108 protein-coding genes (1 of these 108 running past the window's edge) are annotated in these 114,542 nt (G+C 70.1%); 31 read left to right on the forward strand and 77 right to left on the reverse strand.

Features of this window, described 5'->3' with window-relative positions; genetic code table 11:
• Positions 1 to 407: 407 nt before the first annotated feature.
• The 10 genes from AB0M56_RS05605 to AB0M56_RS05650 are packed head-to-tail and all read left to right on the forward strand — an operon-like array spanning position 408 to position 10,747.
• A complete protein-coding gene (locus AB0M56_RS05605; RefSeq protein WP_364171400.1) occupies positions 408 to 1,643 on the forward strand; it encodes a class I SAM-dependent methyltransferase in 1,236 nt (411 codons plus the stop codon).
• Positions 1,640 to 2,428, forward strand: coding sequence for a glucose-1-phosphate cytidylyltransferase (locus AB0M56_RS05610; RefSeq protein ID WP_364171402.1), 789 nt, complete (start codon positions 1,640 to 1,642; stop codon positions 2,426 to 2,428). Before AB0M56_RS05605 ends, AB0M56_RS05610 begins: the two co-directional genes overlap by 4 nt.
• Entirely contained in the window at positions 2,425 to 3,072 is a 648-nt protein-coding gene (locus tag AB0M56_RS05615) for a PIG-L family deacetylase (protein WP_364171404.1), read from the forward strand. The genes AB0M56_RS05610 and AB0M56_RS05615 overlap by 4 nt, the downstream gene beginning before the upstream one ends.
• Before the next feature lie 5 nt (positions 3,073 to 3,077).
• A complete protein-coding gene (locus AB0M56_RS05620; RefSeq protein ID WP_364171406.1) occupies positions 3,078 to 4,100 on the forward strand; it encodes an NAD(P)-dependent oxidoreductase in 1,023 nt (340 codons plus the stop codon).
• Entirely contained in the window at positions 4,100 to 5,365 is a 1,266-nt protein-coding gene (locus AB0M56_RS05625; RefSeq protein WP_364171407.1) for a DUF4910 domain-containing protein, read from the forward strand. Before AB0M56_RS05620 ends, AB0M56_RS05625 begins: the two co-directional genes overlap by 1 nt.
• 42 nt (positions 5,366 to 5,407) lie before the next feature.
• A complete protein-coding gene (locus AB0M56_RS05630; RefSeq protein ID WP_364171991.1) occupies positions 5,408 to 6,754 on the forward strand; it encodes a hypothetical protein in 1,347 nt (448 codons plus the stop codon).
• Positions 6,751 to 7,704, forward strand: a complete 954-nt coding sequence (locus tag AB0M56_RS05635; RefSeq protein WP_364171409.1) for a glycosyltransferase family A protein — start codon at positions 6,751 to 6,753, stop codon at positions 7,702 to 7,704. The genes AB0M56_RS05630 and AB0M56_RS05635 overlap by 4 nt, the downstream gene beginning before the upstream one ends.
• Positions 7,701 to 8,885 carry a polysaccharide pyruvyl transferase family protein gene (locus tag AB0M56_RS05640; RefSeq protein ID WP_364171411.1) on the forward strand — a complete coding sequence of 395 codons (1,185 nt, stop codon included), beginning with the start codon at positions 7,701 to 7,703 and terminating at the stop codon, positions 8,883 to 8,885. The genes AB0M56_RS05635 and AB0M56_RS05640 overlap by 4 nt, the downstream gene beginning before the upstream one ends.
• The gene (rfbC, locus tag AB0M56_RS05645; protein ID WP_364171413.1) at positions 8,882 to 9,424 is read left to right on the forward strand and encodes a dTDP-4-dehydrorhamnose 3,5-epimerase; all 543 of its coding nucleotides are present in this window, start codon (positions 8,882 to 8,884) and stop codon (positions 9,422 to 9,424) included. Before AB0M56_RS05640 ends, rfbC begins: the two co-directional genes overlap by 4 nt.
• 12 nt (positions 9,425 to 9,436) lie before the next feature.
• Positions 9,437 to 10,747, forward strand: a complete 1,311-nt coding sequence (locus AB0M56_RS05650; protein WP_364171415.1) for a glutamate-1-semialdehyde 2,1-aminomutase — start codon at positions 9,437 to 9,439, stop codon at positions 10,745 to 10,747.
• Position 10,748: 1 nt separating this feature from the next.
• Here the strand turns inward: AB0M56_RS05650 and AB0M56_RS05655 are convergent, their stop codons facing one another.
• Positions 10,749 to 11,450 (reverse strand): class I SAM-dependent methyltransferase, encoded by a 702-nt coding sequence (locus AB0M56_RS05655; protein ID WP_364171417.1) that lies wholly within the window; start codon positions 11,448 to 11,450, stop codon positions 10,749 to 10,751.
• 107 nt (positions 11,451 to 11,557) lie between these two features.
• Here AB0M56_RS05655 and AB0M56_RS05660 point away from each other — a divergent pair, with 107 nt between their 5' ends.
• Together AB0M56_RS05660 and AB0M56_RS05665 are read left to right on the forward strand one after the other, a co-directional pair.
• Positions 11,558 to 11,692 (forward strand): hypothetical protein, encoded by a 135-nt coding sequence (locus AB0M56_RS05660; RefSeq protein WP_364171419.1) that lies wholly within the window; start codon positions 11,558 to 11,560, stop codon positions 11,690 to 11,692.
• 141 nt (positions 11,693 to 11,833) lie between these two features.
• Complete coding sequence (locus tag AB0M56_RS05665) at positions 11,834 to 13,279, forward strand: right-handed parallel beta-helix repeat-containing protein (RefSeq protein ID WP_364171421.1); 1,446 nt, start codon at positions 11,834 to 11,836, stop codon at positions 13,277 to 13,279.
• 329 nt (positions 13,280 to 13,608) lie between these two features.
• Here AB0M56_RS05665 and AB0M56_RS05670 read toward each other — a convergent pair whose 3' ends face one another.
• From AB0M56_RS05670 to ddaH, 14 genes are all read right to left on the reverse strand, one after another.
• Complete coding sequence (locus AB0M56_RS05670; RefSeq protein WP_364171422.1) at positions 13,609 to 14,250, reverse strand: phosphatase PAP2 family protein; 642 nt, start codon at positions 14,248 to 14,250, stop codon at positions 13,609 to 13,611.
• 143 nt (positions 14,251 to 14,393) lie between these two features.
• The gene (locus tag AB0M56_RS05675; protein WP_364171424.1) at positions 14,394 to 15,587 is read right to left on the reverse strand and encodes a glycosyltransferase family 4 protein; all 1,194 of its coding nucleotides are present in this window, start codon (positions 15,585 to 15,587) and stop codon (positions 14,394 to 14,396) included.
• Entirely contained in the window at positions 15,584 to 16,828 is a 1,245-nt protein-coding gene (locus AB0M56_RS05680) for an O-antigen ligase family protein (RefSeq protein ID WP_364171426.1), read from the reverse strand. The genes AB0M56_RS05675 and AB0M56_RS05680 overlap by 4 nt, the downstream gene beginning before the upstream one ends.
• A gap of 2 nt (positions 16,829 to 16,830) precedes the next feature.
• Positions 16,831 to 18,354 (reverse strand): right-handed parallel beta-helix repeat-containing protein, encoded by a 1,524-nt coding sequence (locus tag AB0M56_RS05685; protein WP_364171428.1) that lies wholly within the window; start codon positions 18,352 to 18,354, stop codon positions 16,831 to 16,833.
• A gap of 18 nt (positions 18,355 to 18,372) precedes the next feature.
• On the reverse strand, positions 18,373 to 20,286 hold the full coding sequence (locus AB0M56_RS05690) for an alginate lyase family protein (RefSeq protein ID WP_364171430.1): 1,914 nt from the start codon (positions 20,284 to 20,286) through the stop codon (positions 18,373 to 18,375).
• On the reverse strand, positions 20,286 to 22,466 hold the full coding sequence (locus AB0M56_RS05695) for a bi-domain-containing oxidoreductase (RefSeq protein WP_364171432.1): 2,181 nt from the start codon (positions 22,464 to 22,466) through the stop codon (positions 20,286 to 20,288). Before AB0M56_RS05695 ends, AB0M56_RS05690 begins: the two co-directional genes overlap by 1 nt.
• A 7-nt stretch (positions 22,467 to 22,473) precedes the next feature.
• Positions 22,474 to 24,399, reverse strand: coding sequence for an asparagine synthase (glutamine-hydrolyzing) (gene asnB, locus AB0M56_RS05700; RefSeq protein WP_364171434.1), 1,926 nt, complete (start codon positions 24,397 to 24,399; stop codon positions 22,474 to 22,476).
• A gap of 14 nt (positions 24,400 to 24,413) precedes the next feature.
• Complete coding sequence (locus AB0M56_RS05705) at positions 24,414 to 26,150, reverse strand: Wzz/FepE/Etk N-terminal domain-containing protein (protein WP_364171436.1); 1,737 nt, start codon at positions 26,148 to 26,150, stop codon at positions 24,414 to 24,416.
• Positions 26,147 to 27,496: an exopolysaccharide biosynthesis protein gene (locus tag AB0M56_RS05710; RefSeq protein ID WP_364171438.1), complete on the reverse strand. Its 1,350-nt coding sequence runs from the start codon at positions 27,494 to 27,496 to the stop codon at positions 26,147 to 26,149. Before AB0M56_RS05710 ends, AB0M56_RS05705 begins: the two co-directional genes overlap by 4 nt.
• Before the next feature lie 143 nt (positions 27,497 to 27,639).
• Entirely contained in the window at positions 27,640 to 28,827 is a 1,188-nt protein-coding gene (locus AB0M56_RS05715) for a glycosyltransferase family 4 protein (protein ID WP_364171440.1), read from the reverse strand.
• Positions 28,817 to 30,148, reverse strand: coding sequence for a nucleotide sugar dehydrogenase (locus AB0M56_RS05720; RefSeq protein ID WP_364171442.1), 1,332 nt, complete (start codon positions 30,146 to 30,148; stop codon positions 28,817 to 28,819). The genes AB0M56_RS05715 and AB0M56_RS05720 overlap by 11 nt, the downstream gene beginning before the upstream one ends.
• Positions 30,149 to 30,382: 234 nt before the next feature.
• Positions 30,383 to 31,093: a glycoside hydrolase family 75 protein gene (locus AB0M56_RS05725; protein ID WP_364171444.1), complete on the reverse strand. Its 711-nt coding sequence runs from the start codon at positions 31,091 to 31,093 to the stop codon at positions 30,383 to 30,385.
• A 307-nt stretch (positions 31,094 to 31,400) separates the two neighbouring features.
• Entirely contained in the window at positions 31,401 to 32,051 is a 651-nt protein-coding gene (locus tag AB0M56_RS05730) for a polysaccharide deacetylase family protein (protein ID WP_364171446.1), read from the reverse strand.
• Positions 32,052 to 32,139: 88 nt separating this feature from the next.
• Complete coding sequence (ddaH, locus tag AB0M56_RS05735; RefSeq protein ID WP_364171448.1) at positions 32,140 to 32,991, reverse strand: dimethylargininase; 852 nt, start codon at positions 32,989 to 32,991, stop codon at positions 32,140 to 32,142.
• Between the two features lie 74 nt (positions 32,992 to 33,065).
• Here ddaH and AB0M56_RS05740 point away from each other — a divergent pair, with 74 nt between their 5' ends.
• From AB0M56_RS05740 to AB0M56_RS05750, 3 genes are all read left to right on the forward strand, one after another.
• Entirely contained in the window at positions 33,066 to 33,512 is a 447-nt protein-coding gene (locus tag AB0M56_RS05740) for an Lrp/AsnC family transcriptional regulator (protein ID WP_220245995.1), read from the forward strand.
• A gap of 392 nt (positions 33,513 to 33,904) precedes the next feature.
• Positions 33,905 to 35,848 (forward strand): 2-oxoacid:acceptor oxidoreductase subunit alpha, encoded by a 1,944-nt coding sequence (locus AB0M56_RS05745; RefSeq protein WP_364171450.1) that lies wholly within the window; start codon positions 33,905 to 33,907, stop codon positions 35,846 to 35,848.
• Positions 35,845 to 36,909, forward strand: coding sequence for a 2-oxoacid:ferredoxin oxidoreductase subunit beta (locus AB0M56_RS05750; RefSeq protein WP_364171452.1), 1,065 nt, complete (start codon positions 35,845 to 35,847; stop codon positions 36,907 to 36,909). Before AB0M56_RS05745 ends, AB0M56_RS05750 begins: the two co-directional genes overlap by 4 nt.
• Positions 36,910 to 37,130: 221 nt before the next feature.
• Here the strand turns inward: AB0M56_RS05750 and AB0M56_RS05755 are convergent, their stop codons facing one another.
• Both AB0M56_RS05755 and AB0M56_RS05760 read right to left on the reverse strand, forming a co-directional pair.
• Entirely contained in the window at positions 37,131 to 38,423 is a 1,293-nt protein-coding gene (locus AB0M56_RS05755; RefSeq protein WP_364171454.1) for a hypothetical protein, read from the reverse strand.
• A 14-nt stretch (positions 38,424 to 38,437) separates the two neighbouring features.
• Positions 38,438 to 39,487 carry a polyprenyl synthetase family protein gene (locus AB0M56_RS05760; RefSeq protein ID WP_364171993.1) on the reverse strand — a complete coding sequence of 350 codons (1,050 nt, stop codon included), beginning with the start codon at positions 39,485 to 39,487 and terminating at the stop codon, positions 38,438 to 38,440.
• A gap of 290 nt (positions 39,488 to 39,777) precedes the next feature.
• On the opposite strand from AB0M56_RS05760, the gene AB0M56_RS05765 reads away from it, so the two are divergent.
• Positions 39,778 to 40,428 (forward strand): hypothetical protein, encoded by a 651-nt coding sequence (locus AB0M56_RS05765; protein ID WP_364171456.1) that lies wholly within the window; start codon positions 39,778 to 39,780, stop codon positions 40,426 to 40,428.
• Positions 40,429 to 40,484: 56 nt separating this feature from the next.
• On the opposite strand, the gene AB0M56_RS05770 is transcribed toward AB0M56_RS05765, so the two are convergent.
• From AB0M56_RS05770 to AB0M56_RS05865, 20 genes are all read right to left on the reverse strand, one after another.
• Entirely contained in the window at positions 40,485 to 41,195 is a 711-nt protein-coding gene (locus AB0M56_RS05770) for an HNH endonuclease (RefSeq protein ID WP_364171460.1), read from the reverse strand.
• Complete coding sequence (locus AB0M56_RS05775) at positions 41,192 to 42,271, reverse strand: AAA family ATPase (RefSeq protein WP_364171462.1); 1,080 nt, start codon at positions 42,269 to 42,271, stop codon at positions 41,192 to 41,194. The genes AB0M56_RS05770 and AB0M56_RS05775 overlap by 4 nt, the downstream gene beginning before the upstream one ends.
• A 178-nt stretch (positions 42,272 to 42,449) precedes the next feature.
• Entirely contained in the window at positions 42,450 to 44,027 is a 1,578-nt protein-coding gene (nuoN, locus tag AB0M56_RS05780) for an NADH-quinone oxidoreductase subunit NuoN (RefSeq protein ID WP_364171995.1), read from the reverse strand.
• 18 nt (positions 44,028 to 44,045) lie between these two features.
• Positions 44,046 to 45,596 (reverse strand): NADH-quinone oxidoreductase subunit M, encoded by a 1,551-nt coding sequence (locus AB0M56_RS05785; RefSeq protein ID WP_364171464.1) that lies wholly within the window; start codon positions 45,594 to 45,596, stop codon positions 44,046 to 44,048.
• Position 45,597: 1 nt separating this feature from the next.
• On the reverse strand, positions 45,598 to 47,505 hold the full coding sequence (gene nuoL / locus AB0M56_RS05790) for an NADH-quinone oxidoreductase subunit L (RefSeq protein ID WP_364171466.1): 1,908 nt from the start codon (positions 47,503 to 47,505) through the stop codon (positions 45,598 to 45,600).
• A gap of 10 nt (positions 47,506 to 47,515) precedes the next feature.
• Entirely contained in the window at positions 47,516 to 47,815 is a 300-nt protein-coding gene (nuoK, locus tag AB0M56_RS05795; RefSeq protein ID WP_326567987.1) for an NADH-quinone oxidoreductase subunit NuoK, read from the reverse strand.
• Complete coding sequence (locus tag AB0M56_RS05800) at positions 47,812 to 48,687, reverse strand: NADH-quinone oxidoreductase subunit J (protein ID WP_364171468.1); 876 nt, start codon at positions 48,685 to 48,687, stop codon at positions 47,812 to 47,814. The genes nuoK and AB0M56_RS05800 overlap by 4 nt, the downstream gene beginning before the upstream one ends.
• Positions 48,684 to 49,226, reverse strand: coding sequence for an NADH-quinone oxidoreductase subunit NuoI (gene nuoI / locus AB0M56_RS05805; RefSeq protein WP_364171470.1), 543 nt, complete (start codon positions 49,224 to 49,226; stop codon positions 48,684 to 48,686). Before nuoI ends, AB0M56_RS05800 begins: the two co-directional genes overlap by 4 nt.
• Positions 49,213 to 50,541, reverse strand: a complete 1,329-nt coding sequence (gene nuoH / locus AB0M56_RS05810; protein WP_364171997.1) for an NADH-quinone oxidoreductase subunit NuoH — start codon at positions 50,539 to 50,541, stop codon at positions 49,213 to 49,215. Before nuoH ends, nuoI begins: the two co-directional genes overlap by 14 nt.
• Positions 50,542 to 50,552: 11 nt before the next feature.
• Entirely contained in the window at positions 50,553 to 53,018 is a 2,466-nt protein-coding gene (locus AB0M56_RS05815) for an NADH-quinone oxidoreductase subunit G (RefSeq protein WP_364171472.1), read from the reverse strand.
• Positions 53,015 to 54,304, reverse strand: a complete 1,290-nt coding sequence (nuoF, locus tag AB0M56_RS05820) for an NADH-quinone oxidoreductase subunit NuoF (RefSeq protein WP_220245981.1) — start codon at positions 54,302 to 54,304, stop codon at positions 53,015 to 53,017. The genes AB0M56_RS05815 and nuoF overlap by 4 nt, the downstream gene beginning before the upstream one ends.
• The gene (gene nuoE / locus AB0M56_RS05825) at positions 54,304 to 55,167 is read right to left on the reverse strand and encodes an NADH-quinone oxidoreductase subunit NuoE (protein ID WP_364171474.1); all 864 of its coding nucleotides are present in this window, start codon (positions 55,165 to 55,167) and stop codon (positions 54,304 to 54,306) included. Before nuoE ends, nuoF begins: the two co-directional genes overlap by 1 nt.
• Positions 55,164 to 56,537, reverse strand: coding sequence for an NADH-quinone oxidoreductase subunit D (locus tag AB0M56_RS05830; protein WP_364171476.1), 1,374 nt, complete (start codon positions 56,535 to 56,537; stop codon positions 55,164 to 55,166). Before AB0M56_RS05830 ends, nuoE begins: the two co-directional genes overlap by 4 nt.
• The gene (locus AB0M56_RS05835) at positions 56,534 to 57,310 is read right to left on the reverse strand and encodes an NADH-quinone oxidoreductase subunit C (protein WP_364171478.1); all 777 of its coding nucleotides are present in this window, start codon (positions 57,308 to 57,310) and stop codon (positions 56,534 to 56,536) included. Before AB0M56_RS05835 ends, AB0M56_RS05830 begins: the two co-directional genes overlap by 4 nt.
• Positions 57,311 to 57,315: 5 nt before the next feature.
• Positions 57,316 to 57,864: an NADH-quinone oxidoreductase subunit B gene (locus AB0M56_RS05840; RefSeq protein WP_220245978.1), complete on the reverse strand. Its 549-nt coding sequence runs from the start codon at positions 57,862 to 57,864 to the stop codon at positions 57,316 to 57,318.
• A 4-nt stretch (positions 57,865 to 57,868) separates the two neighbouring features.
• Positions 57,869 to 58,285: an NADH-quinone oxidoreductase subunit A gene (locus AB0M56_RS05845; RefSeq protein WP_354884578.1), complete on the reverse strand. Its 417-nt coding sequence runs from the start codon at positions 58,283 to 58,285 to the stop codon at positions 57,869 to 57,871.
• Between the two features lie 504 nt (positions 58,286 to 58,789).
• A complete protein-coding gene (locus AB0M56_RS05850; protein ID WP_364171480.1) occupies positions 58,790 to 60,082 on the reverse strand; it encodes a geranylgeranyl reductase family protein in 1,293 nt (430 codons plus the stop codon).
• 2 nt (positions 60,083 to 60,084) lie between these two features.
• On the reverse strand, positions 60,085 to 60,783 hold the full coding sequence (locus tag AB0M56_RS05855; RefSeq protein ID WP_364171482.1) for a demethylmenaquinone methyltransferase: 699 nt from the start codon (positions 60,781 to 60,783) through the stop codon (positions 60,085 to 60,087).
• 775 nt (positions 60,784 to 61,558) lie between these two features.
• Positions 61,559 to 62,662, reverse strand: a complete 1,104-nt coding sequence (locus AB0M56_RS05860; RefSeq protein ID WP_364171483.1) for a glycosyltransferase — start codon at positions 62,660 to 62,662, stop codon at positions 61,559 to 61,561.
• 3 nt (positions 62,663 to 62,665) lie between these two features.
• A complete protein-coding gene (locus AB0M56_RS05865) occupies positions 62,666 to 63,736 on the reverse strand; it encodes a glycosyltransferase family 1 protein (RefSeq protein WP_364171485.1) in 1,071 nt (356 codons plus the stop codon).
• 224 nt (positions 63,737 to 63,960) lie between these two features.
• Between AB0M56_RS05865 and AB0M56_RS05870 the strand changes: the two genes are divergently transcribed.
• The gene (locus AB0M56_RS05870; RefSeq protein ID WP_220245973.1) at positions 63,961 to 64,803 is read left to right on the forward strand and encodes an inositol monophosphatase; all 843 of its coding nucleotides are present in this window, start codon (positions 63,961 to 63,963) and stop codon (positions 64,801 to 64,803) included.
• A 200-nt stretch (positions 64,804 to 65,003) separates the two neighbouring features.
• On the opposite strand, the gene AB0M56_RS05875 is transcribed toward AB0M56_RS05870, so the two are convergent.
• Both AB0M56_RS05875 and AB0M56_RS05880 read right to left on the reverse strand, forming a co-directional pair.
• A complete protein-coding gene (locus tag AB0M56_RS05875) occupies positions 65,004 to 65,477 on the reverse strand; it encodes a DUF3592 domain-containing protein (RefSeq protein ID WP_364171487.1) in 474 nt (157 codons plus the stop codon).
• Positions 65,478 to 65,596: 119 nt separating this feature from the next.
• Positions 65,597 to 67,114, reverse strand: coding sequence for a M1 family metallopeptidase (locus tag AB0M56_RS05880; protein WP_364171489.1), 1,518 nt, complete (start codon positions 67,112 to 67,114; stop codon positions 65,597 to 65,599).
• 139 nt (positions 67,115 to 67,253) lie between these two features.
• Between AB0M56_RS05880 and AB0M56_RS05885 the strand changes: the two genes are divergently transcribed.
• Entirely contained in the window at positions 67,254 to 67,979 is a 726-nt protein-coding gene (locus AB0M56_RS05885; RefSeq protein WP_364171491.1) for a phosphotransferase, read from the forward strand.
• Between the two features lie 3 nt (positions 67,980 to 67,982).
• On the opposite strand, the gene menD is transcribed toward AB0M56_RS05885, so the two are convergent.
• Positions 67,983 to 69,668: a 2-succinyl-5-enolpyruvyl-6-hydroxy-3-cyclohexene-1-carboxylic-acid synthase gene (gene menD, locus AB0M56_RS05890; protein ID WP_364171493.1), complete on the reverse strand. Its 1,686-nt coding sequence runs from the start codon at positions 69,666 to 69,668 to the stop codon at positions 67,983 to 67,985.
• A gap of 96 nt (positions 69,669 to 69,764) precedes the next feature.
• On the opposite strand from menD, the gene AB0M56_RS05895 reads away from it, so the two are divergent.
• The 4 genes from AB0M56_RS05895 to AB0M56_RS05910 are packed head-to-tail and all read left to right on the forward strand — an operon-like array spanning position 69,765 to position 72,943.
• Positions 69,765 to 70,688: a 1,4-dihydroxy-2-naphthoyl-CoA synthase gene (locus AB0M56_RS05895; RefSeq protein WP_364171495.1), complete on the forward strand. Its 924-nt coding sequence runs from the start codon at positions 69,765 to 69,767 to the stop codon at positions 70,686 to 70,688.
• Between the two features lie 16 nt (positions 70,689 to 70,704).
• Positions 70,705 to 71,856, forward strand: coding sequence for an o-succinylbenzoate--CoA ligase (gene menE / locus AB0M56_RS05900; RefSeq protein WP_364171496.1), 1,152 nt, complete (start codon positions 70,705 to 70,707; stop codon positions 71,854 to 71,856).
• A gap of 51 nt (positions 71,857 to 71,907) precedes the next feature.
• Positions 71,908 to 72,039: a hypothetical protein gene (locus AB0M56_RS05905; RefSeq protein ID WP_285970766.1), complete on the forward strand. Its 132-nt coding sequence runs from the start codon at positions 71,908 to 71,910 to the stop codon at positions 72,037 to 72,039.
• A 34-nt stretch (positions 72,040 to 72,073) separates the two neighbouring features.
• Entirely contained in the window at positions 72,074 to 72,943 is an 870-nt protein-coding gene (locus AB0M56_RS05910) for a 1,4-dihydroxy-2-naphthoate polyprenyltransferase (RefSeq protein ID WP_364171499.1), read from the forward strand.
• 172 nt (positions 72,944 to 73,115) lie between these two features.
• On the opposite strand, the gene AB0M56_RS05915 is transcribed toward AB0M56_RS05910, so the two are convergent.
• Genes AB0M56_RS05915 through AB0M56_RS05925 form a run of 3 tightly spaced genes read right to left on the reverse strand, consistent with a single transcriptional unit; the run spans position 73,116 to position 74,985 of the window.
• Positions 73,116 to 74,192: a PLP-dependent cysteine synthase family protein gene (locus AB0M56_RS05915; protein ID WP_364171501.1), complete on the reverse strand. Its 1,077-nt coding sequence runs from the start codon at positions 74,190 to 74,192 to the stop codon at positions 73,116 to 73,118.
• On the reverse strand, positions 74,189 to 74,500 hold the full coding sequence (locus AB0M56_RS05920; protein WP_364171503.1) for a DUF4229 domain-containing protein: 312 nt from the start codon (positions 74,498 to 74,500) through the stop codon (positions 74,189 to 74,191). The genes AB0M56_RS05915 and AB0M56_RS05920 overlap by 4 nt, the downstream gene beginning before the upstream one ends.
• 11 nt (positions 74,501 to 74,511) lie before the next feature.
• The gene (locus AB0M56_RS05925) at positions 74,512 to 74,985 is read right to left on the reverse strand and encodes an Lrp/AsnC family transcriptional regulator (protein ID WP_220245963.1); all 474 of its coding nucleotides are present in this window, start codon (positions 74,983 to 74,985) and stop codon (positions 74,512 to 74,514) included.
• A 376-nt stretch (positions 74,986 to 75,361) separates the two neighbouring features.
• Here AB0M56_RS05925 and AB0M56_RS05930 point away from each other — a divergent pair, with 376 nt between their 5' ends.
• Both AB0M56_RS05930 and AB0M56_RS05935 read left to right on the forward strand, forming a co-directional pair.
• On the forward strand, positions 75,362 to 75,574 hold the full coding sequence (locus AB0M56_RS05930; RefSeq protein ID WP_072474890.1) for a BldC family transcriptional regulator: 213 nt from the start codon (positions 75,362 to 75,364) through the stop codon (positions 75,572 to 75,574).
• 287 nt (positions 75,575 to 75,861) lie between these two features.
• Complete coding sequence (locus AB0M56_RS05935; protein WP_220245962.1) at positions 75,862 to 76,047, forward strand: hypothetical protein; 186 nt, start codon at positions 75,862 to 75,864, stop codon at positions 76,045 to 76,047.
• Between the two features lie 64 nt (positions 76,048 to 76,111).
• Here AB0M56_RS05935 and AB0M56_RS05940 read toward each other — a convergent pair whose 3' ends face one another.
• The 7 genes from AB0M56_RS05940 to hemL form a co-directional block, all read right to left on the reverse strand.
• Positions 76,112 to 77,464 (reverse strand): AAA family ATPase, encoded by a 1,353-nt coding sequence (locus tag AB0M56_RS05940; protein ID WP_364171506.1) that lies wholly within the window; start codon positions 77,462 to 77,464, stop codon positions 76,112 to 76,114.
• A gap of 90 nt (positions 77,465 to 77,554) precedes the next feature.
• On the reverse strand, positions 77,555 to 78,532 hold the full coding sequence (gene ccsB, locus AB0M56_RS05945) for a c-type cytochrome biogenesis protein CcsB (RefSeq protein ID WP_364171508.1): 978 nt from the start codon (positions 78,530 to 78,532) through the stop codon (positions 77,555 to 77,557).
• Positions 78,533 to 78,535: 3 nt separating this feature from the next.
• The gene (locus AB0M56_RS05950) at positions 78,536 to 80,140 is read right to left on the reverse strand and encodes a cytochrome c biogenesis protein ResB (protein WP_364171510.1); all 1,605 of its coding nucleotides are present in this window, start codon (positions 80,138 to 80,140) and stop codon (positions 78,536 to 78,538) included.
• A complete protein-coding gene (locus AB0M56_RS05955) occupies positions 80,137 to 80,910 on the reverse strand; it encodes a cytochrome c biogenesis CcdA family protein (RefSeq protein ID WP_364171512.1) in 774 nt (257 codons plus the stop codon). Before AB0M56_RS05955 ends, AB0M56_RS05950 begins: the two co-directional genes overlap by 4 nt.
• Before the next feature lie 115 nt (positions 80,911 to 81,025).
• Positions 81,026 to 81,604: a TlpA disulfide reductase family protein gene (locus tag AB0M56_RS05960; protein WP_364171514.1), complete on the reverse strand. Its 579-nt coding sequence runs from the start codon at positions 81,602 to 81,604 to the stop codon at positions 81,026 to 81,028.
• Entirely contained in the window at positions 81,601 to 82,227 is a 627-nt protein-coding gene (locus AB0M56_RS05965; RefSeq protein ID WP_220245956.1) for a histidine phosphatase family protein, read from the reverse strand. Before AB0M56_RS05965 ends, AB0M56_RS05960 begins: the two co-directional genes overlap by 4 nt.
• Positions 82,224 to 83,528 carry a glutamate-1-semialdehyde 2,1-aminomutase gene (gene hemL, locus AB0M56_RS05970; protein WP_364171516.1) on the reverse strand — a complete coding sequence of 435 codons (1,305 nt, stop codon included), beginning with the start codon at positions 83,526 to 83,528 and terminating at the stop codon, positions 82,224 to 82,226. The genes AB0M56_RS05965 and hemL overlap by 4 nt, the downstream gene beginning before the upstream one ends.
• Before the next feature lie 229 nt (positions 83,529 to 83,757).
• Here hemL and AB0M56_RS05975 point away from each other — a divergent pair, with 229 nt between their 5' ends.
• The gene (locus AB0M56_RS05975) at positions 83,758 to 84,246 is read left to right on the forward strand and encodes a TspO/MBR family protein (protein ID WP_364171518.1); all 489 of its coding nucleotides are present in this window, start codon (positions 83,758 to 83,760) and stop codon (positions 84,244 to 84,246) included.
• A 133-nt stretch (positions 84,247 to 84,379) separates the two neighbouring features.
• Here the strand turns inward: AB0M56_RS05975 and AB0M56_RS05980 are convergent, their stop codons facing one another.
• A complete protein-coding gene (locus AB0M56_RS05980; RefSeq protein WP_364171520.1) occupies positions 84,380 to 85,408 on the reverse strand; it encodes a hypothetical protein in 1,029 nt (342 codons plus the stop codon).
• Positions 85,409 to 85,482: 74 nt separating this feature from the next.
• On the opposite strand from AB0M56_RS05980, the gene AB0M56_RS05985 reads away from it, so the two are divergent.
• Positions 85,483 to 86,097, forward strand: coding sequence for a TetR/AcrR family transcriptional regulator (locus AB0M56_RS05985; RefSeq protein ID WP_364171522.1), 615 nt, complete (start codon positions 85,483 to 85,485; stop codon positions 86,095 to 86,097).
• On the opposite strand, the gene AB0M56_RS05990 is transcribed toward AB0M56_RS05985, so the two are convergent.
• From AB0M56_RS05990 to AB0M56_RS06060, 15 genes are all read right to left on the reverse strand, one after another.
• Entirely contained in the window at positions 86,064 to 86,294 is a 231-nt protein-coding gene (locus AB0M56_RS05990; protein ID WP_364171524.1) for an acyl-CoA dehydrogenase family protein, read from the reverse strand. The genes AB0M56_RS05985 and AB0M56_RS05990 overlap by 34 nt on opposite strands.
• A gap of 171 nt (positions 86,295 to 86,465) precedes the next feature.
• On the reverse strand, positions 86,466 to 87,137 hold the full coding sequence (locus AB0M56_RS05995) for a DUF5666 domain-containing protein (RefSeq protein WP_364171526.1): 672 nt from the start codon (positions 87,135 to 87,137) through the stop codon (positions 86,466 to 86,468).
• A gap of 12 nt (positions 87,138 to 87,149) precedes the next feature.
• Positions 87,150 to 88,352, reverse strand: coding sequence for an ABC transporter permease (locus tag AB0M56_RS06000; RefSeq protein WP_364171528.1), 1,203 nt, complete (start codon positions 88,350 to 88,352; stop codon positions 87,150 to 87,152).
• Positions 88,349 to 89,053, reverse strand: a complete 705-nt coding sequence (locus AB0M56_RS06005; protein ID WP_364171530.1) for an ABC transporter ATP-binding protein — start codon at positions 89,051 to 89,053, stop codon at positions 88,349 to 88,351. Before AB0M56_RS06005 ends, AB0M56_RS06000 begins: the two co-directional genes overlap by 4 nt.
• A complete protein-coding gene (locus AB0M56_RS06010) occupies positions 89,050 to 90,339 on the reverse strand; it encodes an HlyD family efflux transporter periplasmic adaptor subunit (RefSeq protein ID WP_364171532.1) in 1,290 nt (429 codons plus the stop codon). Before AB0M56_RS06010 ends, AB0M56_RS06005 begins: the two co-directional genes overlap by 4 nt.
• A gap of 85 nt (positions 90,340 to 90,424) precedes the next feature.
• Complete coding sequence (locus AB0M56_RS06015) at positions 90,425 to 90,760, reverse strand: hypothetical protein (protein ID WP_220245946.1); 336 nt, start codon at positions 90,758 to 90,760, stop codon at positions 90,425 to 90,427.
• Between the two features lie 32 nt (positions 90,761 to 90,792).
• Positions 90,793 to 91,245, reverse strand: coding sequence for a hypothetical protein (locus AB0M56_RS06020; RefSeq protein WP_364171534.1), 453 nt, complete (start codon positions 91,243 to 91,245; stop codon positions 90,793 to 90,795).
• Positions 91,245 to 91,916 carry a hypothetical protein gene (locus AB0M56_RS06025; protein ID WP_364171536.1) on the reverse strand — a complete coding sequence of 224 codons (672 nt, stop codon included), beginning with the start codon at positions 91,914 to 91,916 and terminating at the stop codon, positions 91,245 to 91,247. The genes AB0M56_RS06020 and AB0M56_RS06025 overlap by 1 nt, the downstream gene beginning before the upstream one ends.
• 25 nt (positions 91,917 to 91,941) lie before the next feature.
• Positions 91,942 to 92,913 carry a porphobilinogen synthase gene (gene hemB, locus AB0M56_RS06030; RefSeq protein ID WP_364171538.1) on the reverse strand — a complete coding sequence of 324 codons (972 nt, stop codon included), beginning with the start codon at positions 92,911 to 92,913 and terminating at the stop codon, positions 91,942 to 91,944.
• 122 nt (positions 92,914 to 93,035) lie between these two features.
• Positions 93,036 to 93,437, reverse strand: a complete 402-nt coding sequence (locus tag AB0M56_RS06035; protein ID WP_364171540.1) for a type II toxin-antitoxin system VapC family toxin — start codon at positions 93,435 to 93,437, stop codon at positions 93,036 to 93,038.
• Complete coding sequence (locus AB0M56_RS06040) at positions 93,430 to 93,660, reverse strand: type II toxin-antitoxin system CcdA family antitoxin (RefSeq protein WP_364171542.1); 231 nt, start codon at positions 93,658 to 93,660, stop codon at positions 93,430 to 93,432. Before AB0M56_RS06040 ends, AB0M56_RS06035 begins: the two co-directional genes overlap by 8 nt.
• 67 nt (positions 93,661 to 93,727) lie before the next feature.
• The gene (locus AB0M56_RS06045) at positions 93,728 to 95,260 is read right to left on the reverse strand and encodes a bifunctional uroporphyrinogen-III C-methyltransferase/uroporphyrinogen-III synthase (RefSeq protein WP_220245942.1); all 1,533 of its coding nucleotides are present in this window, start codon (positions 95,258 to 95,260) and stop codon (positions 93,728 to 93,730) included.
• A 101-nt stretch (positions 95,261 to 95,361) separates the two neighbouring features.
• Positions 95,362 to 96,312: a hydroxymethylbilane synthase gene (hemC, locus tag AB0M56_RS06050; RefSeq protein WP_364171544.1), complete on the reverse strand. Its 951-nt coding sequence runs from the start codon at positions 96,310 to 96,312 to the stop codon at positions 95,362 to 95,364.
• A 3-nt stretch (positions 96,313 to 96,315) separates the two neighbouring features.
• Complete coding sequence (locus AB0M56_RS06055) at positions 96,316 to 97,632, reverse strand: glutamyl-tRNA reductase (protein ID WP_364171546.1); 1,317 nt, start codon at positions 97,630 to 97,632, stop codon at positions 96,316 to 96,318.
• Complete coding sequence (locus tag AB0M56_RS06060) at positions 97,629 to 98,534, reverse strand: redox-sensing transcriptional repressor Rex (RefSeq protein ID WP_364171548.1); 906 nt, start codon at positions 98,532 to 98,534, stop codon at positions 97,629 to 97,631. The genes AB0M56_RS06055 and AB0M56_RS06060 overlap by 4 nt, the downstream gene beginning before the upstream one ends.
• Positions 98,535 to 98,787: 253 nt before the next feature.
• Between AB0M56_RS06060 and AB0M56_RS06065 the strand changes: the two genes are divergently transcribed.
• Positions 98,788 to 99,414, forward strand: coding sequence for a hypothetical protein (locus tag AB0M56_RS06065; RefSeq protein ID WP_364171550.1), 627 nt, complete (start codon positions 98,788 to 98,790; stop codon positions 99,412 to 99,414).
• A gap of 298 nt (positions 99,415 to 99,712) precedes the next feature.
• Positions 99,713 to 100,135, forward strand: coding sequence for a hypothetical protein (locus tag AB0M56_RS06070; protein WP_364171552.1), 423 nt, complete (start codon positions 99,713 to 99,715; stop codon positions 100,133 to 100,135).
• Positions 100,136 to 100,142: 7 nt separating this feature from the next.
• Here the strand turns inward: AB0M56_RS06070 and AB0M56_RS06075 are convergent, their stop codons facing one another.
• From AB0M56_RS06075 to AB0M56_RS06085, 3 genes are all read right to left on the reverse strand, one after another.
• Positions 100,143 to 101,708 (reverse strand): molybdopterin-dependent oxidoreductase, encoded by a 1,566-nt coding sequence (locus AB0M56_RS06075; RefSeq protein WP_364171554.1) that lies wholly within the window; start codon positions 101,706 to 101,708, stop codon positions 100,143 to 100,145.
• 82 nt (positions 101,709 to 101,790) lie between these two features.
• Positions 101,791 to 102,030, reverse strand: a complete 240-nt coding sequence (locus AB0M56_RS06080) for a glutaredoxin family protein (protein ID WP_364171556.1) — start codon at positions 102,028 to 102,030, stop codon at positions 101,791 to 101,793.
• A gap of 27 nt (positions 102,031 to 102,057) precedes the next feature.
• Positions 102,058 to 103,548 carry an AMP-binding protein gene (locus tag AB0M56_RS06085; protein ID WP_364171558.1) on the reverse strand — a complete coding sequence of 497 codons (1,491 nt, stop codon included), beginning with the start codon at positions 103,546 to 103,548 and terminating at the stop codon, positions 102,058 to 102,060.
• A gap of 319 nt (positions 103,549 to 103,867) precedes the next feature.
• Here AB0M56_RS06085 and AB0M56_RS06090 point away from each other — a divergent pair, with 319 nt between their 5' ends.
• The 3 genes from AB0M56_RS06090 (at position 103,868) to AB0M56_RS06100 (ending at position 106,809) form a co-directional block, all read left to right on the forward strand.
• Positions 103,868 to 104,572 carry a sigma-70 family RNA polymerase sigma factor gene (locus AB0M56_RS06090; protein ID WP_364171560.1) on the forward strand — a complete coding sequence of 235 codons (705 nt, stop codon included), beginning with the start codon at positions 103,868 to 103,870 and terminating at the stop codon, positions 104,570 to 104,572.
• A gap of 123 nt (positions 104,573 to 104,695) precedes the next feature.
• A complete protein-coding gene (locus AB0M56_RS06095; protein WP_364171562.1) occupies positions 104,696 to 105,778 on the forward strand; it encodes a DUF5667 domain-containing protein in 1,083 nt (360 codons plus the stop codon).
• A 122-nt stretch (positions 105,779 to 105,900) separates the two neighbouring features.
• Positions 105,901 to 106,809: an HAD-IB family hydrolase gene (locus tag AB0M56_RS06100; RefSeq protein WP_364171999.1), complete on the forward strand. Its 909-nt coding sequence runs from the start codon at positions 105,901 to 105,903 to the stop codon at positions 106,807 to 106,809.
• Positions 106,810 to 107,220: 411 nt separating this feature from the next.
• Here the strand turns inward: AB0M56_RS06100 and AB0M56_RS06105 are convergent, their stop codons facing one another.
• The 8 genes from AB0M56_RS06105 to AB0M56_RS06140 form a co-directional block, all read right to left on the reverse strand.
• A complete protein-coding gene (locus AB0M56_RS06105; RefSeq protein ID WP_364171564.1) occupies positions 107,221 to 108,240 on the reverse strand; it encodes a lysophospholipid acyltransferase family protein in 1,020 nt (339 codons plus the stop codon).
• Positions 108,237 to 109,283 carry an NAD-dependent epimerase/dehydratase family protein gene (locus AB0M56_RS06110; protein WP_364171566.1) on the reverse strand — a complete coding sequence of 349 codons (1,047 nt, stop codon included), beginning with the start codon at positions 109,281 to 109,283 and terminating at the stop codon, positions 108,237 to 108,239. Before AB0M56_RS06110 ends, AB0M56_RS06105 begins: the two co-directional genes overlap by 4 nt.
• Positions 109,284 to 109,556: 273 nt before the next feature.
• Positions 109,557 to 109,658, reverse strand: a complete 102-nt coding sequence (locus tag AB0M56_RS06115) for an AURKAIP1/COX24 domain-containing protein (RefSeq protein WP_007030867.1) — start codon at positions 109,656 to 109,658, stop codon at positions 109,557 to 109,559.
• 197 nt (positions 109,659 to 109,855) lie between these two features.
• On the reverse strand, positions 109,856 to 110,071 hold the full coding sequence (locus AB0M56_RS06120; RefSeq protein WP_101436173.1) for a helix-turn-helix domain-containing protein: 216 nt from the start codon (positions 110,069 to 110,071) through the stop codon (positions 109,856 to 109,858).
• 185 nt (positions 110,072 to 110,256) lie between these two features.
• Entirely contained in the window at positions 110,257 to 111,069 is an 813-nt protein-coding gene (gene proC / locus AB0M56_RS06125) for a pyrroline-5-carboxylate reductase (RefSeq protein ID WP_364171568.1), read from the reverse strand.
• Between the two features lie 24 nt (positions 111,070 to 111,093).
• Entirely contained in the window at positions 111,094 to 111,948 is an 855-nt protein-coding gene (locus AB0M56_RS06130) for a thioesterase family protein (protein WP_364171570.1), read from the reverse strand.
• Positions 111,949 to 112,069: 121 nt separating this feature from the next.
• Positions 112,070 to 112,843 (reverse strand): sugar phosphate isomerase/epimerase family protein, encoded by a 774-nt coding sequence (locus AB0M56_RS06135; protein ID WP_364172001.1) that lies wholly within the window; start codon positions 112,841 to 112,843, stop codon positions 112,070 to 112,072.
• Positions 112,844 to 113,346: 503 nt separating this feature from the next.
• A protein-coding gene (locus AB0M56_RS06140; protein WP_364171572.1) for a hypothetical protein crosses the window boundary here: on the reverse strand, positions 113,347 to 114,542 show its 3' portion. 619 nt of this gene lie beyond the right edge of the window; 1,196 of the gene's 1,815 nt are visible here — the last part of the coding sequence; its start codon lies beyond the right edge, outside the window; its stop codon occupies positions 113,347 to 113,349.

Consider the following 114,542-nt stretch of genomic DNA (forward strand, 5'->3'; position numbering starts at 1 on the left):
CCCGCGGCCCTCCCCCTCCGGCCCCACCCTCCCCGCGCCGGTCCGGCGCCCCCCCCCCCCCCCCACAAACCGCTCAGTCCAGAAGTCGGCGCGATCTCGCGTGGTGGTTCAGAAGTGCTGGTGACCTAGACCACCCGTGCGACACAGCAACAGCCCCGCGCCGGGGTGCGGGAAAAACCCACGCACCCCGGCGCGGTGTTTACTCTCCGCACACGCCGCCGGGCAAGGTAAAGACCACGCCAATCCCCCGCTCCCACCAGGAGAACAAGCCGGGAAAAGCGCTGCGAAGCGCGCCGAGCACATCTCATTCGGAAAACGGTGGTCCGCCCCTCACACGCTCGCTGTAACGACCCCCCGCTGGTCATCGACGTGTCTAGCACGCAAGCCGCGAGCCGAGGAGCCCGTTGATGACCACATGCCGACTCTGCGGTTCGACAGCTCTGGTGAGTGTCGTCGATCTCGGAGCGACCCCGCCGTGTGAGCGGTTCCTGACCGCGGAACAGCTGGTCGAGCCCGAGAACACGTACCCGCTGCACTTGCAGGTCTGCACGGAGTGCTGGCTGGCGCAGATCCCCCCGCTGATCACTCCCGAGGACACGTTCACCGACTACGCGTACTTCTCGTCGTACTCGACCTCGTGGGTCGAGCACGCGAAAACCTACGTCACCGAATCGGCCGAACGGCTCGGGCTGGGGCCTGGCTCGTTCGTGGTCGAGGTGGCGAGCAACGACGGTTACCTGCTGCAGCACGTCGTCGAGCGGGGCATCCGGTGCCTGGGCATCGAGCCGTCGGTGAACGTCGGGCAGGCGGCGCGCGACAAGGGCGTGCCGACGAAGACGGCGTTCCTCAGTCCCGAGACGGGGCGCGACGTGCGTGAGGAACACGGGCCGGCGGACCTCGTCGCGGCGAACAACGTGTACGCGCACATCCCCGACATCATCGGCTTCACCCACGGCCTGCGCGCCCTGGTGGCCGACGACGGCTGGGTCAGCATCGAGGTGCAGCACCTGCTCACGCTGATCAGCGAGAACCAGTACGACACGATCTACCACGAGCACTTCCAGTACTACACCGTGGAATCCGCGCGCCGGGCGCTCGCGGTCGGCGGACTGTCCGTTGTGGACGTCGAGCTGCTGCCGACGCACGGTGGCTCGATCCGCCTGTGGGCGCGGCCCCTGGAAGTCGCCGGCGAGCCGAGCGCGCGGATGGTCGACGTGCTGGAGCGCGAGAAGGCCGCGGGCCTGCACGAGCTGTCGGGCTACACCGAGTTCGCCGAGCGCGTCACGCGCGTGCGCCTCGACCTGCTGGAATTCCTGGTCAAGGCGGCCAAGGAGGGCAAGACCGTGGTGGGCTACGGCGCACCCGGCAAGGGCAACACGCTGCTGAACCACTGCGGCATCCGACCTGACGTGCTCGCCTACACCGTCGACCGCAACCCGTACAAGCACGGCCGGTACACCCCGGGCACGCGCGTGCCGATCCTCGAACCCGAGCGGATCGCGGCCGACAAGCCCGACTACGTCCTCGTCCTTCCCTGGAACCTCAGGAAGGAACTCACCGAACAACTGTCCTATGTAGACGACTGGGGCGGGCGGCTCGTGTTCCCGATCCCCCGTCTCGAGATCGTCGAGGTGAAGCAGTGAAGGTAGTCCTGTTCTGCGGTGGCTACGGCATGCGGATGCGCAACGGAGACGCCTCCGACGTGCCCAAGCCGATGGCCATGGTCGGCCCGAGACCGCTGATCTGGCACGTGATGCGCTACTACGCGCACTTCGGTCACACCGAGTTCGTGCTGTGCCTGGGCTACGGCGCCCACCACATCAAGGAGTTCTTCCTCAACTACAAGGAGACGACGTCCAACGACTTCGTGCTCCGCGACGGCAAGCCGGAACTCCTGAGCACTGATATCTCCGACTGGACCATCTCCTTCGTGCAGACCGGCATCGAGTCGCCGATCGGCGAACGCCTGCGCCGCGTGCGCGAGTACCTCGACGGCGACGAGATGTTCCTCGCCAACTACGCCGACGTACTCACCGACGCGCCGCTGGACAAGATGGTCGAGCGCTTCGAGCAGACCGACGCCGGCGCGTCGATGATGGTCGTGCCGCCGCAGTCGTCGTTCCACTGCGTGGAGATGGACGAGGGCGGGCTCATCGGCGCGATCACGCCGGTCAGCGACATGCCGCTGTGGGAGAACGGCGGGTACTTCGTGCTGCGCCAGGAGATCTTCGACCACATCCCGGAAAACGGCGACCTCGTCGCCGACGGCTGCGGCGAGCTCGCCAAGCGCGGCCGGCTGCTGGCCTACCCGTACCGCGGGTTCTGGAAGCCGACCGACACCGTGAAGGAACGCTTCGCGCTCGACGAGGGCTACACCCGCGGCGACCGGCCGTGGGCGCTGTGGGAACGGGACCGGGTGCACGCGTGATCAAGCTCGGCGCGGAAAAGCTCGACAGTGTCGTGGTGCTGGGTGCGCACTGCGACGACATCGCCATCGGCGCCGGCGGGACGCTGCTCACGATCTGCGAGCAGCGGCCCGGCATCCGCGTCGACGCGCTGGTGCTGTCGGGCGGCGGCACCGAACGCGAGGCCGAGGAACGGGCCGCGCTCGCCGCGTTCTGCCCGGGTGCGGACCTCGACGTCACGGTGCTGAAGCTCCCCGACGGCCGCCTCCCGGCACACTGGGACGAGGCCAAGAACGCGCTGGAAGAGCTCAAGCAGCGCACCGACCCGGACGTGGTCTTCGCACCGCGCATCCTCGACGCGCACCAGGACCACCGCGGCCTCGCGCAGCTGGTGCCCACGGTCTACCGCGGATACCTGGCGCTGGGCTACGAGATCGTGAAGTGGGACGGCGACCTCGGCCGGCTGGCGGCCTACGTCCCGCTCGCGGACGAGCTGGCCGAGCAGAAGGTGCGGCTGCTGCAGGAGCACTACGCCTCCCAGCGGCACCGCCCCTGGTACGACCGCGAGGCCTTCCTGGGCCTCGCCCGCATCCGCGGCATCGAGTGCCAGCAGCGGTACGCGGAAGCGTTCGAAGTGAACAAATTCGTTCTCGATCTGAGGGGCTGACTGACATGCGGGTGTTGCTGACCGGGCACACGGGATACCTCGGCACGGTGATGGCGCCGGTGCTCACCGAAGCCGGGCACGACGTCGTCGGCCTCGACTCGGGGCTCTTCGCGAGCTGCCTGCTGGGCCCGGCGCCGAAGGACCTGCCGACGATCAACGTGGACCTGCGTGACGTGCGGCCCGAACACCTCGAGGGCTTCGACGCGGTGATCCACCTGGCCGCACTGTCGAACGACCCGCTGGGCTCGCTCGCGCCGGAGCTCACCTACGACATCAACCACCACGCGTCGGTCCGGCTCGCCCAGCTGGCCAAGGACGCCGGCGTCGGCCGGTACCTCTACGCGTCCACCTGCTCGGTCTACGGCGCCTCGGGCGGCGGCGGCCTGGTCGACGAGGACGCGCCGCTGCGGCCGGTCACGCCGTACGCGGAGTCGAAGGTGCGCGTGGAGGACGAGGTTTCGAAGCTCGCGGACGTCGACTTCACTCCGGTGTACATGCGCAACGCGACTGCGTTCGGCTTCTCGCCGCGGCTGCGCGCCGACATCGTGCTCAACAACCTCGTCGGCCACGCCTACCTCTCGGGCGAGGTGCTCGTGCTGTCCGACGGCACGCCGTGGCGGCCGCTGGTCCACGCGCGTGACATCGCCCGCGCCTTCACCGCCGCGCTCGACGCGCCGCGCGAGGCCGTGCACAACAAGGCGTTCAACATCGGCACCGAGCGCAACAACGTGACGGTGGCGGAGATCGCGCAGGAGGTCGTGGAGGCCGTGCCGGGCTCCAAGCTGCGGATCACCGGCGAGGCCGGCGCCGACCCGCGCTCGTACCGCGTGGACTTCTCGCGCTTCCGCGAGGCGATCCCGGGCTTCGAGTGCGAGTGGGGTGTGAAGGACGGCGCGCTGCAGCTGATCGACGCCTACCGGGCCTACGAGCTCACCAAGCAGCAGTTCGAGCGTCGCTTCACGCGGCTCAACTGGCTGTCCGACCGCCAGGCCGAGGGGGCCGTCGACGACACGCTGCGGCAGCGCTGATGCTCACGGGGGGCGAGATGCACGCGCTGGTGGAGCGGCTGTACCCGCTCTGCCGCAGCATCACGGGGGACGGCGTCCGGCAGACGCTGGCGATCGTCGGTGAGCACCTGGACCTGCGGGTGCACGAGGTGCCCACCGGCACGCAGGTGCTGGACTGGACCGTGCCGCAGGAGTGGAACATCCGCGACGCGTACGTCGCGGATGCCTCCGGCCGGCGCGTGATCGACTTCCGCGAGTCGAACCTGCACGTGGTCGGTTACAGCGTGCCGGTGGACGAGACGATGAGCCTCGCCGAGCTGCGCGGGCGCCTGCACACGCTGCCCGAAAGCCCCTCCTGGGTCCCCTACCGCACCAGCTACTACTCGCCCACCTGGGGTTTCTGCGTCGCGCAGGACGTGCTCGACGCGTTGCCCGAGGGCGATTACCAGGTGAAGATCGACTCGACGCTGGCCGACGGCTCGCTCACCTACGGCGAGCACGTCGTGCCCGGCGAGGTGAGTGACGAGGTGATCGTGTCGTGCCACGTCTGCCACCCGTCGCTGGCCAACGACAACCTCGCGGGCATCGCGGTGGCCGTGTCGCTGGCGCAGGAGCTCGCCGTCGAGAAGCCGCACTTCACGTACCGCTTCCTGTTCATGCCGGGCACGATCGGCGCGATCACGTGGCTCGCGCGAAACACCGAGCACGTCGACCGCGTGAAGCACGGCGTGGTGCTCGCCTGCGCCGGCGACCGCGGCTCGCTCACGTACAAGCGCAGCCGCCGCGGTGACGCGGACATCGACCGCGTGATGGCGCACGTGCTCAAGGACAAGCCGCACGAGATCCGCGAGTTCTCGCCCTACGGCTACGACGAGCGGCAGTTCTGTTCCCCCGGCTTCAACCTCGGCGTCGGATCCCTGACGCGCACGCCGTACGCGGGCTACCCGGAGTACCACACGTCGGCCGACAACCCGGCCTTCGTTTCGCCGGAGGCCATGGAGGACACGCTCGACACGCTGCAGACGGCGTTCTCCGTGCTGGAGCGCAACCGCCGTTACGTGAACCTCAGCCCGTACGGCGAACCGCAGCTCGGCAAGCGCGGGCTGTACGACTCGCTCGGCGGCCGCAGCGACGCCAAGGAAGCGCAGCTGGCGATGCTCTGGGTGCTGTCCTACTCCGACGGCGAGCACAGCCTCCTCGACATCGCCGAACGCGCGGGCCTGCCGTTCGGCGCCGTGGCCACCGCGGCCCAGGCCTTGCAGGTCGCCGGCCTGCTCAAGGAGTGAGGCCGAGTGCCTCCGATCCTGCGTTCGCGGGCCGTCCGCGCCATGGCGGGGCGGCTGAGCTGGGGCCTGGGCGACCAGGCCGTGTCGAGCCTGACCAACTTCGTGGTGGGCCTCTACGTCGCGCGGTCTCTGGGCGCGGCGGCGTTCGGCCTGTTCAGCATCGCGTGGGTCACCTACGGCGTGATCCTCAACGTCTCACGCGGCCTGGCCACCGACCCGCTGATGGTGCGGTTCTCCGGTGTCGCCAGGTCGCGCTGGCGCGAGGCGCTCGGCCAGGCCGTGGGCACGGCGCTGCTCGTGGGTGTCGCGAGCGGGATCGTGAGTGTCCTTTTCGGACTTCTCGTGGGCGGTTCGCTCGGCGGCGCCTTCGTGGCGCTCGGTGTGGTGCTGCCGTTCCTGCTGGTGCAGGACTCGTGGCGGTTCGGGTTCTTCGCCGCGGGCACCGGGCAGAAGGCGTTCGTGAACGACGGGATCCAGGCCGTGGCGCTGTTCCCGGCGCTGGTGATCGGTGCGCGGTACGGCACCGTGGTCGCGTTCCTGCTGGCCTGGGGCTGTTCGGCCGGCGTCGCGGCGGCGTTCGGGTGGGTGCAGACGAGCGTGCTGCCGCGGCTGGGCGGGGTGCGCTCGTGGCTGCGCGACCACCGCGAGCTGGGCGTGCGCTACCTGCTGGAAAACGTGAGCAACAGCGGATCTTCGCAGCTGCGTGCCTATGGGCTGGGCGCGGTCGCCGGCCTCGCCGCGGTCGGCACGGTGCGCGGCGCGGAGCAGCTGCTCGGGCCGTTCCTCGCGTTGCTGATGGGGCTTTCGCTGGTCACTGTGGCGGAGGGCGCGCGCGTACTGCAGCGCTCGCCGCACCGGCTGTGGCACTTCTGCGTGGTCCTCGGCGGGGTACAGGCCGCGGCCGCGCTGGCGTGGGGCCTCGGGTTGCTGCTGCTCATCCCGGCCGAGGCCGGCCGGTTCGTGCTCGGTTCACTGTGGGACACCTCGTCGCTGCTGATCCTGCCGGTCACGTTCGCCGTGGTCGGCGCGAGCTTCACGACGGGCGCGACGGCGGGTCTGCGGGCGCTGGGCACGGCGAAGCGCAGCCTCCGTTCGCAGCTGATCGCTTCGGTGTTCTACGTCGTGTTCGGCCTGATCGGCGCCGCTCTGGGCGGTGCGGCCGGGTCGGAGTGGGGCGTCGCGATCGCGACGATCACCGGTTCGGCCGTGTGGTGGTGGCAGCTGCGGATCGCGCTGCGCGACCACTTCGCCATCACTGAGAACGTGCCCACCACGCCGGCGCCGCGCACCGGCGAGCATTCCCTCGAGTTCCACCCGGTGTCGGGTTCGTTCAGCCATGAAGAGCTTCATTCGGCGTCAGACGGAATGACAGAAATGAGAACGGGATGAGCACGGTTCCCCGGCTGACCATCGGTCTGCCCGTGTACAACGGCGAGGAGTTCCTGGGCGAGGCGCTCGACGCGTTGCTCGGTCAGACGTACGAGGACTTCGAACTGGTCATCTCCGACAACGCGTCGGCCGACGGCACCGAGGAGATCTGCCGCCAGTACGCGCAGAAGGACTCACGCATCCGCTACGTGCGCCAGGCCCGCAACATCGGCGCGACGCCGAACCACAACGTGCTGCTCGACATGGCGCGCGGCGAGCTGTTCAAGTGGGCCTCGCACGACGACCTCTACGGGCGCGAACTGCTGGCCAAGTGCATCGCGGTGCTCGACGAGCGGCCCGAGGTCATCGTGGCCCACTCGCACCAGGCGATCATCGACGAGAACGGCGCGGTGACCGTGCCGCTCGACTACGTGCACAAGACCGACGCGCCCCGGCCGTCGACGCGGTTCAAGAGCCTGCTGTTCGAACCCGGCGGCGACGACTTCTACGGCGTGATGCGCACCGACGTGCTGCGCCGCGTCACGCCGATGGACAGCTACCACCACGCCGACCGCACCTACGTGGCCGAGCTGGCGCTGCACGGGCCGTTCCACCAGGTGCCGGAGCTGCTGTACTTCCGCCGCGACCACCCGGACCGCGCCGAACGCGCCAACCCGAGCAAGCGCTCGCGGTGCGCGAACCTCGATCCCAAGCGCGGGAATCCGGTCACGAACCCGACGGCGCGGCTGCTGGCCGAGTACGTGTGGGGTTACGTGCACGGCATCCGCACGGCGCCGCTGTCTTCGCGCGAACGCCGCGCGTGCTACCTCGCGCTGGCCGAGTGGTTCACGAGCCGGGCGCGCCCGGGCGGCGGCGGGGAGCGAGTCGAGGACCGCGCACCGGTGGCGGCCGACGAGCTGTCGATGACCGTCGACCTCGTGGTGGCCGGGCGCGAACGGCGGGTTTCGTGACCACACGCGTCGGTGTGTTCGGGCTCCTGGGCTCGGGCAACCTCGGCAACGACGGATCGCTGGAAGCCGTGCTCGGTTTCTTGCGCGTGGAACACCCGGACGCCGCGGTGACGGCGTTCTGCGGCGGGCCGGACATCGTGCAGACTCGTTACGGCGTGCCCGCGGTTCGGCTGAACTGGTACTCCGACGAGTACCGCACGGCGGCCGGCGTGCGCGCGATCGCCACGAAGGCGCTGGGCAAGCTCGTCGACGTGGTGCGCACGGCGCTCTGGGTGCGCCGCCAGAACGTGGTGATCGTGCCGGGCATGGGTGTGCTGGAGGCGACGCTCCCGTTGCGGCCGTGGGGTTTCCCCTACGCGTTGTTCCTGCTTTCGCTGCTAGGGCGGCTGTTCGGCACGAAGGTGGCGCTGGTCAGCGTGGGCGCGGACCGGATCACCATGCCGGCCACGCGGTTCCTGGTGCGGCAGGCGGCGCAGCTCGCCGCGTACCGGTCCTACCGCGACGAGCTGTCGCGTTCGGCCATGGCGGGCATGGGCGTGCGGACCGCGGGTGACGGCGTGTACCCGGACCTGGCGTTCGCGTTGCCGACGCCGGTCGCGGACGAAGATCCCCGGGCCGTGGGGGTCGGGGTGATGGCCTACTACGGCGGCAACGAGGACCGGGCGCGGGGCGAGGAGATCTACCGGTCCTATGTGGACTCCCTGACGGAGTTCGTGCGGTACCTCGTGGCCGACCGGCGGCCGGTGCGGCTGTTCATCGGCGACCGGGCCGACCTCGCGGTGGTGAACGAGATCGTGGCCGCGCTGGACTCGCCGCTGGTCACGGCCGAGCCGCCGGGGTCGCTGGGTGAGCTGATGACCGCGATGGCCGGCGTGGGCACGGTCGTGGCCACGCGGTACCACAACGTGTTGTGTGCGCTGAAGGCCGGGAAACCGACCGTCGCGATCGGCTACGCGAAGAAGAACGACGTGCTGATGGCGGAAATGGGCCTCGGCGAGTTCTGCCAGGAAGCGCGGTCGGTGGACGTGCCGCGGCTGATCGCGCAGTTCGAGGAGCTGGAAAGCCGTGCCTCGGAACTGAAAGCGACGCTGAACGAGCGCAACGAGGACAACAAGCAACGTCTGAAATCCCAGTTCGCCGTGTTGTCGTCCACGCTGTTCCCCGTTTCGGAGGCCCGATGAAAGCCATTCCCGTGCCGGCGATCTCCGGCCTGATCCTGTTCCAGCCGACGCCGCACCGCGACGAGCGCGGGTTCTTCTCGCGCACGTTCGACGCGGACGTCGCGCGGTCCGTCGGCATCGATCCGGACGCGTTCGTGCAGGACAGCGTGTCGCGGTCCGTTCGCGGCGTGGTGCGGGCGATGCACCTGCGCTCGGGCGACGGCGAGGCGAAGCTGGTGCGGTGCTCGTTCGGCGAGGTGTTCGACGTGGTCGTGGACCTGCGACCGGAGTCGCCGACTTTCCGGGCGATGGAAACATTTCGGCTTTCCGGGGACACCCAGGTGAGCATTTACATCCCGGCCGGGTGCGCGCACGGGTTTCAAGCACTTTCCGATATCGCTGATGTCTCGTATCGCATCGATCGCGTGCACAATCCGGACGAAGACGTCAGTATCGCCTATAACGACCCCGAACTCGCCATCCCGTGGCCGCTGCCGCCCACGCTGATGTCCGAACGCGACAAGACCGCGCCCTCGCTGGCTGAGGCGCTGCAGACCTAGAAGGTGACCACAATGGACCTGCCCCGCTCCCGTGCCGCGAACGAGCGGCTGCACCGGGTGATCCCCGGCGGCGCGCACACCTACGCCAAGGGTGAGGACCAGTACCCCGAGCACCTCGCGCCCGTGATCTCCCACGGCCGCGGCGCGCACGTGTGGGACGTCGACGGCAACGAGTACGTGGAGTACGGCTCGGGCCTGCGATCGGTGAGCCTCGGGCACGCCCATCCGCGCGTGACCGAGGCCGTGCGCCGCGAGATCGAGCGGGGCAGCAACTTCGCGCGTCCGTCCATTGTGGAAGCCGAGGCCGCGGAGCGGTTCCTCGAGAACGTGCCGACCGCGGACATGGTCAAGTTCACCAAGAACGGCTCCGACGCGACGACGGCCGCCTTGCGGCTCGCGCGCGCCGTGACAGGCCGGCCGCTGGTCGCGTTGTGCGCCGACCACGCGTTCTTCTCCACCGACGACTGGTTCATCGGCACCACGGCCATGGCCGCGGGCATCCCGGGTGAGATCACGGACCTGACGGTGCGGTTCCCGTACGGCGACCTCGCGGCGACCGAGGCCCTGCTGCAGCAGCACGACGGGCAGGTCGCGTGCCTGATCCTCGAAGCGGCGACGCAGCAGGACCCGCCGTCGGGGTACCTCGCGGGTCTGCGCGACCTCGCCCACCGCTACGGCGCGCTGCTGGTCTTCGACGAGATGATCACCGGCTTCCGCTTCTCCGAGCACGGCGCGCAGGGGCTGTTCGGCGTCACGCCGGACCTCTCGACGTTCGGCAAGGCGCTCGGCAACGGCTTCGCCGTGTCGGCCCTGGCCGGCAAGCGCGAGTTCATGGAACTCGGCGGCCTGCGCGACCCGCGCGACCGCGTGTTCCTCCTGTCCACGACCCACGGCGCCGAGACGCACTCGCTCGCCGCGGCGATGGCCGTGATGGACACCTACGAGGCCGAGGACGTCACCGCCCGGCTGCACGCGCTGGGCGCGCGGCTGGCCGCCGGTGTGCGCGAGGTAACCGCGTCGCACGACGTGGCCGACCACGTGGTGGTGCGCGGCCGCGACAGCAACCTGGTCTTCGGCACGCTCGACGCGTCCGGAGCGCCGTCTCAGGACTACCGCACGCTGTTCCTGCGCCAGCTCGTGACGGGCGGCGTGCTGGGCCCGTCCTTCGTGGTCAGCGCCGCCCTGACGGACGCGGACATCGACCACACCGTCGAGGTCGTGGCCGGGGCGTGCGTGGTCTACCGCAAGGCATTGGACGCGGGCGACCCCTCGCCGTGGCTGGGCGGGCGGCCGGTGAAGCCGGTGTTCCGGCGCAAGGCCTGAGCTACTTCACCAGCACCAGGTAGGCGAAGCCCAACACACCCCGGTAGGCGGTGACGTACTCGCGTTCGCGGGTGTCGAGCCACTCGCGTGTCTCGGCGGCGCGCGCGTCGGCGGGGTTTGCGAGCAGCCAACGAAGCCGGCCGGCGCGGGAGGTGGACTCGAAGTCGTCCCACTCGCGCTCGTCGGCGGTGCTCAGGTGGAGCACGCGCCAGCCCGTGTCGCGGCAGGCTTCGAGGAGGTCGGGTAGCGGGAGGACGTCGTCGCCGAAGATTTCGTGGGCGGCGGGCGTCGGGTCGGCTGACCAGCAGCCGTCGCCGTAGAGCAGGTGGTCGGTGACGCCGGCGAGGGCGGCCAGGGCCTGGCGGGTGCCGCCGAAGGCGTGGGACGCGCCGATGCAGAGCGCGCGGTCGGCGCGGCCCCGCCAGGCGGCGGCGTCCTGCTCGACGAACTCGACCTGGGCGCCGCGTTCCTTCGCCGCGCGGCGGCCGCGTTCGATCGCCACCTCGTCGGTGTCCACGGCGATGCCGCGCGCGGCCGTGCCGTCGACCGCGCGGATCAGCAGCTCACCCCACCCCGCGCCGAGGTCTACGACGGTGCCGTCGGTGACGTCGAGGCGGTCGAGCAGCAAGGCGGCGTGGGTTTCGTCGAGCGGGGCGTTCCAGCGCATCGCGGAGCGGCGGGAGAGCGTGAAGTCGTCGGGCACGGGCGACAGCCTCGCTGCCGGGCCTACGGGTGTCACCTGGTTTTCCGCGGCCGGAGTGATCGGCATCTCGGTTGAACGTGACGTGAACCGCAGGGGTTTCTGGCACCGTGTCTCATTCGGCGCGGCGCGACCTCGACGGCAACGCCGGGCTGTTCCAGCGCCACGCGATGTTCAACTCCTACGGCGCGGAGTCGGTGCAGCACCACCAGGCTCAGAACCCGGGCAAGACGAACCTCCAATGATCAGTCCACTTCGGAAATGATCCACCAATTGCGCAACTTCGCCGAAATGTGTTGTCCGGCAAGGGGAATTCACCCGTCAGGGCGCTTGGCGGCCCCCATCAGGGAAGTTACGCGGGCGCGGAAGGCTCGTAGCGTTGAGCCATGGGTAGAACCTTGGCCGTCGTCGTGGGACTGGTGCTGCTGGCGAGCGGCCTGACCGAGTCCGCGGCCTCGGCCGATACCGCGGCCGTGTGCGGCAAGGCAGTCACTGCGTACGGCTCGGCGCCCAACGGGGCCGTGGTGGTGGAGCCGGGGCACGACCTGGGCGCGTTGACGCAGGCGAACCCGGCGGGCACTACGTTCTGGCTCAAGTCCGGCACGCACACACTCGGCACCGACGCGTACGGCCAGGTCCAGCCCAAGGACGGCGACACCTACCTCGGCGCGCCGGGCGCGGTCCTGGATGGACAGACGGTGAACCAGGCGGCGTTCACCGGGCAGGCCAAGGACGTGACGATCCGCGGCCTCACCGTGCGGGGCTTCGCCGCGCCGCAGGACCAGGGTGTGGTGAACCACGACTCGGGCACGCACTGGGTCATGGAGGACAGCACCGTCGAGGACAACCGCGGCGCCGCGCTGATGGCGGGCGACCGGCAAGAAGTCCGGCGCAGCTGCCTGAAGGACAACGGCCAGTACGGCATGAACGCCTACCGCTCCGGAGACGGCATCACCGGGCTCGTGCTGGAGGGCAACGAGATCACCGGCAACAACACCGACGACTGGGAGACCAAGTCGCCGGGCTGCGGTTGCAGCGGCGGCGTGAAGTTCTGGGCCGTGAACGGCGCCGACATCACCGGCAACTGGGTGCACGGCAACCACGGCCCCGGCTTGTGGGCCGACACCAACGACAACGACTTCCTCGTGCAGGACAACGTGATCGAGGACAACGACGCCGAGGCGCTGTTCTACGAGATCAGCCACAACCTCACCGTCAGCGACAACGTGTTCCGCCGCAACGGCCTCGTCGCCGGCCGCGCCCGCGCCGCCAAGGGCGACAACTTCCCCGTCGCCACGATCTACCTCTCCGAGTCCGGCGGCGAACCCCGCCTGGGCGCGCGCACGCACCAGATCGACATCGGCGGCAACACCTTCGAGGACAACTGGGGCGGCGTCGCCCTGTGGGAGAACGCCGACCGCTTCTGCAACAGCCCGGCCAACACGTCCACGGGCTACTGCACGCCGTTCGCCACCAAGGCCCAGTGCAGCGCGCCGGGCATCACGCAGAAGCCGTTGTACGACGACTGCCGCTGGAAAACGCAGAACGTGACGGTGCACGACAACACGTTCACCTTCGACCCGGCACACCTGGGCTGCACGCAGTTCTGCGGCCGCATGGCGGTGCTGTCCAACTACGGCAGCTACCCCGACTGGTCCCCGTACAAGGGCGACGTGGTGCAGCAGGCCATCACCTTCGGCCAGAACAACCACTTCAGCGACAACACGTACTCGGGGCCGTGGATGTTCGTCGCCCACGACACCAGCCGGGTGCTGACGCCGCAGCAGTGGCAGGCGGGACCGTACGGGCAGGATCAGGGCAGCAAGTTCTAGCGCACCCACCCACCACCGCAACCTCCCCGCCACCGCACCCACCCGCCACCGCAACCTCCCTGCCAACGCCCTCCAGCTGCGCCCCCACCCACCCACCAACGCAACAGACCCACCAACGCCAGCCAGCACCCAGCCCCCTCCCTGCACCCCGATCCGAAGCTCACCTACGGCCGCCGAGCGGTTGTCAAGGCACGCTTTCCCGCCTTGACAACCGCTCAGCGGCCGTCAGCACAATCCAGCTTCGGGGTGCTCCCCCAAACAAACGCCGCCCTGCGAGGACCTCAAACCTCACTCCGCCCTGCGAGATCCAAAACCCCGAGACCGACCAGCTACAGCCGCGCGGAGATGCGATCGACGGCCAACGCCGTCGCCGGGATGATCACGAGGGCCGCCGCGAAGCCGCCGATGGTGTCGGTCGGGTAGTGCGCGCCGAGGCCGACTTCGGCCCAGGCCATGAGCAGCGCCGCGGCCAGCGCGAGCACGGCGGTGACGGCGAGCGCGGCCGGGCGGCTCAGGCGGTCGGCCAGGAGGAAGGCGCCGATGAGGGCCAGCGCCGTCGCGAAGGCCGTGTGGCCGCTCGGGTACGAGAGGAAGTGGCCGTGGATGACGCGGCCGGTGATGGGCTTCAGCAGTGAGGTCACGGCGACCGTGAGCCCGCAGCCGACCAGAATGAGCACAGCGGTGCGCGGCCGCCTGGCCAGCAGGACGCCGCCGGTGAAGAGCACGATCACGATCGCAGAGCCCACCGGCTCGCCCACGAAGTCCACGGCGGTGGCGACGTACCACCACGGGTCGGGCAGCAGGTCCGGGCCGGGCAGGAGCAGCGTGTCGAACGCGGTGGGCTGGGACTCCCCGGCGAACAGGACCGCCAGCACCACCAGCACGACCAACCCGAGACCGGCCGCGACCAACACCGGCGTCCGCACGGACACCGGCAACGCGGGCGGCGCCGCGCGGACGGCGGATCTCATCGAGCGGAGCCGATCAGCGCAGATCTCGCCGGCGCGGAGAGCGTGGGAGTGGGGAAGCGGGAGGTCTGCATGGAGGCGAGCGCCCTTTCAGCCGCGGTGCCCGTCCGTGCGGGACCTCTGATCGGACCGTACGGTTTCGGTCGTCACCTTGGTGTCAAGCGGTAGGCGGCGATGGCGGCCTCGTAGCCCTCGACCAACCGCCGGAAACCCACGGCCGGCGTGAAGTCCTCGTCGTAGCGCTGGCGGGCTGCCTCGCCCATCTTGCGGTTGCGTTCGGGATCGGCGAGGGCGTCGCGGAGGGCGTCGGCCAAGGCCGAGGCGGAACCCGGCGCATGCAGCACGCCCGTGACTCCGTCGGAGACCAGCTCCGTGAACGCGCCGTGCGAGGGCGCGATGGTGGGCACGCCGGCGGCCATGGCCTCGACCACGACGAGGCCGAACGCCTCCAGCCACGCCGAAGGCGCGACCACCGCGGCCGCCGAGGCGGTCAGTTTCTGGCAAGCCGCCTTGTCCTGCAGCCCGACGTACGAGACGTCCGTGCGCGAAGCGGCCCAAGCAGCGACATCCTCCGAAAGCGGCCCGGTGCCCGCGATCACCAGCGGCAAGCCGAGCGAACCACCGAGCCGGTCCCAAGCCGCCATCAGCAGCGGCACGCCCTTCTCCTCCGTCAGCCGCCCGAGGAACAGCACGTGGGAACCCTCGCCCACCCGCCGAACGCCCGGATCGGTCACGAAGTTGTGCTTCACCGTCATCTTCGAAGCCGGCATCCCGGCGTCCACGAGCAACCGCCGCTGGGCATCGGAGATGCAGAAGAAGCGAGTCACGTCAGAACGCCACCGTGAGCGGTTCAGTAGCAGGTTCGCGGCCATCGGCACCGTCGCCGCGGGCGAACCCCGGTAACACCCGTGCCGAACCGCGGGAACGGGCGCGCCACCCACGCAGTCGGTGCAGATCCGGCCGTCGCGGTAGAGCGTGCCCGGCGGGCAGACCATGCCGTAGTTGTGCAGCGTCGCCACCACCGGCACCCGCGCGTCCGCGCACGCAGCCAGCACCGACGGCGACAGGAGCGGGAACGTGTTGTGAACGTGCACCACATCCGGCCGCTCGACCTGCAACCGAGCCGTCAGCTCAGCCCGCGCCGAACGGTTCCACGGCACTCGCACCGGCACCAAAGCCTTGCGGGGCAATGACATGGCAGCGATGTCGTCGCTCTGCCGCTCGAACAACGAAACCCGAACGCCGCCGGCAGCCAGCAAAGCCGTCTCGGCGTCGACCACGTTGTTCTCGCCGCTCGGCTGCTCCGAGCGGTAGCGGTTGTGGACCACGAGCACCTTCATGCGGGCTGCCCCTTCGGAATGAACTCTTCGTCGGGAGCGGTCCGCACCGTGCCCTGGGCCAGCAGCGACGCGGCCAGCGCCAGGTGCAGCAGGTACGGCGACGCGTCACCGAGCCCGGCCTCGGTGTAGGACGCGGAAATGCAGTACGTGATCAGGAAGATCGCGCACGCGCGCGCCAGCGACGGCGGCCGCAGCACCGCCACGGCGACCAGCACCAGCAGGAACGCCGCGACGATCGCGATGCCAGTGAACCCCTGCTCGTGGTAGACGGCGAGCCAACTGTTGTCGATCGGCAGGCCGTCGTAGGACTTGTCGGTGAGGCCCACGCCGAAGATGTACTCGTTGACCGTGCGCGGCGCGGCCAGCAGCGCGTCCCACACTTTCGCGCGGCCGGTGAGGCTGGAGAAGTTCTCCTCGCTCTGCCCGCGCAGGAACCACGCCTGCAACAGCCCGCCGAGCACCACCACGGAGAAGCCCGCCACCAGTACGAACGTGGTGAACACCTTGCGCGCGCGGGCGTTCGTCATGGCCAGCGACAGCAGCGCGACCACGAGCCCGGCCACGAGACCGAGCGTCGCCGTGCGCGTGTGCGAGAGCAGGAGCAGCCCGAGCGAGGGCACGATCACGATCAACGCGCTGGTCATCGTCGTGCGCTTGCCCAGCCACAGCAGCGCCGCCAGGCCCGCGATCACCGCCGCGTACTGCCCGACCTGCGGCGGCGTGAGCGGCCAGATCGCGCCCGCGAGCCGGCCGCCGTAGCTGTCCGGCATGGCCTTGCCCGGCGCGATGACGAGCCCGATCGCCACCGACACCAGCACGGCGCTGAACATCTTGATGTGGTGGCGCACGAACGTGAACGATCCGTTCCACCACCGCGTGAGCAGCCACAGCGTCGCGAGGAACACCCCGAACCGGAAGCACCGGAACAGCGACCCGAACCCGGCTTCCAGGTGCAGGCTCGCGACGGTGCTCGTGACCAGCAGCAGCGTGAGCAGCAACAGGTACGCGCTCGGCCGGATCTTCAGCCGCGGGTTCAGCGCCAGCGCGATCACGAACGCGGTCATCAGCGCGCCCATGGTCACGAGCTGGCTCACCGCGCGCGGCAGCGGGATCACGGTCTCGGCGCCGGTCGAGCCGAGCGTGTTGAGGATCAGCAGCGCCCACGCGGCCCCGACGAGCTTCGGGGTGCGCTCGCCGGTCTCCGCCGGTGTCGGTCGCCGGATGTCGGCCAGTACCGCCATGGTCACCCTCCCCCGCCGCGCTCGTACGTCGTGCGCGCGTCCTGGTTGTAGGGCGTGCCCTCCCACTCGCCGATGCCGAGGACGTGGCTCATGTCGGTGGCGATGAAGGTCCACGGGCCGGTGTACGCGTTGTCGTGCCAGCTGTTGCCCTGTTTGAAGGTGATCGCGTTTTGCACCACGTCACCCTTGTACGGCGACCAGTCCGGGTAGGTGCCGAAGTTCGACAGCAGTCCCATGCGCCCGCACGTCTCCTCGCAGCCGATCGCCGAGGGCTGCAGCGTGAAGCGGTTGTTGTGGATGTCCACGCGCTGGGTTTTCCAGCGGCAGTCGTCGTAGAGCGGCTTCTGCGCGATCGCCGGCGCGGCGCACTTGGCGGTGTCGGGCTGGAGTTTCGTGCAGACGCCGCTGGAGGTGTTGGCGGGGCTGTTGCAGAAGCGGTCGGCGTTCTCCCACAGGGTGATGCCGTTCCAGTTGTTCTCGAACACGTTGCCGTAGATCTCGAGCTTCGACGTGCGGGCCTTCACCCGGGGTTCGCCGCCGGACTCGGAGATGTAGATCGTCGCGGTCGGGAACGAGTCGCCGCGGTCGGCGTAGTCGCGGCCGTCGACGAGGTTGTTGCGCCGGATGGTGTTGTTGCGGATCACGGCGTTGTAGCTGGTCTCGTAGATGATCGCCGCGCTGTCGTTGTTCTCGATGAGGTTGCCCTCGATGAGGAAGTCGTTGTCGTTCGTGTCGGCCCACAGGCCGGTGCCGCGGTTGTCGTGCACCCAGTTGCCGATCACGTCCGCGCCGTTCACGGACCAGAACTTGATGCCGCCGGTGCAGCCGCAGCCGTCGATCTTCTTCTCCCAGTCACCGGTGTTGTTGCCGGTGATCTCGTTGCCGCGCACCACCAGCCCGGTGATGTCGTCGTCGGCGGAGAACGCGTTCATGCCGTACTGGCCGTTGCGGCGCAGGCAGTTGTCGAGCACCTGCTGCTTGTTGCCGGCCATCAGGGCCGCGCCGTCGTTGTCCTGCAGAGTGGTGTGCTGGATGACCCAGCCATCGCCGGAATCGTGGTTCACCACGCCTTCGTCACGCGGGGCGACGAAGCTCTGCACGGTGAGGTTGGTGATCTTCACGTTCTTCGCGTGGCCGGTGAAGGCGTACTGGTTGATCTTGCGCCCGTCGAGCACCGCGCCCGGCCCGCCGACGAACACATCGCCGTCCTTGGGCTGGACCTGGTCGAACCGGTCGTCGCCGAGGTGGTGGCTGCCCGGCGCGAGCCAGAACGTGGTGCCGGCCGGGGCGTCGCGGACCTTCGCGGCGAAGTCGTCGGTCACCGCCACGGCCGCCGCACCCGCGGGTGCGGTGGCGGGTCCGGGCGGCGTCTTGTCGCACACCGCCGCCACCGGCCCGGACGGCGCCGCCGAGGTCGCCGCGGCCTGGCTCGACGCGGCGTCCTCGTCGGGCGCGCTCGTGCACCCGGCTACGACGAGCGGGCACAGCAGACCCAGGAACAGCACAAGCCTGCTGGTCGATCGCACCGGGTGGATCCTCTCGATCTATTGAAAACTCAACGTGGTGGTCAAGGGTTCGGCGGCCGTACCAGTGCCGATCAGTGTGGTCGACGGTTCGCGCCGGCCGAAGCCGGCGGAGTACCAGCCGAGCGGCGGGCTCGTCTCGCCGCGGTGCGCGGTCCAGGTCAACGTCGGCGGCAGCGCCAACGTTGCCGTGTGGCCGGGCCAGCTCAGCAGCGCGGTGCTGTCGTCGAGGGTCACCTCGACGCGCGGGCCGAGGTGGAAGGCCAGCTTCGCCGGCAGCATCAGGTCGCCGTCGACCTCGTCGAGGATCGTCAGCGTCCGGTCCTCCAGCTCCACGCAGCGGCGGTGCACGGCCGGTGCGTAGCCGTCGTGCTCGGCGCGCCAGCGCACCGGGCCGACTGCGAGCGTGCGGGTCTGCGCGTGCCGGGTCCACAGGAACGGCCCGCCGGACGCCGAGGAGTCGGTGTCGCCGAGCTGCAGCGTGTTGTGGCCGAGCGTCGAGCGGAAGTAGGAGCGCCACTCGGGTTCGCCGTGGTAGCAGTAGGTGCCCGGGTCGGCGAGGATGTCGACGCCCTCGTGGCGGACCTCCAGTGCCAGCGCGTCCGCGTGGGCGTGGGCGGCGATGGCGAGGAAGCCGTGGGGGCCGCCGTCGCAGCGGACCCAGATCTCCGGCTCGGCGGTGCTCTCGGCCGGGGTGCGCAGGATCGTCATGCCGGCGTCGAAGAGGTCGTCCATCCGCCGAGGGGGTCGCGGATCGGTGAGCTCGGGGACACCGCCGAGCGAAGCGAACAGAGAGGTCCGGACGGTGTTCCTGAGACCGTCCGGCACCTTCGGCCACCACTCCTGCCGGCCGAACAACGCGTCGCCGGTCGCGAGCAGCGAAGCCCAGCGGCTGGTGCCGGTGCCGTCGACAATCAGGCCGTAGCCGTCGTCGGCATCGCCCTGGCGCGGTGGCCGCAGTTCGGCGTCCACAATGGACGCCAGCGCGTCGCACATCCGGCGCAGCACGAGCCAGGTGGACGTCGGCACCAGCGGGCCGGCTTCCAGCGCGGCCGCGAGCCCCAGCTCCAGCACCAGGCCGTGGTACTCCGTGGCCAGCTCGCGGTTGAGCCCGGAGGCGAACGTGTTGGCCTGTAGCTGCGTGTCCAGCGACTTCAGTGCCGCGTCACGCCAGGCGGGTGACTCGGGGAACCAGTCGAACGCGCACGCGGCGGCGAGCTGCCCGGCGTCCTCGGCGATCACGTGGTTGTTGGCCGAGGAACCACGGCTCGGGAACGCCGCCAGCCAGCGCTGGTGATGCCAGATCTGGTGCAGCGCCTCGGGATTGTCCTCGAACAGGCCGGACGCGCCCGTCCAGCCGTCGAGCAGCCGGCGCACCCAGACCCACGACAGCAGGCGGATGCCGAGCTCGATGCCGCTCACCCAGTGCACGCCGCGCATCGGCGGGTTGGCCGCCCACCAGGACTTCAGGTGGTCGGCCACACGGTGGGCGTAGCGGTCTTCGCCAGTCAGCGCGTACGCGGCGGCCAGCACGGTGAGGTGCTGGTGGCGCGAGGGCTCCCAGATCTGCTTGATGTCGCCGACCGCGTCTTCGCTGCGGTAGGCGATGTCGAACGAGTACGCGTCGGCGGGCGCGTGCCGGCCGGTCTTCGGGTCGAACGACCAGTCCGGTGTCACGAGGTCAGCGCGCTCCACCCCGAAGTACTCGGCGTGGCCGTCCATCAGCCGCTCGGCCGTGGCCAGCAATTCGGCGCGTGCCTCGGCCGACACGTCCTCGATGCCCGCCGGCCGCTCGAACGCGCGGTGCGACAGCCACGTGGCCTTCTGCTTCGCGACCCCACGCCACTGCTGCTTGCGCAGCACGTCGGTGGCGCGCCCGGCGACCTCGGCTGGGCTCATCGCCGAGAGTCTTCGCAGGTACCAGGCGGGATCCATCAGCCGAGCACCTCCTTCGGCTCCAGCCGCACCGGCGCGCCGGTCTCGAGGCTGCGGTTCACGGCGAGCGTGGCCAGCGTCGTGTTCACCAGCGACTCGACGCCGATCGGCATCGCGACACCGGTGGTCAGCGCGGTCACGAACGCCTCGATCTCGGCCTTCTGGCCCTTGTCGCGGCCCTTCGGGATCCGCGAGCTGGCCCAGCGCTTCTTCCCGTACACGCTGGCGCGGGCGAAGTCGTCGAACTTCAGCACCTTGCCGTCGGCCAGCACCTCCAGCGTCTCCTTCTGGAACGAAGTGGAGCCGCTGGTCACGTAGCTGATGGCCGCGGTCGAGCCGTCGGCGTAGCGCAGCAGCACCTGCAGGTCGTCGTTGCCCGGGGTCGCGGTGGCGTAGACCGAGATCGGGTCGCTGCCGAGGAACCAGCTCACCGTGTCGATGAAGTGCCCGCCCTCGCCGACGAACCGGGAGCCCTCGGAGTCGGCCTGGTTGTACCAGCTGTTGGACTCCAGGCGGCCCGCGTTCACGAGGTAGCGCACCGAGGCCGGACCCAGCCGCGGGCCGAACTGCACCCTGGCCTCGTTGAGCAGCGGCGCGAAGCGACGGTTGAAGCCCACCTGCAGCCGGTTGTTGCCCGACTCCTCGATGGCCTCGACGATCCCGCGCAGCTCCTTCTCCGACAGCGCCAGCGGCTTCTCCACGAACACGGCCTTGCCGGCGAGCAGCGCGCGGCGGGTGAGCTCGGCGTGGGAGCTGTGGCGCGTCACCACGAACAGGGTGTCCACCGACTCGTCGGCGAGCAGCGCGTCGAGGTCCGTGGTGGCACGGGCGAAACCGAACTTGCGCTTGGCGTTGGCGCCCGAGAGCGCCGACGTGGTGACCACTTCGGACAGCGCCACGCGGTCCTGTTCCACCAGGTGCGGCAGCAGCATCGACGATGCGTAGTTGCCGGCCCCCACGAACCCGACGCGCAGCCGGCCGCGCGGGGTCGCGCGGGTGCCCGTCTCCGCGGGCAGCGCGACCGACGACACCACCGGGCCCGCTTCGTCCTCGGGGCCGGCCGGATACTGGAACAGCACCGCGACGGCCTTCAGCTCACCGTCCTGCAGCGACTTGTACGTCTCCACGGCCGTCGAGAAATCGGCGGTGTGCGTGATCAGCGGTTCGACGTCGAGCTTGTCGCGCGCGGCCAGGTCGAGGAAGCACTCGATGTTGCGGCGCTCGGTCCAGCGCACGTAACCGATCGGGTAGTCGCGGCCCTCGAGTTCGTACTCCGGGTCGTAGCGGCCCGGTCCGTACGAACGCGAGAAGCGGACGTCGAGCTCCTTCTCGTAGTAGGCGTTCCACGGCAGGTTGAGCGAGATCTTGCCGATGTCGACCACGCGGCCGCGGTCTCGCGCGAGCCGCGCGGCCAGCTCCACCGGGTCGTTCGAGGCGCCGCCCGCGGCGAGGTAGACCTGGTCCACGCCGTGGCCGCCGGACAGCTCCGCGACAGCGTTGTCCACCGTGCCCGAGCCCGGGTGCGCGCAGGTCAGCGCGCCGAGCCGCTCGGCCAGCTCGCACCGCGACGGGTCCGGGTCCACGCCGACGACGCGCACGCCGGAGGCGACCAGCAGCTGCACCACGAGCTGTCCGATCAGGCCGAGCCCGATCACCAGCGCCAGGTCGCCGAGCTGCGGCTCACCGCGGCGCACGCCCTGCATCGCGATCGACCCGACCGTGCCGAACGCCGCGTGCCGCGGTTCGAGGCCGGTGGGCACGCGGGCGTAGAGATTCTTGGGCACCCAGTTGAGCTCGGAGTGCAGCGCGTGCTCGTTGCCCGCGCACGCCACGACGTCGCCCACCGCGACGTCGTCGATCCCGGCACCGACCTCCACGACCACCCCGGACAGCGAATAGCCGAGCGGCGTGTAGGAGTCGAGCTTGCTGGTGACCTTGCGGTAGGTGGCGGCGAGGCCGTTGGTCGCGACGCTCTGCATCACCTTGGCGACCTGGTCCGGCCGCGAACGCGCCTTGCCGATCATCGACATGCTCGCCTCGGACACCTTCATCATCTCGGTGCCGGTCGAGATCAGCGAGTACACCGTGCGCACGAGCACGCCGCCCGGCTTGCAGGCCGGGACGGGGACGTCGAGGAGGGCCATCTCCCCGCTCTTGTAGTTCTGCACTACCTGCTTCACAGCACTCCTAGCTGCTTGAGATCACGGTGGAAGAAGCGGCGCGGTACCAGTACTCGAGGGTCAACACGTGCCAGAGGTGCTTCGCGCGGTCCTGCTGCCCGGCGGCGTCCTCGGCCACGAGCTTCTGCAGGGCCTCCCGTTGCAGGAACCCGGATTCGACGAGCACACCCTCGTTCACGACCTCCCGGACCAGCGGGGCCAGGTCGCGGCTCATCCAGGCCCGCAGCGGGGCGCTGAAGAGACCCTTCGGGCGGTAGACGATCTCCTTCGGCAGGATCGCCAGCGCGGCTTCCTTGAGCGCCGCCTTGCCCTGGCGGCCGACGATCTTCTTGTTTCCCGGCACCCGGAACGCCGCCTTGACCACTTCGACATCGACGAACGGCGTGCGCACCTCGGTGGAGGCGGCCATCGTCGAGCGGTCGGTGTAGGTGAGGTTCAGGCCGGGCAGGAACATCCGCGTGTCGGCCAGGCACATGCGGTTGACGTAGTCGCTCAGCGCCTGGTCGTGGTAGGTGTCCGCGTGTTCGGTGAGCACGTCGTCGACGTCGGTGGCCAGGTCCGGGTTCACGAGGCCGAGCAGCTCGCCGCGGTCGTACATCGTGTAGCTGCGCCGGAACGCCGTCTCCTCCGGCAGCTCCGCGAACGACAGGAACCGCTTGGCGAACCGCACCGTGCGGTAGCCGCGGCTGGCGGACGCGACCGGCAGGCGCTCCACCACGGTCTCGATCGGCTTGCGCACCAGGCCAGGAACGCGTTGGTAGCGCAGGGCGAGCTGGTTCGCGTAGTGCTTGCGGTAGCCGGCGAACATCTCGTCGGCGCCCATCCCGGACAGCATCACCTTCACGCCGGCCTCGCGCGCGGCCGAGCAGATGAGGAACGAGTTGATGGCCGCGGGGTCGCCGATGGGCTCGTCGAGGTGGTAGGTCATGCGCGGCAACAGGTCGAGCACCTGCGGCGCGATCTCGATCTCGTGCAGGTCGACGCCGAACTGCTCGGCGACGATGCGCGCGTACTTCAGGTCGTCCGGCATCGCCTCGAACTTGGCGTCCTCGGCGCGGAAACCGATGGTGTACGCGGAGATCCCGGGCTGCTGACGCGCGGCGAGCGCGGTGAGGTAACTGGAGTCGAGGCCGCCGGAGAGGAACGTGGCGACCGGGACGTCGGAGAGCAGGTGCTTGCTCGTGGAGTCGGCAATCACCTGGTGGAGGTCGACGTCGCCACTGTGTTGACGGCTGTAGGCCTCCCCCTCTTCCGCGACCTGCCGCAGCGACCAGTAGGCGCCGCGCTCGCTCGTGCCGTCCGGGCGGAAGCTCACCCACGTACCGGGCTGCAGCTTCTCGACCTCGCGGTACGCGCAGCGGCTGTCGGGCACCCAGTAGTACAGCAGCGACGCGATGAGCGCCGCTTTGTCGACTTCCAGCGTGCCGCCGAGCTCGGTGGCCAGCGCCTTGAGCTCCGAGGAGAACGCGACGCCACCGTTTCGCCGCACGAAGAACAGCGGCTTGATGCCCAGCTGGTCGCGCACCAGCGTGAGCTCACCGGTGCGTTCGTCGAAGACGCCGAACGCGAACATCCCACGCAGCCGCGGCAGGCAGTCGACGCCCCACTCGCGCCACGCGCGCAGCAGCACCTCGGTGTCGGACGTGCCGCGGAACCGCACGCCCTTGCCCTCCAGCTCCGCGCGCAGCTCCGGGGCGTTGTAGAGCTCGCCGTTGTACGTCAGCGCGAGCCCCTCGGCCACCATCGGCTGCGCGCCCGTCTCGGACAGGTCGACGATCGACAGCCTGCGGTGTCCGAAGTGGACTTCCCCGGCGCCGGCGCGGTGGTCGTAGCGCCCCGAACCGTCCGGCCCTCGGTGCGCGAGGCACTTCGTGAGCCGATCGGTGAGCGGGCCGCCGTCCGGCCAGTGGTAGGCACCTGCGATGCCGCACATGTGCGTAACCCTCTCTAGCTTTCCGGACCGGACTGGACGGGCGCGAACTTCTTGGTCGGCATCTCGGAGTTGCCGGGTTGGGACTTGCGCTGTTCCGGCGCGCGCTCCTCGGGCTTGCGCGGCACCGGGCTGAGCCGGCGGGTCGGCGCTTCGAGGTGGCCCTTGGTCTCGACGGGCATCGCGGGCTTGGCCGGTTTGACGACCGACGCCTCAATGGTCGTCGCTGCGTCGTTCACGTCATGCTCGACCGGCCAGTCGATCGGCTTCTCCGGCTCCTGCTCCACGAACTTCCGCGGCGGCTCGGCCGGCTTCTCGATCTGCTTGGCCGCCACCACGGACGCCCGCCCGCGCAACGCGGTGTGCAGGCCGTCCCACAGCGTCCCGTCGGTCTGGTCCTTCGGGTCCGGATCGACGAGCACCACACCCAGGATCGGGATACCGCAGTCGGCGAGCTGCCGGGCTACGGTGTGCAGCCACAACGTGTTCGCGTGCCCCGAGCGCACGACCAGCACCGTCTCCGTGCCGAGGTACTCCAGGTCCGTCCACGCCGTGCCGGGCGCGACCGTGCCGACGCCGAGCCGGTACACCGCGCGCTTGATCGACGGGTCTCCGACCTCGACCACCTTCACGTCGCCGGCCACCGCCAGGCGCTTCGCGTCGTGGCGCGGCAGATCGTCGATCACCACGACCGGTCCGTCCTCGGCCAGCTCCGCCGCCATGTCCACCGCGAGCCCCGCGGCCACGCCGGGCGCGCCGAGCTCCAGCAACGACAGCGGCCCGCGTTCGGCCCGGGCCGAACGCACGAGCGTCACGGCCACGCGCTTGCGTTCGACGACCGGCTTCGACTTGGCCCACAACCGCTTCGGGCCGCGCAGCTTCGACGGCAGCTGCGCGATCACCGACGCACCGAGGTGTTCGGAGACCTCGCGCCGCAGCACCGGCCGGTCGCGCACGAGCGCGGTGACCATCGCCAGGGCCAGCCCGAGGGCGAGGCCGAGCGCGAAGCCGATGGCGCCGTTGGTGGCGACCGTCTTGAGGAAGGACACCTTCTGGATCGCCGGCGCGTCCACGATCTGCGTGCCCGCGGCCACCTGCGGTGTGCCGATACCCGCCTGCTGCGCCTGGTTCTGCAGGTCGGCGATCTTCGACACCAGGTCCGCACGCTGGGTGTACAGCTGCTCCAGCGTGCCGGCGTTCGCGCGGCTGCCCTTGTCGGCCTCGGTCGCGGCCTGCGAGTCGATCTGCGCCAGCTGCTGCTGCGCCTGCGTGCGCTGGTCGAGCAGCGCCTTGGCCTGCGCGGTCGCGGCGGCTTGGTTGCGCTGCACGTGGTCGGCGATGAAGACGTCGGCCAGCGCCTGCGCCTTCGCGACGGCGTCTTCCTTGGTCTTGGCCGTGACCGTCACCTGCATGACGTTGTTGGTCAGGCCGAGGCCGGTGTAGTCCTTCAGGAAGTCTTCGGTCGCCTCGGTGCTGTGCACCTTCTGCAGCGCGGCCGACGCGATCTTCGCGGTCTCCAGCACGGCGACGTCGGTGCGCATCAGCGTGCCGCTGTCGGTCGGCGAGTCGTCCGGGTGGATCACGATCACCTTGGTGATCGCGGTCGGCGGGGCCGGCAGCAGCACGGCGACTGCGCCGCCGACCACCAGGCCCAGCAACGCGAAGGTGACCCACAGCCGGCGGTGCCGGCGCACGGCGACGACGATTCTCTGCAGGTCGATCAGTGGCGGCGAGGAGCTCTGCGAACTGGTCATGACGAACCTGCCATCGCGTCACGGTCCACCGGGACCTGGGGTGGATCCGCCGAGGCGGGAACTCTCCGCGGTTTCCCGGTGACGCGGACCTGACGCGTGAGCACGGCGCCGAGCACCTCGTGGCCCGCGTCGGCGCACGCCTCGGCGATCGCCACGAGCTCCCACGCGCTGCGGCTGCCGACCGAGAGCACCACGAGCACTCCGGCGGTACCGTCCGGCACGGTCGGCTGCACGCCGGCGCCCACGGTGACCTCCGTGATCGTCAGCTCCACCCGCACGCGCTCGGTCTCGGCGACCTTTGCGAACTGCGTCGCCGCGCGCCGCGCCGCACTGTCGCCGGCGGCGACGAGCACGAGCAGCCGCAGCACGCCGTCGCGGTCGGTGCCCAGCCGGGCGAACACCCGGCGGTAGCGCACCTCACGGCTGGACTCGTCGGCCGAAGCCGGCACCTCCGGCAGGTTCCACGGCTTGTCGCTGCCCGTGATCCGGCGCAGCGCGCCCCGGAAGCCGGTCGCGCGCTCCGGCTCACCGGTCTCCGGCACGTCGACGCTCGCCAGCACCGGCGCGCCCAGCGCCGAGCCGATCTCCGTCTCACTGCGCGGCCGACGGTCGCTGCGCGCCCCGAAGAGGTAGCTGAGCAGGCCGATGAGGAAGAACAGGATCGCGCCGCCCCCGGCGAGCTGCGCCAGCGTGGGCGGAGCCTGTGAGGTCGGCTTCTCCGACGGCCCCATCACGACCATGTTGCCGGCGCCCGTGGCCGCGTCGGCCGCGTCGAGGTTGTTCATCGCCTGCTCCAGCGAGGTGCGCAGGCCCTGCAGCTCCGTGCGGACCTGCACGCCCTCCACCGTCTGGCCGTCGGACACCGAACGGGACAGGTCGAGGACGCGCTGGTTGGTCTGCGCCACCTGCTGGCGCAGCGCCTCCCGCTGCTCCTGCGCGAGCTGGGCCGACGAGCCGGCCGAGTTGGACAGCAGCTGCGTGGAGTACTTCACGAACTCCTTGGCCACCTGATCGGCCAGCTGCTGGGCGTGCTCCGGGCTGTCGCTCGAAGCACTGATGGCCACGACGTTGCCCTGCGCCACCGAGGCCGTGACCTTCTTCTGGAGGTCCGGGCCGGCCTCGCGCATGCCGAGCGCCGCGGCCGCGCGGTCCAGCACCACCGAGCTGGTGGCCACCTGGGCCTGCGTCAGCAGCTCGTCGGCCTGGCGCGGGCCCTGCAGCAGCACGCTCGCCGTGGTCTCGTAACCGGGCGAGAGCACGACAGAAGCCCCCGCACCGACGCCCGCCCCCACGACCACCAGGATCAGCAGCGCCCTCCAGCGTCTGCGCAGAACCTGTCCCACCATCGAAAGTCGTACCGTGTCGTCACTCAAAACCGGGGTCTCCCCTCCGAAAGTGGCGTACCGGTCACTGACCCCGTCGTCGTGCTGGAGGCGTTGGTTACACCGAACGCACGAACCTTGTTCAAACCGCGATCAAGCACGTGGGCTCAGCGCACAGCTCGCTCGTACGCGGCGAGCAGGGCTTTCTGCGAGTTCGCCCAGGCCAGTGGCCCGCTGACCCGCGCCTTGCCGAGTTCCCCCATCCGGACGCGCTCGTCCGGGTCGTCGAGCAGGACCGCGACGAGCTTCGCGAACTCGGTGACGTCGTTGGCCGGCGCGTAGAGCGCGGCGTCGGCCGCGGAGACGCGGGCCTCCCGCAGCTCGAACGAGACGATGGGCTTGCTCATCGCCATGTACTCCATGATCTTGTTCATGGTCGACACGTCGTTGAGCGGGTTGAGCGGGTCGGGCGAAAGGCACACGTCGGCCGCGGACAGGTAGCGCAGCAGGTCGGCGTCGGAGACGCGGCCGGTGAACTCGACCTGGTTCTCCAGGCCCAGCTCCTTCGACAGCGCCACCACGTCGTCGAACGCGTCGCCGGCGCCCACGAACACGGCGTGCCAGTCGTCGCGGCCGATCTCGTCACGCAGGGAAGCCAGCGCGCGCAACGCGTAGTCCACGCCGTCCTGCGGCCCCATCACGCCGAGGTAGCAGAGCAGGTGTGGTTTGCCGCGTTTGAGCTCCGGCTCCACCGGCACCTCGTGGAATCGCTCGACCACGGGCGCGCTGCGGACCACGAACACGTCCTCGGGCCGCTTGCCGCCGCGGATGAGGGCGACCTGGCGGTAGCTCTCGTTGGTGGCGATCACGACGTCGGCCGCGCGGTAGGTGGCGCGCTCGAGCGCGCAGACGCCGCGGTAGAGCAAGTCCTGACCACGGTCGAAGCGCGACAAATACAGCTCCGGCACGAGGTCGTGCTGGTCGAAGATGAACTTCGCGCCCTGGCGCTTGAGCATCCGCGCCACGAGGAACAACAGGTCGGGCGGGTTGCAGGCGTGGACCACGTCGACGGGGCCGACCTTGCGGGCCAGCCGGAACGTGTGCCACACCGCGGAGCCGTACTCCTGCACGTAGCCGGCGGGGCCACCGGTCGCCGCCTTGAGCGGGTAGCGGTGGATGTGCACCTCGTCGATCACGGCTTCGGGTTCGGTGTCGCGTTTCGTGCCCTGCGGGCAGATCACGTGCACCTCCCAGCCGCCGTCGCGCAGCGTCTGACACTCCTGCCACACGCGGCGGTCGAACGGCACCGAGAGGTTCTCGACCAGGATCAGGGCTTTTTTCTTGTCACCAGGCAAGGCCGACGTATCCCTCTTCGGCCCGGCGCACCTCGGCGTCGGGGATGCGGACGAGGTCGACGAGCGTCTGCTCGCCACCGTGGGGAAGCGCGGCCAGCACGGCCGGGTCGGAGGTGCCGACGAGGCACACCTCGGCGTGCTCCAGCACCTCCTCGACCGAACCCGCGAGCAGCTGCCCGAGGTGCGGCAGCCGGGCATCGATGTACTCGCGGTTGGCGCCCATGAGCCGCGAGAGGCTCACGTTGGCGTCGTAGATCTTGAGGTCGAAGCCCTTGCCGAGCAGCCGCTCGGCGAGCTCGACGAGCGGGCTCTCACGCAGGTCGTCGGTGCCCGGCTTGAACGACAGGCCGAACAGGCCCACCTTGCGCTTGCCGGTGCGCGCGACGAGGTCGAACGCGCGCTGCAGGTGATCTTCGTTCGAGGGCAGCACGTGCTCGAGGATCGGCACCGACACGTCGGCGCGGCGCGCGGCGTAGACCAGTCCGCGCAGGTCCTTCGGCAGGCACGAACCGCCGAACGCGAAGCCAGGGCGCAGGTACGCGGGGCTCACGTTGAGCTTGCGGTCGGCGAGGAAGACGTCCATCACCTTGTGCGAATCGAGCCCCAGCGCGCGGCAGACGGCGCCGAGCTCGTTGGCGAAGCCGATCTTCAAGCCGTGGAAGGCGTTGTCGGCGTACTTGGTCATCTCCGCGACCGGGATCGGCACGCGGAAGACGTCGCCGGGCAGGCCCGTGTAGAGCTCGGCCACGATGTCGCCGCTGGCGGTGTCGAGCTCGCCGATCACGGTCTTGGGCGGGTCGAAGAAGTCGCGCACGCTGGTGCCCTCGCGCAGGAACTCCGGGTTCACCGCCACGCCGAAGTCGACGCCCGCGGTTCGGCCGCTGGACTTCTCCAGGATCGGCACCAGCAGGTCGAGACAGGTGCCCGGCAGCATCGTGCTGCGGAACACCACCGTGTGGCGGCGCTCTTTGGACGTCACAGCCTTGTGCGCCAACGCTTCGCCGATCTCGTCGGCCACGCGTTCGAGATATTCGGTGGAGAGGCTGCCATTGGGCGCCGAAGGCGTGCCCACGCAGACCAGCGACACGTCGGTCGCCGCCACCGCCTCGGCCACGTCGGTCGTCGCGCGCAGCGCCCCCGACGCCACGACCTCGGCCGTCAGCTCCCCGATGCGCTCCTCGACCACCGGCGCGTTGCCGCGCGTCACGAGGTCCACCTTCACCGGGTTCACGTCGACCCCGACGACCTCGTGCCCGTTCCCCGCCAGACAGGCCGCGGACACACACCCCACGTACCCCAGCCCGAAGACACTGATCCTCACGCTTGAACCTCCGCCCGCATTCGCTGATCGGTTGGTCGGCGCGCGGACGCAGTTCGTTACCCGTTCAGGCCAGTGGAGAAATGGCAACCGGATTTGCGTATCGATTGTGCGCTTTTTCGACCTCTCGTAGTGGTCTCGACAACATTTTTCGTGCCGTAGCGCCATTTCCGCCAAGAATCGACGAAGCGCCGGGGAAGCTCGACAAAGCTTCCCCGGCGCCGTTGTCCGTCGCGTTCAGTTGTTGTTCACGAACGTGCCGGCCAGGTTCTGCCCGGTGCTCGTGGCCGTGCCGTGGTTCTCGATCGGTGAGACCTTCGAGTTCTTGAAGCAGATGTAGGTCACGCCGGAGTCGGTGCCACCGTTGGACGGGTCGGGGTTGATGCCGAGGTCCTTGGCCGTCGCGTAGGAAGCCTCGCCGATGATCCCGGTCGGCCCGGTGTCACCGATGACGGTGTATTCGACTTTTCCGTTGTAGATCACTGCGCACGAACCGCCGCCCTTGAGACCGGAGGACGAGTAGTTCCACGTGCCACTGGAGCTCGGCACGACGATGTAGGGCAACGTCGCGGCATTCAGCGGCTTTCCGTCGCTCTGGTGGAACGCCGTGTCGCCCTGGAAACAGCAGTCGGTGTCCTCGTTGCACTGCGACGTGCGCTGCCCGTCGCAGTCGATGTCCATGTCGGCCTTCCAGAACACGGCCCCATTGGCGCCGCACACGGCGACGGTCTTGGAGCCCGCGTCCTCGTCGGTCTTGTACTTGCCGTTCGAGATCTGGTTGCAGCTGTTGGTCTTCGCCAGCAGCTGCGCCGCCGTCGGGCCCGCGGCCGGCGCCGCGGCGACCTGGGCGTGGTCCGGACCCGCCGGCGCTGCCGAGGCCGACGCCACCGCCGCCGGCATCACCGCGGCGGCGATCGCCATGGTCGCGAACAGGATCAGCTTCCTCATCGAGGCTCCCTGTCAGTCAAGAGAAACTGTTAGTTAGGAAAGTTTCCTTACTCGTGCGGCGTAGCGCACAGGATGCACCCGGGCGCGCACGGTGACAAGACCTCGACCGTCAGTGGTTTTCCCACCAGCCTGTAATGCTTGACGAAACCGCTGGTGCACCGGGAAACCGTTCACGAAACCGGCAAACCGAAGTCCCGAACACCGGTACACAACGCGGCGCAGCGGACCCCCACCCACCCAAAGCCATCCGACGGCACACGCCGCCCCCAAAACCCCGCCCGGCACCAACGCGAGCCGCCCCGCAGACTCAGAACGCCAGCAACCCCGTCAATCGACCGGGCCAGCGGTGCCCGTACCGACCCACCAGCACACCCTCAGCCCACTGACGGTCCAGATCCCGATGCACCTCGACGCGGTTCTGCAACCATTCGCCACCCCGAACACCCGAACTACCGGGCCCAGAGCCGGCGTACACCCGCGTCGCCCCGGCCGCCCTCAACCGGCCCAGCACGCGCCGGTCCACCCGACGCCCGGACAGGGAGTACCGGCACACCGCCCGCCCGCTCAACTCCCCCAGCAACCGCGGCGCCGCATCAAGCTCGCGCCGCAGCACGCGTTCCTCGAACCGCCGCGCACCGAACCGGTCCCAGCCGTGCGAGCCGACATCCATCCCGGCGGCAACAAGCGAACGCAACCCGGCGCGATCCACGAACCCACGCGAGCCGACGCGGCCGGCGAGCGGGAAGAACTCCCCGCGCAGCCCGCGCTGCACCAACCTCGGCAACGCGATCTCGACGTCGGAGACATTGCCGTCATCGAAGGTCAGCCGCGATTCAGGACACTTCGCGACGACGTCCAGCAAGGTCTCGAACTGCTCCACCGTGATCCAGCGCTCGTCTTCGCCCGGATCGAGCGCGCGCTGGGGTCTGCCGATGCCGTGCACGGTGAAGTTGACCATCGCACCTCGTCCCGGTTCGGAGCGTCGGACCTCCTGTATCTCGATTAATCGACGTGGCAAATGGAGTAGTTACACTATCTACACAAAGTTATTTGCGAATCTCCAAAGTGCAGCACTTCGGCCCGCCGCCGGCCTTCCGCAGTTCGGAAATGTCCAGGTAGACGGGCTCGTAGCCCCGCTCGGCCAGCTGCGCACCCAGCCCGACGGCCTCCAGGGGCAGCACGACGTTGCGCCCGTCGGAGACGCCGTTGAGGCCGAAGCACTCGGCGTCGGCGGCCGTGGCGATCACGGCGTCGGGGAACAGGCGCCGCAGCACGCGCTGCGAGCCCGGCGAGAAGGCCTCCGGGTAGTAGGCGATCTGCGGGGCCGTGGTGTCGGTCCCGGCGTCGGCTTCGGTGAGCACGAACAGCGCCGTGTCGAGGTGGTAGTACCGCGGGTCGACGAGGCTCAGCGACACCACGGGCACGCCGAGCACCTCCTGCGCTTCCGCGTGCGCGGCCGGGTCGGTGCGGAAGCCGGTGCCGGCGAGTAGCAGCTTGCCCGTCCAGGCGAAGTCGCCCTCGGCCTCGTTGATACGCTCCGGCATCGTCAGGTCGCGGTAGCCGTGCTCGACGAACCAGCGGCGGAAGTGCTCGGCCTCGGCCGCGCGCTGCGGCGCCCGGAAGCTCGAACCGAGCACACGCCCGTCCACGACGGTGCCGGAGTTCGCCGCGAACACCATGTCGGGCAGGCCCGGCTGCGGCTCGATCTCCTCGACGGTGTGGCCGAGGCGGCGGTAGGTGTCGCGCAGCTCGGTCCACTGGGCCACCGCGACGTCGGCGCTGACCGGCGCGGTCGGGTCCATCCAGGGGTTGATCACGTAGTCCACCGCGAAGAACCGCGGCGGGCACATCAGGTAACGGCGGGTGGTGGGAACTCGCTGCACAGACTCTGCCTGCATGATTGAAGGGTAAGGTCGGCCTAACCGCGCAATCAATCGCTGTTCGCTGCGCACATACCTGCTAAACATTGCGTGTGAACACCATCGACCAGCGAATCGTTTCCTGCCTGGTGGCCAACGCGCGTTCGAGCTACGCCGAGATCGGCAAAGTCGTCGGATTGTCCGCCCCGGCGGTCAAGCGCCGCGTCGACCGGCTGTTGGAAACCGGCGTGCTGCGCGGCTTCACGGCGGTTGTCGACCCAGAGGCACTCGGCTGGGGCACCGAGGCCTTCGTCGAGGTGCACTGCCAGGGCAACGTCACACCCGCCCGCATCCGCGCGCGGCTTGAACCGCTGCCGGAGGTCGTGGCCGCCTACACGGTCTCGGGCGCGGCCGACGCGATCGTGCACCTGCGCGCCGCCGACATCCACCACCTCGAGACGGCACTCGAACGGCTGCGCGGGCTGGAGATCATCGACCGCACCGTTTCGACGGTCGTCCTGTCGCGGCTGTTGGAGCGGCCGCCGAACCCGCAGAGCTGACCGGCGGGCCTGGTCGAACCACCGGACTTCATCGGGAACTCGAATGAACTTATCCACATGCCGGGACGCAGATGCGGGACCAGTCCATCCGGTGGCATCGTCCATGCCACAGACCGGGAAATCCGGTTTGTGTGGCCCATCGGTGGGAGACGTGCGTCACTGCGGGTCCCCCGGAAATCCCGTTACCATCGGTCACAGGTAACAAAGGGCGCCTGCCGCCGGTAACGGGATGAAGGCTTCCACTCCGGGTACCCCACACTTCGGGAACTCCCGAGTCCTCGACGAGTAACCTCGGGGTAGGCCTGGTGATCCAGCCGACATCGCCGGGCGGGCGTTTCCCCGGGGGCCGACCCGGGGTCGCAGCACGTCGGGAGAGAGGGATTCCCTGACCTATGAGCACGAGTGCGAACGGCGGTCTCGGGGGCGCGGAGGCCGGTAACGGTCACGCCGCCTTGACCAGCTCGAGGTCGACCGAAGTCAGCAAGCTCGACCGGGTCGTCATCCGGTTCGCCGGTGACTCGGGCGACGGCATGCAGCTGACGGGCGACCGGTTCACGTCCGAGGCCGCGGCCTTCGGCAACGACCTGTCGACGATGCCGAACTTCCCCGCCGAGATCCGCGCGCCACAAGGCACGATCCCGGGCGTCTCGTCGTTCCAGGTGCACTTCGCCGACTACGACATCCTCACGCCCGGCGACCGGCCCGACGTGCTGGTGGCCATGAACCCCGCGGCGCTGAAGGCGAACCTGCGCGACGTCCCGCAGGGCGGCACGATCATCCTCAACACCGACGAGTTCTCCAAGCGCAACCTCGTGAAGGTCGGGTACGACAACGACCCGCTCGACGACGACACGCTGTCGGCCTTCCAGGTCCACCGGGTCGCCATGTCGACCCTGACGCAGGGCGCGCTCGCCGACACCGGCCTCGGCAAGAAGGACGCCGAGCGGTGCAAGAACATGTTCGCGCTCGGGCTGCTGTCGTGGATGTACCACCGGCCGACCGAGGGCACGGAGCGGTTCCTGCGCGAGAAGTTCGCGAAGAAGCCGGACATCGCCGAGGCCAACATCCTGGCCTTCCGCGCGGGCTGGAACTACGGCGAGACCACCGAGTCGTTCGCCACGACGTTCGAGGTCGCGCCGGCAAAGCTCGACCAGGGCACCTACCGGCAGATCACCGGCAACACGGCGCTGGCGTACGGGATCGTGGCGGCCGGGCAGCAGTCCGGGCTGCAGATCCTGCTGGGCACCTACCCGATCACCCCGGCGTCGGACGTCCTCCACGAGCTGTCCAAGCACAAGAACTTCGGCATCATCACGTTCCAGGCCGAGGACGAGATCGCCGGCATCGGCGCGGCGCTGGGCGCCTCGTACGGCGGCGCGCTGGGCGTGACCTCGACCTCCGGCCCCGGCATCGCGCTGAAGTCGGAGACCATCGGCCTCGGCGTGATGACGGAGCTGCCGCTCGTGGTCATCGACGTGCAGCGCGGCGGCCCGTCCACGGGCCTGCCGACCAAGACCGAGCAGGCCGACCTGCTGCAGGCGATGTTCGGCCGCAACGGCGAGTCGCCCGTGCCGATCATCGCGCCCCTGTCGCCCGCCGACTGCTTCGACGCGGCGCTGGAGGCCACGCGGATCGCGCTGAAGTACCGCACGCCGGTGCTGCTGCTGTCCGACGGCGCGATCGCCAACGGCTCCGAGCCGTGGCTCGTCCCCGACGTCGAGGACCTGCCGGACCTGCGCGTCGAGTTCGCCACGGAACCCAACGCCACCAACGACTCCGGTGAGTTCTGGCCGTACGTGCGCGACCCGGAGACGCTGGCGCGCGCGTGGGCCGTGCCGGGCACGCCGGGGCTGCAGCACCGCATCGGCGGCCTCGAGAAGGCCGACGGCACCGGGCACATCTCCTACGACCCGGACAACCACGACAAGATGGTGCGGCTGCGCCAGGCCAAGATCGACGGCATCGACGTGCCCGACCTGGTGGTCGACGACCCGTCGGGCGGCAAGGCGCGCGTGCTCGCGCTCGGCTGGGGCTCGTCCTACGGCCCGATCGGCGCGGCCTGCCGGCGCGTGCGGAAGCTGGGCATGCCGATCGCGCAGGCGCACCTGCGTCACCTCAACCCGCTGCCCGCGAACCTGGGCGAGGTGCTCCGGTCCTACGACAAGGTCGTGGTGCCGGAGATGAACCTGGGCCAGCTCGCGCTGCTGCTGCGCGGCAAGTTCCTGGTGGACGTGCACTCGTACACCAAGGTGGCGGGGCTGCCGTTCAAGGCCGAAGAGCTGCAGAACGTGTTCGCCGACATCATCACCAGCACCATCCCGGAGGGCGTCAAGTGACCGCCATCGACCTCGGACTGCCGCAGCTCGGCGGTCTGGACCTCGTTCCCACCACCGACGAACCGCAGAAGGCCAAGGACTACAAGTCCGACCAGGAAGTGCGCTGGTGCCCCGGCTGCGGTGACTACGTGGTGCTCAACGCCGTGCAGTCGTTCCTGCCGACGCTGGGCCTCAAGCGCGAGAACATCGTGTTCATCTCGGGCATCGGCTGCTCGTCGCGCTTCCCGTACTACCTCAACACCTACGGCATGCACTCGATCCACGGCCGCGCGCCGTCGATCGCGACCGGCCTGGCCACCACGCGCCCGGACCTGTCGGTGTGGGTCGTCACCGGCGACGGCGACGCGCTGTCCATCGGCGGCAACCACCTGATCCACGCGCTGCGCCGCAACGTGAACATCAAGATCCTGCTGTTCAACAACCGGATCTACGGCCTGACCAAGGGCCAGTACTCGCCGACCTCGGGCCAGGGCATGGTCACCAAGTCGACTCCGATGGGTTCGGTGGACACGCCGTTCAACCCGCTGTCGCTGGCGATCGGCGCCGAGGCGTCGTTCGTGGGCCGCGCGCTGGACTCCGACCGCAAGGGCCTCACCGAAGTCCTCGAGGCGGCGGCCCGCCATCGCGGCTCGGCGATCGTCGAGATCTACCAGAACTGCCCCATCTTCAACGACGGCGCGTTCGACGTCCTGAAGGACAAGGACGAGGCCGCCTCCCGGCTCATCCCGCTGAAGGCGGGCGAGCCGATGCGCTTCGGCGCGGAGGGCGAGTTCGGCGTCCGCCGCGGCGAGTGGGGTGGCCTGGACATCGCCAAGGTGAGCGACATCGGCGAGGACAACCTGGTCGTCCACGACCCGACCATCGCGGACACGTCGTACGCCTTCGCGCTGACCCGCCTGGGCGACCAGAACCTCACGCACGTCCCCACGGGCATCCTGCGCCAGGTCGAGCGCCCGACCTACGACGACGGCGCCCGCGCCCAGGTGGAAGAGGCCCGCGCCGCCCGCAAGCCCGACCTGCAGGGCCTCCTGCGAGGCAAAGACACCTGGACTGTTGTTTAGGCCTCGGTCTGACACGAAAGAAGGCCTTCTCGCACTCGGCGGGGAGGCCTTCTTTCGTTGCTGGGTAAGACTTAACTCAACCACGCTGCGAGATCGCGCCGGTTTCTTCCCGCCCGGTGTGGGCGGCCCCGGGCCGACCATGTCGGGTGGGAAGGAGCCGGCTCAAAGGCGATCTCGCCCGCGGCGGCGGAGCCGACGCCAAAAATACAGCCGAAGGTAGATCAGGAAAGCGGCCGGAACCCCACTCGTTCAGCATCGGCCGAAGTGCGAAACCACACCTCGGCGACCATGCGGGGGAACTGCGGCGATTCCTCAGTGCAGTAACGGAGCGCCGTGACGCTGGCCTTGACCGCGAAGGCGTCCGAGGGGCGGCCGCCGCCGGGGCGGGGCATGGCGGAGCCGGGGCCGAAGGGGCCGGGAGGCACGGAGTCCTCGCCGGTGTCGCGGGCCGGGGGCGGTTCGGGGGCGGCCATGGCGGCAACCTGGTTGGGCTGCACCGACGGCTCGAACAGCGAACCGCTGTGCGCGCCCGTGAGGTCGGGCTCGCGGCGTTCGACGGGGCGCATCGACGGCTGGATCGGCCGCGGCGCCTCGAAGCCGCCGCGTGGGGACTCGCGGGGCTGGCGCTTGGGCAGGCCGCCGGGCTCTAGAGATTCCTCTGTGGACTCTTCGGACTCCTCCACCGTGGTCGCCTGCTTCGCCATGGCCGGAGCCGGCGTGAGGTGCTCAGTGGACTCGGGCTCGTCGAGGTAGTCACCACCCGGCGTGTCCTCGAAGGGCGAACGCTCCGGCAGTTCCTTCGAGAACCAGTCCGATTCGGACTGTTCCGCCGCGGGCGCGGGCTGGAACAGCGACACCGGCTCGTCGGAGGGCTCCGGACGGCTCTCGAACGACGAGGGCTCCAGCGTGCTCTCGAAGGGTTCGAGCTTGCTCTCGAACGGTTCCACCGCGCGGTGGTAGCCGCTGGCGAGGTCCTCGTCCTCGAGATCGGCCGCGTGGCGGTAATCGCTGTCCGGCTCGCGCGAGACCGGGCTGAGGTACTCCGTCGCGGCCGCGCGGTAGACGTCGCCACTGTCCACGGAGGACGCCAGGGCCGGCTCGTCCGGTTCGGGCGAAGCGCCCGGCTCCTGCGCGGTGCGGTACTCGGCGTCGTACTCCGCCTCCGGGTCGAACCCGGCGGGCGGCGCCGCGGCGATCAGCTCGGTGGGCGCGTGCTCACGCTCGTCGCGGGCCCACGCCGGCTCGCTGTCGGGTTCCGCGAAGTCGGACGTGAACGCTGGTTCCGAAGCCACGGGAGCGTCCACCGGCGGCAGCACCGACGTCCGGCTGGACGCGGCGGCCAGCGCGGCCGCGTTGGCCGGCGTGCGCGCGTTCTCGGTGTGCGCCGACGCCAGCGCCTCTTCCAGCTCACGGATGCGCTTGCGCGCAGGCACCACGAGGACCAACCAGGCCACGAGCGCGCCGACGAAGAACGCCAACAGGCTCCACAGCCAGACTTGTCCGAAAATGGACATCTTCTCTGCCCCTTTTAATGCGTCCGCGCGACCAGGTAGTCGGCGACCGACTCGCAAGCGTCGCGCGCAGGGGAAGCGGGCAGCGCGGCGAGCTCGGCACGTGCCCGCGAAGCGTAGTCGGAAAGGGTGACGCGCGCGCGTTCGAGTCCACTCGAGCGGCGCAGCAGCTCCAGAGCTTCGGCGACCACCTCGTCCTCGGCGATCGGGCCGGCTAGCAGCTCCACGAGCCGCGGGTCGGTGTCCGGGTCGGCCAGCGCGTAGAGCATGGGCAGCGTGCGAACGCCTTCGCGCAGGTCCGTGCCCTGCGCCTTGCCCAGCTCGTCGGACGGCGACGCGATGTCGATGATGTCGTCGGAGATCTGGAACGCCGTGCCGATGATTTCGCCGAACCGGCGCAACGCCTGGATGTACCCCTCGGGGGCGCCGGACATCATGCCGCCGAACCGCCCGGACGTCGCGATCAGCGAGCCGGTCTTCTGCGCGATGACGGTGAGGTAGTGCTCCACGGGGTCGTCACCGGGGCCGGGGCCGACCGTCTCGCGCATCTGGCCGGTCACGAGCTCGCCGAACGTTTCGGCGATGATGCGCGCCGCGTCCGTCCCGAGGTCGGCGACCAGGCGCGAGGCGTGGGCGAAGAGGAAGTCGCCGGTCAGGATCGCGACGGTGTTGTCCCAGCGCGCGTTGACGCTCTCCGCGCCGCGCCGCATGGTCGCCTCGTCCATCACGTCGTCGTGGTACAGCGTCGCCAGGTGCACCAGCTCCACCGCGGCGGCCGCGATGAGCACGTGGTCATCCTGGCGGGGCCCGAACTGCGCCGACAGCAGGGTGAACAGGGGCCGGAAACGTTTGCCCCCCGCCTCGACCAGGTGCAACGCCGCGTCGTGCACCGCCTGCACATCGCTCTTCACGACGTCCCGCAGCATCGCCTCGACGTCCGCCAGCCCGCCGGCGATCGCCCTCAGCAGCTTCTCGTCCTCGATCTGCAGCCCGACGGTCGCGCGGAGGTCCTCGACGGCGCCATCCCGCGCAGCGGTGGCTCCCGCCCCCGGGGGTGGTGAAGACACAGACACGTCGGCTCCGCTCTCTCATGCGCCGGTCGGGTTATCCGGCTTTCAGAGTAGTGGCTACCCCTGGTACGCCGTTTACCCGCTGTCCAGGGGAAACGGTGACGAACATGACACCGAGGGGCAACCCGGTCCCAGAAGTCAAGCCCGGGCCCCGAACGGGTTGATCCCCCGGCACGGACGAGTGATCAACGCCCGGCAGCGCAACGGGCGAAACGGGCGCGCGGATATTCACTCAGTGGGAGTTCGCCGGCGCGGTCCGTGCGGCTTGAGTGCAGGGAGGTCAGGACATGCTGAAGAACGTGAAGACGGGGCTCGTCGCGGCGGTGGTGATGGCGGGGAGCGTGGTGGCCGGCGGCGTGGCGCACGCGCAGACGCCCGCGGGCGCGGCTGACCTCGGGGAGGCGAGCTTCACCAAGGGCTCCACCACGGTGACCGTGCCGACGCTGGCGCCGTGTGCGGTGGAGGGCCCGACCAGCGCGTCGACGGGCTCGCTGAGCAAAACGGGCCTGAGCTGGGGCGGCGGCACGTCGTCCTGCACGACGACGGTGGTCGACCCCGACAACGACACCACCAGCACCAAGTCGACGGCCACGGGCAAGAACTTCGAGCTCTCGGCCCTGGTCAGTGCCGGCGGCCCGCGCATCCGGCTGTCGAGCTACACCGTCACGTGCGACGCCGTGCAGCGGCAGACGAGCGCCAACTGGACCTTCAGCGGCCTGGCCGGCATCACCGGCCCGCCATCCCCGGTGCCGGCGGGCTACACGAAGCCGATCACGAAGGCCGGGGGCACCGTGCTGGCCAACGCGGTGTTCAACACCCAGACCCTCCCCGGCGACGGCAGCATCAGTCTCACCATGCTGCGCATCGACTTCCTCCCGACCTCGGGCATCACCGGCTCGGTGACGGTCGGCCGTACAGCCTGCTCCCCCACGCCGTAATCAAGAGACCGTGAAGGGCACCTTGAGGGAGTTCCTCAAGGTGCCCTTCACTGCGTTCAGGCCAACAAAGCGGCACGGAGTTCGGAGTCACGCAGCAGGTCGAGCAGAGAGGCGTCCGAGAAGATGCGCGGGGCGCCTGGCAGCAGAGCCTGGCGGAGCATGGCGTGCAGGACGTCGGCGTGGGGCTGGTCGCGCAGGGTCCAGATGGCGCGGCGGCGGGTCTCGGCGGAGCCGTTCCACCAGTGGAACACCAGCGCCGCCACCTGGTCCACGGCGGCGGCGCGCCCGCGTTCCAGCAGGGGCCGGTTCAGGCCGCACACCTCGATCGTCGCGCGGCCCTTGTCGGTCAACGCGCGGTAGGTGCCGATGGACAGCACCAGGAAGAGGTGATCGAGCGGGTCTTCGGCCGTCGGGTCGATCAGCAGTGGCTGTCCCGACGCGTCGAGCGGAAACCGGTCGCGCTTGTGGTGGCTGTTGCAGTACTCGCACGCCAGCAGGTGATTCAGCCAGTCGAACGCGCGATGCGGCGCCCGCGCCACCGGTTCGAAATGGTCCACAGTGGACCCGAGACCATCGCCGCAGTACATGCAGTAGCCGCGGCCCGAGGCCATCAGCGCCAGCTGCGAGCGGATCGACCGGCGGGCCCCGCGCGCGGAAGTCCACAAGCGACGCGCGGTTTTGTTGTCCCCTGCGGGAATCCGCGCGGTCAGCCGCACCAGCTCAGCGGACACAGTCAACGGCAGCGCCACCCGGCGCAGCGCGATCACCGTTCGTCGAAGTGGCGCGTGACGTCGTCGACGCGGCTGGGCGGTGAGCTGCTCAGGCGGTCGCGCAGCTGCTCCCACTCGCGCAGGCCGTTGGCGTCCGCCTGGCCCGTGGCAACGAGCAGCTCCAGCTCGGCCAGGTGCTCACGCAGCTCCACGGCCCGCGGCGAGTACGGTGTGTCGAGCCCGAACAGGTCCGACAGCACGGCGTCGTCGCCGCTGCCGTAGACCACGCGCTGGTACAGCTCGTCGGTCACCACGCGCGGCGGCTCCTGCTCGTCCGGCCCCGGCAGGCGGATCAGGCCACCCGGATCAGCGGCCTGGCACACATAGGGGCTGTGCGTGCTCACCACGAACTGGATCCGCGGGAAGTGCGCCTTCAGCCACGGCCCGATGCGCTTCTGCCACGACACGTGCAGGTGCGCGTCGACCTCGTCGATCAGCACCACGCCCGACGCGTCGATGCCCAGCCCCGCGTCCGCGAGCTGCCGCACCAGGTCGACGACGAGCGCCGTGACCGTGCGGTACCCGTCGCTCATCTCCCGCAGAGGGAACCGGTCGCCGCGGTAGGAGACCCAGAGGCCGTCGGAGTCGACGTCGCGCACGCGGTAGCCGTCGGGCAGCAGGCCGTCCCCCAGTAGTTCCAGCACGGAGTCCTTCAGCTCGCGCGCGCCCGCCTTGCCCTCCAGCGCGCGCAGGTGCTGGTTGATCAGCCACGCCACGCCCTCGGCCAGCGAAGCGTCCTCGCTGAACAGGCTCGCCACCCGCGCGAACTCGCCGCGCATCAGCGACTGCGCCTCCGGCGCTCCCCCGGCCAGCCGCCGGAACGGCCCGTAGCCGGCACAGAACGCCGGCCCCTCGCCCACCACGTCGACGTCGATCGAACTGCCTTCAGCGACCAGGCTCTCGGCGAACGGCGGCTGCACGAGCGCCTGCGCCAGCGCGCGCAGGAACGTCGTCTTGCCCGACCCGTTGCGCCCGGCCAGCACCGTCCAGCCCGGCCCCGGCAGCTTCAGGTCCACCGTGCGGGCACCACGGAACCCCAGGACGTCCGTGATCCGCACCCGCTCGATGTGCATGTGAAAAAGCATATCTGCCCGGACAAGCAGAAGGCCGCTGTGCTTTTGGCGTCGGCTCCGCCGCCGCGTGCGAGATCGCCTTTAAGCCGGCTTTTTCCTGCCCGACATGGTCGGCCCCGGGGGCCGCCCACATCGGGCAGGAAGAAACCGGCGCGATCTCGCGGAGTGGTTCAGAACCCTACGAAGCAAAACCACCCGAACTGGCCCAGCTCAGAGCGAACGAAGGCACCAGGCCCAGCACCAGCGTCACCACCACGCCGAGCGTGATGGCCGCCGTGGTGAAGCCGCCCGGGATGGCGACGGTCGGGCCGTCGGCCGCGGGCTCGGAGAAGTACATCAGCACGATCACGCGCAGGTAGAAGAACGCGGCCACCGCGCTGAACACGAGCGCGATCACCACCAGCGGAGCCATGCCGTCCGACAAGGCCGCGGAGAACACCACGAACTTGCCCACGAACCCACTGGTCAGCGGAATGCCGGCCAACGCCAGCAGCAAGAACGTGAACACCCCGGCCAGTACGGGCGACCGTTTCGCCAGCCCCGCCCAGGCAGACAGGTGCGTCGCCTCACCGCTGGAGTCGCGGACCAGGCTGATCACGCCGAACGCGGCGAGCGTGGTGAAGCCGTAGGCGAGCAGGTAGAACAGCGTGCTCGACAGGCCGTCCTCGGTCATCGCGATCGCGCCGACGAGCAGGAAGCCCGCGTGGGCGATCGAGGAGTACGCGATCATGCGCTTCACGTCGGTCTGCGTGAGGCCGAGGATCGCGCCGATCGCCATCGAGATGATCGCGACGGCCCACAGGACCCCGCGCCACTCCCAGCTCGTGGAAGAGAACGCGACCGACAACACGCGCAGGATGGCGCCGAACGCGGCGACCTTCGTGCACGCCGCCATGAAGCCCGTGACCGGAGTCGGCGCGCCCTGGTAGACGTCCGGCGTCCAGGTGTGGAACGGGCCGACCGAACCCTTGAACAGCAGACCCACCACCAGCAGGCCGAGGCCCGCGAACAGCAGCGTGTCGGAACGGTCCGAGCCGGCCGCGGCGTTGGCGATGTCGGCGAGCTTCACGGAGTTCGCGTAGCCGTAGAGCAGCGCGAGGCCGTAGAGGAAAAACGCCGAGGAGAACGCGCCGAGCAGGAAGTACTTGACCGCCGACTCCTGCGAGATGAGCCGGCGCCGCCGGGCCAGGCCGCACATGAGGTACAGCGGGAGGCTCAGCACCTCGAGCGCGATGAACATCGTGAGCAGGTCGTTGGCCGCGGTGAAGGCCATCATGCCGCCGAGCGCGAAGAGCGTGAGCGGGAAGACCTCGGTCTGCGACGTCACCGTCCCGACCGCTTGCGCGCGGTCCTGCACGGTGCCGGGGCTGATCGCGGCCTGCGCCACGAACGCGCCGCCGGGCTCCACCTTGCGGTCGGCGATGAGGAACACCGCGCCGAGCCCCAGCAGGAGCAGGGTGCCCCAGAGGAACAGCGACGGCTGGTCCACCGAGATCGCACCGGCGAATGTGGTCACGCCCGCCTTCGTCGACGACGAGCCGGTGACGTACTTGATCAGGGCGACGCCGGCCGCGACGATCGCGGCCAGGGTCACGAAGACCTGCGCGTGCCAGCGGGAAGCCTTCGGCGCGAACGCCTCCACCAGCACGCTGACGCACGCGACGCCGAAGATGATCAGCAACGGCAGCACGGCCGCGTAGTCGACCGAAGGTGTCGCCACCTGGGCCGACGGAGCCTGGGAGAGAACAGGCCCAATGAGACTGTCGAGCACGGTTTACTTGCCTCCCTGCACGGCAGACAGCGTCGCCTGCACCGACGGGGTGATCGTGTCGAGCACCGGCTTGGGGTAGAAACCCAGGCCGATGATCAGGATGACCATCGGGGCCAGGATCGCGATCTCCCGCCCGCCGAGGTCCTTGATGGCCTTCTTGGCCCCGAGCTCCGGCGCCATCGCCGTGCCCGGGCCGCCGCCCACGCCGATGAGCGCGTCACCGCGCACCGGGCCCTGCATGATCCGCTGGTAGAGCCACAGCACGTAGGCCGCGGCGAGCACCATGCCGACCGTCGCGATGATCGTGTACACCGGCTGGGTCACGAACGAGCCGATGAGCACCAGGAACTCGCTCACGAACGAGTTGGTGCCCGGCAGCGACAGCGCGGACAGACCGGCGATCAGCAGCATCCCGCCGAGCAGCGGGGTCACCTTCGCCATGCCGCCGTAGTCGGAGATCCGCGTGGACCCGCCGCGCATCACGATCAGGCCGATCACCACGATGAGCATCCCGGTCGAGAGGCTGTGGTTCAGCATGTACGACACCGAGCCGATCATCGCCTGCTCGTTGAAGGCGAAGATGCCCAGCGAGATGAACCCGAAGTGGGCGATCGAGACGTAGGCGATGAACCGTTTCATGTCGCTCTGCCCGGCAGCGAGGATCGAGCCGTAGATCACGCCGATCACCGAGAGCACCAGCACCAGTGGCGCGAGCGCTTTGCTCGCCTCGGGAAACATCGGCAGGCAGTAGCGCAGGAAGCCGAACGTGCCGACCTTGTCCAGCACACCCACCAGCAGCACCGCGACGCCGATCGGGGCCTGGCTCGCGGCGTCCGGTAGCCAGGTGTGGAACGGCACCAGTGGCGCCTTGATCGCGAACGCGAGGAAGAAGCCGAGGAACAGCCAGATCTGCGTGCCCGTCGGGGCGTCGCGCACGACCGTGACCAGCGTGGCCCAGTCGAACGTGCCCTTGCCGAGCTTGTCCGACGCCAGCGAGTACGCGCCGATCGCCGAGGCCAGCATGATCAGGCCGCCGAGGAACGAGTAGAGGAAGAACTTCACGGCCGCGTACTGCCGGTTCGCGCCGCCGTAGCCGCCGATCAGGAAGTACATCGGGATCAGCATGATCTCGAACAGCACGTAGAAGAGGAACACGTCGGTCGCCGCGAAGACGCCGATCGTGATCGCTTCCTGCAGCAGGATCAGCGACAGGAACCCGCCGGCGCTGCGGCCGGCCGGGAGCTTGTCGGTGAGCCCGAGCGCGCCCACGACGATCGGCACCAGCAGGGCGATCACCGCGATCATGATCAGCGAGATGCCGTCGGTGCCGAACGAGATGTGGATGCCGAAGGTGGGGATCCAGTCCATCGAGGTGGCCTGCTGGATCCGCGCGCCTGAGGGCGAGTAGCTCGCCCAGAACGGGATGATCAGCAGGAACTCCACAATGGACACGACGAGCGCGGTCGCGATCGCGGCCCGGTCGTTCCCCTTGAGGAACGCCAGCACCAGCGAGCCGACCAGCGGCAGCAGGATGAGCGCCAGGAGCCAAGTCATGTCAGGAGAACCTCACCAGCAGAAGGGCCGCCAGAAGCAGGAACGTGCCGCCGAGCATGGACAGCGCGTACGACCGGACGAACCCGGTCTGCATGCGCCTCAGCCGGCCGGACCCGCCGCCGAGGGCCGCGGCGAGGCCGTTGACCGCCCCGTCGACCCCGCGGTTGTCGACGTACACCAGCGCCCGCGCGAGCCAGGTGCCCGGGCGGGCGACCAGCGTCTCGTTGAGGGCGTTGCCGTACAGGTCCTTGCGAGCCGCCCGGACGACCCAGGAGACGTTTTGCGGGCGCTCGACCGGGATGTCGCGGCCGGGCCGGAAGATCCAGATCGCGAGCAGCGCGCCGATCAGGGCGAGCGCGAGGGTGAGCCACGGGATCGCCGCCGCCGAGATCGGGGCGTGCTCGGCCTCGTGGAACGCGCCGACAGTGGGGGCCAGCCAGTTCTCGAACCGGTCGCCGATCGCGAAGAACGCACCGGAGCCGACCGACCCGATCGCCAGGATCGCCATGGGGATCCACATGATCGGCTTGGACTCGTGGGGGTGGAAGTCGCGCCCGTCGGAGCTCTTGATCTCCTTCCAGCGTGACTTGCCGAAGAAGGTCATCATCATCAGGCGCGTCATGTAGAACGCGGTGAGCCCGGCGCCGATGATGCCGGCGAGGCCGAACACCCAGCCGCGCCATCCTTCCTGGCCGAACGCGGCTTCGATGATCGCGTCCTTGGTGTAGTAGCCCGCGAGGAACGGGAAGCCGATCAGCGCGAGGTATCCGAGGCCGAAGGTGACGAACGTGATCGGCATCTTCTTGGCGAGGCCGCCGAACTTGCGCATGTCGACCTCGTCGTTCATGCCGTGCATGACCGAACCGGCCCCGAGGAAGAGCCCGGCCTTGAAGAAGCCGTGGGCCACGAGGTGCATGATGCCCAGCGCGTAGATGCCCGGCCCGAGGCCGACCGCCAGCATCATGTAGCCGATCTGGCTGACGGTGGAGTAGGCGAGCACCTTCTTGATGTCGTCGTAGGCACAGCCGACGATGCACCCGATCAGCAGCGTGACCGCGCCGACGAGCGTGACTACGAGGCGGCCGTCCGGCGTCGCGGAGAAGATCACGTTGGAGCGGGCGACGAGGTAGACGCCCGCGGTGACCATCGTTGCCGCGTGGATCAGGGCCGAAACCGGGGTCGGGCCCTCCATCGCGTCCGGGAGCCAGGCCTGCAGCGGGAACTGGCCCGACTTACCGCAGGCGCCCAGCAGCAGCAGGATCCCGATCGCGGTGATCGCGCCCGGCGGGATCTGGCCGTTGGTCAGGCCCTCGAAGACCTGCGTGTAGCCGGTGGAGCCCGTGTACTTGAACATCAGGAAGATCGCCAGCGCGAGCCCGACGTCACCGACGCGGTTCATCAGGAACGCCTTCTTCGCGGCGGTGGCCGCGGACGGGCGGTTCTGGTACCAGCCGATGAGCAGGTAGGACGCGAGACCCACGCCTTCCCAGCCGAGGTACAGCGTCACGAAGCTGTTGCCCAGCACCAGGATCAGCATCGACGCGACGAAGAGGTTCAGGTACGCGAAGAAGCGGTACCGGCCCTCGTCGTCGGCCATGTAGCCGATCGAGTAGAAGTGGATCAGCATGCCGACGCCGGTGATCAGCAGGACGAACGTCAGCGACAGTGCGTCGATGCGCAGGCCGAAGTCGACCTGCAGCTGACCCGCGGGGATCCACGAGTACAGGTTGACGTTCTCGGTCGCGTTGCCCGCCGTCGAGAAGAACAGGATCACGGCGTAGACGAAGGCCAGGGCAACGGTGGCGGTGCCGAGCAGATGCCCCCAGGCCTTCGCCCGTTTCCCGGCCAACAGGAGGATCAGGGCGCCGAGGGCCGGAAGGGCCACCAGCAGCCACGATGATGCGGTCACGCTCGCCCTCTCAGTACTTCAGCAGGTTGGTGTCGTCGACCGAGGCCGAGCGCCGGGTGCGGAAGATGGCCATGATGATCGCCAGGCCCACCACGACCTCGGCGGCCGCGACCACCATCACGAAGAACGCCATCACCTGGCCGTCGAGCCCGCCGTTGATGCGGGCGAACGTGACCAGGCTGAGGTTCACCGCGTTGAGCATCAGCTCGATGCACATGAACACGACGATCGCGTTGCGGCGGACCAGGACGCCCACGGCGCCGATGGAAAACAGCAACGCCGACAGCAGCAGGTAGTAGCTCGGGGTCACTTTCCTTCCCCTTCTTCGTCGGTGCCCGCGGCAACGCTGTCGCCGCCGACCAGCGCGTGGGCGTCAGGCTTGGGGCCCTCGTCGGCGATGAGCTTGCGCTCGCGCATGAGCTGCAGCGCCGACGTGGACTCGATGATCGCCGAGAGCGACTCCGGCGCGATCGAACCGTCGGGCAGCAGGGCCGGCACGGCGACGGAGTTGGCCGTCGCGAACACACCCGGGCCGGGCAGCGGCGACGGGCGGTCGTGCTCGCCGCGGAAGCGCAGCTTCACGAGCTCGCGCTGCGGGAGCTTGCCGCCCTTCTTGTGGCGGTCGGTGAACGCCAGCACCATCGCGCCGAGCGCGGCGGTGATGAGCAGCGCCGACGTGAGCTCGAACGGGAAGAGGTACTGCGTGAAGATGATCCGCCCGAGGCCGCCCGCGCCACCGCCGTTGGCGGCGTACGGATCCAGCGCCGGAGCCGGGGTCACGTTCACCATCGAGCGGAAAACGCCGGCGGCGATCAGCGCGGCGAGCCCGATGCCGAGGATCGTCGCGGCGAACCGCTGCCCGCGCAGGACCTCGACCACGGAGTCGGAGCTCTCGCGGCCGACCAGCATCAGCACGAACAGGAACAACATCATGATCGCGCCGGTGTAGACGATGATCTGCGTGAACCCGAGGAACGGCGCCGACTGCGTCATGTAGAGCGCGCCCAGGCTCAGCATCGTGAGCACCAGCCACAGGGCCGAGTGCACGGCGTTGCGCGAGAAGATCATCCCGAGCGCGCCGAGCAGGGCGAGCGGGCCGAGGATCCAGAACGCGATCGCTTCGCCCACCGTCACGGTGGTCGACGCGGCTGCGGGCGCCTGCGCGAGAACTGCCGCGATCATTGCTTGGCCTCCTGCTGCTGCGCCTTCTCCAGCTCGGGACCGTTCACGTAGTAGTCCTGCTCGTTGTCGCCCAGGCGCATCGGGTGCGGCGGCTGCTCCATGCCGGGCAGCAGCGGGGCGAGCAGGTCTTCCTTGGTGTAGATGAGCCGCTGGCGGTCGTCGTCGGCGAGCTCGTAGAAGTTGATCATCGTCAGGGACCGCGTGGGGCAGGCCTCGATGCACAACCCGCAGCCGATGCAGCGCAGGTAGTTGATCTGGTAGTCCGCGCCGTACCGCTCACCCGGGGAGAAGCGGGCCTCCTCGGTGTTGTTGCCGCCTTCGACGAAGATCGCGTCGGCCGGGCAGGCCCAGGCGCACAGCTCGCAGCCGACGCACTTCTCGAGTCCGTCCGGGTGGCGGTTGAGCTGGTGGCGGCCGTGGTACCGCGGCGCGGCCGGGGCGCCGGCCTCCGGGTACTCCTCGGTGGCGACCTTCTTGAACATCATCGCGAAGGTGACGCCGAAACCCTTGATGGGATTCAGGAAGTCAGTTGCCGCCATCTTCTGCCCCTTCCTGTGCTGCGGTGCCGACGGCCGCCGGCTTGCGCCGGGCCGCCCTCGCTTCCGCCTTGGCCAGCGCCTTCTGGCGCGGAGTGCTTTCGGGGACCTTCAGGTCCAGCGGGGGCACGGGGAACCCGCCGCCCGTGAGGTCGACGTAGTCGCCTTCCGGCAGCTTCTTGTTCGGCACCGCCAGGCTGATCAGCACGAGCACCACCAGCACGACGCCGACGCCGACGAGGATCTGCGGCCAGCTCCACTGGATGGTCTTGATCGCGACGACCACGAGGATCCAGACCAGGTTGATCGGCACCAGGACCTTCCAGCCCAGCCGCATGAACTGGTCGTACCGCAGCCGCGGCAGCGTGCCGCGCAGCCAGATGAAGCCGAACAGCAGCACGAACAGCTTCGCGAAGAACCAGAGCATCGGCCACCAGTTCTGGTTCAGCGGCGAGTCGTCGCCGACGAACGGGAACCGCCAGCCGCCCAGGAACAGCGTGGTGCAGAACGCCGAGACGATCACCATGTTCACGTACTCGGCGAGGAAGAACATCGCGAACTTCATCGAGCTGTACTCGGTGTGGAAGCCGCCGACCAGCTCCGACTCGGCCTCGGGGAGGTCGAAGGGCGCGCGGTTCGTCTCGCCGACCATCGAGATCAGGTAGATCACGAAGCTCGGGATGAGCATGTAGAAGTACCAGCCGTGGGCTTGCGCTTCCACGATCTCGGACGTCTGCAGCGACCCGGAGTAGAGGATCACCGCGACGATCGAGAGGCCCATCGCGATCTCGTAGGAGATCACCTGCGCCGCCGAGCGGAGACCGCCGAGCAGCGGATACGGCGAGCCGGAGGACCAGCCGGCGAGCACGATGCCGTACACGCCGATCGACGAGCACGCGAGGATCACCAGCACGCCGACCGGCAGGTCGACCAGCTGCAGCGTGGTCGTCTGGCCGAAGATCGAGACGACCGGGCCGAACGGGATGGCCGAAAGCGCGATCAGCGCGGGGACCGCGGCCAGCACCGGTGCGAGGAAGTACACCTTGCGGTCGGCGGTGTCCGGGATGATCTGCTCCTTGAACGGGAGCTTGATCGCGTCGGCCAGTGACTGCAGGTACCCGCCGGGGCCCACGCGGTTGGGGCCGGGCCGGTTCTGCATCCGGCCGACCGCCTTGCGCTCCCACACGATCAGGAAGATCGTGAGGATCGGGCCGATCAGCAGGATGACGACCGCCTTGAGCAGGATCAGCCACCACGGGTCGTCCGCGAGCAGGCGAGCGCGTTCTGCGGCGTCCGGCATCTGCGCCAGGAACGGCATGAGCTGCGGGCTCACTGTTCACCTCCGGAGATCTGCACCAGCGCGCCGTGGCCCGCGGCCAGTGCGGCGCGGACGGCGGAGCCGTCGGAGTTGCCCGGGAGCCAGACGACCCCGTCGGGCAGGTCGGCGACCTCGACGGGCAGCGTGATCGAGCCGCGCTCGGTGGACACGCGGACCGCGACGCCGAGGCCTTCGGCGGTCTTCGCCGAGAGCCGGGCCACGGGCTTGCGCTGCGTGCCCTTGAGGTGCGGTTCGTCGTCCTGCAGCGAGCCGTTGTCGATCAGCTGCCGCCAGGTGGCGAGCACGGCCTGGCCGGCGCCCGGCACCGGCGCGGCCTGCGCCCCGGTGGCGATGTGGCCCCAGTTCGTGGTGCCCTGGCCGAGCTTGGCGAAGTCGCCCGCCGCGGCGGCCGGCGTCTGCGTGAACAGGTCCACGTCCATCTCGACGGCGAGGGTGTCGAGCACCCGGCCGTCGGAGAGAGCCCCGGTCCCTTCCACCGTGATGTCGAACGGGCGGCGGCGGCCTTCCCAGTTGAGGTAGCTGCCCGCCTTCTCGACCGACGGCGCGATCGGCAGGACCACGTCGGCCCGCTCGGTGACCTCGCTCGCCCGCAGCTCCAGGCTGACGACGAAGCCGGCGTTGTCGAGCGCGCGCCGGGCCAGGTCCGGGTCGGGCAGGTCGTTGGGGTCGAGCCCGCCGACGACCAGGCCGTCGAGGCCGCCGCCGGAAGCAGCTTCCAGGATGCCCGTGGTGTCGCGGCCGGGCTCTGCCGGAAGCGCGGTGCCCCAGTGCTTTTCGACCTCGGCGCGGGCCGCGTCGTCGGAGACGGAACGGCCGCCCGGCAGCAGCGTCGGCGTGCAACCGGCGGCCAGCGCGCCGCGTTCGCCCGCCCGGCGCGGGATCCACGCGAGGCGCGCGCCCGTGCGCTCGACCAGCGCCCGCAGCGAGGAGAGCAGGCCCGGCACCTCGGCGGCACGCTCGCCGACGAGGATCACCGCGTTGCCGCCGGCCAGGGCGGAGTCGAGGTCCGGCGCGTGCTGCGCGATGCCGTCGACCGCGGCGGCTTCGCCACCCGGCACGCAGGCGAGCAGCTCACCGAAGGTCTTGCGCACAGACGAGGTGGTCCACTGTCCCAAGTGGACGACGCGGGTGCGGTTCTTGCGGGCCGCCTTGCGCAGCCGCAGGAACACGATCGGCGCCTCGTCCTCGGGCTCGAAGGCCACGCACAGGACCGTGCGGGCCCGCTCGATCTCGCCGAAGGTCACGCCGGTCTCCGGCGTGGTGGCCACGACCGACGAGGTGAGGAACGCCAGCTCCTCGGCCGAGTGCGCGCGGGCGCGGAAGTCGATGTCGTTGGTGCGCAAGGCGAGCCGGGCGAACTTCGAGTACGCGTAGGCGTCCTCGACGGTCAGCCGGCCCCCGGTGAGCACCCCGACGCCCTTGCCGTCCCTGGCCTTCGCCAGCCCGGCGGCCGCGGTGCGCAGCGCGTCGGTCCAGGAGGCCTCCTCCAGCTCGCCGGCCTCGTTGCGGACCAGCGGGCGGCGGACGCGGTCGTCGGCCTGCACGTAACGGAACCCGAAGCGGCCCTTGTCGCAGAGCCACTCTTCGTTGACCTCGGGGTCGTCGCCCGCGAGCTTGCGCTGCACCTTGCCGCGGCGGAAGTCGGTGCGCTCCGCGCAGCCCGAGGAGCAGTGCTCGCACACGCTCGGCGAGGACACCAGGTCGAACGGACGCGACCGGAACCGGTACGCGGCGCTGGTGAGCGCACCGACCGGGCAGATCTGGATGACGTTGCCGGAGAAGTAGCTCTGGAACGGCTGGCCGCTGGTGGTGCGCGAGGCCAGGTCCAGCACGTCGGCCGTCTCGGCGGTGCCGATCTGCTGGTGGGCGCCGCGTTCGAGGAGCTCGATGAACGGGTCGCCCGCCACCTGCGCGGAGAACCGCGTGCAGCGCTGGCAGAGCACGCAGCGCTCGCGGTCCAGCAGCACCTGCGTGGAAATCGGCAGCGGCTTCGGGAACGTGCGCTTGGTGTCCACGAACCGCGACTCCGTGCGGCCGTGCGCCAGCGCCTGGTTCTGCAGCGGGCATTCACCGCCCTTGTCGCAGATCGGGCAGTCGAGCGGGTGGTTGATGAGCAGCAGCTCCATCACGCCCTGCTGCGCCTTGTCGGCGACGGGCGAGGTGAGCTGCGTCTTCACGACCATGCCGTCGGCGACCGTCATCGTGCAGGAGGCCTGCGGCTTCGGCATCGGCCGGCCGCCCATCTCCACCTCGACGAGGCACTGGCGGCAGGCGCCGGCCGGGTCGAGCAGCGGGTGGTCGCAGAAGCGCGGGATGACCGTGCCGAGCCGCTCGGCGGTGCGGATCAGCAGCTCGCCCTTGGGCGCGATGACCTCTTCACCGTCAATGGTCAGCTTCACGTGGCCTTCGGGGACCGGGGTCTCCGTGGTCGCGGGCTTGTCGGGCGCGATCGTCATGCCTGAGCTCCCACCAATTCGGGCTGGGCGGCCTTGTTCTTTTCGCACAGCGCGAGGAACTCCTCGCGGAAGTACTTGATCCCGCTCTGGATCGGCGACACGGCGCCGTCACCCAGGGCGCAGAACGAGCGGCCGAGGATGTTGTCGCAGACGTCCAGCAGCGTGTCGATGTCCTCGGCGGTGCCGTGGCCCTCGACCATGCGCTCCAGGATCTGCGCGAGCCAGTACGTGCCTTCGCGGCACGGCGTGCACTTGCCACAGGACTCGTGCTCGTAGAACTCGGTCCACTTCATCACGGCCCACGGCACGGACACGGTCTCGTTGAAGACCTGCACCGCGGTGGTGCCGAGCATCGAGCCGGCCTCGGCCGCGCCCTCGAAGTCGAGCGGCACGTCGAGGTGCTCGGCGGTGAACATCGGCGTGGACGAGCCACCCGGCGTCCAGAACTTCAGCGGGATGCCGTCCTTCATGCCGCCGGCGAGCTCCAGCAGCTCGCGCAGCGTGGTGCCGAGCGGGCACTCGTACTGGCCGGGCTTCTCGACGTGGCCGGAGATCGAGTAGATCTTCGGACCGGGCGACTTCTCGCGGCCCATCTCGCGGAACCAGTCGGAGCCCGCGTTGATGATGAACGGCGCGCTCGCGATGGTCTCCACGTTGTTCACCGTGGTCGGCGCGGCGTAGAGACCGGCGGCCGCGGGGAACGGCGGCTTGAGGCGCGGCTGGCCGCGGCGGCCTTCCAGCGAGTCGAGCAGCGCTGTCTCCTCGCCGCAGATGTACGCGCCGGCGCCGGCGTGCACGGTCAGCTCGAGGTCGTAGCCGGTGCCGAAGATGTTCTTGCCGAGGTAGCCCTTGGCGTACGCCTCGCGCGCGGCCGCGTTGAGCCGGCGGATGCAGTGCAGGGCCTCACCGCGCACGTAGATGAAGCAGTGGTTCGACCGCATCGCGTACGAGGCGATGATGCAGCCCTCGATGAGCGAGTGCGGGTCGGCCATCATCAGCGGGATGTCCTTGCACGTGCCCGGCTCGCCCTCGTCGGCGTTGATCACCAGGTAGTGCGGCTTGTCGAAGTTCGGCGGCATGAATGACCACTTCACGCCGGCCGGGAACCCCGCGCCGCCGCGGCCGCGCAGGCCGGAGTCCTTGACGACCTGCACCAGCTGCTCGGGCGTGCCGGCAAGTGCCTTGCGCGCGGCCGTGTAGCCCTCGAGCTGCTCGTAGGTTTCGATGCGCCAGGAGTTCGGCGACAGCCAGCGCTTCGTGAGGACCGGAGTAATGGGATCGGGCATTACTTCTTCTCCAACTCAGGCAGCGGAACGTCCTGCGTCGCCGGCGCGGTCCAGCCGCGATCGGCCGCGATCTGCGCGCCCCGCAGGGTTTCGACGGCCTGCGACGGCCCGTCGACGTCCCCGCGGTAAGTCTGCTCGTCCTCCGGGAAGAACCCGGCCAGCTGCAGCTCCGCGCCCTTGAAGTTCGTCAGCGGCGCGCCGCGCGTGGGGGCCGGCTTCTTGCCCGCCTGCAGCGCGTCGACCAGCGCCACCGCCTTCTCCGGCGTCTGGTTGTCGAAGTACTCGTAGTTGACCTGGATGACCGGGGCGAGGTCGCAGGCCGCGAGGCACTCGGCGTGCTCCAGCGTGATCGAGCCGGGCTCGTTCGGCGTGCCCGCCGTCTCCTCGTGGCCCAGCGGCGCGGCATCGGAACCGAGGTGCGTCTGGAGCTTCTTGTAGATCGCCTCGCCGCCCATCGCCGCGCACAGCGTGTTGGTGCAGACGCTCACCAGGTGTTCACCGCAGGGGCGGCGCTTGTACATGGTGTAGAACGTCGCGACCGCGCTGACCTCGGCGTCGGAGAGGTCGAGGTGCTTGGCGCAGAAGGAAATGCCCTCCTGGCTGACGTACCCCTGCACCGACTGCACGAGGTGCAGCATCGGCAGCAGCGCCGAGCGCGCCACCGGGTAGCGGGCGATGATCTCCTTCGCCCGCGTGTGGGTGTCCTCTTCGAACACGTCCACGGCCGGGTTGTCCGCCAGAATGCCTGCGGCCGCGGCCGGGTCGGGCGCGATGCCGACCACGTCGGTGTCGGCGCCCGCCGCGGCGTGCGTCGTCTTCGCGTCGTGCGGCCCCGGCTCCGGAACTGCCGTCGAGTACGTCATCGGTCCACTCCCCCCATCACCGGGTCGATCGACGCGACCGCGGCGATCACGTCGGCCACCAGCCCGCCCTCGGCCATCGCGGGCATCGACTGCAGGTTCACGAAACTCGGTTCGCGCACGTGCACGCGCAGCGGCCGGGTGCCGCCGTCGGACACCAGGTGCGCCGCGAGCTCACCGCGCGGCGACTCGACCGGCGAGTACACCTGGCCCGGCGGCACGTGGAAGCCCTCGGTGACGAGCTTGAAGTGGTGGATCAGCGACTCCATCGACTGGCCCATGATCTTCTTGACGTGCTCGAGCGAGTTGCCCATGCCGTCGCTGCCGATCGAGAGCTGCGCGGGCCACGCGACCTTCTTGTCCTCGACCATGACCGGGCCCGGTTCGAGCATCTTCAGGACCTGCTTGATGATCCGCAGGCTCTGGTGCATCTCCTCGACGCGGATGAGGTACCGCGCCCAGCAGTCGGCGTCGGTCGAGGTGGGGACGTCGAACTCGATCTCGTCGTAGCGCGAGTAGGGCTCGGTCTTGCGCAGGTCCCACGGCAGGCCCGCCGAACGCAGGATCGGGCCGGTGACGCCGAGCGCGAGGCACGCGTCGACCGGCAGGACACCCACGCCCTTGAGCCGGTTGCGCCAGATCGGCTGACCGGTGAAGAGCTTGTCGTACAAGGGAAGACGGCTGTCCATCACCTTGCAGAACGCGGAGACCTTCTCCTGGAAGTCGGCCGGCATGTCCTGCGCGAGGCCACCGGGGCGGATGAACGCGTGGTTCATGCGCAGCCCGGTCAGGTGCTCCAGCAGGTGCAGCACCTCTTCGCGCTCGCGGAAGCCGAGCGTCATCGCCGTGGTGGCGCCGAGCTCCATGCCGCCGGTGGCGATGTAGACCAGGTGCGAGCCGATGCGGTTGATCTCCAGCAGCATCACGCGCAGCAGCTCCGCGCGCGGCGGGGCCTTGATGCCCAGCAGCTTCTCCACGCCGAGGCAGTAGGCCATCTCCGTGGACAGCGGCGCGAGGTAGTCCATGCGCGTCACGAACGTGACGCCCTGCGTCCAGGTGCGGTATTCGCAGTTCTTCTCGATGCCGGTGTGGAGGTAGCCGATGACCGACCGCAGCTGCGTGACGGTCTCGCCCTCCATCTCCAGCACGAGCCGGAGCACGCCGTGCGTCGACGGGTGCTGCGGGCCCATGTTGATGACCATGCGCTCGTCGTGCTGCGCGTCGGAGACGACGTCGTCCCAGTCGCCGCCGGAGACCGTGTAGACGCGGCCTTCGGTGGTGTCGCGCGAGTCGGCGTATTCGAAGCTCTCGGCGCCTTCGGCGGACGTGTCGGTGCCGGTGGTGACGTCAGAAAGGTTCTCGCTGGTTGTCACGAGTACGACCTCCGCTGGTCCGGCGGCGGAATCTCCGCGCCCTTGTATTCGACCGGGATCCCGCCGAGCGGGTAGTCCTTGCGCTGGGGGTGACCGTCCCAGTCGTCCGGCATGAGGATGCGGGTGAGCGCGGGGTGTCCGTCGTAGACGATGCCGAACATGTCCCAGGTCTCGCGCTCCTGCCAGTCGGCCGTCGGGTAGAGCCCGACGAGCGAGGGCACGTGCGCGTCGTCCACGTCGAGGGTGACCTCGACGCGGATGCGGCGCCGGTAGGTCATCGACGTGAAGTGGTACACGGAGTGCAGGCGCTGCGGCACGTCCACGCCGTAGTCCACGCCGGACACCGAGCTCAGCAGCTCGAAGCGCAGGCCGGTGTCGTCGCGCAGCACGCGGGCCACTTCCAGGAGGTGCTCGCGGTCGACGTAGAAGGTGATCTCGTCGCGGTGGACCGTGGTCTGCAGGATCGCCGCGGCCGGAACCTTGTTGTCCGCCAAGGCCGCGTAGAACTCGTCGGCGAACTCGTCGAACCAGCCGCCGTACGGGCGCTCGGCCGGGGGCGGGCTGTAGGCGGGCAGGCGCACGCCGCCGTAACCGGAGGTGTCACCGCTGCCGGTGACGCCGAACATGCCCTTGCGGGCGCGGCCGGCGACGACGGGCTCCACCGGAGCCGCGGGCGTGGTGCCCTGCGGCTCGAGGCCGGCTTCGGGCCGCTCGGCGCTGGACTGCTCGCCACCGGTCTCGGGCGTCTGAGGAGTTTCGGGGTTCTCGGGCACCGGGCTCACTTCTTCGCGTACTTGATCGACGAGGCGATCAGCTCGGTGCGCGCGCCGCTGGCCGCGCGGATGGCGGCGCGGCGGGCGTTGATCGGCTCGTCCTGGATCTTGGCGTGCAGCTTGAGGATCGCGTCGAGCAGCATCTCGGGACGCGGCGGGCAGCCGGGGAGGTACATGTCGACCGGCACCACGTGGTCGACGCCCTGCACCACGGCGTAGTTGTTGAACATGCCGCCGGAGGAGGCGCACACGCCCATCGCCAGCACCCAGCGCGGCTCGGCCATCTGGTCGTAGATCTGGCGCAGGACGGGAGCCATCTTCTGCGTCACGCGGCCGGCCACGATCATCAGATCGGCCTGGCGCGGGGTGGCGGAGAAGCGCTCCATGCCGAAGCGCGCGATGTCGTAGCGGGAACCGCCGACCGTCATCATCTCGATCGCGCAGCACGCGAGCCCGAAGGTGGCGGGCCACAGCGAGTTCTTGCGCGCCCAGTTGACCAGGCCCTCGAGGCTGGCCAGCAGGATGCCGTTGGGGAGTTTCTCTTCGAGGCCCATGGCTTCAGTTCCAATCCAGGCCGCCGCGCCGCCACACGTAGGCGTACGCGAACCCGACCGTAACGATGAACAGCACGATCTCCACCAGGCCGAACACACCGAGCGCGTTCGCGTTCACGGCGAACGGGTAGAGGAACACCATCTCGATGTCGAACAGGATGAAGAGCATCGCCGTGATGTAGTACGCCACCGGCATCCGGCCGCCGCCGACGAGCGGCTGCGGCGAAGGCTCGATCCCGCATTCGTAGGCCGCGAGCTTCGCCTTGTTGTAGCGGCTGGGGCCGACGAGCGGGCCCAGCAGCACCGACAGGGTGGCGAAACCGAGCGCCAGCACGAACAACAGGACGAGCGGCAGGTACACCTTCAGGCCAGGCGCGGCCGCAGCTCCACTGGGGTCGGCCTGCGCCAGCACGGGCAACATCAGCACGGGGTCTTCGCCATCCTTTCCGCGCCGCTGCGGGTTGCTTCTCGGGTGGTGGTCCGCTTCCTCGTCGGCACCCTAAGGGAGCTGGGTCACACCGCCGAGGGTCAGGGCACCCTTACGGCCCGTGGTTGGACCGCAGGTCGCTTGTGAAATAGTTCACAAGCCACTCGTCGTGGATGTGAAGCGATTCACAAGCATGGGGGGAGTGTAGGACGCGACTCACACGGCCGTCTCTAGGGGCCGTGGTATAAGGCTTACCTAACTTGACCGCACGGCCAGGACGGTGCAGCGCAGGTCGCACTCGCGGGACCAGCGAATAAGGGGTTGATTACCGGTGTAGCCGGGGACAATCCGGACGTGATCTTGTGACGTATCCCACCTGACCGGCTGGGCAACCATTGCTCCAGCCGGGTATCGGCGCACCGGCTCGCGGGACGCCTGCGAGCCGGTGCGGGGTCGTTCGGATGTTGCCCGGGGTGTCGGTCGGGTTGTCGCTTCGGATCAGCGGGGGCTGGGCGTGGCGCGGGCGAGGGCCGCGATGAGGCGGTCGACGCCGTCGCCGCCCTTGGCGTCATAGCAGCCGGAAAGTCCCTTGTACACCAACGGAAGGATCTTGTTGATCCGCAAACCGTACTTGGTGCACACGTGCATGACCTTCGGGTTGCCGATGAGCTTCGCGAAGACGTTTCCGAGGCGGTAGTAGCCGCCCATCAGCTCGCCGACGGCGCGCGGGTAACCCTGCAGCGCGCGCTCGCGCGAAGGGCCTTCGCGGCGGGCGAGCGCCTGCACGACGACCTCCGACGCGAGCTGCGCCGACTCCATCGCGGCGGAGATGCCTTCGCCGTTGAACGGGCTCACCATGCCGCCGGCGTCGCCGAGCAACAGCAGGCCGTCGCGGTAGTGCGGGGTGCGGTTGAAGCCCATGGGGAGGCCGGCGCCGCCGACCTTGCCGATGGCGTTCTCCTCGCGGTAGCCCCATTCCTCGGGCGTGCCGTCGAGCCACTGGCGCAGGAGCGCGCGGTAGTCGGTGTTGCGGAAGGAGGCGGACGTCGAGAGCATGCCGAGCCCGACGTTCACCGTGCCGTCGCCGAGCGGGAACGCCCAGCCGTAGCCCGGCAGGAGCTTCGGGTTGCGCGGGTCCGAGCGGTCCCACAGCTCGAGGTGGCCCTCGATGAACGGGTCGTCGTGGCGCGGGCTCTTGTAGTACCGGCGCACGGCGACGCCCATGGGGCGCTTCTCGTTCTTCTCGATGCCGACGCTCAGCGCGAGCCGCGCGGACACCCCGTCGCACGCCAGCACGAGCGGCGCGCGGTAACTCACCGGCGTCTTCTCGGGGCCGACCTTCGCCTCGACGCCGATCACGCGACCGGACGAGCTGGTGATGGCGTTGGTGACGGTGGTGCGCTCGTACAGGCGCGCGCCGGCCTTGACCGCGGTCTTGGCCAGCAGGTCGTCGAAGTCCTGGCGCGTGCGGGCGACGCCGTAGGGCGGGTAGCTGGTGAGGTCGGGCCAGTCGAGCTCGAGCGTGAGGTCGCCGGTGAGAATGCGCAGGCCGCGGTTGTGGACCCAGCCGTTGTCCTCGCTGGTGTCGATGCCGAGGTCGATCAGCTGCTTCACGCCGCGGGGCGTGAGGCCGTCGCCGCAGACCTTCTCGCGCGGGAACTCGGTCTTCTCCAGCAGCAGCACGTCGACCCCCGCGCGCGCGAGGTACGTGGCCGCGGTGGAACCGGCCGGTCCGGCGCCGACCACGATCACTTCGGCGTCGTGGTCCGGGCTGCGGCGGGAGATCGTCATGCTCACGAGTCTACGGAGGGCTTCTTCGCGCGGTGAATGGCGACGACGCCGAATGTGAGGTTCAGCCACTCGACCTCGGTCCACCCGGCGCTCGCGATGATCTCGCCCAGCGCCCGCTGATCGGGCCACGCGAGCATGGATTCGGCCAGGTAGGAGTAGGCCTCGGGGTTCGTCGACGAGCGGCTGCCGACCCAGGTGAGCAGCTTCAGGATGAACCGCCGGTAGAAGAACCGGATGGGCGCGAACGAGGGCGTCGACACCTCACAGATGACCAGCCGGCCGCCGGGCTTGACCACGCGGAGTATTTCGGTGAGCGCGGCCTTGGTGTCGACGAAGTTCCTCAGCGCGAGGGAGATCGTGACGGCGTCGAACGAGTTGTCGGCGAAGGGCAGGTGCAGCGCGTCGGCCGCCACCATCGGCAGCTTCCGGCGCAGCCCCGCGCGCAGCATGCCGAGCGAGAAGTCAGCGGCGACGCAGTAGGCGCCGTTGCGCGCGTACTCGACCGTGGAGACGCCGGTGCCGGCCGCCAGGTCGAGCACCTTCTCACCGGCCTTGGCGTCGAGCACCCGCGCCGTGGTGGTGCGCCAGCGCCGGTCGAACCCGAACGTCATGAACGAGTTGGCCCGGTCGTAACCGGACGCCACACCGTCGAACATGGCGGCGACTTCGTGCGGATCCTTGTCCAGGCTTGCGCGGGGCATGCGTCGAATCTAGACAGTGGTGTGCGGGGTGGGTGCTGAGGGTGGCTCAGCTGCTGGTCAGGTGGCTGAGGTGGGTGGGTTGGGCTCGGGTGGGCGCGGGGTGGGGTGGGCTGTGGGTTGGCCTGCGGTCGCGGGTGCGCGGGGGCGGGGGCCGGTCGATGCGGCTGGCTCGGTGCGAGGGATCCACTCGCCCGCCGCCCGCGGCATGAACGGTCCACTCGCGCCCTGCGATCGGCACGAAAGGTCCACTCGCACCACCGCCCGCGGCACGATCGGTCCCGTCGCACCCTGCCGGCGGCACGAAAGTTCCACTCGCGCAGCCCGAGTTGGCGCAACCGGACCCTCGCGAGAGGACCACTCGCACCCATCCGCACAGCACGAACGGTCCCCTCGTGCCGCGCGGATGCCACGAAAGATCCACTCGCCCCACCAACACGGCACGATCGGTCCCCTCGCACGCCAGCCGCGGCACGAAAGGTCCACTCGCGCAGCTCGAGTTGGCGCAACCCGGCCCCTCGCGACAGGACCACTCGCACCCAGCAGACCAGCACGAACGGTCCCCTCGTGCCGCGCGGATGGCACGAAAGATCCACTCACGCTCCGCCTGTGGCACGAAAGGTCCGCTCGTGGCCGTCGCGCGGCGCGAAGGGACCCGTCGCGCCGGTCGCGATGCGGTCGGGCCCGGGACTGCCCGAGTGGATTGGTCGGAGTGGACTGCCCCGGGCTGGGCTGGCCCGCGCGGATCAAACCCACCCGACGTCGACCCCACCCAACGTCAGCCGAGAGCGGCGAGCATCCCCCGCACCGACTCCGGCCACGCGAATTCCTCCGCACGGGCCCGGGCGGCGGCGCGGCGGAGGTCTTCGGGACTGTCCAAGAGCCCCGTGACCGCGGTCGCAAAGGCGGGGGCGTGGTCGTCGACGGCGGCGCCGCAGCCGGGGCGGACGATCTCGCGCAGGGCGGACGACGCGGAGACCACCACGGGGGTGCCGGAGGCGAGGGCTTCGAGGGCGGCCAGCCCGAACGTCTCGTGCGGGCCCGGGGCGAGCGAGACGTCGGCGGTGGCCAGCAAGCGAGCGACCTCGTCGCGGCCGGAGAGGAATCCCAGGAACGTCACGGGGAGGCCGCGGGCGCGGCGCTCCAGCGCGCGTCTTCGAGGCCCGTCGCCGGCGATCACCAGGCGCACGCGGGCGCCGGTCTCCGTGAGTTCGGCGACCGTATCCACGCTGCGCTCCACGTGTTTCTCGGGAGACAAGCGTCCACAGTGGACCAAGAGGGCGTCCGCGCCACCGGCCAGTGAGTGCCGCCACGAGTCCGAGCGCATCGACGGCGCGAAGGTCACCAAGTCGACACCCAGGGGGACCCGGCGGACGTTGGGCGCGGCGATCCGGTCGAACTCGGCGCGGGCGAAGGCGGTGGTGCACACGACCGTGTCGTAGCTGGCGGCCATCCGGCGGTTGGCGACGTCGGCGACACCGCGCGCAACCGGCCGTGGCAGAAGAAACTGCTCCAGCAGACGATCTAAACGCTCGTGGGAAATCACCGTGCTGGGAACACCATTGCGGCGAGCCCACGTGCCCATCCCGCGCAGCGTCAGCCGGTCCGAGACCTCCAGGCGATCCGGCGAAAGCCGCCGCAGCACAGACCGCACGCGATGCGGGTCGACCGCCCGGTAGCCGCCCGTGCCGGGGATCCGAGGCGCCGGCAGCGAGTACCGCCGCACGCCCGTGGGCAGCGTCTCCACGGCATAGCGGGTGCCCGGCACGACGAGGGTCACGCGGTGCCCGCTGGCGACGTAGCCCGCGCCGAGGTGGTGCAGGGCGGTCCGCAGCCCTCCCGAGCGCGGCCCGTAGAAGTTCGCCAGCTGGACGATGTGCATCACTCAGGCCGCGCGCGCGGCCCGGTCCTGCACGGCCTCGTAGTGACCCACCAGCTCCCGGCACACCGCGGGCCACGTCCGGCCCAGCACGACCTTGCGGGCCTTCTCCCCCAGCCGCGCCCGCAGGGCGGCGTCGCGCAGGTCGTCGATGCGCTCGACAAGCGCGCGGCCGAACTCGTCGCGGTCGGCGGGCAGCAGGTACCCCGTGCGGCCGGGCAACACCAAGTCCTTCGGGCCGCCGGCGTCGGGGGCGAGCACCGGCAGGCCGGAGGCCATGGCTTCCTGCACGGCCTGGCAGAACGTCTCGTGCGGTCCCGTGTGGACGAACACGTCGAGGCTCGCGTACGCGACCGACAGCTCGTCACCGTACTTCGCGCCGAGGAAGGCGGCGCCGGGGAGGCGTTCGCGCAGGGAGGGCAGCTCGGGGCCGTCACCGACCACGACCACGCGGATGCCGGGCACGCCGGCCAGTGACACCAGCCGGTCGACTTCCTTCTCCGGCGCCAGCCGGCCGACGAAGCCGACGAGCAGCTCGCCGTTGGGCGCCAGCTCGGCCCGCAGCGCGGGGTCGGCGTGCGACGGCGAGAAGCGGTCGATGTCCACGCCGCGCGCCCAGCGGTGCACGCGGGGCACGCCGTGCAGCCGCAGCTGCTCGACGGAGTCCGACGACGGGGCGAGCGTCCGGTCGGCGCGCGAGTGCACGCGGCGCACCCAGCGCCAGGCGGCGCGCGCGCCGATGCCGAAGCCGTACGACGTGGCGAAACCCGCGATGTCGGTCTGGTAGACGGCGATCGACGGCACCCGCAGGCGGCGCGCCGCGGCCAGGCCGCGCGCGCCCACCACGAAGGGCGAGGCCAGGTGCACCACGTCCGGGCGGAAGCCGCTGAGCGCCGTCAGCACGGTGCGCGTCGGCAGGCCGATCGGCAGGGAGTGCACGCCGGGCATGTCCAGCGCGGGGATGCGGACGACCGGTGCGCCGCGGTAGGACTCGGGCCCCGGTCCCGGCGCCACCACGAGCACGTCGTGGGCGCGGTCGACCAGGTGCTCGACGACCCGCAGCACAGAGTTCGTCACGCCGTTCACCTGGGGCAGGAAACTTTCGGTGACTATGGCGACTCGCACCCGGCCACTGTCGCACCGGCGTGCGCGACCCGGACCAATCCTTCGTGACCGACGGGCCAACGGTGTTCGAACACTCCGAAGCGTTGGCTTCCGAACACAGTCCGTCGACAGATTCGCCACGACATGTCACCTCAAGGTCGTGTCCCGGAAACCAGGACGGCCCAGACTAAGCAGGCATGACCCTCTTGTCCTCCAGGCCGTCGCAGCCCGTGGAGCCGGGGCTGCTCTCGAGGGCTCTCGAGGTGGCCGGCCGGCTGGCCAACGACGCCACCGACGTGATCACCGCGACGGCGGGCCGCGGAGCCCACCCCTCGACCCTGGACTCCCCGTTCGACTGGGTCACCGACACCGACCGCATCCTCGAGCGCCACACCCGCCGGGTGCTGACGGCCGAGTTCCCCGGCATACCCGTGGTCGGCCACGAGTTCGGCGCCGACCACGGCGCCGACGTGGCCGAGTACCGCTGGGTGGTGGACTCCGTCGACGGCACCGCCAACTACGTCGCCGGCGTGCCGTGGTGCGCCTACAGCCTCGCGCTGATCGACGCGTCCGGGCCGGTGGTGGGGGTGGTCGCCGACCCGTACCGCGCCCAGATCTACGCCGCCGCCCGCGGCCGCGGCGCCCGCGCCAACGGCAAACCCATCCAGCTCGTCGACCGTCGGGTGACGGCCGGCGCCATCGTCTGCACCGAGCTCGCGCGCAAGGGGCCGTGGCCGGGGATGGGCGGCTTCATCGAGCGCGCGGCGGCCGCCCACGCGGGCGTGCGGGTGCTGGGCTCGGCCGCGCTGTCGATCGCGCAGGTCGCGCTCGGCCACGCGGCCGCCGCGGTGCTGCACAGCTACCACGAATGGGACGTCGCGGGCTCCGTCGCCATGGCCATCGAAGCCGGCGCGGTGGTGCTGGACAAGCACGGCGAGGACACGACGCTGCCGACGGACGGCCTTCTGGTGGCCGCCCCGGGGGTCGCGGACGAGGTCCTGAGCTGGTGGCAGGAGACGGCGACGGTCGCCACGACCTGATCCGGCGCTCAGGCGGCCGGGTTTCGGTCGCCTGAGCACTGCGCTCGATCAGGCCGCACAGCGGTCACGTCGCCGCGAATCCGGCGCCGGGTGAACACGAAGCCAACACGGCGCGCCTCGGCGGAGCCGCCACAACCACGTCGCAGCAACCGAGGCACGCAGCGAGAGGGTCGGCGCCGCAGGCCAAGACGAACCACGGGTCAGGCGACCGGGACCTCCGGCACCTCGGCCGCCGCCCGAGCGGCCCGGTCGCGCTTGATCAGACGGCGCAGCCACCACATCAGCGGACCCGCGACCAGCCAGGTGAACAGGATCGTCGTGCCCAGGGGCAGGAGGGTGAGCGTCGCGGTGCGGCCGGCGACGCGGGCGGTGCGGTCGGGGTTCGTGACGTCGTACTCGATGGCCACGAGCTGGCCCGCCAGGAGGCCGGACGGGTAGAGGACGCCGTTGGCCGGGCTGTGGACGATGCCGTCCGGGCTCTGGAACTGGATGATCGTGCGGTCGAAGTTCACGGACTCGACGGTGGCCGTGGCCGTGCCGAGGTGGGACTCGATGGCGTTGTCGTTGCGGATCGCCGCGAAGAGCAGGCTCACGCACATCACGGTGAGGAGCGAGGCGGCACCGAGGACGGCGAACCATCCGATGCGCCTCGCCCGCTCACGCCTGACCGTCACATCGCGAGGTTACCAATCCGGCCAAAAGTAGGCCGACCCCCACTCGGCACGTAACCGTTGCTACGAAGCCATTCGGCCGTGACTGTGGTCGGATTGGTAACGATCGGCACAGTAGTGCCTCACCGTTCCCCTGCGGCGGCGAGCATGCGGTGGTTGGCCCGGATCTGGTCGTAGGACTTCGGCTTGACCAGAGCGTGGCCCGCCCGCACAGCCCGAGCGGCAGCACCGTTCGGACCGACGGCCGGCTTGCCCAACGCGTACAGCCACGTCTGGAACAACGCCTGCAACGGCTTGCCCGACACCTGCTCCGCCAGCGCCTCGAACTCCGGGATCACGCCGTGGCCACCGGCCTTCGTCGCCTGCCACTTCTGCAGGATGGCGAAGAACGCGTCGTCGCCGACGGTGGTGCGCAGGGCCTGCAGGGCCATCGCGCCGCGGTCGTAGACGGCGCCGTCGAACTGGTTCTCCTCGCCCGGGTCGCCGGGCAGGACCTGCCAGAACGCGTCGTCGGCGGCGTAGGAGTCGTAGGCGTACTGGGCGAGCTCGGCCGTGGTGCCCTCGCCCTCGTGCTCGGACCAGAGGTACTCGGCGTAGGACGCGAAGCCCTCGTTGAGCCAGATGTCGCTCCACTTGCCGAGCGAGACGTTGTCGCCGAACCACTGGTGGGCGTTTTCGTGGGCGATGAGGGTGGTGTTGGAGCCGTTGAGGAAGTTCTTCAGGCCGTAGGTGGGGCGGGTCTGGTTCTCGAGCGAGAACGTGATGCCGCTGGTGACCACGCCGCCCTCGGCCTCGAACGGGAACGGCCCGAACTGCGTGACCAGGAACGCGTCGATCTCCGGCGTCCGCTCGACACTCGCCTTGGCCGCGTAGAGGGAGTCGCCGAGGTCGGAGCCGTACGCGGTGATGAACGGCTTGCCGTCCGGCGTCGTCGACTGGTTCACCTCGTACTTGCCCACGACGAACGACGTCAGGTAGGTGGCCTGCGGCTTCGTGCTGCGCCAGTTCCACCGCGTCCAGCCGGCGCGCGACTGGGTCTTGCGCACGAGGGTCCCGTTCGTGATGGCCGCGTTACCGTCCGGCGCCTCGATGCTGACGTCGTAGGTGGCCTTGTCCGTGGGGTGGTCGTTCGAGGGGAACCACCACTGCGCGCTCTGCGGCTCATCGACGCCCAGCGCGCCGAACGCGCCGTGCTTCCAGCCGTGCAGCCCGTCGACGGCCTCGGTGGACGGCGTGTCGTCGTAGGCGACGACGACGGTGGTGGTCTGGCCCTTGAGCAGCGGGTGCACGGGGGTGATGACGAGCTCGCCGTTGCCGTTCTGGTTGGCGAAGGTCGCGGCCTCGTTGCCGACCAGCACGCTCTTGGCCTTGAGCGCGAAGTCGAGGTCGAACCGCGACAGATCCTGCGTCGCGGTGAGCAGCAGGGTCGTCGTGCCCGCCAGCCGGTCGGTGTCCGGCTGGTAGGTCAGGCGGATGTCGTAGTGCAGGACGTCGGTGCCGCCGTTGCCGGCGTTGGGGTAGTACGGATCACCCACCCCCGGCGCCCCCGGCTGCGGCGCGGCCGACGCCACCCCCGCAACCAGCACCGACACCACTCCCGCCGCGACCAACCCGAGCCCGGCCCGACCTCTTCCACGCATGGCGTTTCCTCCCAGACGGTGATCAACGCGCTCGAACGTAGCCAGAGTTCGAGTTGCGAGGTACGTCCGTTGGGAGGTTCTTACCCGCTGGGACTGCGAGAGGTAATCGCTTGACGAGGCGGCGATTCTCGATCGTGTGATGGAAGAACCACTGGTCGGGAACGTGACGAGCGGCCTCGTCCGCGTCGGTGACACGGTCCGGCGCCCGGCCGGGCCGTGGACCGAGGCCGTGGACGCGGTGCTGGCGCACCTGCGTTCGGTCGGGTTCCGCGCGGCGCCGAGGCCACTCGGGCGCGACGAGCGCGGCCGGCAGGTGCTGGAGTTCGTGCCGGGCGAGGTGGGCGGTCCGTACTCCCCCGGCGACTTGCACGACCTCGGCCGGACTCTGGCCGAGCTGCACCAGGCGTTGGCGGATTTCGCGCCGCCGCCGGACGCGGCCTGGCAGCGGCTCATCCCGCCGGACCGCGAAGAACTCGTGTGCCACAACGACGTCGCGCCGTGGAACATCGTGCGCGCCGAGCGTGGGTGGGTGCTGATCGACTGGGACTGCACGGCGCCGGCGTCGACGGTGTGGGACCTCGCCTACACCGCGCAGACCGCGGCGGACCTGCGCGCCGACCGGCCGGTCGCGGAGTCCGCCGCCCGCCTGCGCGCGTTCACCGACGGCTACGGCCTCGACGAGTGCCAACGAGCCGAGCTCCCGGACGCGCTCGGCCGCCGCGCCCGCGCGATGCACGGCTTCCTGCGGGCGAACGCCCCAGTGCAGCCGTGGTCGCGCATCTGGCGTGAGGACGGCCCGTACTGGCTCGCGACCGCCGACTACCTCGACGCTCATGAGGACGCGTGGCGGACCGCGCTGGATTGAACCTCAGCCGTTGCCGACGGCCGAGGCCACGGCCTTGCGAAGGCGGGCGTGCAGGTCGCGGTGGCGCGAGCGGTCCACGCGCACCTCGACGACCCGCAGGCCTGGCGCGGGCTTCAACGCAGCGCGGAACTCCGACACCGAAGTGGCCACCACGTGTGGCACCCGGTAGCCCGCGCACAACGCGCCCAGATCGGCGCCGTGGGGAGTGCCGAACACTCGCTCGAAGCTGTCCGCGTGCTCGGGTGCGCCCTGCTCCAGCAGCGAGAAGATCCCGCCACCGTCGTCGTTGAGGACGACGATGGTGAGGTCCGGACGTTGCTCGGCGGGGCCGGTCAGCAGGCCGGAAGCGTCGTGCAAGAAAGTCAGATCGCCCAGCAAAGCGTACGAAGGCGCGCGGTGCACGGTGGCCGCACCGATGGCCGTGGAGACCGTGCCGTCGATGCCCGCGACGCCGCGGTTGCGGTGGACGAGCACGTCGGGACGCAGGGTCCCGGCCAGGGCGACATCGCGGGTCGGGTTCGAGGAACCCACCACCAGAAGGGCACCCTGCGGCAGGGCGTCCACCAGCTCCGAAGCGACGCTCAACCCGCTGGGCCAGGGCTCCTCGGCCAGAGCGCGAGAAACGGCCGCGGCAGCAGCCGCGTCGGCGCGTTGCCAGCCGGCGAGCCACTCCGGGTCCGCGGGCTTCGTGGGCTCGGCGAACCACTGGCCGACCTGGCGGACGTTGTGCGCCGGCGCGGGCCAGTCGGAGTCGGGGCGGACCAGCAGAACTTCCACCGCGGGGTCCGAGAGCACCTTCTGGACCTGCCGGAACACCGTCGGCCGGCCGAGGCACAGGACCTGCTCCGGCTTGTGCCGCGAGATGAACTCCTCGACGCCCAGCAGCCACGCGCCCGACGAGATGGCCGTGGAGCCGGACAGGCCCAAACCACCGGTCTCCGAAACCACCGGCCAGCCGTGCTGCTCGGCCCACTCGCTGGCCGCCTGCACGCCGGTGTCGCACGCGATCACGAGGCCGTGGCGGGCCGAGGGCACCACAAAGGACGGCAGGGCACCGAAGTCGGGGAGCTCGGTCCAGCGTTCGCCGTCGGCGCGGCCTTCGGTGGACTCGTACCACTCGCCGGCGCCGGCACTGTCGTCGAGGTCCGGCACCAGCGGCTCACGGAACGGGATGTTCAGGTGCACCGGGCCGCTGCGCCACTCGCCGTAGGCGGCGTTCCACGCGCGGCAGATCTGGCTGCGCCAGTAGGAGTTCTGGCCGGCGCGCCGCTCGGCGACGGCCAGCTCGTCGAAGTAGCGCACGGCGTCGCCGTAGAGCTGGTACTGGTCGATCACCTGGCTGGCACCGGCGGAACGCAACTCGGGCGGGCGGTCGGCCGTGAGCACGATCAGCGGCACGCCCGCGCGGTCGGCCTCGAGTACGGCCGGGTGGAAGTTCGCGGCCGCCGTGCCGGAGGTGCAGACCACCGCCGACGGCCGGCCCGTGCGGGCGGCGATGCCGAGCGCGAGGAACGCGGCACCACGCTCGTCGATGCGCACGTGGAGCTTGAGGCGCCCGGCCGCGGCCGCGTCGTAGAGCGCGATCGACAGCGGTGCGTTACGCGAGCCCGGGCAGAGGACTACGTGGGACACGGTGTTGCGGACCAGTTCGTCGACGATGACCCTGGCCTGCGCGGTGGAGGGGTTCACCGGCAGGCTCCGGGTAGGTCGCCCACAGACGCGCTACCTCCTGCGGAGGCGGCATCAGGCACAGCAGAGATGTCCACAGGTCCTATTCTCCCAAACGTGGATGACGCCCTAGTTTCCGAGCTGTTCGACCCCGCCGCGTGGACCGAGGTCGAAGGTTTCGCCTTCACCGACATCACCTACCACCGCTCTGCCGAGAGCCGCTCCGGCAAACGGGTGGTCCGCGTCGCGTTCGACCGTCCGGAGGTCCGCAACGCCTTCCGCCCGCACACGGTCGACGAGCTCTACCGCGCCCTCGACCACGCCCGGATGAGCTCCGACGTCGGCTGCGTCCTGCTCACCGGCAACGGGCCGTCGCCCAAGGACGGCGGCTGGGCGTTCTGTTCCGGCGGTGACCAGCGTATTCGCGGACGCTCCGGGTATCAGTACGCAAGCGGGGAGACCTCCGACACGGTCGACCCCGCTCGCGCCGGCCGGCTGCACATCCTCGAGGTCCAGCGCTTGATCCGGTTCATGCCGAAACCGGTGGTCGCGGTCGTTCCCGGCTGGGCCGCGGGCGGTGGGCACTCGCTGCACGTCGTGTGCGATCTCACGCTCGCCTCCGCCGAGCACGCGCGCTTCAAGCAGACCGACGCCGACGTCGGCTCGTTCGACGCCGGCTACGGCTCCGCCTACCTGGCCCGCCAGGTCGGGCAGAAGTTCGCCCGCGAGATCTTCTTCCTCGGCCGCGACTACACCGCCGAGCAGATGCACCACATGGGCGCGGTGAACGAGGTCGTCCCCCACGCCGATCTGGAGAAGGTGGCGCTGGAGTGGGGCTGGGCCATCGTCGGCAAATCCCCGACGGCGCAGCGCATGCTGAAGTACGCGTTCAACGCGATCGACGACGGCCTCGTCGGCCAGCAGCTCTTCGCCGGCGAGACCACGCGGCTGGCGTACATGCAGGACGAAGCCGTGGAAGGCCGCGACGCGTTCCTGCAGAAGCGGGACCCGGATTGGTCCGACGTCCCGTACTACTACTGATCCACCGGGAGACCTCGTGCGTGTGGTGTGGCTCGACGGGAGCGCCGAAGCGGTGTCCACCCTGGACACGGCCGTGGCGGCGGCGCTGGACGGCGGCGAGGCCGTGCTGCCGCTGTCTTCGGCCGACCCGGCCGCGCCCGGCGTGCTCGAGGCCATGGCGCCGGACACCCCGGCCGAACCGGACACGGCCGTGATCATCGCCACGTCCGGGTCGACGGGCGCGCCGAAGGGCGTGCTGCTCTCGCCGGGGGCGCTGACGTCGTCGGCCACCGCCACGCACGCGCGGCTCGGCGGGGCGGGCCACTGGCTGCTCGCCACGCCGGCGCACTACATCGGCGGCCTGCAGGTGCTGGTCCGCGCGCGGCTGGCGGGCACGAAAGCCGCGGTCCTGACCGGGGCGGGCTTCCGGCCGGACGAGTTCGCCGCGGCCGCCGCGCCGGTGCTGGCCGAGGACGGGCCGCGGTACACGGCGCTGGTGCCGACGCAGCTCGTCCGGCTGCTCGACGACGGCGGGGCCGGGCTGTCCGCGGCCCGCGCGTTCGACGGGATCGTGCTGGGCGCTGCGGCGACGTCGGCGAAGCTGCGTACGCGGGCTGTCGAGGCCGGCGTGCGTATCGTCCCCGCGTACGGCATGAGCGAGACCGCGAGTGGCTGTGTCTACGACGGGGTGCCGCTCGACGGGGTGCGCGTGGAGCCGGATGCCGATGAGCGGCTGCGGATCTCCGGGCCGGTGCTGGCCCACGGCTACCGGCTCGCACCATCGCTCACCGAGGAGTCGTTCCAGGACGGCTGGTTCCGCACGTCCGACCGTGGGCGGCTGCTCGACGACGGCCGCGTCGAGGTCCTCGGCCGCGCGGACGACGTGATCAACACCGGCGGTGTGAAGGTGTCGGCGGGGTCGGTGGAGCGGGTGCTCGGTGCGATCAAGGGCGTGCGCGACGTCTGCGTGGTCGGGATCCCGGACCCTCAATGGGGTGAAGCAGTGGTCGCGTTGGTGGTCGCGGAGGGACCGGTCGCGGGCGAAACGCTCCGAGCCGTGGTCCGCGAGGAACTGGGTGCCGCGGCGGCGCCGAAGCAGGTCGAGTTCACGGCCGAACTGCCGTTGCGTGGCCCCGGGAAGATCGACCGGGCAGCCGTCAAAGCCCTGTTCGCCCGACTGACGGCGTGAAATCCCGCCGCATCGTTGACAGGGTGCCAGTGATCACGGTTGCCTCGGGGTATGACGAGGTGGACGAAGGCTGCCGTGGCGGTCGTGACTCTTGCGGTGGGGTTGCTCATCGGCGCGGGCGCCGCGTCGGCCGACGAGCCGAACAGCAGCGGGACCCTCACGTGGCAGGTCACGGGTTCCTGATCGGGTGAAGATCGCATGGCGTTGAATAACGACCATGGCGACAGTGAGTGAGTGGATCGAAGGCGCCCGCCCGCGGACGCTGCCCAACGCGATCGCGCCGGTGGTCGCGGGCGTCGGGGCGGCGATCGCGCTGGACGCGTTCTCGTGGTGGCGTTCGGTGCTCGCGCTGCTGGTCGCGCTCGCTCTGATCATCGGCGTGAACTACGCCAACGACTACTCCGACGGCGTGCGCGGCACCGACGAGAACCGCGTCGGCCCGCTGCGACTCGTCGGCTCCGGCACAGCCGCCCCGAAGGCCGTCCTCGCGGCGGCGCTGGTGTGTCTTGGCCTGGCCGGCGTCCTTGGCCTGCTGCTCGTGGCCCTCACCGGCTTCTGGTGGCTGCTGATCATGGGTGGCGTCTGCATCCTCGGCGCGTGGTTCTACACAGGCGGCAAGAAGCCCTACGGCTACTACGGCTTCGGCGAGATCGCCGTCTTCGTGTTCTTCGGCCTCGCCGGCGTCCTGGGCACCCTCTACGTGCAGGCCGGGCGCGTCAGCTGGGCCGGCTTGGGCTGCGCCGTCGCGGTCGGCTGCTTCTCCACGGCCGTGCTGACGGCCAACAACCTCCGCGACATCCCCACCGACATCGAGTCGGGCAAACGCACCCTCGCCACCCGCCTCGGCGACACCGGCACCCGCCGCCTGTACCTCGCACTGGTGACGGTGCCCTACGTGCTCACGGTGGTCCTCGGCATCTGGCACCCACTGCAACTCATCGCCCTGGTCACGGCCCCCATGCTGCTCAAGTCCGTCCGCGCAGTCGGCAGCGGCAAGGTCGGCCGCGAACTCATCCCCGCCCTCCGCGACACGGGCCTGGCCATGCTCGCCTGGGCAGTCCTCAGCGCCCTCGCACTCAGCCTCTGACCACACCCAGGCGACACACCGCCCCCCACTCAACGCAACAGACCCACCCAACCAAACCCAGCACCCAGACCCGCCCCGGCACCCCGATCCGAAGCCTCCGTCAACACAATCCAGCTTCGGGGTGCTCTCCCAGCGCAACACGCCCTGCGAGGACCACAAGGACCTACAAGGCCTACCCCTCAAACCGACCGGTCAGCAGAAACTCATCGAACTTCGCCCGATACGGCGCGATGTCGAGGTCCTGCTCCGCCAACCACTCATCCGAGTAGTACGTGTTCGCATACCGATCCCCACCGTCACACAACAACGTGACGACAGACCCGGCCTGTCCCTCGGCGATCATCCGCGAGATCAGCAAAAACGCGCCGTACAGGTTCGTCCCCGTGGACCCACCCGCCCAGTGCCCCGTGTGATCGCGCAACAACCGGATGGCGGCAAGCGACCCGGCATCCGGCACCGAGAACATCTCGTCGATCACCCCGGGCACGAACGACGGCTCCACCCGCGGCCGGCCGATCCCCTCGATCCGCGACGGCATCCCCGTCGAGTAGTCCAGCGCCCCGGTCTCCCAGGCACTGAAGAACGATGAGTTCTCCGGGTCCACCACGGCGATCTTGGTCGTGTGGCGCTTGTACCGCACATACCGCCCGAACGTCGCGCTCGTGCCGCCCGTCCCGGCGCCGACCACGATCCACGACGGCACCGGATGCCGCTCGGCGCGCATCTGCGCGAACACCGATTCCGCGATGTTGTTGTTGCCACGCCAGTCGGTCGCGCGCTCGGCGTAGGTGAACTGGTCGAGGTAGTGCCCTCCGCACTCGGCGGCGAGGCGTTCGGCCTCCGGGTACATGTCCGGGGCGCGGTCGACGTAGTGGCACTCGCCGCCGTAGAACTCGATGAGGGCGATCTTCTCCTTGCTCGTGCGCCGCGGCACCACGGTCACGAACTTGAGCCCCAGCATGCGCGCGAAGTACGCCTCGGACACCGCCGTCGAGCCGCTGGAGGCCTCGATGAGCGTGGTGTCCGGGCCGATCTGGCCGTTGACCAGGCCGTAGAGCAGCAGCGACCGGGCGAGCCGGTGCTTGAGTGAGCCCGTGGGGTGCACGGACTCGTCCTTCAGGTAGAGGTCGACGCCCCATTCCTGGGGCAGCGGGAACACGTGCAGGTGGGTGTCGGCGCTGCGGTTCGCGTCGGCCTCGATGATGCGGACGGCCTCACGCACCCAGGCGCGGTTGTGGAGCCTGCTCACGCGGCCTCGTCGCCCGGGTTCGCCGGGAGGTCACCGCGCAGCTGGGCGCGTAGCGCGGCCCGCGCGCGAGCCCGCGACTCGTTGCGCTTGGCCAGCCCGGCCGTCACGCGCGCGTTGAGCTTGCGGAAGAGCAGCAGACCCAGCGGCAGGCCCACGACGAGCCCGATGAGGAGGGACACCAGCAGCGGCACCCCGACCAGCGACAGCACCAAGGCGACCACGGCCACCAGTGCGAAGCGCGCGACCAGGTACAGCGTCAGGTCACGGGGCAGGTGTTCCGGCGATTCGTGTTCCGGCGATTCGCTCACATCAAGGGAGGCTACGCCTTGTTCTCGGCCTCTTCGTCCAGGCCCGCGTTGTTCGGACGGCCCTCGAAGCGCGTCGAGAGCACCACCGTCGTGTTGGTGCGCCCGACGCCCGGGATGCGCCGCAGCCGCCCGAGGGTGTGCTCCAGCTCGTCGACGGTCGACACGCGCACCTTCACCACGAACGCCTCGTCGCCGGCCACGGCGTAGCAGCTCTCCACCTCGGCGAGCTCGCCGAGCGCGGTGGCCACGTCCTCGTCGGTGGCGGTGTCCGTCGGGTGGATGCCCACCAGCGCCGTGACCCCCAGGCCGACGGTGCCCGGGTCCACCATCGCGTGGTAGCCGGTGATCACCCCCGCGGCCTCGAGCTTGCCGACTCGTTCGTGCACCGACGAGGCCGATAAACCGACGGAGCGGCCGAGGTCGGCGTAGGTGGCCCGGCCGTTGACCCGCAACGCCGCGATGATCTTCCGGTCCAGCTGATCCACGGGCTCATTATGCTTCGCGGCCCGCGCCGGCCGCAGGGAAGGTAAGGCGCCCCGATCAACGCCACAGAGTGTCTACTGCGTCACAACGTCGCCGATGGCCGCTATCGCCCGCGATGCCCCTTTAGCGCGTCTTTACCTGAGGTCGCCGCTCCGCAGAAGAAAACCTCCTGGTCAGAGCCATTTGAACAAGGACTTCACACACGGGAGGACGTCAGAGGTTATGTCCCTTTTGCACTTTAAGGGCTCTTTACTCAAGGACAACCGTTCGAGTACCCGACGGGTGAAGTGCCACGATTGCCGCGTTGGCTACCCCGGCGCGACGGGCGAAAGGCCCGATGCCTCCGGTATAGCAAGTAGGTCGTTAAGGAGGCGGAAAATGACCGCGACGATGGGCGGAAGGTTGCTCACTCCGGGTGAGGTGGCCGCCTTGTTCCGGGTGGACCCGAAGACGGTCACCCGGTGGGCCACGGCCGGCCGGATCGGCTCGATCCGGACCCCGGGCGGGCACCGCAGGTTCCGCGAGTCCGAGGTGAACGAGCTCCTCGCCGAGCTCACCACCGACGCGAGCGAACCGGCCCGCAAGGCCTGAACCACCGCGACGAGAGGGTCGTGAGTGGTAAGAGGTGACTTCCCGCACCTCTTACCGGTCACGACCCTTCGTCGTACCCGGTCCACGAACCGCGGTCGTGCCGTCGTGACCTCGCTCCGGGCCGCCGAGGAGATTTCGGGCTACTGTGCTTCCGGTGACCAACCCGACCACAGCCACGGCGGGAACGGTTGCCAGACAGGGCGCCCCTCCGTTGCGTACCCACCTACTTTTGGCCGGATTGGTAATGTGGGGAGTCGGCAAGGCCTTGCACGACGGAAGGACCGGGCATGATCGCTCTGCTCGCAGCGGTGGGCGCCATCACCATCGCCGTTCTGTTGTGGCGGGCCTTCGGGGCGCAACGCATCGGCGTGCCGGACCGGCGGCCGACCCTCGCCCCCGACGACGACCCCGACTTCCTGCGCAAGCTCGGCGAGCAACAGCGCAAGCGGCCCACCGACGACCCGGACGCGTGACCGCCGGAACGTAAAGAAGCGCCCCAGGTCAGGCAGGCCCGGGGCGCCGTTCATCCATCAAGTGTCAGCGGTACTGCTGCGCCCCGAAGCCATCGGCCACGGTCGCCGCCAGCTCCAGCAGCGCCAGACGCGTGTCGCCGCCGAGGCGTTCCAGCTCGATCTCCGCGCCCTCCTCGAGGTGCGCGTCGAACGGGATGCGGCACACGGCGCGGACCTTGGCGCCGAAGTGAGCCGAGAGCTTGTCGAGGTCGACCGAGCTGCCCTTGGGGCGCACGGAGTTGATGACCACGACCGAGCGCTTCACCAGGTCGCCGTAGCCGTGGGCCTCGAGCCAGTCGAGCGTGGCCGAGGCGCTGCGGGCGCCGTCGACAGAGCCCGACGAGACGACCACGAGCGAGTCGGCGACGTCGAGCACGCCCTTCATCGCCGAGTGCATCAAGCCGGTGCCGCAGTCGGTGAGCACGATGTTGTAGAAGTGCTCCAGCAGGTTGACCGTGCGCCGGTAGTCGGTCTCGGAGAAGGCCTCCGACACGGCCGGGTCCTGCTCGCTGGCGAGGATCTCCAGCCGGCTGGAGCCCTGTGAGGTGTACGAGCGGACGTCGCTGTAGCGGGTGATCTTCTCGGCGTCGCGCAGCAGGTGCCGCACGGTCGCCGTGGTCTCGATCGCGATCTTCTGCGACAGCGTGCCGCGGTCCGGGTTCGCGTCCACGGCCACCACACGGTCGCCGCGCAGCGACGCGAAGGTCGAGCCCAGCGTCGTCGTGGTGGTGGTCTTGCCGACGCCGCCCTTGAGCGAGAGCATCGCGATCTTGTAGCACCCGCGCAGCGGCTGATTCACGCGCGCGATCAGCTCGCGCCGGCGCGTGTCGGCCGGACTTTCGCCGGGGTTGAGCAGCTTGCCGGTGCCCACGTACAGCGCCTTGCGCCAGCCGGACTGCGGCGTGCGCTTCGCCTGCTTCACCAGGTGCGCGGTGGTCAGGTCGTCGGGCACGGCCGAGTGCCGGCCGCCCGGCTGCGGCAGGCCCGAAGGCTGCTGCTGCGACGGCGGTTGCTGCTGCGGGTAACCCGCGGGCGGGTACTGCTGCTGCGGCTGCAGCGGCGGGAGGTTCTGGTCGTACTGCTGCTGCGCATACCCGGGCGGAACCTGGCCGGGCTGTGCCGGCTGGCCCGCCTGAGCAACAGGCTGACCCGGCACGGCGTGCGGGCCCGAGTTCGGGTTGGGCGAGGCCACGACCTGAGTCGGCTGGGCCTCGTACGCGTCCGCGGACGGGTGCGGCGTCGAGTCCGTACGTTCGTCGGAGAACAGTTCGGCCGCCGGTTCCGGAGTGGGTTCGGGCTGTGCCTGAGCCTGCTCGGGCTGCCCTGGAACACCGCCGGACTCCGTCCGGGTGGCCGCCTCTTCGCTGGGTCCGGTCACCGCTGCCAACCTCCCGATCGCACCGCCTGCTGGATCCTCCAGGTATCGACGGTAGTCGGGTGGAGTGTTACGAACCGCGTGGACCCCCGGTCAGTTCACCCCTGCGTAGGAGTGCAGTCCGGCAGTCACCAGGTTGACGAAGAACAGGTTGAAGATCGTCACCGCGAAGCCGACGATGTTGATCACGGCCGCCCGCGTGCCGCGCCACCCCGCGGTGGCGCGGGAGTGCAGGTATGCGGCGTAAACGACCCACGCGATGAAGGCGACGGTCTCCTTCGGGTCCCAGCCCCAGAACCGGCCCCACGCGGCTTCGGCCCACACCGCGCCGCACAGCACGCCGAAGGTGAAGATGGGGAAGGCCACGATCGTGGCGCGGTAGGCGATGCGGTCGAGCACGTCGGCGGCCGGGAGCTTCGGGCCGAAGCCGGGGAACTTGGCCGGGTTGCTGTCGTACGCGGTGCGGAACAGGTAGAGCACGCTCGCCACGCCGGGCACGAGGAACACGCCGGAGCCGATGATCGCGGCCGACACGTGGATGTAGAGCCAGTAGGACTGCAGCGCGGGCACGACCGGCGCGGCCACCGTGTAGAGCAGCGTGCCGTTGATGAACATCAGGATCACGACGGGCAGCAGCAGGAAGCCCGTGAGGTGGCGCACCGGGAACTTCCGGATCACGATCAGCCACGCGACCACCGTGATGAAGGTGACCGCCATGCCGTACTCGTACATGTTGCCCCACGGCGCGCGGTGCACGGCGAGCCCGCGCAGCACGATCGCGGTGAGCTGCAGCAGCGCGCCCAGCACCAGCAGAGAGGCCCCCATGCGACCGATGCGCTCGGCGCGGCCGACCTCGCGCGGGGCATCGGGCTCGGCCGGGTTGTCGGCGTCCTCGATCACCGGCCCGCCGGCGCCGACCAGCGACTTCTGCGCGCTGCGCTCGTGGGCGCGGCGGCCCTTCGCGCCGAAGGCCTGCTCGAACAGCGAGAGCAGGAGCGCGAGGACGTAGATCGCCACCGTGGTGGTGTAGAACCAGTCGCTGTACTGCGACAACGTCTCGTTGATCTGCATGCCTCAGCTGCCTTTCCGGCCCGTGACCAGCCGTTCGCTGATCCGCTGGAACTCTTCGCCGTACCCTGCCTGGTCGGTGCGCGCCAGCCCGGCGACCTCGATCACGGTACCCGCGTGTCCGTCGTCACCTGGGCGCACCCGCACCCACACCCGCCGCCGCTTGACCAGCAGCGATCCGCCCAGGCCCACGAACATCACGATCGCGAAGCCGAGCACGTACACCTGCGTGGGGTCGTGGGAGATCTGCAGGTTCACCCACTTGTTCACGCCGTCGAAGCGCACCTTGGTGCCGTCGTCGAGCGTGACCGACTGGCCGATGGCCAGGTTCTGCCGCGCCACACGCTTGAGGCGGCCGTCGGCCACGAGGCCCTGGTCGACCTCGAACACCGACTGCCCGCGGCCCGCGTCGAGGCCGAGGTCGCCGCGCAGCACGTCGACGGCGACCATCGGGTTGTTCAGCTCGGGCGCAGTGGAGGTGAGGATCCCCTCGTGGACGAACGACGTCGGCGCCAGCACCCCGGTGATCGCGAGCTGCTTGGTGCGGCGCTGGATCTCGTCGGTCACGCCCGGCTGGTCGAACTTGGTGGCGCCCTGCGAAAGCATCGTGGTCGTGTCGGTGGGCCGCCACTGCGTGTTCTGCGTGCGCTTCTCGCCGTTCGGGAAAGTCACGGTGAACTGGGGCGAGTAGCCGTTGCCGAGCAGGTAGACGCGGTCGCCGACAGTGCGCAGCGGGTCGTTGACCTGCAGGTTGTACGGCCGCCAGGTGTTCGTGGTGAGGTCGGCACCCGACTGGTACTGGATGTTCGAGTGGTAGTAGTCGGCCTCACCGGCGGGCGTGTAGTTCGCGGTGAAGTCGTTGACCTTCACGCAGAACGCGTCGAGGTCGGTGCCGTCGATGCGCAGGCCGGCCTCGAACGAGTCGTAGTTGTAGATGCCGGAGTTGCAGAACTGGCTGCCGTCGGCCTGCACGATGACCTGGCCCTCGTAGCTGTAGAGCTTGCCGAGGGCGAAGAAGATGATCAGGCCGAGCATGCCGAAGTGGAAGAGCAGGTTGCCGGTCTCGCGCAGGTAGCCGCGTTCGGCGGAGATGCTGTAGCCGCCGTCTTCATCCCGCTCGATCTTGCGCCAGCCGGACAGCTGCTTGCGCACGTCTTCGCGGATCGACTCGGGCGTGCGCGAGGTGCGGACGATGCGGTGGTGCGGCATCCGCGCCAGGTTGCGCGGCGTCAGCACGGGCTTCGCGCGCATCTGCTTGACGTAGTCCCAGCTGCGCGGCGTGAGGCAGCCGATGAGCGAGATCATCAGCAGCAGGTAGATCGCCGAGAACCAGACGCTGGAGTAGACGTCGTAGAACTCCAGCTTGTCGAGCAGGGTGCCCCACCAGCCGTGGGCCGAGATGTACTCGTCGACCTTGGCCGCGTTGAGCCGGTTCTGCGGCAGCAGCGCGCCGGGCAGCGCGGCGAGCGCCAGCAGGAACAGCAGCACGAGCGCGGTGCGCATCGACGTGAGGCCGCGCCAGGTGTTGCGCAGGAAGGCGAGCAGCTGCTTGCCGGCCGAAGGCTTGTACGGGCGCTGCGGGTTGGCGGGGGGCGCTTCGGTGGTCGTCACAGTGGCAGCACCAGGTTCGAGGCGACGGAGTTGCGGAGCCAGCCCATGACGTCTCCCCAGAGTCCGGTGACGAGCAGGATGCCGACGACCATCAGCAGCCCGCCGCCGATGAGCTGCACGCGGCGGCCGTTGCGGCGCAGCCAGTCGGTGGCGCGCACGGCCCAGCGGGCGCCGAGCGCGATCAGCAGGAACGGCAGGCCGAGGCCCAGGCAGTAGACGAGCACCAGCAGGTAGCCGCGCGCGGCCGCCCCGCCCGTGGCGCTCGCGAGGCTCGTGACAGCCGAGAGCGTCGGGCCGATGCACGGGGTCCAGCCGAGGCCGAACACCGCACCCAGCAGCGGCGCGCCCCAGATCCCGCCGCCCGGCACCCGGTGCGAGCGGACCTCTCGCTGCAGACCCGGGATCCAGCCGAGGAACACCAGCGCCATCGCGATCGTGAGCACGCCGCCGATGCGCTGCAGCAGGTCCTGGTTGATCAGCAGGGTGTCGGCGAGCCAGACGAGCGTGCCGAGCGTCGCGACGAACACAACGGTGAACCCGAGCACGAACAGACCCGCGGCGCCGAGCACGGCGTAGCGACCCTTCTTGCGTTCCTCGTTGACGCTCACCGCCGGCGCGTCGGCTCCCACCAGCGCCGCCAGGTACGCCAGGTACCCGGGCACCAGCGGTACCACGCAGGGCGACGCGAACGAGATCGCGCCGGCCAGCAACGCCACGCCCGCGGCGAGCAGCAGCGGTCCGGAGATCGCCAGCTCGGACACGGAGTTCACGCACTTGAGAGTAGGCAGTGAGCTTCGCGTAAGACGGGCGGGGGCAACTCACAGGACGTACGCCACAGCCCGAAGGGGACCAAGGTCCCACTCGTGACCGGCTGGGCCGGACGCGTTATTTCTCCGCGGCCAGCCGTTGCATCACCGGCAAAAGGTCCGAGGCCAGGATCGGCCGCAGGAACACCGCGGCCACGCGGTGCTGCTTGTCCAGCACGATCGTCGACGGGATGATGTTGCGCGGATAGCCCTGGAGCTGCAGGAGAACGCGGCCGGACGGGTCCCAGATCGACGGGTACGTGACGTTGCGGTCGCGGACGAAGTCCTGGGCGACATCGCGGGCCGGGTCGCGGACGTCGAGGCCGATGATCCCGGCGCCGAGCGGCTGGAGCTGCTTGGCCGCCTGCTCCAGTTCCGGCGTCTCGACGCGGCACGGCCCGCACCACTGGCCCCACAGGTTGATCGCCACCGGTTTGCCCGCGAAGTCGTTGAGCGAAAGCTGCTTGCCCTCGTTCATCAGGTCGTCGCCGGCCAGTACCGGGGCCGTCTGGCGCTTGTCGAGCGGGTAGGTGATGTCGATCTGCCCGCCGGGCGAGACAAAGGTGAAGGTGCCGCCGGAGACAACGGCGTCCTTGCCCGTGGAGCAACCGGCCACCAGCAACGCGGCGGCCAGCAGAGCGCCGATCGCCCGCTTCATGCGCCCGTCACCTTCGGGTCCGTGGTGCCCGCGGGCTCGCTGTAAACGATGTCCACGAGGGCCTCGCCGTCGAAGACCAGCGACGTCAGCGAGGCCAGCGAGCACTGGCGGTTGCGCGGGTCGTGCCACAGGCGCTTGGCCTCGAGGAACCGGCGCAGCGTCCAGATCGGCAGCTGGTGCGACACGCACAGCGCCTCGCGCCCCTCGGCCTGCTCGCGGGCGCGGTACACCGCGCCGAGCATCCGGTGCGCGATCTCGACGTACGGCTCGCCCCACGACGGGCGGAACGGGTTGACCAGGTGCGGCCACGCTTTGGGCTGACGCAGTGCCCCGTCGCCGACGGCCACGCGCTGGCCCTCGAAGACGTTGCCCGCTTCGATCAGGCCCTCGTCGGTCGCGATGTCGAGGCGGTGGGCGGCCGCGATCGGCGCCGCCGTCTCCTGGGCGCGCTGCAGCGGCGACGCGACGACGTGCGCGAGGTCGTGGCCGGCCACGGCTTCCGCGACGGTGAGCGCCTGGCGCTGCCCGCGGTCGGACAGCCGGAAGTTCGGCAGGCGGCCGTAGAGGATCTTGTCGGGGTTGTGGACTTCGCCGTGACGCAGGAGGTGGACGACAGTGGTCACGGCTTGACCGCCTCGGCCGCGGCGCGGGCGGCGGCCGGCAGCGCCGCCTCGATCACGCCGAACGCGTCGTCGTCCATCGCGGCGTTCACGAACCACGCCTCGTACGCGCTTGGTGGCGCGTACACGCCGGCGTCGAGCAGCGCGTGGAAGAAGGCCGGGAAGCGCCAGGTCTCGGTGGCCTGCGCGCCCGCGTAGTCGCGGACGGCGCCGTCGCCGAAGAAGACGCTCACGAGGTTGCCGGCGTACTGCACGTTGTGCGCGACGCCCGCTTCCGTCAGCGCCGCGTCGAAGAGGCCGCCGAGCCGCTTCGCGTTGGCGTCGAGCGCCGCGTAGACCGAGTCGTCGGCCGCTCGCAGCGTCGCGAGGCCCGCGGCGACCGCGACGGGGTTCCCCGACAGCGTGCCCGCCTGGTAGACGGGACCGCCCGGCGCGAGCTTGGCCATCACGTCGGCGCGACCGCCGAACGCGGCGGCCGGCAGCCCGCCCGACATGACCTTGCCGAAGGTGTAGAGGTCACCGGCCACGCCTTCGAGGCCGAACCAGCCGGCGCGCGAGACGCGGAAGCCCGTCATGACCTCGTCCATGATCAGCAGCGCGCCGTGCTCGTGGGCGATCTCCGCGAGGCCCGCGTTGAACCCGGCATCCGGGGCGATCGCGCCCATGTTGCCCGCGGCCGCCTCCGTGATCACCGCCGCGATCTCGCCCTCGTTCTCCACAAAGGACTTCCGCACGGCGTCGAGGTCGTTGTAGGGCAGGACGATCGTGTCGGCGGCCTGCGCGCCCGTGACGCCGGGCGAGGTCGGCAGTCCGAGCGTCGCGACACCGGAGCCGGCCTGGGCCAGCAGCGCGTCGACGTGACCGTGGTAACACCCGGCGAACTTCACGATCTTCGCGCGGCCGGTGAACCCGCGGGCGAGGCGGATCGCGCTCATCGTCGCCTCGGTGCCGGAGTTGACCAGGCGCACCTGCTCGACGGGCTCGACCCGGCCGATGATCTCCTCGGCCAATTCGACCTCGCCGATCGTCGGCGTGCCGAACGACAGCCCGCTCGTGGCGGCCGCGCGCGCGGCCTCGACCACCTGCGGGTGGGCGTGCCCGAGGATCATCGGGCCCCAGGACGAGACGAGGTCGACGTAGCGATTGCCGTCGGCGTCCCACAGGTGGGGGCCCTCGCCGCGGACCATGAAACGCGGGGTGCCGCCGACCGAGTTGAACGCCCGCACCGGCGAGTTCACCCCGCCCGGGACGGCCGCCTTCGCGCGTTCGAACCAAACCTTGGACTGCTCGGTGCCAGTGCTCACCCGTCCAGTCTCGCAAATCCCCGAGCATTGCCGGCGGCCGACGTCGCGCGCGCAGGCCGCGGTGCTCCACTGTGCTGCTCGTAGCCAATCCGACCACAGTCACGGCGGGGACGGTCGCGAAACCTGGTAAACGTCCGTTTGGTCCCCGCCTACCTCTGGTCGGATTGGTAACCTGCCGATCACGGCGGTTCAGCCAGGTACCGCCGAGGCGGCGTGACGGGGAGGGAACGTGACCACGCCCACGCACAGACGCAACCCCTGGGTCGTGCTCGTGGTGTTCTTCGTGCTGGTCGCCGTGGTCGCCATCGTGGGTTCGCTCGCGGCCACGTCGGCGCCCGAGACGTACGCGCGGCTGATCCTGCCGGACTGGGCACCACCGGCGAAACTGTTCGGTCCCGTGTGGACACTCCTGTACGTGCTGCTCGCGTTCGCCGGCTGGGTCTACTGGCGCACAGACGGCGAGACGCAGGGCTTCGCCATGTACGGCGTCAGCCTGCTGTTCAACCTGCTGTGGACACCGCTGTTCTTCGCGGGCGGCTCCACGCGGCTGGCCTGCGTGGACATCATCCTGCTCGGCTTCACCACGCTGATGACGATCGGGCTGTTCTACCGCCGCTCGCACCTGGCCGCGGCGCTGCTGCTGCCGTACTTCTTCTGGATCGTCTACGCGACGGCGCTGAACGTGGCGATCATCGCGCTGAACGAGAACCTCAACTAGCCTCGCGCGCCGTGAAGACGTGGGCGACGGTGCCACGGCTGAAGGCGGTGGTGCGTACCGGTTCGAGAGTGAGCGGCTTCGTGAAGAGCCGCTGCCCGGGTACCGCCGGTTAAGGCGGCACCCGGCCGGGAAACTAGCGCTGGATGCGGTAACGCTCGGCGACGGCGTGGAAAGCCGCCTTGGGTTCCCACGGCAGGCCCGGGTACGTCGTGCCGCTGCGGCCTTCGAGCACCTTGACGATGCCGCCGCCCGCGAGGTCGAGGTCGTCGCGCGGGTCGCCGTCGGGTCGGTGCGGGTGTGTGCGCAGGGCGAATAGGTAGACGAACGCGCTGTCCACGCCTTCTTCTTCGAAGATCTCCAGGAGCTCGGTCAGGTACCGGGCTTGGCCGGGCTCGTCGCGTTCGTAGACGGCTTTCAGCCGGATCGGCCGGCCGTGCTCGTCGTTCTCGACGATCTCCATGCTGCGCGGCGCGACGTCACCGGCGCCGCGCCAAGTGGCCGTGCCGAACCCCGTGATGACCACGGGTTTGTCCTGTTGTGTCAACGTCCGTACGCCTTCGCGGAACACGTCGGCGACGGCGGCCGAGCGGATCAGCTCCAGCGTCGTGAAGTCGAACAGGTCCCAGTCGACGCGTTCGAACTGGATGGCCGCGTAGGTGACCTTGCCGCCGAAGGTTTTGCGGATCGCGGGCACGGCTTCGCGGAAGAAGTCGTTGAGGCGTTCGCTCACCTTCACCAGGCGCGCGGGCCGGTCGACCGGGTCGCCGAGCAGCCAGGCCAGGCGCTGCTCCAGCGTGGCGCCGTCGGCGAAGCCCTGGACCATCACGGACAGCTCGGCCCCGGCGACGAACACGACCTCCGCCCCGGTGCGGCGGATCCGCTCGGCGCGTTCGGCGCAGTCGGCGAACAGTTCGTGCAACCCGTCGACGGTCAGGTCCAGCGGGTACGGCGAGAACCACACCTCCAGGCCCAGCTCGGCGGCGAGCCGGCCGGCGATCTCCAGCCGCTCGGGAACGCCGCCGACGAGCTGGACGGCGGTGCAGTGCAGCTCGTCGCGGATGATCGTGAGCTCGCGCCGGACGACGTCCGGGTCGAAGTCGTCCCAGGAAGTGGCCCCGTTCTTGAGGAATCCGGTGTCGTAGGCAATGCCGTTGGCTCTCATGGCGGGGAGACTAGCTCTCAAAGTTGCGTGCACGCAATATTGCGGATCCGCAGTTTTTCGGCTTTACTGGGCCGGTGACCGGTCTGCGTGAACGCAAGAAGCAAGCCACCCGCACGGCGTTGAGCTCCGCCGCGTTGCGGCTGGCGCGGGAACGTGGGCCGGAGAACGTGCGGGTCGACGACATCGCCGAAGCCGCCGGGGTTTCGCCGCGGACGTACAACAACTACTTCGCCAGCCGGGAGGACGCGATCGTCTTCGCGGTGACCAGCGATCGTGAATCGCGGGTCGCGGCCGCCGTCCGCGCTTCTTCGGGCAGCTTGGCCGACGCGGTGGTGGAAGCCGTGGTGAAGCAGTACACCGAGCCCGACGAGGACGCCCGCGAAGCGCTGCTGCTCATCACGACGAGCCCTGCGTTGCGCAGCGCGTACGCGCGCTCGGCGGAGGCTCTGGAACCGCCGTTGACCTCCGTGCTGGCCGAGCGGGTGCCGGACGGACCCACCGCCCGCGTGCTGGCGGCCGCCGTCGCCGCCGCCGTGCGGATCGCGCTCGAACAGTGGGCCCAGCCAGTGACCTCGGGCTTTGTCGTGGTTTCGGGCACGGTGGCGGACCTGCTGCGGTCCGCTCTCGCGCCGCTGGTGCCGGCGTTGACCGCCGCTCAGGCCAGGCCGGAGGCGGACAGCGGGTCGTAGCAGGGCGTCCGGATCAGCTCCTGCAGCTGCCTGCGGCGGACGCCGACGTTGCCGCCTTCGAGGACCGGGTACGACAGCGCGTCCATGAGGGGACGGACGAGCGGGAAGTTCTCGTCGTAGGCGGTGACGCCGACGACCTTGACCAGGTCGTTGATCACCTCGACCGCGGTTTCGGAGCCGGACACCTTGGCGATCACTTGAGCGGACTCTCGCAAAACAAGATGGGATGCCACGTTGACATCGGAACCCTTCTCCTCCTGTGTGATCACAGTCCTCTGCCGCCGTAATACAACCGTCGACGTAGACCCCCACACGCGTCCACGGGGTCTACCGAGAGCGACAAATGGCTACGCAAGAGGCGAGTGGGGTCAGCGGGCGGGCTGCTGCACGATCGCCTGCGCCGCGACGGTGCCGTCGGAGCCGGGGCGGCCCTGGACCGTGACGGTGGCGCCGGGTTTGAGGTCGGAGAGTTTACCGGGCTGGGTGAGGCCGACGGTGGTGGAGTCCGAAGTGGACACGGTGACGTCGGCGCCCTGCACGGTTTTCAGGGTGACGGTGGTGCCGTCGACCTTTTCGACCGTGCCGACGGTGCCGCGGCCGGCGCCGCCGCGGGCGCCGGTGAAGCCGCCGGCGCCCTGGCCCGCGCCCTGTTGGCCGGTGCCTTCCTGGCCGGTGCCGGTGCCTTGGCCGGTGCCGCGGCCGCCGAAGCCGCCGCGGGCGCCACCCTGCTGGCCGCCGGTGCGGGCGGCGGCGGCACCGCCGCCACCGCTTGAGCCGAGTGCCGAGTGCGTCCAGGCGCCGCCGGCGAAGGACAGGGCGATCACGAGCAGGCCGGCCAGCACGAACGTCGGTTTGCCGAACGGCTTGGCGACCCGCTTCATCTCCTGGTCGAGGTCACCCTCGACGGCCGGGGAAGCCACGATTTCCTCAGGAGAAGGAGAAAGCGAAGCAGTCAACGGCGCCGTCACCGGCGGAAACTCGGTCGTCGGCTCGTCGGGGACGGGATTTCCCAACCCGGGCGACTGGGTGGACGAAGACATGTGCGAAGGCTCCTACTCGTGCCGGAGGGCGTCGATCGGGCGCAGGCGCGAGGCCCGGTTCGCCGGGAAACTGCCGAAGAAGAGACCGATCAGTGCCGACACCGCGAAGGCCAGCACGATCGACGACGGCACCACCACCGGGGTGATGCCCGCGAAGCTGAACTGGCTGCCGACCACGCCGATCACCACGCCGAGGAACCCGCCGAAGAGGCTCAGCATCGTGGCCTCGGCGAGGAACTGGCCGAGGATCGCCGCCCGGGGCGCACCGATCGCCTTGCGGATGCCGATCTCGCGGATCCGCTCGGTCACGGTCACCAGCATGATGTTCGTGACGCCGATTCCGCCCACCAGCAGGGAAATCGCCGCGACCGCGCCCAGCAGCACGGTGAACGTCTGCGTGGCCGATGTCCGCGTCGCCAGCAGCTGTTCGGAGTTCTGGATCTGGTAGTCGGGTGTTCCGCCGAGACGGATGCCGTGGCGGGCGTTGAGGATCGCGGTGATCTCGGCCTGCGCGAGCGCCACGGAGTCGGCCGACGTGGCCTGCACGGCGATCTGGCTCAGGTTGCCGTAGCCGGCGAGCGAGTTCTGCACCGCGCTGATCGGCGCGATGGCGACGTCGTCGGCGTTCGTCAGCCCGGTGCTGCCCTTGGCCTGCAGCACGCCGACCACGGTGAATTGGATGCTGTTGAGCAGTACGTTCTTGCCCACCGGCTCGGCGGTGCCGAAGATCGACTGCGCGGTGGTGGGCCCGAGCACCACGACCTTGCGCGCCTGCGTCACGTCCTCGGCGGTGAAGAGCGCGCCGTCGGCGATCTGGCGGTTGGTGGTGGCGAAGTAGGCCGGTTCGGTGCCCGCGACGGAGGAGATGTCGTACGACGTCTGCCCGTAAGTGGCGGTCGCATTGGTGTTCACCACCGGCGAAGCGGCCTTCACGTCGGGCGCGCCGACCGGGTCCACGAGCGCGTGGGCGTCCTGCACGGTCAGCGGCCGCGCCTCGCTGCCCTGGCCACCGCCACGCGCGGGCGACACGTTGACCACGTCCGTGCCCAGCCCCTGGATGCTGGCGGCGATCGCAGCCGAAGCACCGTTGCCCACCGCGACCAGCAGGATCACCGACGCGACACCGATCGTGATGCCGAGCGTGGTGAGCGTCGAGCGCAGCTTGTTGGCGGTGAGGCCGCGCACGGCGAAGCGCAGCACCTCGAACACGTTCACGCGACCACTCCGACGCTGCGGTTGAGCTCGTCTGCCACGATCCGCCCGTCGCTGACCCGCACCACGCGGTGCGCGTGCTCGGCGACCTCGTCCTCGTGCGTGATCACCACGATGGTGCGGCCCAGGGCGTTGAGCCGGTCGAACACGCCCAGCACATCTTCGGTGCTGGCGCGGTCGAGGTTGCCGGTGGGCTCGTCGGCGAGCAGCAGCGCCGGCCCGGTCACCAGCGCTCGCGCCACGGCGACCCGCTGTTGCTGCCCACCGGAAAGCTCACTCGGCAGGTGCTTGGCGCGCTCGGTGAGCCCCACCATTTCCAGCGCGGCCAACGCCCTTGCCCGGCGCGCGGCCCGGCGCAGTCCACTGTAGACGAGTGGAAGTTCTACATTGGACAACGCACTCGTGCGCGGCACGAGGTTGAACGACTGGAAGATGAAGCCGATCTTGCGGTTGCGCAGCAGGGCGAGCTGGCGTTCGTTGAGGTCCGCGACGCTGAAGCCGTCGAGCAGGTACTTGCCGGAGGTCGGCACATCGAGGCAGCCCAGCATGTTCAGCAGCGTCGACTTGCCGGAGCCGGACGCGCCCATGATGGCCACGTACTCCCCCGGCCGCACGACCAGCTCGACCCCGCGCAGCGCGTGGACGGCCGTCTCGCCGGAGCCGTAGGTCTTGCGCAGTCCGGAGACCGCGATCACGGGTTTCATCCGCGTCCCCCGCCACCGAAGCCACCCTGGCCACCGCGGAAGCCGCCGCCGGCGCCACCCGTTCCACCGAAGCCACCGATTCCGCCGCCGCGCTGTCCGGCGCCGCTCGTGGTCGTGGTCGGCGACGCGGCCGTGAGGACCACGCTGTCGCCCTCGTTGAGGCCCGACTTGATCTCCACAGTGGATTCACCGCGCACGCCGATCTGCACCTGCTCCGGCACATCGCGGCCGTTTTGCTGCACCGTGACGACGTTCGTGGTGCCCGCCGTGGTGACCGCGGCGGCCGGCACGCTCAGCACGTTGTCGGCCTCCGCGACGGTGATCACGACGCTCGCCGACTGCCCGGGCCGCAGCCCCGACGGCGGGTTGGTGAGCGTGAGCTGCGCACCGTAGGACACGACGCTGCCGCTGGTCGTGGGCGTGAGGTCGATCTTCGACACCGACGCCTGGATCGGCTGGTCGGGCGAGGCGTTGAGCGTGACGGTGGCCTTCTGGCCCGCCTTGACCTTGCTCACGTCGATCTCGGCCACGGAGGTGTCCACGAGCAGGTTGGTCATGTCGGTGATCTGGACGAAGCCGGTGGACGACGAGCTGCTCGACGCACTCTGGCCGTTGCCACCGTTGCCACCGTTGCCACCGTTGCCGCCGGTGCCGCCCGAGGAGCCCGTGCCGCCGGAGCTTCCGGACCCGCCGCTGCCGGCCTGCTGGCCGACGGTGCCGTTGATCGCGGTCACGGTGCCGGCGCCCGGCGCGGTGAGCACCGTCGCGTCGACGGCCGCCTGGGCCGTGTCGACGTCGAGCTGTGCCTGGTCCACTTTGGCCTGCAGCGAGGTGGTGGACTCCTGGGGCGACTGGGACTGGCCCTGGCCTTGTCCTTGGCCGGAACCGGAGCTCGTGTCCGAGGTGGCGGCGTCCTCGCCGTCGGCGAGGTTGTCCTCGGCCACGGTGAGGTTGTCCTTGGCCACCTGCAGCTGTTTCTCGGCCTGAGTCGAGTCGATCGTGGCCAGTTTCTGGCCCGCGCTCACCACGTCACCGACCTTCACGTCGATGCTCGTGACCTTGCCGGAGCTGGTGAAGTTGGCGGCGCCGGTGTAGCCGCTCGAGAGGGTGCCCGCGGCGGAGACCGTTTCGGTCACGTCGCCGCGGCGCACCGGGGTGGTGCGGGTCTGTGCCTGGGCGGTGTTGCCCGCCGGCGTGAATGCTTGGTAGATCCCGAAAGCCGCACCGCCGAGCAGTACGACCAGCACCCCGTTGATGACCCATGTCCGGGTACGCAGCCGCGTCATGGGCGCAAGACTGCTGGCGCTGCTTAGCAGTCAGCTGTTGGTTCCCTGTGGGCCAGCTGTGGATGTGGCGCCTCGAGTTGCGGACTCAGTGCTTGTTGCGACGGTGTCGCGCACTCACCGCGAGCAGCAGCTGACGAACCGCGTCCACCACGAGCACGGCGCACAGCGCGCCGAGCGCGAGCGCCCCCGCGATGTGCCCACCGAAGTACCGCTGCGAAGCCAGCTGCGCGCCGTCGCCGGCGGTGGTGACGACCGTGACGACGCCCGCGTGCCACAGCAGGAACGCCAGCCACAGCACGACCGCGGCCACGACCAGCTCGCCGAGCGCCACGAACGCGCGCCACGGCTGGTTGAGCCGCGCCGCCTTGGCCGAATCGCCGGGCCAGAGGTCGGCGCCGGTCGGCTGGGGAAGGTCGATCACGGGATCAAGCCTCTCAGGTTTCGGGCCCTGCGTCATTTCGCCTCGTTCGCCTCGTTCGCCTCGACGAGCCGGGTGAGTGCCGCCTTCAGCGCCTCGACGTCACGGGCCCACGCGAGCACGACCGTGCCGTCGTCGAGCTTCACGGGCAGCTCGTCGTACTTGTTCGGCACGCTCCAGCCACCGCCGAGCACACGCGCGCCGACGGGGGTGCCCACGTCGGTGACGTCCGCGATCCGCTTGGCCTCGATGCTTTCGCGGCCCTGGCGCAACGCCTGCGTGGTCACTTCCAGCGAGAGGAACCGCCGGCGCGCGTAGACCCACGGGATCGTGAGCCCGCACAGCGCGACCGCGATCAGCAACCACGGAATCCAGTGCACCGGGCCACCAGTCGCCAGCTCCGCCACCGCGCCGAGCACCGCGAACAGCGGCCCCCAGACCAGCGAGCGCCAGCCGACACCGGGTTCGGAGTAGAGCGTGCGGTCCATTACAGCTTCTTGCCGACCTTGGGGAAGAAGTCCCTGGTGCTCGGCAGGTACAGCAGCACCACCAGGATCACCAGCAGCAGCGACGACACCACTGAGAACACGCTGCGCACGAGCCCGAGCTGGAACACCAGCCCCAGCAGCGCCAGCATTGTGACCACGGTCCGGGCCGAGCGCGTGCCCTCGCGGGCCTTGTAGGCGAACAGCACCATGATGATGCCGAAGCACAGCGCGCCGACGAACAGCGCCCACACGAGCGTGGTGGCGTTGGACTCGAGCTGCGCCATGTCGAGCTTGCGGCCCGGTGCAGTCGCCTTCACAGCCTGGTCGACGAGCTGCTGCTTGAAGAAGATCGTGACGACCTGGCCGATCAGCAGCACCACGGACGCGACGATCGTGAGGATGAAGGCGGCCCGCACCGGTCCGGGAGCCGTTGCCTTCGCAGGCTCCTCGGTGTTCTCCAGGTACCCCGGGTACGACGCGACGGGCGGCGCCTTGGGGAAGCCGGTCGGGAGCTCTTTCGCCTGCTCTTCGACGTGCCCGCCAGGCCCGGCCGGCTCGGCTTGCTCGACGTGCTCGGCCTGCCCGGCTTCGTTCGGCGCGGGCTCCGGCTTCGCGAGGTCGTCGCTGGTCAGCCCCGCGGGTTCGGCGGTGTTGTCGTCCTTCTCGGCCACTCGTGGACTCTAGCCCAGTGCGGGCTCAGTCGAGCCAGGCGGCGGCTTCGGCGGCCCAGTACGTGAGGATCAGGTCGGCGCCCGCACGGCGGATCGACGTGAGCACCTCCAGGATCGTGCGCTCGCGCTCGAGCCAGCCGTTGGCCGCGGCGGCCTCGACCATCGCGTACTCGCCGGAGATGTTGTACGCCGCCACCGGAACCGGCGAGATGTCCGCCGCCGCCTTGATGACGTCCAAATAGGACAGTGCCGGCTTGACCATGATCATGTCGGCGCCCTCGCCGAGGTCCAGCTCGATCTCGCGCAACGCTTCTCGCGCGTTGCCCAGGTCCTGCTGGTAGGTCTTGCGGTCGCCCTTGAGCTGCGAGTCGACGGCCTCACGGAACGGGCCGTAGAACGCGCTGGCGTACTTGGCCGAGTAGGCGAGAATCGCCTTGTCGCTGTGGCCCACCTCGTCGAGCGCGCGGCGGATCACACCGACCTGGCCGTCCATCATGCCGCTGGGCCCGAGCACGTGCGCGCCCGCTTCCGCCTGCGCCACGGCCATTTCCGCGTACACGCGCAGGGTCGCGTCGTTGTCCACGGCGCCGTCCGCGTCGAGCACGCCGCAGTGGCCGTGGTCGGTGAACTCATCGAGGCACGTGTCGGCCATCAGGACGGTCGCGTCCCCGAGCTCCTGGCGCAGGTCCCGCAGCGCGACGTTGAGGATGCCGTTCTCGTCAACCGCGCCGGACCCCTCGGCGTCCCTCTTGGCCGGCACACCGAACAGCATCAGCCCACCCACGCCGGCGTTCACCGCCTCCACCGCGGCCTTCCGCAGCGTGTCCCGGGTGTGCTGCACAACCCCCGGCATGCTCTGAATCGGCCGCGGCGCGTCCACGCCCTCGGCCACGAACATGGGCAGAATCAGCTGACGCGGGCGAAGCGTCGTTTCACCGACCAGCCTGCGCATGGCCGGCGTGGTACGGAGTCTGCGGGGTCGATGCTCAGGGAACACGCCGTTCACGGTACTCCGGCACGCAGGCGATCAGTTCGGCTGCCCTCGGGAAAAACCACGTTCTGACAAGGTGTCTGGAAACTCAGGACACGAGAAGGCCGGGCTTTTCGCGCGCTCTGGCGTCAGGCGATCTCTTCGGCGAGCGCGCTCGCGCGGGCAAGCCGGCGATCAGTGGTGAGCACGGCCGTACGCAGCCGCGCGGCCAGCTCGATGTACAGCGCATCGGCCAGCCTGAGATCAGCACGCCGAGCCCACGCTCCGGGAGCAAGCTCGAAGACCGAGTGGCGCGTGACCGGAAAGTTCGTCAGCACGCCCAGGGCGACCTCAACCTCCACTGTGGTCAGCTCTCCCGCGCGTTGCAACCGACCCAGGGCCGAAAGGACTTCGGCGTCCAGGTGCGCGGGCGCGTGCAACACGGTGCCGCGCAAGCGTGACTTCGCCGCGTCGGCGTAGCTGGTGCCTGCGAGGAGATCAACGAGGACGGACGCGTCGAGAACCGCGATTTCCACCGGAGAATCAGGCATCCGCCGCATCGCCCAGTTCTGCCCGGGCGCCGTCGAGCGCGGAGAGCACGGCATCGTGAGAAACGGCGCGGCGCGGAGCCGGCAGCGCGTCGAGCCAGGCGTCGGTGGCCTGACGCTGCAATGCGTCCGCAAGCGCTGCCTGAACGAGGGCACTCACGTTGAGATCCGCGGCCTTCACTCGTTCAGCCAGGTCATCGGGGATATAGACGTTCACCCTCGCCATACACACACTATACACACAAGGCCCCTTCCCGTCGAAGCAGGAAGGGGCCTTGAGCAACCACGAACCGTCAGCTACGACGCGCCCGCTTCGCCTTCCGAGGCGGCGGCAGGGCCCCCTCCGCGCGAAGCCGGGCGGCGTGCTCCGCCAGGGCGTCCACCAGGTGTGGCACGTCGGCCTTCTCCGGCTGGACGTCGACGCGCAAGCCGAACTCCACGGCGGTTTCCGCGGTCTTCGGGCCGATGCACGCGACCAGGGTGCGCGTGTGCGGCTTGCCGGCAATGCCGACCAGGTTGCGCACCGTCGAGGACGAGGTGAAGCAGACCGCGTCGAAGCCGCCGGTCTTGATCATCTCGCGGGTTTCGGCGGGCGGCGGGGCGGCGCGGACCGTGCGGTAGGCCGTGACGTCGTCGATTTCCCAGCCGCGGTCGCGCAAGCCGGCCGACAGGGTCTCGGTGGCGATGTCGGCGCGCGGCAGCAGGACGCGGTCCACGGGGTCGAGCACGTCGTCGTACGGCGGGAACTCGGCGAGCAGACCCTCGGACGACTGCTCGCCCGACGGGATCAGCTCGGGGATGATGCCGAACGAGCGGACCTTGGCGGCCGTCGAGGCGCCGACGCAGGCGATCTTCACGCCGGAGAACGCGCGGGCGTCGAGGCCGAACTCCTCGAACTTCTCCCACACCGCGCGCACCGCGTTGGTGGAGGTGAAGACGATCCACTGGTAGCGGCCGTCGACGAGGCCCTTCACCGAGCGCTCCATCTGCGCCGGGCTGCGGGGCGGCTCGACGGAGATCGTGGGCACCTCGTGCGAGGTCGCGCCGTGGCTGCGCAGCCGGTCGGCCATCTCGCCGGCCTGCTCCTTGGTGCGCGGCACCAGGACCTTCCAGCCGTAGAGCGCGCGCGACTCCCACCACGACAGCTTCGAGCGATGTCCGGCAGCCTGGCCGATGGTCACGATCAGCGGGCCGACGAGCTCACCCGCGTCGTTGCCGAGCGTGCTGAGCGTGGAGTCGAGGGTGCGCTGGGTGTTGATGGTGCCGTTGGCCGTCACCGCGACGGGCGTGGACGGCGGCATGCCCTTCTCCGTGAGCCGGCTCGCGGCCTCGGCGAGGTGCGCCGAGGTGGCGTGCAGCACGAGCGGGCCGGGCTGCGCGGCGAGCGCCGCCCAGTCGACCTCGCCGCGGACGTCAACCTCGGTATGGGTGCCGCCGAGTGCGACACCGGCGTAGGCCGGCACCGCGGCGCCGGGGGAAACGCCCGGGATCACCTCGAACACGGCGGACGTGCGGGCCACGGCCTGCACCTCGTTCACCACGGCGGGGGTGGTCAGCGGGTCGCCGGCGACCAGGCGCAGCACGAGCCGCCCGGCCTTGGCCTCGGTGGTCAGGTCCTTCGACACGTCGGCGGGCTCACCGACGGCGGGCCGGACCTCGGCGCCGGGAGCGGCGAAGGCGAGGACGGCGGCAGGCACGTCGGGATCGGTCACCACGACCTCGGCCTTGGCGAGCAGCTCCTGGGCGCGGACTGTGAGCAGCCCGGCGTCACCGGGGCCCGAGCCCACGAAGGCGACGCGCCCAGCGGTCTTGCGAGCGGGGGTCATCTCTGGCGTTTCTCCTGTCAGGCGACCGGGTACGGCATCGGCCGCAGGTGTGTGGTGCTGGTCGTTCGGGTGCTGGTCGTTCGAGTGCTCTGCGGGTTGCGTCACTGGGCGGGGCCGGACAACAGTGCGCCGGCACCCAGGTCGAGGAGCTCGGCGGCCAACGTCCGGCCGAGCTGCTCCGCCTCGGTGAAGTCGGCGAGTGCGGAAGCCCGCAGCATGTCGACCGCACCGTTCTCGCCCTCGACGGCCGCGGTGCCGCGCAACGAGATCCGTTCCACGACCGCGCCCTCGGAGTCGAGGTCCTCGACGATCTCGGCGAGCGCACCCACGGGTGCGCTGCACCCCGCCTCGAGCGCGGCCAGCAGGGAACGCTCGGCCGTCACCGCGGCCCGCGTGCCCTCGTCGTCCAAACTGGACGCGAGCAGGTGCTCCACGTCCACGTCTTCGGCCCGGCACTCCACCGCCAGCGCCCCCTGCGCGGGAGCGGGCAGCATCTGGATCGGGTCGAGGGTCTCGGTGATCGCCCCCACCAGACCGATCCGGGCCAGTCCGGCACGCGCGAGCACCACGGCATCGAGCTCGCCGTCGGCCACCTTGCGCATGCGGGTATCGATATTGCCCCGAATCGGCACGATTTCCAAACCGAGGCCCAGCGCGAGCAGCTGCGAGGTGCGCCGCGGCGCCCCCGTGCCCACCTTCGAACCGGGCGGGAGCTCACCCAGCGTGAGGCCGTCGCGGGCGATCAACGCGTCGCGCGGGTCCTCGCGCGGCGGCACGGCGGCGAGCACGATGCCGGCCGCCGGCGCCGTGGGCAGGTCCTTGTACGAGTGGACGATGACGTCGATTTCCTTGCGCAGCAAGGCTTCCCGCAGCGCCGAGGTGAACACGCCGACGCCGATCTGCGGGATCGGCTTGCTGGAGACGTCGCCGGGGGTGGTCACCGTGACGATCTCGACCTCGGCGCCAGTGGCGCGGATCTTGTCGGCCACGGTCTCGGTCTGCGCGACGGCGAGCTTGCTGCCCCGCGTCCCGATGCGAATCACTCTGTCCACTGCTTACTTCTTCTCGATGTCTGGCGGCACGGCGGTGGGGCTCGCCACAGCCGCGGGGGCCTGCGGGTCGAGGCAGAACAGCTCGCGCAACGCGTTGGCGTAGTCGGTGTCGGCCGTCTCGGCGGCCAGCTGCTTCACCCGCACGGTGGGCGCGTGCAGCAGTTTGTCGACGACACGGCGGACCGTGCGGCCGACTTCTTCGCGGACCTGCGTGTCGAGGTCCGGGAGGCGGTTGTCCAGACGTAGCAGCTCCGCGTCGACCACCTCGGCCGCGCGGCGGCGCAGCGCGGTGACGGTGGGCGTGACCTCGGCGCTGCGCTGGCCGGCGAGGTAGTCGCGCACCTCGTCGAGCACGATGCCGTTGGCCTTGATCGTCTGGCGTTCGGTGGTCGGGGCGCCGGCGTCGCGCATGCGGCGCTGGATCGTCTCGAGGTCGACAACGGTGACGTCGACGAGGTCGGCAACCGCCGCGTCGACGTCCTTCGGCAGGCCCAGGTCGCACACCACGAGCGGGCGGCCCGCGCGGGCGGGCACGTGCTCGGGCAGGAACACGGCATCCTGCGCGCCGGTGCACGACACGACGACGTCGGCCTTCGCCACGGCGTCGGCCAGCTCGGACAGCGGCACGGGGCGCGCGGGCACGCCCTCGATCGCGGTCTTCTCGGCGAGGCGCGCGGCCTTGGCCTCGGTGCGGTTGGCCACCGTGATCTCGCCGATGCCGGCCTTGCGCAGGTGCGACGCGGTCAGCGCGCCCATCGAGCCGGCGCCGACGATCAGGGCGTGCTTGCCCACGAGATCACCCGCGGCGGCCAGCGCCTCGGACACCACGGACGCGCCCAGCTGGTCGAGACCCGTCTCGGAGTGCACGCGCTTGCCGACGCGCAGCGTCGTCTGGATCAGTTCGTGCAGCGTGCGCCCGACGGTGCCGGCCTCACGCGCGGTGGCGTAGGCCGAGCGGATCTGGCCGAGGATCTGCGTCTCGCCGACAACCATCGAGTCGAGACCCGAGGTCACGGAGAACAGGTGCTCGACGGCCGCGCCGGCGTAGTGCACGTAGAGGTTGTCGTAGAGCTCCGCCGGCTCCATGCCGGCCTGGCGGGCGAGCACGTCGGAGACGTCGTTGACGCCACCGTGGAACGTCTCGACCACCGCGTAGACCTCGATGCGGTTGCACGTGGAGACCAGCATGGCCTCGCTCACGCTCTCGGCCTGCTGCAGTTCGTGCAGGACCTTGGCGACCTCTTCGGCGGGCACGGCGGCCCGTTCGAGCGTGGTCAGCTCCGCACTTCGGTGGGAGAGCCCGACCGCCAACACGCTCATCCGCGCACCACCATTCCAAGACCGCCGTCTGCCTGTCCGTTGCCGCTGCTGCCATTGTCGAGCGGCAGGCCGGCGTCGGGTAACCCGGTATTCCCCTGAATTGCCAGGGCGTCATCGGCACGGCGAGCCACGTGGAACGAGAGGATCTGAAGTTCGACCGCCAGGTCGACCTTGCGGACCTCGATGTGCGCCGGCACCTGGAGCACCACCGGCGCGAAGTTCAGTATGCACTGGACGCCGCCCGCCACCAGCCTGTCGCACACGGACTGCGCAGCGGTAGGAGGTGTGGCGATGATCCCGATGGAAATCTGCCGTTCGGAGCAAACTCGCGGGATTTCGTCCAGGTGCGAGACGGGCAGACCCCCTACGGGAACCCCGACGAGGTCGGGGTCGAGGTCGAACAGCGCCTCGACGGGGAAACCGCGGCCGGGGAACCCGCCGTAGTTGGCCAGCGCGTGACCGAGGTTACCGATCCCGACCACGGCGACGCGGTGCTGGCGGGTGAGGCCGAGGATGCGTTCGATCTGGCTGACCAGCACCTGCACCTCGTAGCCGACACCACGCGTGCCGTACGAGCCGAGGTAGGAGAGGTCCTTGCGCAGCTTGGCGGAGTTCACCCCCGCGGACGCGGAGAGCTCTTCGCTGGAGACGGTGGTCGCGCCCTGCTCCGCCATGCCGGAGAGGACCCGGAGGTAGACGGCGAGGCGCGCGACGGCCGCTTCGGGGATCTGCTTGGCGCGGACGGCGGTCTCGACGGCACTGTCGACCGCGGGCATCTCCGCCGTGGGCGCGTTGTCGGCATCGGGCGCCGCCCGCCGGGCGCGGCCGTTGCCCTTCGCGGCCCGGCGGGGTGGTTCAGCGGGCGGTTCGGCACCGCTGCGCCTCCCCCGCTGTGTCACCACGCCGGCCACTCCTCAAGATTGGGTCGCATCTCTTGACCCCGCGACTGACGTCCGGTTCAATGCCGGGCTTTTGCGGGACGACACCCTACGGTAGTCCACTTGTGAACGCGCGCACAAAGTCACTGGTCATCGACATGACGCGACGCACACCTGCCCCCGATCAGGTGACCGCGGGGCGAGCAGCGCCGAGCACCGAGGCCGGCCGGGCAAGATCATCCGCGTTCTGCCCGCGTTTCGGAGGTTGCTCAGGCTGATGGCCACCCACTGGATCTGGTACGCGATCTCACCGATCGTCGTCATCGGCGGCGCCTACCTGTATTACCGGCGCTACCAGCGCCACCGCGCCGCCATCCAGTCCTTCGCCGCCGAACGCGGCTGGTCCTACACCGAACGCGAGCCCGACCTCGTCGGCCGCTGCTACGGCCGCCCGTTCGAGGGCTACGGCCGGCGCCGGCGCGCCTGGCACGCCGTCGCGGGACGCCGGCGTGAGCTGGATGTGCTGTCCTTCGAGTACAGCGAGGTCGTCGGCCACCAGAACCGCGCCCGGCGCCGCTGGACGCAGCTCACGGGCGTGCGCCTGCCCTTCCCCGCGCCCGAGGTCTACGCCGCCCCGCGCGACACCCTGGGCCGGCTCGCCCGCGACCTGGGCTTCAACCGCGCCGGCACCGGCGACGAGCCGTTCGACCAGGACTGGGTCACCTACGGCCCGGTGACACCCGCCATGCAGGAGTGGCTACGCCGGCACGGCCGCCCGTTCCGCGTGGTCGCGGGCATGGCCGAGACCTGGGACGGCGGCCGGTTCAACACCCGGCGGGTGGAGCCGGCGGTGGCGGATCTGGCCGAGCTGGTGCCGTTGCTGAACGGGGTCCACGGCCGGTGAGGGTGCTTGCCGTCGACCCGGAACAGCTGTTTCGGTAGCTGCCGGGCTGAAGCCCGTCAGGCGTCGACGTCGAGGTGGGGCGGGCGTTGGCCGGGCACTGGTACCGGTACGTCGTCCTGGCGCTTGTCGTCGGCGGTTACGGGCTTTGGTACCTGCGCGGGTACCGGCGCCGGACCGCGACCGTCGCCGCCGGGGCGGGCGAGCGGGGTGGACGTACCGGGAACGGGCTCCCCAGTTGCTGGGGCGGTGCCACGGTTATCCCTTCGGGCGAAGACGACGGCCGCGGGCTTGGCGCGCCGTGAGCGGAAGTCACGACGGGCGCGAGTTCACCGCGTTCGAGTACAGCGAGGTCCTCGGGCATTTCGACGTCGACAGCAACGACAGCGCCGAGCGGCTGTACCTGCAGGTGTACGCGGTGAAGGTCGCCCGCGCGCCAATGCTCACTGTGCGGCGCCGCGGGGTTGCGGGTGTCGTCGTGGGACGGCTGGGCGTGGGCGGGAGCACGACCGGTAATCCCGACTTCGATCGGCGGTTCGTGTTCGAGGGCGACGCCACGGTGCTCACGTCCGAAGCGCAGGCGTCGCTCACCGCCCACCCGCGACCGTTTCGCATCGATGGCGGCGAGGTCGTCGTTTGGGACGAAGGGCGGTTCGATCTCGACCGCGTGGAGCCCGCGCTGGAGCAGCTCGGGGAGCTGCTCACCCACGCCCGGCTCGGCTGAGCACGCGTCAGGCGTTGACCGTCACCGAGTGCCAGCCCGAGGCGCCGTCCGGCACGGGCTCCGCGGCCTGGTCCGTCTGCGTGTAGCCCGACTGGTCGGTGGCCCGCACCGTCACGGTGTGGCTGCCGGGCGGCACGGCCAGGTCGGTCCACCACATGCGCCAGGTGTCCTTGTTGACCTCGGTCGACAGGGTGGTCGGCTGCCACGGGCCCTGGTCCACGCGCACCTCGACCTTCGCGATGCCGATGTGCTGGGCCCACGCCGTGCCGGCGACGCGGAGCTTGCCGGAGGTCACCTTGGCGGTGTCGATGCGCGACTCGGTCTTGATGGGCGCCTGTTCGGCCCAGCCGCGCTGCAGCCAGTAGGACTGGCGGTCGTCCCACTTGGCGAACTCGAGGCTGGTGACCCACTTCGTCGCGGAGACGTAGCCGTAGAGGCCGGGGATGACGATGCGCGCGGGGAAACCGTGTTCGACGGGCAGGGGTTCACCGTTCATGCCGATGGCGAGCATGGCGCCGCGCGTGGGGTCGAGGGCGATCTTGGCGGGGGTGCTGCAGGTGAAGCCGTCGATGCTCGTCGCGTACATCTGTTCCGCGGCCGGTTGCACGCCGGCCGCATTGAGCAGGTCGACGAGGTCCACGCCGATGAACTTGGCCGTGGAGATCAGATCCCCGCCGACCTCGTTCGAGACGCACGTCAACGTGACCTCGCGCTCGACGAGCGGCCGCGAGCGGATGTCGTTGTAGGAGAACGAAACCTCGCGGTTGACGAGGCCGTGGATCTTCAGGTTCCACTCGTCGGTGCGCACCTGCGGCACCACGAACGCCGTGTCGATGCGGTAGAAGTCAGAGTTCGGCGTGATGAACGGCGGCGAGCCCAGCTTCTGGAAATCGGCGTCCGGCGGAAGCGGCGGGGCCTTGCGCGCGGCGACGAGCGGTCCCACGGCGGCTCGCGACTGGTCGGCGTTGCCTGTGGTGGCCGAGATCGCCTGCCCGGCGACAGCCGCGACCCCCGCGCCCGCCGCGACGCCGATTCCGCGCGATAGGACCTGCCGTCGTGTCGGTCCCTTCGGCGGACGGCTGTCGTCGAACGCCGGCGGCAGCGCGTAGTGGTGCAGCCAGGTGAACACGAACGCCGAAGCCGCCAGCGACACCACGGGCGCCAGCAGCGCGAGCTGCCCGACGTCGGTGCGCTCGTACACGGCCGCGACACCGGCGATGCCGAGCAGCACCACCACGATCTGGCCACCCCGCGGCGTCCGGCGCGAAACCTGCCCGGCCAGCACCGCGAACAGCACCAGCACCACGGCGAGGCCGATCTTCAGCACCGTTTTGTCCGCCGTGCCGAGCGTCTGCTCCGCCCACACCACCACGGCGTGCGGGCTGTGGGCGATCACGAAGTCGGCGACGGCCACGAACGGCGACGCGTTGTAACCGACGAAGCCGGCGATGAGATGACCCACGCCCAATGCGGTGACCAAGGCCGCCAGCCCGATCAACGACGCGATCGGCAACGACAGCCGCCGCGGCTCCGGGGGCTTGACTACCTGCGGGGCTTCCTTCAACGCGCTCACCCCACCATCTTCGGCGGGCTCAGGCCCCGATACCGCCAGGAACCCTTACGACTTGATTACCGCACCGGACTATCCGGCGGAACTATCCGGTCAGGGCCCGGCGGAACCGCTCTTCCTCCACGCGCCAGTACCCGTGTTCCGCACCGTCGATGAGGATCACCGGGACCTGGTCGCCGTACTCGGCTCGCCACTCGGCGTCACTGTCGACGTCCGCGAGCTCCCACGGCACGTCGAGCTCGCCGCAGATCCGCGCGACCTCGGCCTCGGCCACCTCGCAGAGGTGGCAGCCGGCGCGCGTCATCACCGTCACCTGATGCACCACCGCAGTCTAGGACCCGGCCGGACGCACTCAGCGCAGCTTGAGCCGCCGCAGCTTCCCGGTGGCCGAATGCGGCAGGTTCTCCGCGAACTCCACGAGGTGCGGCACCTTGTATCCGGCCAGGTTCGCCGCACACTGGTCGCTCACCTGCTGCTCCGACAGCGCCGCGCCGTCGGCCGGCACCACCACGGCCTTCACGGCCTCGCCGCTGCGCTCGTCGACGACCCCGACCACGGCGACCTCCGCCACGCCCGGCAGCCGCGAGATCACGTCCTCGACCTCGTGGGGGTAGACGTTGAAGCCGTTGACGATGATCAGGTCGTTGGCGCGGTCGACCAGGTGCAGGTCGCCGTCGAGGTCGAGGTAGCCGACGTCGCCGGTGCGGAACCAGCCCTCGGCGTCGGGGCCGTGCGCACCGTCGGGCCAGTAGCCGGAGAACAGGTTCGCGCCGCGGATCGACACCAGGCCGGTGTCGCCGCCGGACTCGAAGACGTCGGCGACGTCGTCCGCGTCGAGCGGCACGCCCTCCTCGGTGCCGTCGCTGTCCACCAGCCGCAGCTCGATGCCGGGCAAGGGCCGCCCAACTGAGCCAGGCTTGGGGTAGCCCGTGACCAGCGTCGACGTGACCACGGGCGCGCATTCGGTGAGGCCGTAGCCCTCGTAGACGTCGTGGCCGGTGGCCTCGCGGATCGCCGTCAGCACGCGCGGGTGCAGCGGCGCGGCGCCCGAGGTCAGCATCCGCACGGTCGCGAGCCCGCGCGCCAGCTCCTCGGCGCCGAGGTCGGCGAACTCCATGTACATGGTCGGCACGCCGGCGATCGACGTGACGCGGTACTCGGCGCAGTCGTCCAGCGTCTTCGCCGGCTCGAAGCGCTCCGAGAGCACGAGCGTCGCGCCCACGGACGTCGCCTGCAGCAGACCGGGCCCGAGGCCGTAGACGTGGAACAGCGGGATGGTCACGAGCACGCGGTCCTCGTGCACCAGCACACCCTCGACGCGGCTGAGCTGATCGAGGTTCGCCAGCAGCGCGCGGTGCGAGAGCAGCACGCCGCGCGGCGGGCCGGTGGTGCCGGAGGTGTAGGAGATCACCGCGATGTCCTCGCCGCCGCGGCCGAGGTCGACGGGGTCTCCCCCGAGCTCGCCGCGTGGTGACAACGCCGTGAGGCCGTCAGGCAACTCAGTGTCGTCTACGTCATCCCGCTGGATCACGAACCGGGGGTCGCAGTGCGACAGCAGCTGCTCCAGCTCCGGCGCGGGCGCCTGCGGAGAGAGCGGCACTGCGATCGCGCCGGCGCGCAGCACTCCGTACAGGGCGACGGCGAAATCCGCCGACGTCGGCAGCCGCAGCACGACTCGGTCGCCCGGCTCCACGCCGGCTTCGACGAGCCGCCGCGCCTGCGCGTGGGCCGCCTCGTCGAGCTCCCGCCAGGTGAGCGTGGCCCCCGTGCCGGTCTCGGTGACGGCCGTTTCGTCCGCCCACCTGGCCGCCGCCTTGGTGAGCAGCTGCGCGACACCCTCCACCGGGCCCCCTTCCTGCTGTAGCCCTTTGTCATCTTGTCACCCGTAACGGGGATGCCGCGCGATCGTCGCACCTCCGGTACTGCGGGACCTCTACCTACTTCGCGGTAACTACACGTATGCTGCACTGCGTCGCCGGGTGGCGTTGATCACTGCCGGGTGACGCGAGAAAGGGAGTCACCGTGACGAACTTGCTGGTCTGCGCCGTTTACGCGGTCGTGGAACACGCGGCGCGGCCCCTCCTTGCTCGCGTGGGGGACAGGGGCACTGCCCATCGCGAAGATCGCCCGCGCGGCCTTCGGACCGCAGGAGGTGCCGCCCTGTGACCCTGCCGACCACCGCGAACCGCGCCCCCGTCGTGATGTTCGCCGAACGTGTGTTCGGGCGCCCCGCCGCCGTCCCGCTGACCCGCGCGACCGAGGCCGCGCCGTCCCCGGACCCCGCCGAAGCCGCCAAGATCGAGGCGTGGGACCTCGTCCGCGAAGCGCAGGAGGGCGACTCCTCCGCGTTCGGGAAGCTCTACGACCGGTACGTCGACGTCGTCTACCGCTACGCGCTGTTCCGCCTCGGCGACCGCGAACTGGCCGAGGACGTCACGAGTGAGACGTTCCTGCGCGCGCTGCGCCGGATCACGTCGGTGAGCTACCAGGGCCGTGACGTCGGCGCCTGGTTCGTCACGATCGCCCGCAACCTGATCCTCGACCACGTGAAGTCCAGCCGTTTCCGCCTCGAGGTCGTGACCGATGAGGTGAGCGAGCCGGGTTCGGCACCGGTTTCGGCCGTCGGGCCGGCCGCGCAGGCCGGGCCGGAGCAGCAGGCCATCGCCGGCGCCACCCGCGCGGAGCTGCTGCGCTGCGTCGCCGAGCTGGGCGAGGACCAGCGCGAGTGCATCGTGCTGCGATTCCTGCAGGGGCTGTCGGTCGCGGAGACGGCCCAGGTGATGCACCGCAACGAGGGCGCGATCAAGGCGTTGCAGCACCGCGCTGTCCGCCGTCTGGCCCAATTGCTGCCCACCGGGCTGCGCTGACTTATTTCACGTCCCGGCGCAACCGTAACTTCTTCGTCTTCTTAATCGTTTCTCCACGCAGACCGGCTGTCAGGGCCGGGGCTTGTAGAGCTTTGAGAAGCTTTGTGGAGACGGAGCAGCACCGTGGGCGTGCCCGGGTGGTTTTCGCGGGATCGAGCCGAGAACGAGCGGTTCGATCGCGCTCTGGACCCGTCGCCCGTCGAGCGCCACGGCGAGTTCGCCGACGAGCTGGCCGTGGTCGCCGCCCTGCGCTCGCTGGACGAGGCGGGCGCGCCCGACGTCGAGACGCGCGAGCGCATCCGGGCGGAGATCGAGGGCCGGCTCGGCGAGCCCGTCGCGCGCCGGCGGTGGAAACCGCGGATGGCCGATCTCGCGGCGGCCGGCATCGCGCTCGTGCTGGGGCTGGCGGGGCTGACGCTGCTGCTGTCGCGCAACGCCATGCCGGGCGACGCGCTGTACACCGTGAAGCGCGCGGGCGAGGAGACGTCGCTGGGGCTGACGTTCGGCGACGAGGCCAAGGCACGCAAGCACCTGGACTTCGCGGCCAACCGCGTGAGCGAGCTGGGGCTGATGACGGACGCTTCGCCTTCGGCGTACCGGACGGCTCTCGGTGATTTCAGCAGCGACGTCCGCGCGGGCGTAACAGCGCTGACGGCCCTGGCGACGGGTGGCAGCGGGCGCACGCAGCTGTCGGAGCTCGAGACGTGGACGAAGGAGCAGGCGCGGCTGCTGGCGGCCGAACAGCCGCGGATCCCGACGTCCGCGCACGCGTATCTGAGTGGTGCGCGCGGGCTGCTGACGCGCGTGCAGCAGCGGACGTCGGCGCTGGTGTCACGGCTGGACTGCTACGAGATCACCACGGGCAGCTCCGACGAACTGGGCCTGCTTCCGGCGCGGGGCGCGTGTACGCAGCAGCCCGCACGTACTGGCGGCTCCGCGCCGACTTCACCTTCGTCCCCCGGCCCCACCCCCACGCCCACCGAAAGCGGGGTGCCGCCGGCGACCGGGACGTCGTCCTCGCCGGACCTGGCCGTGTCCAGCACGCCGATGCCGACCTCCGGCGGCAGCGCCACGACTCCGCCGCCGGTGTTCGCGCCGCCGATCACCTCGCCGACGACGCCGAGGCTGCCGACGACCAGCCCGCCGCCGCCGTTGATCTCGATCCCGCCGCTGCTGCCGGGCCTTCCACCCATCGTCATCGGGTGATCACGCGGCGCGTCGGCAACCCCTGATCGAGGCCCTCACCACACCTGGAACGGGTGAGTCGCATGGTCGCTACGCTGTGCGTCAGGACCCGGCCGTTCCCGGCCGCCGGGACGTGCCCGAACGTGGAGGCGGTGTGCGTGTCAGCTTGGCGTGGCAAGGATAAGAGTCAGGAGCTCGAACGGCTCGCCACGCTCGCGGGCGAGGCGTCGGCCGAGGCCGCACAGATCACGGCGAACGCCGAGCCCGCCGTGCCCCCGGCGCCGCCGGACCTGACCGCGGCCGCGTTCTTCGACGTGGACAACACGATGATGATGGGCGCGTCGATCTTCTACTTCGCGCGCGGCCTCGCGGCGCGCAAGTTCTTCACCTCCTCCGACCTCGCCGGTTTCGTGTGGCAGCAGGTGAAGTTCCGCCTGGGCGGGCGCGAGAACAAGGAGGACATCAAGACCCACCGCGAGCGCGCACTGTCCTTTGTGGCCGGTCGTACCGTCGAGGAGCTCACCAGCATCAGCGAAGAGATCTACGACGAGCTCATGGCCGACAAGATCTGGTCCGGCACCCGCGCGCTCGCCCAGATGCACCTCGACGCGGGCCAGCGCGTGTGGCTCGTGACCGCCACACCCATCGAGCTCGCCGCCATCATCTCCCGGCGCCTCGGCCTGACCGGCGCCCTGGGCACCGTCGCGGAAACCAAGGACGGCGTCTACACGGGCCGCCTGGTCGGCGACCTGCTCCACGGCCGCGCGAAGGCCCACGCCGTCCGCGCGCTCGCCTCGCGCGAAGGTCTGAACCTCAAGCGCTGCACGGCGTACTCCGACTCGCAGAACGACGTACCCATGCTGTCCGCCGTCGGCACCGCCGTGGCCATCAACCCGGACTCCGGCCTGCGCGACGTGGCCCGCGCCCGCGGCTGGGAAATCCGCGACTTCCGCACGGGCCGCAAGGCGGCGAAGATCGGCGTCCCGTCGGTCCTGGGCGCGGGCGCTCTCGCGGGCGCCGTCGCGGCGGGGATGGCCTACCGGCGCCGCTGACGTCGTCGCCGGTCGCCGAGCAGGACGGCAACGCGCTCGCAAGACCCGCCGGCCCGACCCCGTCTGGAGTCGCCACGATTCGGCGCACGGCCGGCGCTTCCCGCGCAGTCAAAGCCATTCTGGCGGCTCCGCACCTCGACGCGAGGCTCTCGCGAGAGCCGCCGCGGCGAGGATCGCTTACCGGCGCGGCTGACGGTTTCGCTGGCGCCGCCGAGGGACTGTGCGCGACGGCAACGCATTGACAGAACCCGCCGGACCCAGCCGCGTCCGAAGTCGCCGCGCGGCGCGCTTCCCGCGCAGCCGAAGCCATTCTGGCGGCTCCGCGCCTCGACGCGAGGCTCTCGCGGGCGCCGTCGCGGCGGGGATGGCTTACCGGCGCCGCTGACGTCCACGCTGGGCGCCGCGGGCGGGTCAGCCGCGGAAGATGTTCTTGCGCTGGGCGAGGCGGCGGTACAGGGTCTGCTGGATGGATTCCCGCACCTGGTCCGTCAGGGTGAACACGAGCATCGGGTCGTCGACGGCGTCCGGGGTGTAGTCGTCCGTGCGGATGGGCTCGCCGAACTCGATGGTCCACTTCGTAGGCAGCGGGACGGCGCCGAGCGCGCCCAGGATCGGGAAGAACGGCGTGACCGGGAAGTACGGCAGGCCGAGCAGCCGCGCGAGCAGGCGGATGTCGCCGAGTTTGGGATAGGTCTCCTCCGCGCCGACGACGGACACGGGGATGATCGGCACGCCCGCGCGCATCGCGGCGGAGACGAAGCCGCCGCGGCCGAAGCGTTGCAGCTTGTAGCGCGCGGAGAACGGCTTGCCGATGCCTTTGAAGCCCTCCGGCCACACGCCGACGAGCTCGCCGGCGCTCAGCAGGCGTTCGGCGTCGGCGTTGCAGGCCAGCGTCTGGCCCGACTTGCGCGCGATCGAGCCCACCAGCGGCATCTTGAACACCAGGTCGGCGCCGAGGCCGCGCAGGTGGCGCCCGCCCGTCTCGTCGTGGACGGCGACGGCGGTCATCAACGCGTCGAGCGGCAAGGTGCCCGAGTGGTTCGACACGAGCAGCGCACCGCCGGTCGCCGGGAGGTTCTCGACGCCGAAGGTGTCGACGCGGAACCACTTCTCGTACAGCGCGCGCAGCGGCGGCAGCACGAGGGTCTCGGTGAGCTCGGCGTCGAAGCCGAACTCGTCGACGGTGTAGTCGCCGGTCAGCCGGTTTCGCAGGAAGGCCAGCGCCGAGCGCACGGACTCCGGCAAGGGTTCCGGCTCGGCGGGAGACGGCGGGGCGGCAGGGAAGGCCACCACCGGCGCGTCCGAAGACGGTTCCGAAGACGACGCCGGCGGCGCGGCAGGCGGCGAAACCCGTCCCGGGCTGCGGAGCGGGATCACCTGAGCCTCGGCTCCGTTCACGGTGTGCGCCTCACTTCCGGTCACGGGGCTCATCGGCCGGCCTGCCCGGTCGCGGCGGCCACGACGACCTTGCCGGCCAGCGAGGCCAGCCGGGCGCCGTCGAACACCGGGCGCAGGCCGCGACCCGCGGTGTAGTCGTCGAACGCCTCGCGCGTGGTGAAGCGCGGCTGGTAGCCGAACTCCTTCTTGAGCTTCGTGATGTCCACGACCCGCCCGAAGTTCAGCAGGCGGACCTGGTCGGCCGAGAAGTCGACCACCCGCGCGCCCCGCAGGACCTTGCCCACGGACGGCACCACGGCGCTCGGCATCGGCAGCCCCACCCGGCCCGCCCGGCGGATCGCCTGGGACAGCCCGAGCACCCCTTCCGACGCGACGTTGAACACGCCCGGCTTGTCCTGCAGCACGGCCTGCTCCAGCACGCCCAGCGCGTCGGACGCGTGCAGCAGCTGCAGGCGCGCGTCGTAGCCGAAGACGGTGGGCACGACCGGCAGCGCGAAGTAGCGCGAGAGCACCGTGTCGACCTCGGGCCCGATGATGTTGGCGAAGCGCGCGAGCGTGACCGTGACGTCGGGCCGGCGGCGGGCGAGGCCGCGCACGTAGCTCTCCATCTCCACGGCGTCCTTCGCGTAGCCGCTGGACGACGCCGGGATCAGCTCCGAGTCCTCCGTGAACACGGCCTGCGAACGCGCCCCCGCGCCGTAGACGGCCGCAGTGGACTTGACCACGAGCTTGCGCAACTTCGGCGAGCTCTGGCAGGCAGCCAGCAGCCGCATGGTGCCGATCACGTTCATTTCCTTGACCGCGGCGCGGCGGCTCGGGCCGGCCGGGTGGGCCAGGCACGCCGTGTGCACGACCGTGTCGACGCCGGCGCTGCTGATGACCTTGGCGATCAGCGGATTGCGGATGTCGGCGCGCACGAACTCGGCGCTGCCCATCCGCTGCAGGACGTCTTTCGCGGGCGGCGCGGTGTCGACGCCGATCACGCGCTCGAAGGCGGAGTTGGTGCCGAGGCGGGCGAGCAGCTTCCCGCCCAGGTCTCCCGCGACCCCGGTGACGAGCACGATGTTCGACGGCATGGGACTCCCTGTGCGGCTGGGCTGTTCGGCTGGGCGTAAGGGGGTGGATGATCACCCGAAGTGCACGAGCCTGCACTCATTGGAAGCATCGCGCGGACGCCCCACCGATGTTACCGGCGCCAGGGGATGCCCTGACCAGGTCTTACTTCGTATTTACAACTCCACCAGAGAATTGCGGCTCACGCCTCACTCGATCGGGGGAGAAGGCCCACGAAATGGACGTGGCCCGTCCAGAGACTGGACGGGCCACGGCGCATCAGCTGTGGGGCTGGCTCACTTGCCGGCCTTGCGACGCTGCACTCGCGTACGGCGAAGCAACTTGCGGTGCTTCTTCTTGGACATGCGCTTGCGGCGCTTCTTGATCACGGAACCCATGGGCGCTCCTCAGTTGTCGTCGGTCACGCTGCCCGGCGCAGCGTCCAACGGGTGGAGCGCACAGGCACGAGCGATTTACCAGGTTACCCGCGTGCCGACGCGGGCCGGTCGGCGGGCATGGGTGAGCACATGCCCGGCGACCGATCAGACCCCGCCCCGCCGCCGCCCTCAACGGAGCGGCGCGCCGCACTGAGCTGCTATCCGACGTCGAAGTAGGCACCCTGCAGGTACTCGTGCACGGCCTTTTCGGGAACCCGGAACGACTTCCCCACTCTCACAGCGGGGAGCTCACCCGAGTGCACCAGCCGGTACACGGTCATCTTCGAGACCCGCATCAGCGTGGCCACCTCGGCGACCGTCAAAAACTGGACCTGCCCGACCGAGGGCAAATCCTCCTTCTTGTTCGGCGACATGATTACCGCGTCCTTCGACACGTGTCGCGCCACGAGGCTTCCCCACCTGTGGTATCGACACGCACGTGCTCTTCCAGAGGGTAGCGGGACACGTGGGACTAGTGCGACGGCTGTCACCGAGATGGGCCCCTACCTGCGGGTTTTCGCCGCACGGATTACCCACTTGGTCTGATTTGCCGGTTTTGTCAGTCCTCGTGGGCGCGGCCGAGCTCTTCCGAGCGGTCACGCGCGGCCTCGATCGCGTCCAGCAGAGCCGCCCGGACGCCGTGCTTTTCGAGCTCGCGGATCGCGTTGATGGTGGTGCCGGCGGGGGACGTGACGGCCTCGCGCAGCAGCACGGGGTGGTCCTTGCCCTCGGCGAGCATCTTGGCGGCGCCCACGGCCGACTGGATGATCAGCTGCCCCGCGAGCGCTCGCGGCAGGCCGAGCAGGATGCCGGCGTCGATCATGGCCTCGACCAGGTAGAAGAAGTAGGCCGGTCCCGAGCCTGAGAGGGCCGTGACGGCGTCCTGCTGCGATTCGGGTACCTCGACGACCTGGCCGACGTGCGAGAGCAGCTCGTGGACCGTGGCGAGGTGTTCGGCGGTGGCGTAGCGGCCGGGCGACATCGCGCTCATGGCCTCGCCGACCAGCATCGGAGTGTTCGGCATCACGCGGACCACAGGCACCCCGTCGGCCAGGCGCCGCTCGTACAGCGCCGTCGGCAGCCCCGCGCAGAGCGAGACGACCAGCGAGGACGCGCCGAGCAGCGGCGCCAGCTCCGCCAGCACCGGCTCGATGTCCTGCGGCTTCACGGCGACCACGAGCACGTCCGCGCGCTTGGCGGCGTCCTCCACGGTGGCCGCGCGCATGCCCGGGTAGCGCTCCTCGAGCTCGCGGACGCGGCCCTCGTAGCGCTCGGTGAAGAGCAGGTCGCCGGGCGCGTGGCCCCCGTGCAGCAACCCCGACAGGAGGGCTTCGCCGATCTTTCCCGCGCCCAGCACCGCAATCACACTCATGCCACTGAGAGTGCCAAACGCGCGTCAGGCTCCGGGTGCCGGGGCGAGCGCGAGCTGGCGCGCCTGCGCGACGAGGCGGCCCTGGGAGTCGACCACCGTGGCGTCGGAGTCGAACCAGGCCTCGTGCACCGAACGCGATTCCACCAGGATGCGCAGCCAGCCGGGGGCCGGGCGGGTGCGCAGGAAGGCCGTGAGCTGCACCGTGGGCGCCCAGCCGACGCGGCCGAGGTTGGCCACCACCGGCGGGTTGAGATCGCCCGCGAGGAGTGCGAAGTAGACGTCGCCGATCCCGTCTCGCGGACGTGCCCACAACTTCAGCCGCGGTGGGTCGCCGGCGCGCCCGGCGAGGTACCCCGCCGTGGCCGGGTCCACGCGGATCTCGCAGCTGGAGGAGAGGTTGAACACGCCTTCGGAGGTTTCGGCGCCCAGCGGCACCGCGCCCGAAGGCGGTTCGGCCGGCAGCTGCGGTAGGTCGCTCCAGTCCGGGCGGCGCATCGGCAGCCGCCCGGTCGTCACGCGCGCCTCCACGCAGCTGCGCCCGCGCTGCTCCAGCCGCACCCCGACCACCGACGCGCGGCGGCCGACCTTGCGGACGTCGGTGCGCAGCAGCACCGGACCCAGCGCCGGTGCGTGCAGGAACTCGGCGCTGACCACCAGCGGCTCGGCTGTGGGTTCGCCGCGTTCACCGAGCACAGCCGTGGCGGCCTTGGCGAGCAGGGCCAGGAGGAACCCTCCGTGGGGGTGGTTCGCGATCGCCCATTCCGCTCTCAGCGTGGCCGTGAAGGTGCCGTCTCCGAGGGAACGGACCGCGCTGGCCGCGTCGAACGCCGTCGCCGTCTGTTCGGCCCGGCTCACGAACGGCCGGCCACGGCGGCGCATGTGGCGGAGAAGTTCAACGATCGCAACGAGTTCACGGTCGGCACTTTACGTGTCGATGAGCCGGAAGAGGGTGTCGGCGGGCCTGGGACCGCCCGGACAGCCGATCATGCTAACGGCCGGGTCACTGTCCGAGGTGTAACCGGGCGAACAGCAGCGCCTCCGCGAGGGCGCGGGCCCGCTCAGCGCCTGCGATGGCGTGGCGTGTGTTGACTTCGAGCACGACCTGACCGGTGAAGCTGTCGCTGACCAGCTTTTCCAGCAGTTCGGCGCACGGCTGGCCCCCGTGGCCCGGAATGAGGTGCTCGTCCTTGGGCACGCCGGTGCCGTCGGCGAGGTGGACGTGGCTCAGGCCTTCCCCCATCCGCTCGGCCAGCGCGAGCGCGTCCATCCTCGCGGCGGCGCTGTGGGAAAGATCAAGCGTGTAGTGCCGGAACCCGACGTCCGTGGGATCGATCGACGGCCGGAACGCCGACACCCGTGTATTCCGCGACCCACCCGGCGGACGCACCTTGAACATGTTCTCCACGGCGACCTCGATGCCGGATTTCTCTTCCAGCTCGTCCACGAGGTCCCCGAACGCGTCCCCGTAGCGCCGCTGCCACCGGAACGGCGGATGCACGACGACCGTCCGCGCCCCCAATTGCTCCGCGGCCTCCACGGACTTCCGCAGCCTGATCTCGGGATCCGGCGACCAGACCCGCTGCGTGATCAACAGCGACGGTGAGTGGATCGACAGGATGGGTACGTTTGTGCGCTTCGACCAGCGACGCACTACGGCGACGTCCTGGCTGATGGGGTCGGCCCAGACCATGACTTCGACGCCGTCGTAGCCGAGTTCTGCTGCTAGTTCGAACGCCGCCCCGGCCCGCAGGGGCCACACCGACGCAGTGCTCAGTCCCACGGGTATCGGCTTCTCAGGCGCGTTCACGGGGACATCCTGCCTTGCCAGGGGTGGGCGTGGTCGGGTGCGGGTTGGGTGGGAAGTGTCCTCGGCTGAAAGCAGGGTCTCGCAGGGCGGCTTGCGTTGGGGAGGTCGTTGTCCTCGCAGGGCGGCTCGCGTTGGGGAGGTCGTTGTCCTCGCAGGGCGGCTCGCGTTGGGAGTGCACCCCGAAGCTGGATTGTGTTGACGGCCGGTGACGTGTTGTCAAGGCGGGAAAGCGTGCCTTGACACCACGTCGCCGGCCGCAAGGAGGCTTCGGATCGGGGTGCCGGGGCGGGTCTGGGTGCAGGTTTCGTCGCGTGGGTGGGCGGCGGTTGCGAGGGTGGGTGTGGCTTGCGTGGGTGGTGAGCTGGGCAGGCGGCTGGCGGTTGGGTGCGCGGGGGCTAAAGCGGCGGGCCGAAACGCGAGAACTCCCGGCCCGCCGAAGCGGAGACGGGGAGTCCCGACGCGATAAACGGCTAGCGCCCCACCAGCAACAGGGCGGCAGGTGACACCGTCACCACCAGCCCCACCAGGATGGCCAGCAGCGTGGTCTGCAGGTCTTCCGCGCGGCGGATCTTGCGGACGATCCACACCAGCGCCACGATCACCAGCAGGGCACCGACGAGGGCGGCCGGCGCGAGGTTGACCCAGAGCCAGTTGAAGCCGAGCCACACGGCGGCGCCGCCGACGACGCCGAGGGCCAGTTGGCCCGCGAGGGTGAGCCACTGTTTGCCAGGGGAGCCTTCGAGGGCCGGCTCGGCGGCCACGGGAGCGGCGGCGGGCTCTTCGGGGGCGACGTCGTCGTAGTCGTCCTCGTAATCGCCGTGCTGGTCGTAGCCGTAGTCGTCGCCGTCGAAGTCCGGGGAGCCCGGCTGGGCGAACTCACGCTCGTACTCGGACAGGTCGTCGTCGACGGGGCCGCCGCCAGGGGCGAACGGCATGGGCGCCGGGTAGCCCGCGGTGGGCGGGCCGGCGTCGAAGTCGGCGGGGGCGGCCATGGTGGGCGGGCCACCGTCGTAGTCGCCCTCGGGGGCGTACGGCTCGGCGTAGTCGTCGGCCGCGTAATCCTCGTCGGCGTAGGCGTCGGCGGACTCGCCCGGGACGACCGGCATCACGCCGATCTCGGTGTCCTCGAGTTGTTCCTGCTGACGACGTTTGCGCCAACCCGCCAAGCCCGGCGGTTGAGCGGGAGGGCCACCCGGGCCAGGACCGCCGGGGCCGGGACCACCCGGCCCAGGACCGGGAGCCACCTCGGGCACCGCCGGCTCCACCCCGGCCACGGCGTCGAACTGCTCCGTGTGCGGGTCCTGCTGCGGCGCGGGACGGCGGGCCGGCGCCCGGCGCGGACGCTGCGGCGCCCCCGTGGGGAACGCGCCACTGGCCATGGGCGGCTCGGGCACGTCGGCGTCGGGCGTGCCGTCAAGACCGTCGAGCCGCGACGCGAGCGTGCCGCCCGGCGCGGGTGGCGGACCGGGACGTCGGCGGACCGGCGGCACCTGGTTGCGGGTCTCTTCCGCACCCGGCGGCGGCACCGGCTGCTGCCGCGTCGGACGGCCGCGCGGCGGCACCGGCATCTGGCCGGACTCCTGCGGCGGCGCCGGCGGACGCACGAACTGGCTCGACTCGGCTGACGGCGAAGGCGGAACCGGGAGCTGCGCCGACTCCTGCGGCC

It is taken from the genome of Amycolatopsis sp. NPDC051372 (assembly GCF_040682095.1).
Lineage (GTDB): Bacteria > Actinomycetota > Actinomycetes > Mycobacteriales > Pseudonocardiaceae > Amycolatopsis.

Coding starts and splice junctions, on each gene's coding strand:
- AB0M56_RS05675 (WP_364171424.1), bottom strand. CDS start 15,587: ATGAAGGTGCTCGTGGTCCACAACCGCTACCGCTCGGAGCAGCCGAGC.
- asnB (WP_364171434.1), bottom strand. CDS start 24,399: ATGTGCGGCATCGCAGGTGCCTACCACTGGCCGGACGGCGGCCCGCTC.
- nuoF (WP_220245981.1), bottom strand. CDS start 54,304: ATGCCCGATCCCATTACTCCGGTCCTCACGAAGCGCTGGCTGTCGCCG.
- AB0M56_RS05815 (WP_364171472.1), bottom strand. CDS start 53,018: ATGACGATCGCGCCCGACAAGCCCGCGACCACGGAGACCCCGGTCCCC.
- AB0M56_RS06065 (WP_364171550.1), top strand. CDS start 98,788: ATGGCCACCCACTGGATCTGGTACGCGATCTCACCGATCGTCGTCATC.
- AB0M56_RS05710 (WP_364171438.1), bottom strand. CDS start 27,496: ATGGTGGGACAGGTTCTGCGCAGACGCTGGAGGGCGCTGCTGATCCTG.
- AB0M56_RS05930 (WP_072474890.1), top strand. CDS start 75,362: ATGACCGCGACGATGGGCGGAAGGTTGCTCACTCCGGGTGAGGTGGCC.
- AB0M56_RS05630 (WP_364171991.1), top strand. CDS start 5,408: ATGGCGGGGCGGCTGAGCTGGGGCCTGGGCGACCAGGCCGTGTCGAGC.
- AB0M56_RS05635 (WP_364171409.1), top strand. CDS start 6,751: ATGAGCACGGTTCCCCGGCTGACCATCGGTCTGCCCGTGTACAACGGC.
- AB0M56_RS05880 (WP_364171489.1), bottom strand. CDS start 67,114: ATGCGTGGAAGAGGTCGGGCCGGGCTCGGGTTGGTCGCGGCGGGAGTG.
- AB0M56_RS05705 (WP_364171436.1), bottom strand. CDS start 26,150: ATGACCAGTTCGCAGAGCTCCTCGCCGCCACTGATCGACCTGCAGAGA.
- AB0M56_RS05850 (WP_364171480.1), bottom strand. CDS start 60,082: ATGACGATCTCCCGCCGCAGCCCGGACCACGACGCCGAAGTGATCGTG.
- AB0M56_RS06045 (WP_220245942.1), bottom strand. CDS start 95,260: ATGACCCCCGCTCGCAAGACCGCTGGGCGCGTCGCCTTCGTGGGCTCG.
- AB0M56_RS05665 (WP_364171421.1), top strand. CDS start 11,834: ATGGGTAGAACCTTGGCCGTCGTCGTGGGACTGGTGCTGCTGGCGAGC.
- AB0M56_RS05650 (WP_364171415.1), top strand. CDS start 9,437: ATGGACCTGCCCCGCTCCCGTGCCGCGAACGAGCGGCTGCACCGGGTG.
- AB0M56_RS05785 (WP_364171464.1), bottom strand. CDS start 45,596: ATGACTTGGCTCCTGGCGCTCATCCTGCTGCCGCTGGTCGGCTCGCTG.
- AB0M56_RS06120 (WP_101436173.1), bottom strand. CDS start 110,071: ATGTCGCCGAACAAGAAGGAGGATTTGCCCTCGGTCGGGCAGGTCCAG.
- nuoH (WP_364171997.1), bottom strand. CDS start 50,541: ATGCCGTTCCTGGCGCAGATGCCGGACGCCGCAGAACGCGCTCGCCTG.
- nuoI (WP_364171470.1), bottom strand. CDS start 49,226: ATGGCGGCAACTGACTTCCTGAATCCCATCAAGGGTTTCGGCGTCACC.
- rfbC (WP_364171413.1), top strand. CDS start 8,882: ATGAAAGCCATTCCCGTGCCGGCGATCTCCGGCCTGATCCTGTTCCAG.
- AB0M56_RS05625 (WP_364171407.1), top strand. CDS start 4,100: ATGCTCACGGGGGGCGAGATGCACGCGCTGGTGGAGCGGCTGTACCCG.
- AB0M56_RS06010 (WP_364171532.1), bottom strand. CDS start 90,339: ATGACGCGGCTGCGTACCCGGACATGGGTCATCAACGGGGTGCTGGTC.
- AB0M56_RS05745 (WP_364171450.1), top strand. CDS start 33,905: ATGAGCACGAGTGCGAACGGCGGTCTCGGGGGCGCGGAGGCCGGTAAC.
- AB0M56_RS06055 (WP_364171546.1), bottom strand. CDS start 97,632: ATGAGCGTGTTGGCGGTCGGGCTCTCCCACCGAAGTGCGGAGCTGACC.
- AB0M56_RS05960 (WP_364171514.1), bottom strand. CDS start 81,604: ATGAAGCGGGCGATCGGCGCTCTGCTGGCCGCCGCGTTGCTGGTGGCC.
- AB0M56_RS06130 (WP_364171570.1), bottom strand. CDS start 111,948: ATGCGCCGCCGTGGCCGGCCGTTCGTGAGCCGGGCCGAACAGACGGCG.
- AB0M56_RS05690 (WP_364171430.1), bottom strand. CDS start 20,286: ATGGATCCCGCCTGGTACCTGCGAAGACTCTCGGCGATGAGCCCAGCC.
- AB0M56_RS06005 (WP_364171530.1), bottom strand. CDS start 89,053: ATGAAACCCGTGATCGCGGTCTCCGGACTGCGCAAGACCTACGGCTCC.
- AB0M56_RS05905 (WP_285970766.1), top strand. CDS start 71,908: ATGACGAGGTGGACGAAGGCTGCCGTGGCGGTCGTGACTCTTGCGGTG.
- AB0M56_RS05995 (WP_364171526.1), bottom strand. CDS start 87,137: ATGTCTTCGTCCACCCAGTCGCCCGGGTTGGGAAATCCCGTCCCCGAC.
- AB0M56_RS05725 (WP_364171444.1), bottom strand. CDS start 31,093: ATGAGGAAGCTGATCCTGTTCGCGACCATGGCGATCGCCGCCGCGGTG.
- AB0M56_RS06115 (WP_007030867.1), bottom strand. CDS start 109,658: ATGGGTTCCGTGATCAAGAAGCGCCGCAAGCGCATGTCCAAGAAGAAG.
- AB0M56_RS05620 (WP_364171406.1), top strand. CDS start 3,078: ATGCGGGTGTTGCTGACCGGGCACACGGGATACCTCGGCACGGTGATG.
- ccsB (WP_364171508.1), bottom strand. CDS start 78,532: ATGCAGATCAACGAGACGTTGTCGCAGTACAGCGACTGGTTCTACACC.
- AB0M56_RS05935 (WP_220245962.1), top strand. CDS start 75,862: ATGATCGCTCTGCTCGCAGCGGTGGGCGCCATCACCATCGCCGTTCTG.
- AB0M56_RS06110 (WP_364171566.1), bottom strand. CDS start 109,283: ATGCCGTCGAACATCGTGCTCGTCACCGGGGTCGCGGGAGACCTGGGC.
- AB0M56_RS05730 (WP_364171446.1), bottom strand. CDS start 32,051: ATGGTCAACTTCACCGTGCACGGCATCGGCAGACCCCAGCGCGCGCTC.
- AB0M56_RS05755 (WP_364171454.1), bottom strand. CDS start 38,423: ATGTCCATTTTCGGACAAGTCTGGCTGTGGAGCCTGTTGGCGTTCTTC.
- AB0M56_RS05775 (WP_364171462.1), bottom strand. CDS start 42,271: ATGCACATCGAGCGGGTGCGGATCACGGACGTCCTGGGGTTCCGTGGT.
- AB0M56_RS06040 (WP_364171542.1), bottom strand. CDS start 93,660: ATGGCGAGGGTGAACGTCTATATCCCCGATGACCTGGCTGAACGAGTG.
- AB0M56_RS05855 (WP_364171482.1), bottom strand. CDS start 60,783: ATGCCCCGCGCAAGCCTGGACAAGGATCCGCACGAAGTCGCCGCCATG.
- AB0M56_RS06105 (WP_364171564.1), bottom strand. CDS start 108,240: ATGAGCCCCGTGACCGGAAGTGAGGCGCACACCGTGAACGGAGCCGAG.
- AB0M56_RS05885 (WP_364171491.1), top strand. CDS start 67,254: ATGGAAGAACCACTGGTCGGGAACGTGACGAGCGGCCTCGTCCGCGTC.
- AB0M56_RS05840 (WP_220245978.1), bottom strand. CDS start 57,864: ATGGGCCTCGAAGAGAAACTCCCCAACGGCATCCTGCTGGCCAGCCTC.
- AB0M56_RS05800 (WP_364171468.1), bottom strand. CDS start 48,687: ATGATCGCGGCAGTTCTCGCGCAGGCGCCCGCAGCCGCGTCGACCACC.
- ddaH (WP_364171448.1), bottom strand. CDS start 32,991: ATGCAGGCAGAGTCTGTGCAGCGAGTTCCCACCACCCGCCGTTACCTG.
- AB0M56_RS05910 (WP_364171499.1), top strand. CDS start 72,074: ATGGCGACAGTGAGTGAGTGGATCGAAGGCGCCCGCCCGCGGACGCTG.
- AB0M56_RS05980 (WP_364171520.1), bottom strand. CDS start 85,408: ATGAGAGCCAACGGCATTGCCTACGACACCGGATTCCTCAAGAACGGG.
- AB0M56_RS05670 (WP_364171422.1), bottom strand. CDS start 14,250: ATGAGATCCGCCGTCCGCGCGGCGCCGCCCGCGTTGCCGGTGTCCGTG.
- AB0M56_RS05680 (WP_364171426.1), bottom strand. CDS start 16,828: ATGGCGGTACTGGCCGACATCCGGCGACCGACACCGGCGGAGACCGGC.
- AB0M56_RS05765 (WP_364171456.1), top strand. CDS start 39,778: ATGCTGAAGAACGTGAAGACGGGGCTCGTCGCGGCGGTGGTGATGGCG.
- AB0M56_RS05845 (WP_354884578.1), bottom strand. CDS start 58,285: ATGTTGCCCGTGCTGGCGCAGGCCGACCCCAGTGGAGCTGCGGCCGCG.
- nuoE (WP_364171474.1), bottom strand. CDS start 55,167: ATGACGTACTCGACGGCAGTTCCGGAGCCGGGGCCGCACGACGCGAAG.
- AB0M56_RS05605 (WP_364171400.1), top strand. CDS start 408: ATGACCACATGCCGACTCTGCGGTTCGACAGCTCTGGTGAGTGTCGTC.
- AB0M56_RS05860 (WP_364171483.1), bottom strand. CDS start 62,662: ATGCACATCGTCCAGCTGGCGAACTTCTACGGGCCGCGCTCGGGAGGG.
- proC (WP_364171568.1), bottom strand. CDS start 111,069: ATGAGTGTGATTGCGGTGCTGGGCGCGGGAAAGATCGGCGAAGCCCTC.
- AB0M56_RS06035 (WP_364171540.1), bottom strand. CDS start 93,437: ATGCCTGATTCTCCGGTGGAAATCGCGGTTCTCGACGCGTCCGTCCTC.
- AB0M56_RS06020 (WP_364171534.1), bottom strand. CDS start 91,245: ATGGACCGCACGCTCTACTCCGAACCCGGTGTCGGCTGGCGCTCGCTG.
- AB0M56_RS05870 (WP_220245973.1), top strand. CDS start 63,961: ATGACCCTCTTGTCCTCCAGGCCGTCGCAGCCCGTGGAGCCGGGGCTG.